Genomic DNA, 115343 nt, shown 5'->3' on the forward strand with positions numbered 1-115343 from the left:
CGAGGCGTAGCCGAACATGAGCCCCTGGTCACCGGCACCCTGCTGGGCGATCTCGTCGATGACACCGTCGACACGGGACTCGTGCGCGGTGTCGACACCCTGACCGATGTCCGGCGACTGCGCGTCGATCGAGACGTTGATGCCGCAGGAATCGCCGTCGAAGCCCTTGGCCGAGTTGTCGTACCCGATCTCCAGGACCTTCTCCCGCACGATCGCGGGCAGATCCACATAGGCCGCGGTGGTGACCTCACCGGCCAGGTGCACCTGGCCCGTGGTGATCATGGTCTCCATGGCCACCCGCGAACGCGGGTCCTGCGCCAGCATCGCGTCCAGGATCGCGTCACTGATCGAGTCGGCCATCTTGTCCGGGTGGCCCTCGGTCACGGACTCACTGCTGAACAATCGACGCTGGTCGGGTCCCATCGACAAACCTCATCGCACCGCGCGGCTGGTGACGTCGGACATCGGCCCGCGAGACCGGGACGGTACCCGTTCACGCGGGCGAGCACTCCGACGTTTCGGTACGAATTCTAGGCTCGGCGATCCGGAGCCGCAGCGAACTGCTCGGCCACCGCGTCCCACACCCTGGCGGCGAGCAACGTCTTGGAACCGTGCGGCACGGGATGCTCGACGCCCGAGGAGGCAAGCAGCCATCCCGCGTTGTCCTCGACCTCGAAAGCACGACCGTCGCCGACCGCGTTGACCACCAGCAGGTCGCACCCCTTGCGTACGAGCTTCTTGCGGCCGTACTCCAGCACCGTGGTGTCCGGATCTCCGGTTTCGGCCGCGAATCCGGCGATCACCCCGGTACGCAACCGACCGTTCGCGCGCTGCTCGACCAACTCCCCCAGCACGTCCGGATTGCGATCGAGTCGGACCGTCGGCGGTTCGCCCTCGGTTTTCTTGATCTTGTGCTCGGCGCTCTCGGATGGCCGGAAGTCGGCCACCGCGGCCGACATCACCACCGCGTCGGCGCCGTCGGCGACTTCGAGCAGTTCGGAACGCAGTTCCCGGGCCGTGCCGACCCGCCGCAGCCGGACACCAGCCGGAACCACCAGGTCGGAGGTGTTCGCGGCGACCAGCGTGACTTCGGCACCGCGATGTGCCGCGACCCGCGCCAGGGCGAACCCCTGTCTGCCGCTGGAACGGTTGCCGAGGTAGCGCACCGGATCCAGCGGTTCCCGCGTCCCGCCCGCCGATACGACGACGTGGCGGCCCGTCAGGTCGCGCGGCAGCCCGGCGGGCTCAGCCAGCAGCAACCGCGACAGATCGACGATCTCACCGGGATCGGGCAGGCGTCCCTTGCCCGAATCGGCCCCCGTCAACCGGCCGCTGTCCGGCTCGGCGACCACGACTCCCCTGGAACGCAGCACCTCGACGTTGTGCCGGGTGGCGGGATGCTCCCACATCTCGGTGTGCATGGCGGGAACCAACAGCACCGGGCAGTGCGCGGTGAGCAGTGTCGAGGTGAGCAGATCGTCGGCGAGCCCGTTGGCGGCCCGGGCGAGCAGGTCGGCGGTGGCCGGAGCGACCACCACCAGATCCGCCTGCTGACCGAGCCGCACGTGGGGCACCTCGGGCACGTCGTCGAACACGTCGGTTCGCGCCGGATGCCCGGACAGCGCCTCGAACGTGGCCGCTCCGACGAAGCGCAACGCGGCGGCGGTGGGCGCCACCCGGACGTCGTGACCGCTCTCGGTCAGCCCACGCAGCACCTCGCATGCCTTGTAGGCGGCGACACCACCACTCACACCGAGAACGACGCGGGGCGCGTCACGCGCCTCCTGCTCGTCGCTCACGCGCCCTCGGAGTGCTGCAGCACACCCGCGTGGATCTCGCGGAGCGCGATGGACAGCGGCTTCTCCCGCGGCCCCGGCTCGACCAGCGGCCCCACGTACTCCAGCAGCCCCTCGCCGAGTTGGGCGTAGTAGTCCTGGATCTGCCTGGCCCGCTTGGCGGCGAAAATGGCCAGCGCGTACTTGGAGCTGACGTTGTACAGCAGATCGTCGATGGGCGGGTCGGTGATTCCCTCGGCCGCGCCGCTGCTCGACTGGGACTGGATGTTGGAAGACTGGCCGCCGGGGAAGGCGGTCAGCGAGTTGGGGATGCTCACGTGTGTGGCTCCTGTGCTCTCCGACGGCGATCAAATTGGTCGGTCCGAGTCCCCACGGCCCGGCGCGCGGAACCGTATCGAACCACCGGACGGCACTCGAAGGGGCCGCTCTGGTGAAACGCTCCGCCCCACGGCGCCGCCGGGGCGAGCGGAGCGTACGAGGTCTACCGATCGTTCGAGGGCAGCGGCTGCCCGGGAGGGGGACCGACTATCAATCGTACCAACTCGTCCACCGCTCTCCGCACATCGGCGTTGACCACGGTGGCATCGAACTCGGTACGGGCGGCCAGTTCGGCCCGGGCCGTTTCCAGGCGCTGCCGCACCACCTCGGAGTCCTCGGTCATCCGCCCGGTGAGCCGATGTACCAGATCGTCCCAGGACGGCGGCAGCAGCATCACCAGCCGGGCATCGGGCATGCTCCGCCGCACCTGACGAGCGCCCTGCAGTTCGATCTCCAGCACGGCGGGACGTCCTGCCGCGAGCGCACGCTCGACCGGCGCACGAGGAGTGCCGTAGTAGTTGCCCGCGTACCGGGCGTACTCCAACATCTCCCCCGCCGCGACCATGCGTTCGAACTCGGCACGGTCGACGAAGTGGTAGTGAACCCCGTCGATCTCCCCGGAGCGGGCGGGACGGGTGGTCACGGACACGCTGAAGTAGATATCCGGTGCCTGTTTCCGCAGTTCGTCGAGCACGCTCGACTTGCCCACACCGGAAGGTCCGGATACGACGGTGAGCCGGGGCGTACCCGTCGAGGCACGCCCCGGCAGCACGCCGTCGTCCGCGTCGATCACGCCCCGTTGAACTCGGCGAGCAACGCCTTGCGCTGACGCTCGCCGAGACCACGAAGCCTGCGGCTACTAGCGATCTCCAGCCGCTCCATGATCTGTTGCGCGCGGACCTTGCCCACGCCGGGAAGGGCCTCCAACAGCGCGGAGACCTTCATCTTGCCGAGGGTCTCGTCGTTGTCGGCACTGTCCAAGACCTCGGCCAGGCTGGTCCCACCGCGCTTGAGGCGCTCCTTGAGCTCAGCGCGGGCGCGACGGGCGGCAGCCGCCTTTTCGAGTGCCGCAGCCCGCTGCTCCTCGGTCAGCTGGGGAAGGGCCACCATGTCCTCCGTGATGTGGGTTTTCTTGATCGGTGCGGCGACGGTACCGACCCAGGTCAGCTCGCTAAAACGCGGGTCCGCCTTTTTCGAGTCGGTTTCATCGGTTCTCCCGTCGCCCGGCCTCTCGGGTGGCTCGCCCACGACGCTGACGACCACCGGCCGCTGCAAGTACTACCAACAACGAGCCCGAAGTGCACTAACCCGGGGCAAAACTGGCCTCAACTGTTCGATTTCCGGGCGGTTGAGCGACGCTGAGCGATTCATCGCAGGTCAGTACCCGCCGCGAGGAGCACTTCGCGAAGGCTCGCGCGTGACCGCGAACACCGGAGAGCGGGAACCGGCGCGGCGTCCCCGAATCACCGCCGGACCGAGGTGGCCCATCCCTGCCCGTTCGAGCGAATTCACCGAAGAGTGGCCGATATCACTCCTCGACGCGATCGTTCGCGCGACCGGCGATCGGGCGAACGAGTGACACTCACCGCCGGGCGGTGGGCTCCACCCGCCGAACGCACCACCAGAGCGACAGCAACGCCACGACCGCGAGCAGCACATAACAATCCCCGATCAAATGCTGCGCGGGTGTCCAGGCCAGTTCGCGGCGCTGCCCGTGCGGCAGGAAGTGACAGGGAACCAGGACGAGTTCGACACGGGCCGCGCCAACGCGCCCATGACCGACTGGTCGCTGTCGCCTCCGCCGAACAGGTAGACGAGGCACAGCGCGCTCAGGACGAGCGGCAGCATCAACGAGGCGAGCACGAGCGAGGCGCGCCGACGCCGAACCACCGACGCGCGGAGGAACTTGGCGACGCGTCGACTCGGTCTTCGGCGCCCCGCTACGGATCCGAGGGGTTCGTGGCTCTTCGTGGTGGCTGTGTCGGAGGACACGGCCGGGATTCGATCATCACGAATCCCGGCCGCGCGGGCATGCCGCGGGATTCACTGTCCGAACACACCGGCGAGGTCGGCCCGCATCCGGCGGGTGGCCGCGCGGATCTCCGCCACGTCGGGACCGTGCCGCAGCAGCTCGCGGGCGGCCGCAGGCAGCACGTTGGGCAGCATCCCACCGAAGACCGAACACAGCCCTTGCACGGTGGCTCCCTGTGCCCCGAGCCCGGGTGCGAGCACGGGGCCGTTCAGAGCGGTGAGATCGAGTTCACCCGGCCGCACCGTGGCACCGGTGACCACACCGACGTGCCCCATCGGCTCCGCTCCCGCGTTGCTCTCCGCGGCGGCGTCCACGATGGACTGGGCCACCGTCCTCCCCTCCGAGGTGACCGAGCGCTGCAACCCGACCGCCTCCGGGTTGGAGGTGCGGGCCAGCACGAAGACCCCCCGACCGGTCTGCGCGGCGATCCCCAGGGCGGGCGCCAACGAGCCGTACCCCAGGTAGGGGGAGACGGTGATCGCGTCCGCCGCCAGCGGCGAGGAGTCGTCGAGGTAGGCGGTGGCGTAGGCGGTCATGGTGGACCCGATGTCGCCACGTTTGACGTCGTGGACGACCAACGTGCCCGTCTGAGCGCACTCGGCCACCACCCGTTCCAGCACCGCGAGCCCGCGGGAACCGTAGGTCTCGAAGAAGGCGGACTGCGGCTTGACCACAGCGACCTCCTCGCCCACGGCTTCGAGCACGGTCATCGCGAACCGCTCCAACCCGGCGGGTGTCTCCTCCAGCCCCCACGCGTGCAGCAGCGCGGGATGGGGATCGATCCCCACGCAGAGCGGCCCCCGAGCGTGCACGGCCTCGGCGAGCCGCTGCCCGAAGGCCGCGTGCACCACCGTCATCGGGTCTCACCACTCCGATCGCTCCGCAGCGCCGCCTGCAACCGCTGCAGCGGCCGCACGCCGATGTTGCCGCGGATGGCGGCCTCCACGCCCTGCACCGCCGCCGCGGCGCCCTGCACGGTGGTGATGCAGGGGACGTCGCGGGAGACGGCGGCGGTCCGGATCTCGTAACCGTCCACCCTGGGCCCGGGGTTGCCGTAGGGGGTGTTGAAGATCATGTCGATCTCGCCCGCCTTGATGAGGTCGATGACGTCGCGGTCACCACCGGGGGCGGTTCCGGAGGGTGCGGAGATGTCGGCCGGGTCCTCGTTGTGCTTGCGGACAACGCCGCAGGCGATGTCGTTGCGCCGCAGGATCTCGGCCGTTCCCGAGGTGGCGCAGATGTCGAACCCGAGGTCGGCGAGGCGCTTGACCGGGAACACCATCGAACGCTTGTCCCGGTTGGCCACCGAGACGAACACGCGGCCCGAGGTGGGCAGCGAGCCGTAGGCACCGCTCTGGGACTTGGCGAACGCCTGGCCGAACGCGGTGTCGATGCCCATCACCTCGCCGGTGGACTTCATCTCCGGCCCGAGCAGCGAGTCGATGCCGTGTCCCTCCGGGGTGCGGAACCGGTGGAACGGCAGCACGGCCTCCTTGACCGCGACCGGGGCGTGCGGCGGCAGGTCGGCCCCGTCGCCGTTCGGCGGCAGCATGCCCTCTGCCCGCAGGTCGGCGATCTTGGCACCGAACATGACCCTGGCCGCGGCCTTGGCCAGCGGGGCAGCCGCCGCCTTGGACACGAACGGCACGGTGCGCGAGGCGCGCGGGTTGGCCTCCAGCACGTAGAGCACGTCGTCCTTGAGCGCGTACTGCACGTTGAGCAGCCCGCGCACCCCGATCCCCTCGGCCAGCGCCTCGGTGCAGCGCCGGACCTTGTCGATGTCCTGGCGGCCGAGGGTGATGGGCGGCAACGCGCAGGCCGAGTCGCCGGAGTGCACCCCGGCCTCCTCGATGTGTTCCATCACGCCACCGATGTAGACGTCGGTCCCGTCGCACAACGCGTCCACGTCGATCTCGATCGCGTCGTCGAGGAAGTTGTCCACCAGCACCGGGTGCTCCGGGGTGACCTCGGTGGCCCTGGCGATGTAGTTCTCCAGCGAGGTCTCGTCGTAGACGATCTCCATGCCGCGGCCGCCGAGCACGTAGGACGGGCGCACCAGCACGGGGTAGCCGATGTCGTCGGCGATGCGCTTGGCGCCCTCGAAGGAAGTGGCGGTGCCGTAGCTCGGGGCGGGCAGTCCCGCCCGGTTGAGCACCTCGCCGAACGAACCGCGGTCCTCGGCCAGGTGGATGGCCTCCGGCGCCGTTCCCACGACGGGCACCCCGGCTTCGGCGAGCTTGCTCGCCAGCCCCAGCGGTGTCTGGCCGCCGAGCTGGACCACCACCCCGGCGACGGTGCCCGAGGCCTGCTCGGAGTGCACGACCTCCAGCACGTCCTCGAAGGTCAGCGGCTCGAAGTACAGCCGGTCCGAGGTGTCGTAGTCGGTGGAGACGGTTTCCGGGTTGCAGTTGACCATGACCGTCTCGTACCCGGTGCCGCCGTTGTCGGGGGCGGCGCGCAACCCCATGGCGGCGTGCACGCAGGAGTAGTCGAACTCGATGCCCTGGCCGATCCGGTTGGGGCCGGACCCGAGGATGATCACCTTCGGCTTTTCGCGCTGCCGGGCCACCTCGGACTCGGCGGCGGCGTCGGACTCGTAGGCCGAGTAGTGGTACGGCGTGGCCGCGGCGAACTCGGCGGCGCAGGTGTCCACGGTCTTGTAGACCGGGCGCACACCGAGCCGGTGCCGCAGCGAGCGAACCCCCTCCTCACCCGCGAGTTCGGGGCGCAGCGCCGCGATCTGCCGGTCGGAGATCCCGGCGCGCTTGGTGCTGCGCAACAGCTCGGCGTCCAGCACGGGAGCGGCCAGGATCTGCTCGCGCAGCTCCACCAGCGAGGCGATCTGGTCGATGAACCAGGAGTCGATCCCGGAGGCCTCGTGCACCTGGGCCACCGTGGCGCCCATGCGCAGCGCTCGCTCGACGGTGTAGAGCCTGCCGTCGTGGCCGTCGCCCAGCTCGTCCAGCGTGGAGTCCAGCGTCACGCCCTCCGGGTCCGGCACGGTCCAGAAACCGGCGCGGGAGGACTCCAGCGAGCGCATCGCCTTGCCCAGTGCCTCGGTGAAGTTCCGCCCCAGCGACATGGCCTCGCCCACGCTCTTCATCGTCGTGGTCAGCCGGGTGTCGGCGCCGGGGAACTTCTCGAAGGCGAACCTGGGCGCCTTGACCACGACGTAGTCCAGCGTGGGTTCGAAGCTGGCCGGGGTCTGCTCGGTGATGTCGTTGGGGATCTCGTCCAACGAGTAGCCGATGGCCAGCTTCGCCGCGATCTTGGCGATCGGGAAGCCGGTGGCCTTGGAGGCCAGCGCCGAGGAACGCGAGACCCGCGGGTTCATCTCGATGACGACCATGCGGCCGGTGCTCGGGTGGATGGCGAACTGGATGTTGCAGCCACCCGTGTCCACGCCCACCTCGCGCAGCACGTCGATGCCCACGTCGCGCATGTGCTGGTACTCGCGGTCGGTCAGCGTCATCGACGGGGCCACGGTGACCGAGTCGCCGGTGTGCACGCCCATCGGGTCGACGTTCTCGATCGAGCAGATCACGACCACGTTGTCGGCGTGGTCGCGCATCAGCTCCAGCTCGTACTCCTTCCAGCCGAGCACGCTCTCCTCGATGAGCACCTCGTGCACCGGGGACTCGGTCAGTCCCAGCGAGGCCATGCGCTCCAGTTCCTCGTGGGTGTGGGCCATGCCCGAACCGAGTCCGCCCATCGTGAAGCTGGGCCGGATCACCACCGGCAGCCCGCGCTCGGTGACGAAGTCGCGCACCTCGTCCATCGAGTTGCACACCTTGCTCTCGGGCACACCGCCGCCCACGGAGCGCACGATGTCCTTGAACCGCTGCCGGTCCTCGCCGCGCTGGATCGCGTCGACGTCGGCGCCGATCAGCTCCACCCCGTACTTCTCGAGCACACCCCGCTCGTACAGCGCCACGGCGGTGTTCAGCGCCGTCTGCCCGCCCAGCGTGGCCAGCAGCGCGTCCGGACGCTCGGCGTCGATGACCTTTTCCACGAACTCCGGGGTGATGGGTTCGATGTAGGTGGCGTCGGCGAACTCGGGGTCCGTCATGATCGTGGCCGGGTTGGAGTTGACCAGACTGACCCGGATCCCCTCCGAGCGCAGCACCCGGCAGGCCTGGGTTCCGGAATAGTCGAACTCGCACGCCTGGCCGATCACGATCGGACCGGAGCCGATGACCAGAACGTGGTTGATGTCGGTCCTCTTCGGCATCAGCGTGCCTCGCTCATCAGTCGTACGAAGGAGTCGAACAGGTTCGCCGCGTCGTGCGGCCCGGCGGCGGCCTCGGGGTGGTACTGCACGCTGAACGCCGGGGTGTCCAGCAACCGCAGCCCCTCGACGGCGCCGTCGTTGGCGCAGTGGTGGCTGACCACCGCGCGACCGAATTCGGTGTCGAAGTGCTCGCCCGGCTCGCCGCGCACGGCGAACCCGTGGTTCTGCGCGGTGATGGCGACCCGGCCGCTGTCGGAGTCGATCACCGGAATGTTGATACCTCGGTGCCCGTAGGGCAGCTTGTAGGTTCCCCTGCCGAGCGCGCGCCCGAGGATCTGGTTGCCGAAGCAGATCCCGAACAGCGGCAGGCGCCGCGAGAGGATCTCCCTGGTCAGTTCGACCGCGTGGTCGGCGGTGGCGGGATCGCCCGGGCCGTTGGACAGGAACACACCGTCGGGTGCCACGGCCGTGATCTCGGACAGCGAGGAGCCCAGCGGCAGCACGTGCACCTCGATGCCGCGTTCGGCGAGCATCCGGGGCGTGTTGGACTTGATCCCCATGTCCAGCGCCGCGACCGTGAACCGGCGCTCCCCGACCGCGGGCACCACGTAGGACTCGGTGGTGGTGACGTCGCCCGCCAGGTCGGCACCCAGCATCTGGTCACCGGAGACGACCCGGTCGATCATCTCCCGGTCGTCGGTGACCTCGGCGCCGGAGAATATGCCCGCGCGCATCGCGCCCAGTTCCCGGATGTGTCGCGTCAACGCGCGGGTGTCCAGGTTCGCTATGCCCACCACACCCTGGGTACGCAGCTCGTCCTGCAGCGAGCGGGTGGCACGCCAGGAGGACGGCTTGCGCGCGGGGTCGCGTACCGCGTATCCGGCGACCCAGATCCGTCCGGACTCGTCGTCCTCGTCGTTCCAGCCGGTGTTGCCGATCTGCGGCGCGGTGGCCACCACGATCTGCCGGTGGTACGAGGGATCGGTCAACGTCTCCTGATAGCCCGTCATGCCGGTGCTGAAGACGACCTCACCGAAGCAAGAGCCCTCACTTCCGAAGGCCTCGCCGCGAAAGATCCGGCCATCCTCCAACACCAGGGCGGCGGGGGCCTGCGCGGTCATGTTTCCTCCTGCCGCTCAACGGCGGCCTCGTCGTCGTGCTCGGAATCGGAATCGGTGGTCGCGGTGGGCCGCAACGCCCTGATCGCGCTCACCCACTCGGCGGGATCGGTCTCGTCGCCGTGGCGGAAGCCGCTGTCGAGCAGCTCGGCCGACGAGGAATACCCGTCCGGGCGCCACGTGATCACCAGCATGCCGACGCCGGGGACCACCTTGTTGGCCAGCTTGTGATCGACACGGGCGTCGTGCAGTGCCGAAACCGGTATCCAGAGCGGCTCATCGCCCGCTCGGTCCAGCAACACCCCCGTGCGGTAGAGCCTGGCGGTGGCGCTCGCCCGGTTGCCGAGCGTGGCCGCGGTGACCCGGTTCTGCCAGTCACCGGCCACGGTGGTGCCCACGTACAGGCCCACCGAGGCGGGCAACAGCTCGGGCAGCGAGTCCAGTCCCGGCGGCACCCCCGGCAACGAGCCCGCCAGCTCGTCGTGCTCGCGTTTGCGCCTGTTCCAGCCCTTGCGCATCCCGTAGATGACCAGGGCGGCGAGGGCGGCCAGCCCGATCACCCAGAGCGTTCGTGCCATCAGGACCGCCCTCCGATCGGTTCGACCTTGCCGTCGCGTGCGGTGATCCGTCCCTCGGAGATCGTGGCCAGCACGCGCCCCGGCAGCACCATCCCCTCGAAGGGGGTGTTGACCGCGGTACTCGCCAGCTCCGCGCCGCGCACCGTCCACTCGGTGTCCGGATCGACCAGGGTGAGGTTGGCCGGTTCCCCCACGCCGATCGGCCGCCCCTGCCGGGACAGTCCGGCGACGCGGGCGGGCGTCTCGCTCAGCACCCGGGCCACACCCCGCCAGTCCAGCAGCCCGGGACGGACCATGGTGCGCACCAGCACCGACAGCGCGGTCTGCAACCCGAGCATGCCCGGCCTGGCCGCCGACCACTCGCAGTCCTTGTCCTGGTCGGCGTGCGGTGCGTGGTCGGTGGCGACGCAGTCCACGACGCCCTCGGCGAGTGCCGTGCGCAGCGCGTGCACGTCCTCGTCGGTGCGCAACGGCGGATTGACCTTGTAGAGCGGGTCGTAGGTCTCCAGCAGCTCGTCGGTCAGCAGCAGGTGGTGCGGTGTGACCTCCGCCGAGACCGAACCCGCCGTCGAACGGGCCCGCCACCACCGCAGGAAATCCGCGGTTCCCGCGCTGGAGACGTGGCAGACGTGCAGCGAGCCGCCGGTGTGCTCGGCGAGCATGCAGTCCCGCGCCACCACGGACTCCTCGGCCGCGGCGGGCCAGCCCGCCAGCCCGAGCCGCGCGGCGTTCGGCCCCTCGTGGGCCTGCGAACCAGGGGTCAACCTCGGGTCCTGGGCGTGCTGCGCCACCACACCGTCGAAGGCACGGGTGTACTCCAAAGCCCGCCGCATCAGCAGCGGGTCGTCCACGCAGTGCCCGTCGTCGGAGAACACGCGAACCTCCGCTGGCGAGCGCGCCATCGAACCGATCTCGGCCAGTCGCTTCCCGTCCAGTCCGGCCGTGACCGCGCCGACGGGGCGCACGTCGACCAGACCGACCTCGCGACCACGGCGCCGCACGTGCTCGACGACCACCGCGTTGTCGGCGACCGGATCGGTGTTGGCCATGGCCAGCACCGCCGTGTAACCACCGAGCGCGGCGGCCGTCGAGCCGCTCTCGACGGTCTCGGCGTCCTCCCCGCCCGGTTCCCGCAGGTGGGTGTGCAGATCCACGAAGCCGGGAAGCAGCACCGCGCCCCCGGCGTGGACGATCTCGTCGGCGTCGGTACCGGAGTGCTGCCCGATTCCGACCACGACGCCGTCGTCGATCAACAGGTCCACCGGATCCCCGGTGCCGTAGGGGCGTACTTCGCGCAGCAGTATCCGCCGCCCGGAAGCGCCCGTGGGGTGCTCGTTCTCGGTCACGCCGTGCTCTCCTCTCCGGCCAGCAGGTGGTACAGCACGGCCATTCGCACGTGGACCCCGTTCCGAACCTGCTGTTCGACGGCCGCGCTCGGCGAGTCGGCCACTCGCGGCGCGATCTCCATTCCGCGCAGCATCGGCCCCGGGTGCAGCACCACCGCGTGCTCGGGCAGTTTCGCGGTGCGCGCGGCGTTGAGGCCGTAGCCGATCGAGTACTCCCTGGCCGTCGGGAAGAACCCACCGTTCATGCGCTCGGCCTGCACCCGCAGCGCCATCACCGCGTCGAGGCCGGGCAGCTGCGGATCCAGCTCGTGCGTGACGGTGGCTCCCCAGCTCTCGATCCCGTCGGGCACCAGCGTGGGGGGCGCGATCAGCACGACCTCGGCACCGAGGGTGCGCAGCAGGTGCACGTTGGAACGCGCCACCCGGCTGTGCAGCAGGTCACCGACGATGCCGACGCGTCTGCCGGACAGCTCGCCGAGTCGCTCTCGCAGCGTCGCGGCGTCCAGCAGCGCCTGGGTCGGGTGCTCGTGCATCCCGTCGCCGGCGTTGACGACTCTCGTTCCGGTGTGGTCCAGCCACTCCGCGAGTCGGTGCGGGGCTCCGGAGGCGCCGTGGCGCAGGATCACGCAGTCCGCGCCCGCCGCCGAGAGCGTGAGCGCGGTGTCCCGCAGCGACTCGCCCTTGCCGGTGGAGGAGCCCGAGGCCGACACGTTGATCACGTCGGCGCTCATCCACTTGCCCGCCACCTCGAACGAGACCCTGGTGCGGGTCGAGTTCTCGTAGAACATGGTGATCACGGTGCGACCACGCAGGGTGGGAAGCTTGCGCACCTCCCTGCCGAGCAGCGTCTGCTTGAGCGTGTCCGCGGTGCCGAGCACCGTGTTCACGGTCTCGCCGTCCAGCCCGTCGGCCGTGAGCAGGTGCCGTATCACTGTTTTCCTCCGGCCGATTCTGCTGTTTCGGTTCCCGATTCGGTGTCCGGCTCCCGCCCGGAGGTGGCAGTCGACGAGGTGGCACCCGACGAGCTATCCGGGCGACGCAGCAGCACCGCGTCGGTGTCGTCCACCTCGGTGAGCCGCACCGCGACGTCCTCGCTGCGCGCCGTCGGCACGTTCTTGCCCACGTAGTCGGCGCGAATGGGCAGCTCGCGGTGCCCGCGATCGACCAGCACGGCCAGCTGCACCGCACGGGGGCGCCCCTGGTCGCGGAGCGCGTCCAGCGCGGAACGAACGGTGCGGCCGGAGAACAGCACGTCGTCGACGAGCACGACCAGCGCGTCGTCGACGCCCCCGGTGGGCACGCTGCTCGGTTCCAGCGGGCGATTCGGCTGCTGGCGCAGGTCGTCGCGGTACAGCGTGATGTCCAGGGCCCCGGTGGGAACCGAGACACCGCTGAAGGTGTCGATGCGCTCCGCGATCCGCCGTGCGAGCGGCACTCCCCTGGTGGGAACTCCCAGCAGCACGACGTGTTCGGCGCCGCTGTCGAGCGCGGTCTTCTCGATGATCTGATGGGCCATTCGGGCGACGGTGCGCGCGACGTCACCGGCCGAAAGCAATTCGCGCTCTCCGGCCGGAGCCGCCGCGTCCGCCGATTGGCGTGACGCCACGGAAGGACCTCCTTCCCCGCCTCACTGGACGGGCCGTTAAAGGACGCCAGGAGCCCGGCAGCTGCCGGGCTTGCCTTGTACGCTATCAGCGTCGGGGGGTCAACCGCCGGGGTGGTGTAACGGGATTCGTGCCACACTCACTCGAAGAGCAGCTTGACCTGGTGACGCTCGCGAGCGAATATTACTCTCCGTATCAATACTGAGCGTTCCTCCCCGACAACTTGAACTAGGCTGACGGGGCGAATGAAACGGAGAACCGCCACATGGGCGACTACGCCAAGGCGCTGGGCAGCAAGCTCCGCGCTATCCGCCAGCAGCAGGGTCTTTCGCTGCACGGCGTCGAGCAGAAGTCAGGCGGGCGGTGGAAGGCCGTGGTCGTCGGGTCTTATGAACGAGGTGACCGTGCGGTCACCGTGCAGAAACTCGCCGAGCTGGCCGACTTCTACGGTGTTCCGGTAGCCGAACTGCTGCCGGAGGGGCGGGTTCCCTCCAGCGCGGAACCCGCGACGAAGGTTGTGATCAACCTCGAGCGGCTGCAACAGCTTCCCGCGGAGAAGGTGGGGCCACTGGCCCGCTATGCGGCCACGATCCAGAGTCAGCGAGGTGACTACAACGGCAAGGTGCTGTCCATCCGCACCGAGGACCTGCGTTCCCTGGCCATCATCTACGACATGTCGCCGGGCGAACTCACCGAGCAGCTCATCGACTGGGGCGTCCTTCCCCCCGAGGCCCGTCCGGCCCGCGAGGAGTGACGAACCCGTGGTCCGCACTCGTTCCGACACGGGTGCGGGCCACACCGGTGTCCGCCGGTCGTTGGGTCGACGCGACCGCTGCTGACTGCTCCGGGTTCTCGTCGGGCGGGTCCGCCCGACGAGAACCCGGAGTCAGTCGATGTGACAGCGCGAATCCGATTCGAACGCGCCCCTCCCCCGGACCGGGGGTGCTCTCGCGACGTGCGCCGCCCCAGCCGTGCCCAAGACGAGCACCGCACGACAGCCGCGGGATTCGAAACGTCAGCCACCGCCGGAAACGCCGAAGCGCCCCTGGCCGTCCTCGGTGCGGCGGGACGGCGACATCGAGCGATAACCGGAAACACCGATCGGTGCGGCCCGACCGGGAAGTCGCGGTCAGCGCTCCGAGGTCGTGGAGGACTCCGTGTCGTGGTCGGAGTCGTGCTCGGCCGCGACCGTGTCCTGCTCCTCGGCCGAGGTCTCCGCGGAACCACGCAGCGATTCCCGCTGCTGTTCGTCGATACCGGCCAACCTGCCGAGCACTCCGTTGACGAAGCGGGGCGTGTCGTCCGTGGAAAGCGCCTTGCCCAGCTGCACGGCTTCGTCGATGACCACGGCAGGGGGAATGTCGTCTCCCCACAACATCTCGAAGAAACCCAGGCGCAGCACGGCCCGGTCCACGACCGGCATCCGGGAGAGCGCCCACCCCTGCGAGTACTCGACGATCAGTTCGTCGATCCGTTCGCGGTGTTCGGCCACCCCGGATACGAGCGTGACGGCGTAGTCACCGACGACCGGCGCCTCGGTAGAACCGACACGCTCCCGGAGCAGCGTGTCGGGGGGAAGTTCGCGTAGATCGGCCTCGTAAAGCACTTCCACCGCGCGTTTGCGGGCCTTGCTCCGTTCGCCCAACTCACACCCTCTTTTCGGCAGCGCACGGTCCTGGAAAGCCCAACCGGACCAGCATACCGGCCGACCGTGAGCCGGTCACTTGACGCGTCCCAGATAACGGCCGTCCCGCGGGTCCACCCGGATCTTCTCGCCACTCTCGATGAACAGCGGGACCTGCACGGTCGCACCGGTTTCGAGTTCGGCGGGCTTGTTGCCACCGGTGGAACGGTCCCCCTGCACACCGGGGTCGGTGTGGGCGATGGTCAGCTCCACCGAGGCGGGCAGCTCCACGTAGAGCGGCTCGCCCTCGTGCCGGGCCAGGGTGACGGTGCTGTTCTCCAGCATGTAACCGGCCGCGTCCCCCACGGTCTCGGGCGAGACGCTGACCTGGTCATAGCTGTGGGGGTCCATGAACACGTAGTCGACGCCGTCGTTGTAGAGATAGGTCATCTCGCTGCGGTCGACGTTGGCGGTCTCGACTTTGATCCCGGCGTTGAAGGTCTTGTCCACGACCTTGCCGGAGAGCACATTCTTGAGGGTGGTGCGTACGAAGGCACCGCCCTTGCCCGGCTTCACGTGCTGGAAACTCGTGACGGTCCACAGCTGCCCGTCGATGTTGAGCACGATTCCGTTTTTCAGGTCGTTCGTGGTGGCCACAGTCGGAGTCTCTCCTGTGCTAAGGCTACAGATGTTCGCCGATTCGAGCTGGCGCGCGACCGAGAAGCGGGATCGAGCGCACGTTGTCACACCTAGAGAATGACGAGCTCCTTCGTCGTCAAGGTGAGCAACTCCGGCGTGTCCGCACGCGCGACCAGCGTGTCCTCGATGCGGACGCCGCCCCGCCCAGGCAGATACACACCGGGCTCGGCGGTGACCGCCATTCCGGCCTCGATGGTACCCGCTCCGCGTTGGGACAACGCCGGTGCCTCGTGGATCTCCAGCCCCACGCCGTGCCCCAGGCCGTGCGAGAACCGCTCACCGTAACCGGCCTCGGTGATCACGTCGCGGGCCGCGGTGTCGGCGTCGACCACCTCGGTCCCCAGACGGATGGCATCCCGCCCCGCGGCCTGCGCCGTGGCGACGAGCTCGTAGATCTCGCGCTGCCAGTCGGCGGGTCGGCCCAGCACGACCGTGCGGGTCATGTCGGAGTGGTAGCCGTCCACGAGCGCCCCGAAGTCCATCTTCACGAAGTCCCCCGAGGCGAGTTCGGCCTCGGTTGGGCGGTGGTGCGGTACGGCCGAGTTCGCCCCGGTGGCCACGATCGTCTCGAAGGACGGCCCGGCGGCACCGTGGTCGAGCATCTGGCTCTCCAGCTCGCGCGCCACGGCGAGCTCGGTACGGCCCGGGCGTAGCCCGCCGTGCTCGATCAGTTCGGCCAGCGCGCGATCGGCCGCCGCGCATGCCGCGCGCAGCGCCTCGATCTCGTTCTCGTCCTTGATCAGCCGCAGGTTCTCCACCAGGCCGGGGGCGCGGACCAGCTCCACCCCTGGGGCGGTGCGGCTCAGCTCGTCCAACCCGTCCACCGTGACGTGTTGGCTCTCGAAACCCACCCGCCGGTAGGTTCCGGCCATCGACTCGGCGCGTCGGGCCAGTTCGGCCACACTGGCCCGGTCGATGAGGTGTTCCAGCTCGGGGACCTGCGCGGCTGCCTGCGTCTCATAACGACCGTCGGTGCAGAACACCGTGCGGCCCTCGTCGGCCGCGGCGTCGGCCGCGTGCACCAGCAGGGCCGCGTTGGATCCGGTGAAGCCGGTGAGGTACCTGATGTTGAGCAGGTCGGTCACCAGCATGGCGTCCACCTCGCGGTCGCGCAGGTGGCCCCGAAGGGATTCACGGCGATGTACGTGCGATTCGGGCATGCGGGCAGCTTAGTTCCCGACCGGTAACCGCCGCCCGGGCATGTGGGGTGCGGGACGTTTTCGAGCCGTTCACCAGCATCGCGGACATGGGAAGCCGTGACCGAGCTGTCATCTTCTCGTTTCCCGTCCGCACCGCCCCGAGCTGCCGCGAAATTCTCACCGGACCACTTCGCCGTGACGCCACGGGCAGCGGAAACGACGCTGGAGAAGCAGTAGCGCTCAGGCTGCTCGGGTGGCCACGGTCAGACGTTCGGTGATCCGGCCGTAGTAATCACCAATCACCCAGCACACTGACGTGGCTGCCGGCCGCGCTGGACGGACAGGAGCCTCACTGAAGCCCTCAACCGTTCTCGCGTTCCGGCACCACCCCGCGAGCTACGCGAAAGCCGATGTCGTCGAGCCGATTGGTCGGGTGGGTGCGGCGGCGCACCGAGGCGCGGCAGCTCCAGTGCTCGTCGAACCAGCCGCCGCCGCGCAGCACCCGGTAGGTGCCGTAGACCTCGGGATCGTAGAAGTCCCAGCACCACTCCCAGACGTTGCCGAGCGTGTCGTGCACGCCCCACGGGTTCGGCTGCTTGCGGCCCACTTCGTGCACGTGTTCGTCGGAGTTGTCGCGGTACCAGGCGATCTCGTCGAGTGGTCCGTAGCGCGGCCCGGTGGTGCCCGCGCGGCAGGCGTGCTCCCACTCCGCTTCGGTCGGTAGCCGGTAGCCGTCGGCGGTGGTGTCCCATTCGACGGAGTCGTCGTGCTCCTGCAGGCGGTAGGCGGGAGTCAGACCCCGCAGCCGGGACAGCGCGTTGCAGCAGCGGACGGCGTCCCACCACGAGACGCTTTCGACCGGGAGCTGGTCACCTCGTGCCGCGCTGGGCCGCAGTCCGGTGACTTCGGCGTAGCTGGCCTGCGTGATCGGGGTTGCGGCGAGGCGGTAAGGGGTCAGCTCGACCGACCAGCTTCGCCGCGTCCGGCGATCCGCGAGCACCGCCTGCCCCGGCGGCAGGTCGAGCAGCTCGATCTCGGTACCGACAGTCACGGGCGCTCGTTTCGACGAGTACGTTCGTTCGAAGGTGTCACCCCGCCCGGCAATCGCCGTTCCCGCCCCGGTGGGAACGAGCACGGCGATTGGTGAGATCCGATGTGGCCTGGGCGACTGCTGGAGACTACCGGCTCCCGGTACCGGGACGGCAAACCGTTTTCCACCACGCGATCACCCACGCGAATCGCTTCGAGGGCGGCTCCTAACCGGCCAACCGCTCGCCGTTGTCGGCGGAGAAGACGTGCACCTCGTCGGCGCGGAATCCCACCGTGACCCGCTCCCCCACCTTCGGCGGCGTGCGCGCGTCCAGCCGCACGATGAGCCGTTCCGAATCCCCGGCACCCTCGCCGCCGTCGACCACACCGTGGCACAGCGCCTCGGCGCCGAGCTCCTCCACCAGCTCCACCGTCATCGGGATTCCCTCGCTGCCCAGGTGCAGCGACTCGGGACGCATCCCGAGCAGCACCGTCCCGGCGCCCTCCTCGGCGGCGGCGCGCAGCGCCTCCCGCGACAGCGGCACCGTGGTGCCGCCGAGTTCGGCGCCGTCCTCGCGCAGCACCGCCCGTGGCAGGTTCATGGCGGGCGATCCGGTGAAGCCCGCGACGAACGCGTTGTTCGGGTGATCGTAGAGCGCACGCGGGGTGTCGCACTGCTGCAGCACGCCCTCGTGCAGCACCGCCACCCGGTCGCCCATCGTCATCGCCTCCACCTGGTCGTGGGTGACGTAGACGGTGGTCACACCCAGTCTGCGCTGCAACGCGGCTATCTGGGCACGCGTTGCGGAGCGGAGCTTGGCGTCGAGGTTGGACAGCGGCTCGTCCATGAGGAAGACCTGCGGCTGCCGCACGATGGCGCGTCCCATCGCGACGCGCTGCCGCTGGCCACCGGACAGCGCCTTGGGCTTGCGGTCGAGGAACTCCTCGATGTCGAGCAGCCGGGCGGCCTCGGTGACCCGCTCCCTGATCTCGGGCTTGCTCATTCCCGCGATCTTCAACGCGAAGCCCATGTTGTCGGCCACCGACATGTGGGGGTAGAGCGCGTAGTTCTGGAAGACCATCGCGATGTCGCGGTCCCGCGGGGCCAGCCGGGTGACCTCACGCGAGCCGATGTGAATACCGCCCCGATCGACGTCCTCCAACCCGGCCAGCATGCGCAGGCTGGTCGACTTGCCGCAGCCGGACGGGCCGACCAGCACCAGGAACTCGCCGTCGGCGATGTCCAGGTCGAGAGCGTTGACCGCCGGGGTGTCGGCTCCGGGGTAGTGACGGGTCGCGTCGTCGTAGGTGATCGTGGCCATCTCGCACACTCCTCTGCGGGGAGAATCCGCCCGGCCCTCGGAGGGTCCACCACCTACGGCCCCGGGCGGCGAATTTCAACCGTGGACGTCCGGATGCATCCGGTGCAGCGTCGAACGATGTGTCCGTCTGATTCGTGCGCCGTCCGATGCATCGGGGACCGGCAGTTCCACTTCGGTGTCGACCGCCCATTCCGGCGGTCGGTCGGTGCCCGCCAGCGTCCAGGCGGCCTGTCGCGCCGCGCCGATGGCGACGTACTCGGCGGGGGCCGGGACGGTGACCGGCACGTCGAATATGCGCGGCGCCGCACGGCGCACGGCCTCGGAACGGGCGGCGCCTCCGATGAGCAGCACGCGGCGCACCGGAACGTGCTGTTCCCGCAGCGCGTCCAGCCCGTCGGCCAGGCCGCACAGCATCCCCTCCACGGCGGCGCGGGCCAGGTTCTCGGGCGTCATGTTGTCCCTGCGGAGCCCGTGCAGCGTCCCGGCGGCGTCCGGCAGGTTCGGGGTGCGCTCACCGTCCAGATAGGGCAGCAGCGTCAGTCCGCCCGCACCGGGCTCGGCCGCGCAGGCGAGTCGGTCGAATCCCGCGCTGTCGGTGTCGAGCAGATCCGCGGTGGCGGTCAGCACCCGGGCCGCGTTGAGCGTGCACACCAGCGGCAGGAATCTGCCGGTGGCGTCGGCGAACCCGGCGACGGTGCCCTCCGGATCGCTGGTGGCCGTTTCCGAGCAGGCGAACACGGTGCCGCTGGTTCCCAGCGAGACCACCACGTCGCCGGGTGTGATGCCGAGTCCGAGTGCCGCGGCCATGTTGTCGCCGGTACCCGCCGAGACGAGCCGACCGGAAGGGGTGGTCCCGGCCGCCTCTCCCGGGGCGAGCACTCGCGGGGTGTTCGGCGAACGCCCGCCGAAGGCGCGGGTGAGCAGGTCGTGGCGGTAGCGTTCCTCGCGCGGGGACCAGTAGCCGGTGCCGGAGGCGTCACCGCGATCGGTAACGTACTCGCCTCCGGTGAGTTTGGCCGTGAGCCAGTCGTGCGGCAGCAGCACGTCGCTGACCCGGTCGGCCAGTCGCGGCTCGTGCTCGGCCATCCAGCGGAGTTTGGTGACCGTCAGGCTCGCCACCGGCACGGTTCCGGTCAGCTCGGCCGTGGCGGCGGCACCCCCGTACTCGGTAATGAGCTGCTCGGCCGCCTCCGCCGAACGAGTGTCGTTCCAGAGCAGCGCGGGACGCACCACCTCCCCTGCGGAGTCGAGCGCGACCATGCCGTGCTGCTGGGCACCGACGCCGAGGGCCGTCACGCCGTCCAACAAGCCGTCCGTGGCGTCGCACAGGGCGTCCCACCAGACCGCCGGGTCTATCTCGGTCCCGCCGTGATGCTCAGCAGTGCCGGTACGCAGGATCTTCCCACTCGAGGCGTCGCAGACGACCACCTTGGTGGACTGGGTGGAGGAGTCGATTCCGGCGACCAGTTCGTCGGAACCGAAGGTGGGTTCGTAATCGTTGTTCATCGACTGCCATCCTGCGACTGATGCGTCGAGTTCGGAAGGATCTGCAGTTTGCGACCGGTTCCGGCTCGGAACTTGCGGACCGCCTCCTCGTAGGAGTCCAGCGGGAAGGCGTCGCTGATCATGGTGTCCGCGTCGACCGCTCCGCTGCCCAAGAGCTCCACGGCACGCGAGTAGCTGTGCAGCACGGCCATGCTTCCCACGATGGTGATCTCGTCGTTGTAGACCCGGAAGGGGGAGAACGAGGCGGTGGCCTCGCCCGGGGCGACTCCGAACTGCTGGAAGGTGCCGCCGGGGCGGACCCTGCTCAGCCCGTCCTCGATCGCGGCGATGACGCCGGTGCAGTCGATCACGACCTCCCAGCCGTGGCGGTCGCTCAACGAGTCGGCCGTGGTCGCCGTGGCGTCGACACCGAGCTGCTCGGCCACCTTGAGACGCTCCTCGTTGAGGTCGACGACCGAGACCGAGGTGGCGCCGCCCCTGCGGGCGAGCTGGGCCATCAGCAGGCCCATGGTTCCCGCGCCGTAGATCAGGTAGTGCTCGCCGAGCTTGCGGGGCAGCCGGTCGAAACCGCGTACGGCGCAGGAGAGCGGCTCGATGAGCGCGGCCTGCGCGGCGGTCACACCCTCCGGAAGTCGGTGGCAGTTCGCGACGGGGGCCACCGCGTACTCGGCACAGGCACCGTCACGGGTGTTGCCGATGGCGTTCCAGTCCTCGCACAGATTGCCGTGCCCCAGCGAACAGTAGTGGCAGCTGCCGCAGAACAGCGAGGGGTCCACGGCCACCGCGTCACCGACCCGCAGCGAGGTCACCCCGTGCCCGAGGGCGGCCACCCGGCCCGCGAACTCGTGACCGGGCACGATCGGGTAGGGGGCGGGGGCGAAGTCACCGTCGACGATGTGGATGTCGGTGCCGCAGATACCGCAGGCGTCGACCTCGACGACGACCTCACCGGGGCCGGGTTCGGGGTCGGGAACCGTGGTGACCGACAGTTTTCCGGGTGTTTCGATAACCGCTGCGCGCACTGGAGTGCCTCGTTTCTCAATCTCGGACGGTGTCCCCGGGGAAGTCCTCGGTCGGGTCGACGGGCGTGACCCGCACTTCCGTACCGAATTCCCGGATGGCCGCTATTTCTTCTTCGGGAGTGGCCTCATCGGTGACCACCAGGTCGAATGCCGCGACGGTGCCGTGGGAGTAAGTGGCCGTCTTGCCGAACTTCGAGTGGTCGACGAGCAGCACACTGCGTTCGGCCGCCGCGCACATGGCTTCCTTGATCTCGGCGAAGTCCTGCATGGGGTGGAACAGGCGCCCGTCGGTGATCGCGGTGGCCGACATGACGGCCAGGTCGGCCCGCAGCCGGGAGAGCCCACGCAACACGTCCGGTCCGGTGCAGGAGTCGAACTCGCCCCGGAAACGCCCTCCCAGCAACAGCACCTCACGGTCGGCCCCCGAAAGGGTCCGCGCCACGCCGAACGAGTTGGTCACCACCGTCAGGCTCTCGACCGCGGTGAGCCTGCGGGCGCAGGGGAAAAGCGTGCTGGAGTCGTCCAGGATGACGGTGGTGTCCGGACGGACCTCGTCGACGGCCACCGCCGCCAGGGCCTCCTTCTCCGCGACGTGCAGGCCGACTCGGAACCTGGTCGCCGTCTCCATCGTCAGCGACGGGAAGGACTCCACGCGGCCCCGCAACTTGTGCAGCAGGTGCCGCGCGGCCAGGTCGTCGAGATCGCGGTGCATCGTCATCAGACTGACGCCGAAGTGCTCGGCCAGCTCGTCGATGCGTGCCCTGCCGCGGTCGACGACGAACCGCAGTACCTCCTGCCTGCGTTGCTCGACTGCTGCCTCGGACGGGCGGGCCGCGGCCATCTCCCCTCCCTTCGCTTCGCTGATTTCGGGGTGACCGGTCCGGTTTGCCCGGCCGGTCCAGTGGCGAAACCTCTCGTACCGCTCTCGCTGCGGGTGCCCCGACATCGGGTAGCGACCTACACAACGTCGGGGCCGTCCTCGCGAGAGCATCACGAGAGAACCCGCGGCGGTGCCAGCTGCGTAAGTGGTCGGAAGCGGCTACGCCGCTTGACCGCAGCAGGCGAGAGCGGCCCGGTCGAATCCCGGGTTCGTCTCGTCGGGAAACGACCGTGCGGGTACGCGGGACATGTCCCGAGCGGTCATTCCTGGGGGCGAACGACCGATTTGACCGCCGTCTCGTCACGTGCCGAAGCGGTGAGCGCCTCCGGAACCCGGTCCAGCCCGAACCGGTGAGTGACCAGCCTGTCCAGCTCGACCGCGCCGGAAGCGGCGAGTGCTATGGCGCTCGGCCAGGTGTTGGCGTAGCGGAAGGTACCGGTCAGCTCGATCTCCCGCGTCTGCACGTGCGCCAGCGGGATCGGCAGTTCGTCACCGCCCAGTCCGACGAACACGCCACGCCCGGCACGGGCGAGCGTGCCGACCGCCTCGGCACCGGCCTTGGTGTTGCCGGAGCACTCCAGCAGCACGTCCGGCTCGTAGCCGCTTTCGGTCAGGCCGCGTTCCCCGACGTCGATCGTGTCGGCCGCTGCCAGTTCGGCGGCCATCCGCAGCCTGTGCTCGGACACATCGGTGGTCACGACCTCGGTGGCGCCGAACGCGCGCGCGGTCTGCGCGGCAAGCAGCCCGACCGGCCCCGCTCCGGTGACCAGCACCCGGCTGCCGGGCGAGACCCGTGCCTTGCGGCACGCCCACACCGCCACCGAGAGCGGTTCGACGAGTGCGGCTGCCTCGTCGGACATGTCCTCGGGCACCGGGTAGGCGAACTGCTCGTGCAGCGTGACGTACTCGCAGAACGCGCCGTCGATGGGTGGGGTGGCGAAGAACCGCACGTCGGGGCACAGGTTGTAGCGCCCCGACCTGCACTCGTGGCAGCTGCCGCAGGGAACGCCCGGTTCCAGCGACACCCGGGTTCCGGGAGCGTGCCCGGTCACCTCGGAGCCACGGGCGACGACGGTGCCGGACGCCTCGTGCCCGAGGATCAAGGGCTCGCGGACCACGAACCCACCGACCCGACCGTGTTCGTAGTAGTGGGTGTCGGAACCGCACGTGCCCACAGCGGACACCCGTACCAGCACCTCGTGCGGGCCAGGTTCCGGCACGAGGCGGTCCTCGACGGCGATGTCGCCGACCGCGCGCAGCACGGAAGCGCGCATCGATGTCGGAAGTTCGTTCATTCTCCGGTCACTGCTCCCAGTGTCAGGCCGGTGACCAACCACCGGCGGACTGCCAGTCCCGCCAGCATCATCGGCACCACGACGAACGTGCCGATGGCGCACAGCTGGCCCCAGTCGATGCCGGACTGCGTGACCAGCTGGCTGGCGGCTATCGGTAGTGTCTGTGAGTGCGGACCGCTGAACACGAGGGCGAACGCGTAGTCGTTCCAGGCGAACACCAGGCAGAGCACGAAGGTGGTCACCAGCCCGGACTTGGTCAGCGGCAACACCACGTACCGGAAAGCCTGCCAGTTGGTGCACCCCTCCACTCTGGCCGACTCCTCCAGCGCTTGCGGAACATCGGCGAAGAAGGCGTTCAGCAGCCAGATGGCGAACGGCAGGTTGAAGGTCAGGTAGGCCAGTATCAGTCCCGGGACGGTGTCGATCAGCCCGACCTGGCGGAACATCAGGAACAGCGGAAGCACCACCGCGGCGATGGGCGCCATCCTGGTCGAGATGATCCAGAACGACAGGTGCCTCTTGCCCCGCATCCCGCTGCGCGCGAGCCCGTAACCCGCCAGCGCTCCCAGGATCACGGAGAGCACCGCGGACCCTCCGGCGGCGGCGACGCTGTGCCACAGGTAGGGCGCCAGCTCGTTGCCGCCGGTGAACAGCCCGGTGTAGTGCTGCAGGGTGGGGCTGAACAGCCACTGCGGCTCGGCGGAGTTGATGGCCTCGCTCGGCTTGAACGAGGACAGCAACATCCACACCAGCGGGACGAGGGTCCACAGCAGCGCCAGGGCCAGCGCGACACCGATCACGACCCTGGTTCCGGTGCCGGTTCGTTCCAGCGGACTCAGTCGTGAACCACGAGTGCCCACGGTCCCGCCACGGTTGTCGGCCGTTCCCCCGCCGGGGGCCGATGCGGCGCGGGAATCCGCGGTGTCGACCACGCTCATCGGGCCAGCCCCTTCCTGTCCAACATGCGTACGAACGTTCGGGCGATCACGATGGAGGCCAGCAGCATGGCGAGCCCGATGACGGCGGCGTAGCCGAAGTCGAAGAACCGGAAGGCCGTCTCGTACAGCCGCACCGGGACTATCTTCGTGGCGTTGGCGGGTCCACCGTTGGTGGTGACCCAGATGATGTCGAAGTAGCGGATCGCGTCCATCGCCCTGATCAGCAACGCCACCAGCAGCACGTTGGAGATCGAGGGCAGCACGATGTGGCGCAGCGTCTGCCACCGTCCGGCCCCGTCGAGCGCCGCCGCCTCCCGCAGCGGAAGCGGCACCGAGGTGAGCCCCGCCAGCGTGATCAACGCGATCAGCGGTGTCCACTCCCACACGTCCATGGCCACCACGGCCGCGAACGCGGAGAAGGTTCCGCCGAGCACGTCCCCGCCGTAACCGAGCTGCTCCAGCAACCAGCTGTAGAGACCGATCGTCGGGTCGACGAGGAACCTGCCGAGCAGACCGACGAGCACCGGGGCGACGAACATGGGCAGCAGCAACATGCTCAGCACCAGGTTTCGGCCACGGATCAGCCGCCACACGCACAGCGCGAGCAGCACCCCGAGCACCATCTCCAGGCCCAGGGTCAGCACGAAGTACAGCGCGGTTCGCAGCCAGAACCAGCCCATCTCGGGGTCGGTGAAGAACCGCGCCCAGTTGCTCAACCCGGCGAAGTCCAGGCTCAGTCCCCCGAGCAGATGAACTTCGGAGAAGCTCATCACGACGATGGTGACGAACGGCAGCACCGTCAGCGCGGCGAGCAACGCGATACCGGGGGCCATCATGCGGCCGGTGAATCCGATGCGGCGCCGTGGCGGCGCGGGATCGGCCGAGCGGGCCGCCGTGGTGGGGGATTCGGTGTCAGTGGTCATCGCGCTGCCACCCACCCTCTGGAGACGATCCGGTCCACCTGCTTGGTCGTGTCGCGCATGGCTTGGGCCGAGGTGGCGTCACCGGCAAGCATCCGGGACAGCTCGGTGTAGATGGCGGTGTCGCACTCGCTCCACATCGGGATCTTCGGCCGCATGCCCGAGTACTCGGGTTGCCATGCCCGCTGCACCGCCGGAGCAGTGAGCATGGTGGGCATGTCGGTGGGCCGCTGCTGGGCACTGCGCACTTCCGGCAGCTGGTAGATGGAGCTCAGGGTGGGGGTGGCTCCGCCGACCTCGCCGGTGAGGTTGCGCAGCTGGGTCCGCCGGGAGGTCGCCCAGTTCAGGAACAGCCAGGCGGCCTTGCGTTCGTTGGGGGCGGTGTTGCCGTTGATGGCGATGCCCGCCCCGCCGTACATGTTGGCGGATTTGACCGGACCGCTCGGCAGGGCAGCGTAGCCCACCTTGCCGGGCAGCGCTCGTTCGTTGTCGGCGGCGAACTCGTGCCAGTTCGGGCACATCGCCACCCTGCCCGCCGCGAAGGCGGCTCCCACACCGGTCCAGTCCCAGGTTCGGGAGGCCGGGTCGGCGACCGAGAGCAGGCGCCGGTAGAACTCCGCGGCCTCCAGCGCGGCGTCGGAGTCCAGTTGGCACGCCCCCGGGTCGACCGCGCCGTAGCGCCCGACGCGTTCCCCGTCGGGGAAGTACTGCCCGCCGTGGGCGAACAGCACGTTGGAGAAGTCGCACATCAGCGAGTCGTGCTGTTTGGCCTGGTGGCCGGTGCCGTAGGCGACCTCGTCGACGTTGTCGTTGAACCACTTGGCTATGCGGAAGTACTCCTCCCAGGTCCGCTGCGGCCCCGGGGTGGGGTCGAATCCCAGATCGGCGGCCATGCGCTCGTGGTAGGTCTCGAACAGATCCTTTCGGTACTGCCAGATCATCGTGGCGCAGTCGTAGGGCAGCGCCAGGACTCGCTCCCCGTCGCCGAACCGCCCGGAGACGTCCATCTGCAGCGGGACGAACTCGTCGAACCGCGAGGTCTCGCCGGGCAGGGACGGATCTCCCGCCGGTTCCCGCAGGTCGACCAGCCCTTCGGCGTAGGGCGCGAGCACTTGGTAGGAGTCGGCGTAGAGCACCTGGTACTGCGACTGGCCGGAAGCCAGGTCCAGCGCCACTTTCTGCACGAGGGCGGACAGTTCCAGGGTCACGATGTTGATGTGGATACCGGTCAGCTCGGTGAAGCGCTGGGCCTCGGCGGCGATGGCGCTGGTGGGCGCCGTGTTCTCAGAGACGAAGTTCAGGGTGCATCCGGCGAACTGCCGCCAGGGGTCGGCCGTGTCGTGGCGTCGCACGTCCTGTCGAGTGGAACAACCACTCAGCACCCCACCGCCGGCCAGGGCGGCTCCGCCGGCGAGTGTGCCCGTCAGCAGGCGTCTTCTGCTGACCGCCGCTGGTTTCGGATCGACCATGGACTCTCCCGCTACTCACCCGTCCGTGTGACTGGAGTCATTCTTAGCAGAGAAAACCCAACTTGTTAACACTTTCTGCGGTATCTATTGGCAAACAGCTCTGCCGGAAACTCTTGATCACCGGAAAGAGGCCTCGCACTCCTGCGACCGTCCCGAGCGGCGGCGAAGAATCGGGGGGCGCGACGCCGCGGATCCGGGCCTTAGCCCGCGAGCCACTTCGAGGGCGAGTGCGCGTACGGGCCTTTCCGTACGCGCAGTACGAGTTCGGTCAGCGGGACGAGGACCGATCGACCGGGTGGCCGGACAGTGCGCCGGCCACGAGGGTGTTCGCGGCCGCGCGAGCGGCAACCGCAGCCGATCCTTCGTTCGCGACGGCGTAGCTGATGATGGCGCCCTCGTGCAGGCTCAGCAGCTGCGTGGCGAGGGTCTCGACGTCGTCGCCCGCCGCGCCCGCCTCGGTGAGCAGGTCGCGGAACAGGGCGCGTAACCACGTCTTCTCGGCGACGGCGATTCGCCTGCCGGGATGGTCGGGGTCACCCAGCTCGGCGAAGGCGTTGCTGAATCCGCAGCCTCGGGTACTCGGCGCGAGCCAGTCGGGGAGCACGTCGAACGGCACCAGCACGCGGGCCACGGGGTCGGGAGGTGCATCGTGGAGGCGGGCGGTGAGCGTCTCGCGCCAGCGCCGGTCCCGGGCCTCCAGATAAGCGGCGACGAGGTTGTCCTTGGACCCGAACCGGTCGTAGAGGGTCCGCTTGGTCACGCCGGATTCGGCGGCGATGGTGTCCACCCCGACAGCGTTGATGCCGCGCCAGTAGAACAGCTCCGAGGCGACGTCGAGGATCCGCTGTGCACCGGGTGTCAGCGATTGCTCCGAGTGTGTGCCAGTGCTCATCATCACCCCAATTGACTTCACAGGTCTGTATACCTACGGTTGGGCAGGTAACTTCACAGATCAGTGTAGGAGATGTCTACTATGACCTGGTCACTGGACAACGAGTTCGAGACACCGGGCGGGATGATCCGCTGGACGGCCCTGGGAAGTGGGGAGCCGCTCGTGCTCGTGCACGGCACGCCGTACTCGTCCTTTCTCTGGCGCGACCTCGCGCCCGCGCTCGCCCGAACGCGGCGGGTCTACGCATTCGACCTGCTCGGCTTCGGCCGGTCCGAGCAACGCGAGGGACAGGACCTGAGCCTGGCCGCGCACGCCCGGAACCTCGCCCAGCTCCTCGATCACTGGAAACTGTCGAACCCCAGTGTCGTGGCGCACGACATCGGCGGCGCGGTCACGTTGCGCAGCATGCTGCTGGAAGGGGCGAGCTTTCGGGATCTCACACTGTTCGACGCCGTGAGCGGCGGCGAGTGGGAACGCGGCCTCTTCCGACTCATCCTGGAACACGCCGAGGTGTTCCATCAGCTTCCGGGCTACGCCCACCGGGAAGTGGTCGCCGGTCACATGCGCCACGCCACGAACCTCGGCTACCCGCAGGCGGTCCTCGACGAATTCCTCGCACCCTGGCACGGCGAGACCGGACAGGCCGCCTTCTACCGCCAGTACAGCCAGATCAAGCAGGAGCACACGACGGCCTACGAGCACCTGCTCGGCGGGATAACCATCCCGACACGCCTGATCTGGGGCACCGAGGACCGCATCCTCCCGCCGCAATACGCGCGATGGCTGCACGAGCGGATCCCGCACGCCGAGCTGCACTGGATCGAAGGCGCCGGCCACGTGCTACAGGAAGACGCACCAGCGCAGCTGCTGGCCCATCTCACGTCGCCGTTCGACAGCCCCTCGAACACCGCCGCGACCTCCGAGGAGGAGAGGGCTTGAGCCGACCGGCGCCGCGGGTGCGCCCGCGTTCGACGCGCCGGGGACGAGCCGGTCGAGCGAGCCCCCGCGTTTCCGTTCAGGCCGCGGTGTCGGCCAACCAGCGCAGCGCGAGCGCGTAGCCGCGCACCCCGAGCCCAACCAGCACCCCGGTTGCGATGTCGGAGATGTAGCTGTGCCCCCGGAACGACTCGCGCTGGTGCACATTGGACAGGTGCACCTCGAGCAGGGGCGCGCGCAGCTGGGCGCAGGCGTCCCGCACGGCGATCGAGTAGTGCGTCCAGGCGGCGGCGTTGAGCACCACGGGACGCCGCGAATCGGCGGCCTCGTGCAGCCACCCGACCATTTCGCCCTCGTGATCGGTCTGGCGCACCTCGGCCTCGATCCCGAGCTTGGCGGCCGTACTCCGGCACAACTCGACCAGGTCGGCATAGGTGTCGTGGCCGTACTTGTCCGGCTCACGGGTACCGAGTCGCCCCAGATTGGGACCGTTGAGCACCAGCACGTTCAAAGCAGAACCTCTTGTCCCGACTTGGCACCGCCCTCGGCGAGCGCGGAGTAGGCCGCCGCCAGCAACGACGGGTCCGGCCCTTCCAGCCTGCCCGGCTTGGCCAAACCGTCCAGCACCACGAACCGCAGCACTCCCGTGCGGGTCTTCTTGTCGGTGCGCATCAGTTCGAGCAGGTCGTTGAGCGCATCCGCGTCGTAGGAGACCGGCAGCCCCAACCGGTCCAGCACGGCACGGTGCCGATCGGCCGTCTCGTCGTCGAGACGGCCCGCCAACCGCGCCAGCTCGGCGGCGAAGACCAGCCCGATGCTCACGGCCGCACCGTGGCGCCAGCGGTACCGCTCCCGGCGCTCGATGGCGTGGCCGAGGGTGTGTCCGTAGTTGAGGATCTCGCGGTGGTGGGACTCGCGCAGGTCGGCACCGACCACGGCGGCCTTGACCCGCACCGCACGCGCGACCAGCTCGGCCAGCACGTCACCGGCCGGGTCCAGCGCGGCGTCGGTGTCGGCCTCGACGAGCCGCAGGATCTCGGGGTCGTCGATGAAACCGCACTTGACGACCTCGGCCATTCCCGCGATCAGCTCGTTGCGGTTCAGTTCCTCCAGCGTGGCCAGGTCCGCGAACACCCGGGAGGGCTCGTGGAAGACCCCGACGAGGTTCTTGCCCGCATCGGTGTTGATCCCGGCCTTACCTCCCACCGCGGCGTCGACCATGCCCAGCAGCGTGGTCGGCACGTGCACCACCCGGACACCCCGCATCCAGGTGGCCGCGACGAAGCCCGCCAGATCCGTGACCGCGCCACCGCCGATGGAGACGACGACACCGCCGCGGTCCATGCCGATCTTGCCGAAGACGTCCCAGCAGAAACCGGCCACGGCGAAGGTCTTGCCGTCCTCGGCGTCGGGGAGCTCCACCCGGTGGGCGTCCACCCCGGCCTCGCTCAGCTCCTCCCGGATGGTCTCCACCGTCGTGGTGAGCGTTGGCTGGTGCAGCAGCGCGACCACCGAGGCGTCGCCGAGGAACTCGACGAGCTCACCGAGAAGTCCGCGTCCGACCAGCACATCGTAGGGCTTCTCGGCATTGACGGGGATCCGCTCGGGCTCGCTCATCGTGTCCTCTCGCTCTCAACGGGCTCGCCCCGCATTGTCCCGCGCGTCGCCGCACCGCCGCGCGCAGGGTGGGCGTTCGAAGTAGCGCGACCGAGTACACGGCGTCACCTGACGGCGCTTTGCCAGTCGCGCCACCGCCACAACGACCAGTCGCACCAGGCAGGCGGGAAGCCCATCTCGTTCAGGGAACGTCCGGTAGGTGGGAGGACTGTGATCAGCAGGTCGATGAGATGGTCGCGCCACCGCTGCCACGTGTTCGCGTCGGCGCTCTCGGCAAGGAGGAACAGCACGAGGCACAGCGGGCCGAAGACTCGGGAGAGCTGCGTGGTCGCCCCGGTACGCAGTGGCGCTAAAAGCTCGATCGGCCCCAGATGTTTCGAAGCGATCTGAACGTCCATATTACGGTTCCACAGCCGCGAGTGGTGGGCGCAGACGTTGCGCAGGTAGTTGATCACTTGTAGCCAGTTGGCGAGAGCTGAGCCGTTGCCCGCGCCAGTGGAGTCAACAACGCCGAGGTCGCCCGCGATCTCGTCCCGGTCACGTCTCTTGAGGCCGCTGTAGAGGGTGGAGATCCCGCCGAAATCCAGAACCTCGGTCACGACCCATGTCGGCAGCCAACCGTCATACTTGACGCAGAAGTGCTTGACGAAGTCTTCGCTGGATCGCTGCTAGGCGTCCAGCGTACGGCGTATCCATTCCTGGTAGCGGCTGGGTTTGTCTCCGGTTGAGTTGTCGAAGCGGGCGTCGAGGTTGGTCGGGTCGAGATGCGCGAAGGGATCACGGCGCCCCAGGACGTGGCCGACCTGAACACGAACGGCGATCTCGATGCGTTCAAGAGCATCGAGCAGGTGCAGCCTCAACCGACGATCGAAGTCGTAAAGACCGACGACCTGATCAAGACGGGTTCCGGGAACGAAGTCATCCATTCGTCCCACTCCGTTCGGATCGGGCTGGCGATAGGGATACCAGTAGCCACTGAGCCGGTAATACCCCACGGTACGCAGGAGATGCTGCGCGTACTCGGAATCAGCGATAATCAGCCCGCGGGTGGACAACAGCTGCACCTGCTCGTGCATGCCCAGATGTGGTTTGGTGTACGCCTCAGCCAAGCACGCCCTCTTCCGGCGTCCGGACACAAGAAAACCAGCCCGTGATCACAAAGATCAGAGGGGCTGGCCATGTTACTGAAAATGGTAGCAGAAGATGTCCGTCGACCGCGGCTCCCCGTACTGAACGCCACTACGACCAGGCCATGCCACTGTTTCCGGCCCTACCAGCAGGACATGACTCGGTCATGGAATCGCTGAGATACACCGCGATGCGGAGATGATTCCGATCATCCCACGGTACCCGTCGCGGCTCGGGCCGTACCCGCCGAGGTCGAGACTCGTTACCGCAGGCACCTGCACCTAGCTGGCGGCACCGCCGAGGCGGGGCAACAGGTCGTGGACGATCTCCGCGGGGGACGACTCGTCGGTGTCGACCTCCCAGACGGCGACCTCGCGATAGAGCGGCAGCCGCTCGCGCAGCAACGCCTGGAACGTCGCCCTGGGATTCACCCCGGTCAGCAACGGCCTGGGGGCGGACAGCCCGGTCCGACGTACCCCCTCGGCCAGGCCCACCGACAGGAACAGCACCGGATGCCCCGCCAGCAGCGACCGATTCCGGTCGGTGGTCACGGCTCCCCCGCCCAGCGCGAGCACGCCCGAGTGCTCGGCCAGCGCGGCGAGCAGAGCACGTGTCTCCAGCTCCCGGAAGGCCGGTTCACCGTCGTTGGTGAAGATCTCCGGTATCGTCCTGCCCGCCAGTGCCTCGACGTCGGTGTCGGTGTCCCGGAACGGCACCCCGAGGCGTTCGGCGAGCAACTTCCCCACCTCGGTCTTGCCCGCACCGGGTGGTCCGACGATCACCAACCGCGGGCTCATGAGTTCTCCCCCCGGGAATCGGACCGCTCCTGCAGTGCCGTGAGGTAGCCCCGCACGTTGCGCCGGGTCTCGCCGATGGAGTCACCGCCGAACTTCTCGAGCACCGCTTCGGCCAGCACCAGCGCGACCATGGTCTCGGCCACCACCGCCGCGCGAGGCACGGCCGTGATGTCGGAACGCTGGTGCATGGCCTGCGCCTGCTCACCGGTGCGCACGTCGACGGTCGACAGCGCCCGGGGCAGGCTGGAGATCGGCTTCTTGGCGGCCCGCACGATCAACGGCTCCCCGTTGGTGATGCCACCCTCCAAGCCGCCCGCCCGGTTGCTGGCACGGTGCACCCAGTTCGGCCCGTGGGCGGGGTAGAGCTCGTCGTGGGCGGCGCTGCCCCTGCGGCGTGCGTTGGCGAACGCCTCACCGATCTCCACGCCCTTGACGGCCTGGATGCTCATCAGCGCCTGCGCCAGTTTGGCGTCGAGCTTGCGGTCCCAGTGGACGTGCGAACCCACCCCGGGCGGTAGCCCGTAGGCGACCACCTCGACCACACCGCCGAGCGTGTCGCCCTCCGACTTGGCGGCCTCGACCTCGGCCATCATCCGTTCGGTGGCGTGATCGCCGAAGGCCCGTACCGGATTCTCGTCGATGGTGGGCAGGTCGGCGGCCGTGGGCAGCGTCTCGTGCGCGGCGTCCACGTCCCCCAGCGAGACGACGTGGCTGACCAGTTCCACCCCGAGCAGCTGGCGCAGGAAGTGCCGCGCCACAGTTCCCACCGCCACTCGGGCGGCCGTCTCCCTGGCGCTGGCGCGCTCCAGCACCGGACGGGACTCGTCGAAGTCGTACTTCTGCATCCCGGGAAGATCGGCGTGGCCCGGCCGTGGCCGGGTCAGCGGTTCGTTGCGGGCCAACGAGGCCAGTACGTCGGGATCCACCGGATCAGCGGCCATCACCTGCTGCCACTTGGGCCACTCGGTGTTGCCGATCCGCACGGCCACCGGGCTCCCCTGGGTGAGGCCGTGTCGGATGCCGCCGATCACTTCCAGCTCGTCGGACTCGAAATTCATCCGAGGACTACGCCCGAACCCGAGCTTGCGACGCTCGAGCTGGGCGTTGATGTCCTCGGTGGTGACCTCGACGCCGGCCACCATTCCTTCCAAAACCCCCACCAATGCGGGACCGTGTGATTCCCCGGCGGTCATCCAGCGCAGCACGCCCGCGATCCTGTCACGGGGTGCCGCGTGCCGGACAGCACGGGTGCAAAGTAGGTCAGGTTCCGCCGAACACCACCGTCCCAACCCGCGGACCGGGAGGGGTCAACCCGTGAGATATCCGGTGATGGGCGGAGCCGGAAGGTGCGGGGCGGGAAACGCCGTCACCAACCAGGCGGGCAGCAGCATCGCCGGTCCGTGCGGTAACCGCCACCGCAGGGTGAGGACGGCGGCCAGCAGGGTCAGCGACGCCGCGGCGAGTATTACGGCGGGCACGGCCAGCGGATCCACCACACCCACCGGTAAACCGAGCACGCAGCCGAGTTTCACGTCGCCGGGGCCGAGCACATCGGGCCGGGCCAGCCGCACCAGCGCGTAACAACCACCGAACAGCAACGAGCCCACCAGCCCGCCCCACAGTGCCGCACCACGCTGGCTCGCCACCGCCCAGTGGCACAGTGCCGCCAGCAGCGGAACGAGCACGGGAAACGTCAACCGGTCCGGCAACCGGGCCACGGTCAGATCACAGGCGGCGAGCGCGACACCGAACCAACCCACCAACACCGGAACCGGCAACCACCGGAGGTCGAGACCGCCGTAGCACACGGCGGGAGCCAGCGAGGCCCACAACACGGCCAGGGCCGCCCGGCACGGCAACACCCTGACCGGTGTCGCACCTGCCAGGGCCCGGGTCGCGAGGTGAGCACACCCCGCGCCGCAGGACCACCCCAGTGGGAAGAGCACCCCGACCGCGAGGGAGATCGCCGGCGGAGTGGCGAGCGAACAGTCGAACACGCCGACAGCGTCGGGGTCCGCTCCCCGAGGCGCACGCGAGTACGGCGATGTCCCCGGCGTGTCGGGAACCGCGACCGCCGAACCGGCAGCGGTCCCCGAATCACGAACGGCGCCGGCCTGCGGAGCGCATCACGACTCGATGGTGAACAGCGGGTCCCCGCCGTTGACCCGCACGTCGTCGGCCATGTCCGACAACGCGTCCTGGCCGACCTCGAGTGCCACCACAGGACACACCGAGGAGTAGCCCTGCTCCTCGACCTCGGTGGGATTCCAGCTCACGACCGGGCTGCCCGCCTCGACACGTGCCCCCTTGGCCGCGTGCAGCGTGAATCCCGCACCTTCGAGCTTGACGGTGTCGATTCCCAGGTGCACCAGAACGGCCTTGCCGTCGTCGGTGGAGACGACGAAGGCGTGCGGGTGCAGCGTCGACAGGACGCCGTCCACCGGCGCCACGGCCTCCGAGGTGCCACCGCTCGGTTTGACCGCCACACCGGGGCCGACCATCGACTGGGAGAAAACGGGGTCCGGCACCTCGCTCATGGGGGCGACCAGCCCCGTCACCGGACTGAGTACCTGAACGCTCACAACAAATCCTCGATATCGCTCGCGATGGTGTCCGCTTCCGGGCCCACTACGACCTGGACAACCGTGCCCTGCTGCATAACGCCGTGCGCACCCGCTTTCTTCAACGCGGGCTCGTCGACCTTGGCGCCGTCCTCCAGCTCACAACGCAGTCGCGTAATGCACGGCTCGATCTCGACGACGTTGCCCTGTCCGCCCAGCGCGGCCAGGATCGCCGAAGCCTTGTCATCAGCCACCGAAATCCTCCACTCTCGATCACTCGCGCCTCGAGTGTCCCCACACAGCTAACCACGCCGCCCCGGGCACGTCCGATGTCGAACCGGCAACGAATCGGCCATCCGCTTGACACCCGTTCGCCCGGAAGCGCAAGGTTCCCTCCAACTGGTTTAGACCTTACCGTACCAACAGCCTGGCGAAGGTACGAGTGATTCGACGGGCAGTAAGCGACAGGTGCGCCCACCCCCCGACCGGGAGCACCGGGGCGAACTGGCCGCGACGTGTCGAAACCGTTCCAACGCACCGGTGTATCCAGGAGGTACTCGATGAGCACCAGCGCCAGCCCGTCCTCGGGCGGCAGCAAGACTTTCGCGCAGCTACAGCGGCTGGGCAAAAGCCTGATGCTCCCCATCGCAGTGCTGCCGGCGGCGGCACTGCTGCTTCGACTCGGCCAGGATGACCTGATCGGCGCCATCCCCGGCCTGACCGAGGCAGGCAGCGTCATCAGCTCCGCGGGCGGGGCGTTGTTCGACAACCTACCGCTGCTGTTCGCGATCGGCGTGGCGATCGGGTTCGCCCGAAAAGCCGACGGCTCCACCGCCCTGGCGGGCGCGGTGGGCTATCTGGTGCTGGCCGGGGTGCTTTACCAGATGACCGGCACCGAGGGCGAGACCGTCTACAACAAGGGGCCCTACGGGGTGCTGGGTGGCATCATCGCCGGCCTGGTGGCAGCGACGCTGTGGCAGCGCTTCCACCGGATCAAACTCCCCTCCTACCTGGGCTTCTTCGGCGGACGTCGGTTCGTCCCGATCATCACCTCGGTGGTCATGCTGGCCATCGGCGTGGTGCTGGGAATCGTCTTCCCCTTCTTCGACCAGGCACTCACGGCTTTCAGTGACGCGGTGACCGGCAGCGTCGTCGCGGGCGGCGGAATCTACGGTGTGGTCAACCGGCTGCTGCTGCCGATCGGCCTGCACCACATCCCGAACGCCATCCTGTGGTTCAGCACCGGCGAGTACCAGGGCGCCCAGGGCGACATCAACCGGTTCTTCGAGGGCGACCCCAGCGCGGGAACCTTCATGACCGGGTTCTTCCCCATCTTCATGTTCGCGCTGCCAGCCGCCGCGCTGGCGATCTACCACTCGGCCAAGCCCTCCCAGCGCAAGCTGGTCGGCGGTATCATGTTCTCCACGGGACTGACCGCCTTCCTGACCGGTGTCACCGAGCCGCTGGAGTTCTCGTTCATCTTCGTGGCGTGGCCGCTGCTGATCGTGCACGCGGTCCTGACCGGAACCTCACTGGCGCTGGTCAACGCACTGGACATCCACCACGGCTTCGGTTTCTCCGCCGGGGCCATCGACTACCTGCTCAACTTCGGAATCGCGCAGAAACCACTGTGGTTGATCCCGATCGGGCTGGTGTACGCGGTCATCTACTACTTCCTGTTCCGGATCATCATCACGAAGATGAAGCTGCCCACACCGGGCAGGGAGGACGACGCGGAAACCGAGCAGTCGGAGACCGAAACCGCTACGGCGAGCACGGGGAGCACGGGTTCCGCCGAGAGCGGTGATTCCACCACCAGCGGGAGCAAGACCTGATTCTCGAGGACTCACGAGGATCGGTAGGCCACGACGAGAACGGACGAGGAGATGCCTGAACGACACGTCACCGTCGCGAGCAAGGTCGGTCTGCACGCCCGGCCCGCGGCCATGCTGGCCAAGGAAGCGGCCGCGCAGTCGGTGAAGATCACCATCCGCAAGCAGGAGACGGACCCGGTGGAGGCCGCCAGCGTCCTGGGGTTGATGACCCTGGGAGCCGCGTACGGCGACGAAGTCGTGCTCGCCGCCGACGGTGAGGGGGCCGACGACGCGCTGGATCGGATCGCCGAGCTCGTCAACAGCGAGCTGGACGGCTCTTGATGGAAACCGTAGTGGCTCGGTCTCCGTAGTGGGCCGCTTGGCGGAACCTCGCGCGGCGGCGCCGATCGCGTGAGTGGTGCAACCGTGGGCCGGTTCCCTGCCCCAGGGGACCGGCCCACGTTCGTGCGAAACCTCGCGGCACCAAGACGACCGGGCCACCCCGGCATGTTCACCGCGACGAACCACCCGCCCCGCTCAGAGCAGCGGGAGCGGCACCATCCCGCCGGTGGCCTCGGACAGCGCGTCCCGCATCGCCGGGCGCGGAGCCGGTTTCCCCGTGAACAATTCGACCTGGCCGAACGACTGGTGCAACAGCATGTCGAGCCCGGTCGCCAATCGCCCGCCCGCCGCGTGCACGGCGGCTGCCAGCGGCGTGGGCCAGGGGTGGTAAACCACGTCCAGCACCCGGCCAGCCGCCGCCAGCTCACGAACGCGGTCATCCACCGCTCCGGCGGGCAGGGTGGACACCACCACATCGGCCGTCGCGGCGGCCCTCGCCAGATCCAGCGATCCCAGTTCCCGGCTCCCGGCCCGCACACCGACGCGCTCGGCCGTGGCCAGCGCGGACCCGGCCCGGTCGGGGTCGCGTACCGCCAGGGTCGCGGTACGCACCCCCAGCTCGGCGAACGCGGCGAGTACGGCCAGGGCAGTGCCACCGGCACCCAGCACCAGCCCGGTGCGCTCCCCCGTGCCGGCCGCACCGGGGAACCCGCAGGCCGCACGCAGCGCCCCGGTGATGCCGTCGACATCGGTGCAGTCCGCGTACCACGCACCGTCGGAACGCCGGACCAGCGTGTTGGCGGCACCGACCGCGACGGCGCGCTCACTGGCCTCCGAGGCCAGCTCCAGCGCCGCGTGCTTGCCCGGCATGGTCACCGACAGCCCGCGCCAGTCGGCATCGAGCTCACCCACCAGCGTCCGCAACCCCTCGGCGTCCCGTTCGATGCGCTGGTACGACCAGTCGTGCAGCCCCAGAGCCGCGTAGGCGGATCCGTGCAGCACCGGGGAGAGCGAGTGCTCCACGGGAGACCCCACCACCCCGGCTCTCACCGCACGAGACTCCACCGCATCGGGTGACTGAGCGGACATCCCGGAAGCTCCCTTTCGAAACCGGACTCTCGTACGACGTTTCGGGACCGCTTTCGCGGACGAACGTCACACCCCGTTGCGGTCGGCCTTCTGCTGAGCCTGTTTGTGCTGCTCGAAGGTCTTGGAGAAGCACGAGGTGCCGTCCTGGCGGCATTTGACGAAGTACTTCCAGTCCCCCTCGGCGGGGTTGGCGGCCGCCTTGATCGCCGCCGTGCTGGGCACGGAGATCGGTGTGGGCGGCAGCCCGGTCCTGTTGTAGGTGTTGTACGGGCCTTCCTTGGCCCTGTCCTCGTCGTCGGTGTAGAGCTGCGGGTCCTCGACGACGTAGTTGATCGTCGAATCGAGCTCGAGCCGCATGTCTATGGCCAGCCGGTTCTCGATCACACGTGCCACCTTGCCGAAGTCCTCGGTGATGCCCTCGCTCTGCACCAGGGAAGCGATCCGCAGCAGTTCGTAGCGCGAGTGGCCGGAGTCCGAGGCCAGATTCGACAGCCCCACGGCACGCAGCTTGTCGAAGGAGTCCGACAGCACCGAACGCAGCACCTCGACGGGATCGGCGTTGGGTTGGACGTGGTAGATCCCCGGCAGCAGGAGCCCCTCGAGGCGTCGCCTCGGGTGGGGAACGTCCGAGATCGCGTCGGCGGCCCACTCGGGGAGTCCGAGTTCGGCAGCCGGGGTCTCGGTGGCGGCACGGGTCAAGCGCTCCTTGCTGATACACCCTTGAGAACTCCCGTCCCCGGTGCAGGTGGCCGCGGCCAACCGGGTGAGGATGCCCTCCTTCACCTTCCCGTCCGGAAGGTTGTGATCGGCGAGCTGCATCCCACCGCGGACCTCCACCATGCCCGCCCTGGCCTCGTCGGAGACGATGCGCTCGACGGCCGCCTCCCCGGACATCTCGGAGCGCATCAGGTAGAAGCCCGGCTGGATGCCCTTGATCTCACTGTTTCCCTCGGCGGCACGGATGAACGCGGCGGCGGAGGCCACCACGTCCCGCTCCGAGAGAGTGCCCGCGATGGCACTGGTGGTTTCACCGGGCCGGATCTCGACGACGACCTGCCCGTTGCCGCTCCCCTCGTAGTCCTCGTAGCTGCCGAGCCGCAGCAACTGCAGCACGCCGTAGCCGGCACCGCCGGCGACGATCAGCAGTACCAGTATTCCGGAGCACGCCGTGACGATGCGTCGACGTCGTCGACGGTGCAGCCGTTCCCGCTCCGCCGCACGGCCGCCACGTGGTGCGTCTCCAGCGTCATCGGTGAACAGACCGAGATCATCGTTCACGCCGGGGTCCTCTCATTCGCTCCGGCCGCGTGCGTCGAGCCAGGACTGCAGGATCTCGACCGCGGCGGCCTGATCCACCACGTCCCGTTGACGCCTACCACGGATCCCGCGATCGGACAGCACCTTGGTGGCCGTCACGGTGGTGAGTCGTTCGTCACTGAGCCGCACCGGAACATCGCCGGTCCTGGCGTTGAGCGCGTCGGAATAGGAACGCGCCATGTCGGCCGCTGGGCCGTGCCTGCCCGCCAGGGTGACCGGCAGACCGACCACTATCTCGACGACCTCGTACTCGCGCACCAGCTCGGCCAGCTCGTCGAGATCGGACTTGCGGGACTTGTCCCGCTTGAGCGTCGTGAGCGGGCTGGCGAGGATGGGCGCCGGGTCACTGACCGCGACACCCACCCGTGCCTGGCCCACGTCCACGCAGATGCGCCTGCCGGGGCCCGGGTCCTTGCGGTCTCGGCCGGAACCGCCCCGGTTCGGCTCGGTTTCGGAGCGTTCGGGGTTCACGCCCGTGCCACCACCTGCTCCAGCTCCTTGCGCAACGCTTCGATCGCGGTGTCGATGCCCGAGGGATCGGATCCCCCGCCCTGGGCCATCTCGGCCTTTCCGCCGCCCCGGCCGCCGATGTGCGCGGCGAAGGAGGGCACCAACTCGCCCGCTGCCACACCCCGATCCTGGGCGCCCGGGCTGGCCGCGACGACGAAACCGACCTTGCCGGTGTCCGGGTCGGCCGAGAACAGCGCCACGACCGAAGGACGGGAGCCCAGTTTACCGCGAACCTCGCCCGACAGGGCCCGCAACGAGTTGCCGTCCACGCCGTCGGCGACCCGGACCGCCACCAGGCTGACGCCGTCGATGTCGACGGCACCACCGGCGAGTTCGCCCGCCGACTGCAGCACCTTGGCCACCCGCAGCTGCTTGAGTTCCTTCTCGGCATCCCGGAGTCGGGTGACCATGCTGTCGATGCGCTCGGGCAGGTCCTCGGTCTTGACCTTGAACCTGTCCGCGAGTTCGTTGACGAGCATGTGCTCCTTGTTGATGTAGCGCATCGCGTCCATGCCGACCAGGGCCTCGACGCGGTGCACCCCGGAACCGACCGAGGAGTCGTTGACCAGCTTGACCACACCGAGCTGCCCGATGCTGCCCACGTGGGTACCGCCGCACAGCTCCCTGGAGTAGTCGCCCATGTCGATCACGCGGACCCGGTCGCCGTACTTCTCACCGAACAGTGCGACGGCGCCGAGCTCCATGGCCCGGTCCATCGAGGTGGTGTAGGAATCGACCTCGACATCCTCCTGCAGGTACTCGTTGACCTCCTCCTCGACACCGCCGAGCACGTCGGAGGAGACGGCGGAGGGAGCGGTGAAGTCGAACCGCATCCGGCCGGGGGAGTTCAGCGAACCGGCCTGCGCGGCACGCTTGCCGTAGGCGTTGCGCACGGCCGCGTGCACCAGGTGGGTGGCGGAGTGGGAACGGGCGATGGCGTGCCTGCGTTCCGCGTCGACACCGGCCTCCAGCCGGGTGTCGACCGCGACCTCACCGCCCAGCACCTTGGCGCGGTGCACGGAGAGGCCGGGAACCGCCTGCTGCACATCGGTGACCTCCAGCTCCACACCGGGACCGACCAGCTTGCCGGTGTCGGCGATCTGGCCACCTCCCTCGGCGTAGAACGGGGTGCGGTCGAGAACCAGTTCCACCCGACTTCCCTCGCCCGCGACCGGCACCGGAGCACCGTCCCGCAGCAGCCCGAGCACCCGGCTGGTGGAGCTCAGATCGGTGTAGCCGATGAACTCGGTCGCACCGTGCTCGTCGAGCAGGGTGCGGTAGGTGGACAGGTCGCCGTGCGCGGTCTTGCGGGAGCGCGCGTCCTCCTTGGCGCGCTGCCGCTGCTGCTCCATGAGCTCGCGGAAACCCTGCTCGTCGACCGAGAGTCCGCGCTCGGCCGCCATCTCCAGCGTCAGGTCGATCGGGAAGCCGTAGGTGTCGTGCAGCTGGAACGCCTTCGAACCCGGCAGCTGGGCGGCCCCCTGTTCCCGGGTGCGCTCCACCGCCGTGTCGAAGATCTTGGAACCGGCCGACAGGGTGCCGAGGAAGGCTTCCTCCTCGTTGCGGATCACCGAGTCGATGCGGTCGAAATCACCGGCGAGTTCGGGGTAGCCCGGCGACATCGCGTCCCGCACCACCTTGGTGAACTCTCCAAGCACCGGTTCGTGCACGCCCAACAGCCGGGTGGAGCGCACGACGCGACGCAGCAGCCGCCGCAGCACGTAACCCCGGGTCTCGTTGCTGGGGGTGACACCGTCGGAGACCAGCATCATGCCGGAGCGCATGTGGTCGGCGATCACCCTGAACCGCACGTCGTCGGCGTGTTCCTCGCCATAGCGCTTGCCCGAGAACTCCTCGGCCTTGGCGATCACGGGGCGCACCAGGTCGGTCTCGTAGACGTTCTCCACGCCCTGCAGCAGACAGGCGACCCGTTCGACGCCCATACCGGTGTCGATGTTCTTGGTGGGAAGCTCACCCAGGACCGGGTACCCATCCTTGGGGCTGCCCTCCCCCCTGATGTCCTGCATGAACACCAGGTTCCATATCTCGATGTAGCGGTCCTCGTCGACGACGGGCCCGCCCTCCTTGCCGTACTCGGGACCACGGTCGTAGTAGATCTCCGAGCAGGGACCACCGGGGCCGGGAACACCCATGTCCCAGTAGTTGTCGTGCGCGTCCCTGCGCTGGATCCGTTCCGGGGGCAGCCCGCTGATCCGCTGCCAGAGCTGCTCGGCCTCCGGATCGTGCTCGTAGACGGTCACCCAGATGCGGTCGGGGTCGAAGCCGAATCCACCGGAGTCCCGCGAATTGGTCACCAGGCTCCAGGCGTGCTCGATGGCCCCCTCCTTGAAGTAGTCCCCGAAGGAGAAGTTGCCTGCCATCTGGAAGAAGGTGTTGTGCCTCGTGGTCTTGCCGACCTCGTCGATGTCGGCGGTCCGCACGCACTTCTGGATGCTCGTGGCACGCGGGTAGGGAGCGGGCGCGTCACCGAGGAAATAGGGCTTGAACTGCACCATCCCGGCGTTGACGAACAACAGGTTGGGATCGTCCAGGATCAGTGAGGCGCTGGGTACGACGGTGTGCCCCCGGCCCCGAAAATGCTCGGTGAAACGGTTGTTTATCTCGTGGGTCTGCACGATGAAGTCCTTCTACGCGGATGCGGGCTACCGGCACGGAGCAGGCGGAACACCGGTCGGCGTGAGCGGAGACTCGCGACGAACGTCAGCGCCCCGCCCTGCGAGCTCGCCGGCCCTGCGATCCGGTCTCCTCCAGCGTTCCCGCCATCCGTGTCACCTGCCGGTTCCCATTGTCCGGCAGCGTAATGGTCCGCTGCTCACGGCCTCCGGTGACGATACCGGTGCGCTCGGCCACGTCCTCGTGGAGCTCGAGTTCGCGTTCGGTCATGCCCGCGCGCACATCCGCTCCGAACGAGCCGACCGCTTCCGCCAGCTCCCGGACGGCGTCGCCCAGCTGATCGGCCACACCCGCCGGGGTGGCCTTTCGCGCGGTCCGATTGACCTTGCGGCTCAACGCCACGCCCGCGGCGACACCGGCGCCGAGCCAGAACAAACGGCTCACTTACGACCCCCCTTGCGCCTGCGGGAATGCTTGCCCGCGGCCTGTTCTTCGCGCTTTCGGCGGGCGCGCAGGGCTTTCCGCACGCCGTAGGTGAAGGCGGCTGACTTCACCAGCGGACTTCCCAGTGTAGCCGTGAACAGCGAAGAAAGTGCCGACACATTGCTGGAGACCGACTGGGCGTTGGCCGTGATGCCGTCGACACGTTCCAACTGCGTGTTCACGTGGTCCAACGTCGTGTTCGCCCCGGTGAACAGCGGGTCGGAGTTCTCCTGCGCCTTGCGGATCGCGTTGGTCGCCTCGTCCAGGGTGCGGCCGAGCTTGACCAACGGGATCGCCAGCAGCACGACCAGCAGCACGAAAGCACCTGCTGCGATCAGCGCGGCGATCTCGGTGGGCGTCACGTGTCCTCCCGATTTCCAGCCGATTCGTGCGGCCACCGTGACGAGGCACTCGAAACGGCGGCGATGATCGCGGCCAGGCTATCGCGTCGCGGTCACCGCCACGTGTGCGGCTTTGGACACGGGGATACGGCGCGGCACGGGTGGTCGGTGCGAAAGCGCGCGACCCGCACGATAGATTGCTCTCCCGGCCGGGTTGGGCTCCTGCCGGACGAGCACGAGGGGACGCGTCGAATGCGCAAGCGGGCCGTATCGGCCGCACTGAGGGCAGGGTTCACCAGCCGCACGCCGCTGCTGGTGACGCTGGTTTTCACGTTTCTGTTCAGCACGCTGGCCGGAGTCAGCGGCGGCATACAGACCGCCACGGCGCGCGACGTGCTCCGTGCCGACGGCGCGCAGCGCATCGTGATCTCCTCGTTGGACAGCAAGGGCACGTTCGGGATCCTCGACGACGAACGGATGGAGTTGATCCGTTCCGTTCCCGGGGTGGAGTACGCGGTCGCGGACTACCCGTCGGCGATACGGACGCCGGTGGGCACCGACATGCCGCGGCTCTCGCTGGCCACGCATTCCTGGGGAAGCTACGTCCCCCCTCCGATCACGGGGGGCTCGGTGGCCGAGGGTGTGCTCCCCGGCCAGGTGGTGCTCCCCGCCCGGAGTCAGGGAGTGGACTTCACCCGTTACCTCGGGCGCACGTTGAGCTTCAGCTACCGCGACGAGCTCCCGGCACCCCCGGGCTCGGAGACGGGAATCGAAGAGGCCGCGGAGGACTCGCGACCGATCCGTACGAACTCGGCGATCATCGAGCTCGAGGTGATCGCCACCTACGATCACCGATGGCACGCGGACGGGCCGCAGACCGCCTATCTCGCGCCGGCTACCGCCGTCCGAGTGGCCGCGGCGGCCGAAGGCAAAACCGTTTCCCAGCTACGCGAGAGCAGTAACGCCGAACGGGTAGGCGTGCTGGTCGACGAGCCGCACGAACCGAGGGCGGTGGCTTCCCGACTTCGTGATATGGGGCTCGGGGCCTTCCGGATGCCGCTGCGGGAGCAGAAAATGATCGCCACAGTGCACACTTGGCGCTACATCGCGCTCGGCGGGCTGCTGGGCGGCGCGGCGCTGTTCGGGGTGCTCACCGCCAGGCGGAACGGCTCCCGAGAGCGGTTCGAGCACCGGACGACGACGGCAGCGGCCGTCGCACTCGCCGGAGCGGTCCCCGCGACCGCGTTGGGAATCCCGGGGGCCCTGGTGTTGCGTGCTCCGATGGAGGAGTTCCTCGGGCTGCGGATCGACCACTGGATGTTGCTGCCGAGCCCGGTGTGGGTGCTGCTCGGGATACTGCTCCCCGCGCTCGCCGCGGCCGCGGGGGTGGTGGGCGAACGCGCGAGCGGACGGTTCCGCCGCGGTTGACGCGGGGCGGAACCGTGTCCCGGCGCGAGCCCCGCGCTTCCGGTTCTCCGCTGCGGTTCCGAATGCGGGCTCAACCGTTGACCGGCGAAACCGGGCCGCTGCCGTCCAGCACGCCGATCACGTTGCGAGCGGCCAACTCGGCCATCGCCGTACGCGTCTCGGTGGTGGCCGACCCCAGGTGGGGCACCATGACCACGTTGTCCAGGTCGAGCAGCTCCGGGTCCACCGCGGGCTCGTTCTCGAACACGTCCAGTCCTGCTCCGCCGATGGTGCCGTCCCGGAGAGCGCGTGCCAACGCACGTTCGTCGACCACGGCACCACGACTGGTGTTGAGCAGCACCGCCGAGGACTTCATGGCGGACAGGGCCGCACCGTCGATCAGGTGCCTGGTCGATTCGGTCAGCGGGCAGTGCGGCGACACCACGTCCGAGTCCCGCAGCAGCTGCGGAAGCGGCAGAAAGCTCGCGTCCAGCTCGCGCTCGACCTCGGGCTCCACGCGGTTCCGAGCGGTGTAGACGACCTCCATGCCGAAGGCACGTGCTCTGCGTGCCACGGCACGGCCGATCTGGCCCATCCCGACTACGCCCAACGTCTTGCCCTGCAGCCCGCTGCCCAGCATGAACGAGAAGTTCCACTCCCAGGGGGCACCCGAGCGGATCAACCGTTCCCCCTCCGCGAGCCTGCGGGTGGTCATCAGCAACAGTCCGAACGTCAGATCCGCCGTGGCATCGGTGAGCACACCGGGCGTGTTGGTAAGCAGCACCCCACGTCGGTCCAGTGCGGGCACGTCGACGTTGTCGTAGCCCACCGCGACATTGGCGACCACCCGCAGCGACGGCCCCGCGGCGTCGAGGACCTCGCCGTCGATCCGGTCGTGCAGCATGGTGACCACCGCCTCGGCACCGTGCACGGCCTCGTGCAGCTCCGCCGGGGTCATCGCTCGGCTCTGGCTGCAGAGTCGGACATCACCCACCGACTCCAGCAGTCGCAGCGCCGACTCGGGAATCGTGCGGGTGACCAGGATCCGAGAACTCACTCATCCGTCCCTTCCGACCCCGGCCGTAGCGACGGTCGGGGCGTCGACTCGTGGCTTGTCCGGCCGAATCGGCACGTTACCCGAAAGCAGCTCCGAAGCCGACGTTTCGGGGGACAGTCGCGAACCACCACGGGAAAGGCCGGTGACTTCGTCCGGGAACTACTGGCGGTCCCCTCGGACGATGTTGCGCAGTTTCGGCAACCGTTCCGCCAGGGTTCGTTCCGCACCGCGCCCGTGGGGCTCGTAGTAGTTCCTGCCGACCAGCGAGTCGGGCGGATACTGCTGTTCGAGCACCCCTTCCGGGCGATCGTGCGGATAGCGGTACCCGATGGCGTTCCCCTGCCGCTCGGCTCCCGCGTAGTGCCCGTCCCGCAGATGCGCGGGCACGGTTCCGGCCCTGCCCGCACGGACATCGGTCAGCGCTGCGTCGATGGCCGTGATCACGGCGTTGGACTTGGGGGCGGTGGCCAGATGCACCGTGGTCTGGGCCAGCGCCAGCCTGCCCTCCGGCATGCCGATGAACTGCACCGCCTGGGCGGTGGCCACGGCGCTCTGCATCGCGGTGGGGTCGGCCATGCCGACATCCTCGCTGGCGTGCACCACGAGCCTGCGGGCGATGAATCGTGGGTCCTCGCCCGCCTCGATCATCCTGGCCAGATAGTGCAGCGCGGCGTCCACGTCCGAACCCCGGATGGATTTGATGAACGCGCTGGCGACATCGTAGTGCTGGTCACCGTCACGGTCGTAGCGCACGGCCGCCTTGTCCACCGTGGCCTCGACGGTGGCGAGGTCGATGGTGGTCGAGCCGGTGGCGGCCGCCGCTTCGGAAGCGGCCTCCAGTGCCGTCAGCGCGCGGCGCGCGTCTCCCCCCGCCAGCGCCACCAGGTGCTGTTCGGCCTCCTCGTCCAAGCGGAACTCGCCGTCCAGCCCGCGCTGTTCACCGACGGCGCGGAGCACCAGCTGTCTGACCTCCTGTTCACCGAGCGGTCGCAGTTGCAGCATCAGCGAACGCGAAAGCAGCGGTGAGACCACGGAGAACGAGGGGTTCTCCGTGGTGGCGGCCACCAGCAGCACGGTGCGGTCCTCGACCGCGGACAGCAGCGCATCCTGCTGTGTCTTGGAGAAACGGTGCACCTCGTCGATGAACAGCACGGTGGCCTCACCCGAGTGCCCGAGCCTGCGCCGTGCCTCCTCGATCACCCCGCGCACCTCTTTGACACCCGCCGAGAGCGCGGACAGCGCCACGAAACGACGTCCGGTGGCCTGGGAGACCAGCCCGGCCAACGTGGTCTTGCCGGTGCCGGGCGGCCCGTGCAGCAGCACCGAAGCGGGTGCCGCCCCCTCCACGAGACGGCGCAGCGGCGCTCCGGAGCCGAGGAGATGGTCCTGCCCGATGACTTCGTCGAGCGTTCGGGGACGCATCCGTACCGCCAGCGGCGCGTTCTCGGCGAGTCGCTGTTCGGCACGGTCCTCGGCATCAGCACCGAACAGGCCACCGTTGAGCAGACCGCTGTGGAACGAACCGCTGTGGAACGAACCGTTGTCGAACAGACCATCAGTCACGTTCCCGACGCTACCCGCGCCGTGCGGCACCGGTGGTGCGGGACGGCGCGGGAGCTCCTCACCTCCAGCGGATCTCGCTGTCAGCGTGCGCCCGGCATGGCCAGCTCCACGGCGCAGGAGTTCTTGCGCCGCTGCTCCGCCCAGTGCTCGATGGTCTGGTGGCAGGCTCGGTCCAGATGCCGCAGCGGTGTCATGTCGACATGAGCACTACTGGTGTGCGGCAGTTGCTCCAGCCTGTCCTGCAGCTGCGGCAACCGCAGGAACGTGGCGTTGCCGTGCAACCGCACCCGGGCATGGTTCTCGTCGTGCTCGATCTCCACGGAAAGTCCGGAAACCTCCCACGCGGTCTTGATCACCGCGGCCGCGATACCGGTGAGCACACCGATCAGCAGGTCGGTGGCCAGGATCGTCCCAGCCGTCAGCAGCAGGATGAACGCCTCCGAACGCTGTTCCCGGATCAGGTTGGCGACCTGGCGTACCCCGAGCAGTTTCCATCCCGCGTGCACCAACAGCGCTCCGAGCGTGGCCAGCGGGATGAAGGAGAGCAGCTGGGGAAGCAGCATCACGAACAGCAGGAGCCAGCACCCGTGCAGCACCCGGGAGAGTTTGGTCCGCGCTCCCGCGTGCACGTTGGCGGTACTGCGTACGATCACCGCGGTCATCGGCAGCGCGCCGAGCACTCCGCAGACCGCGTTCCCGGTGCCCTGTGCCACCAGCTCGGCGTTGTAGCGGGTCTTGGGGCCGTCGTGCATCCGGTCCACCGCAGCCGCGCTGAACAGGCTCTCCGCGGAGGCGATCAGCGCGAAGGTCAGAATCGACCCGAGCACTGCGAAGCTGGTAACCGCGCCGAAGTCACCGGGAGTGACGACATTGATGGTTCCCAGCAGCGAACCGACCCGGATGGTCTCCAGCGGGAGTCCGAACACGTAGGTGAGCGCCGCCGCGACGGTGACTCCCACCAGGGGTGCGGGAACGGTCCGGAAGCGCTGGGGCAACCGAGCCCACATCGCCATGGTGAGCAGCGTCACCACGGCGATGGCGACCCCGGCCCGCCCCGCGGGGGTGGTGAACGCGGCTCGGAACAGTTCGGGCAGCCCGGCGAACTTGGCACCGGTGTGCGAGGGCTGGTCCAGCCCCCCGATCGGGTAGATCTGGCCGAGGATCAGTACGAGCCCGATCCCCGCCAGCAGCCCTTGCACCACCGAGGGCGAGATCGCGCGGAACCAGGTCCCGATGCCGGTCAGCCCCATCGCGATCTGCAGCAGCCCCGCCCCGAGCACTACCACTCCCAACGCGGCGAGACCGTGGTCGGCGATCGTGGCGGCGACCAGCACGGTCAAGCCCGCCGCGGGGCCGCTGACCTGCATGGTGCTGCCGGGCATGCACCCGACGACGATGCCACCGACGATGCCGGTGACGATGCCCAGTTCGGCGGGCACGCCGGAAGCGACGGCGATTCCCACGCACAGTGGTAACGCCACCAGGAAGACCACGAGCGAAGCACCCAGGTCGAAGCCGAACACCGATTTGTTCCGGCGGATGTGTTCGCCGAGAGAGCCCGACCGCGTGGGCGGGGTCGATTCGAGTTGTGTGGTCACGATTCACTCCGTGAGAGTCGACAGGCCCGTGTCCGCGACCGGACACACGTGGGCCGGCAAGGGTCATCAGTCGAAATGTGCCGCTGGTACGAGTGGGAATCCGCTCCGGAGATCCGATCGGGTATTCGGATTACTCGTTCGGCGCACCGTCCGTACCGCTGCTGGTTCCTCCGGAGCACGCTTTCTCCCGGCGTGGAGCGGAATCGAAAGAACCCGCGTCTCGGACGGCTGCTCGGAATGGATTTCCAACGGACTCGCGTCGATGCGAGAAGAATTCGGTGAGGAGACCCGTGAGCGTTGTGCCCTGTGGACCGGATCGTGCTACAGCTCGACCTGGTAGTCGTCGAACCGAACGTGAACCCGACTCCAACCGTCGCTGCCGCGAAGACGAGGTGAGGGACCTCGCGAGCGGCGCAGGTCCCCGTCGAACCGAATCGGTTGACGAATCACCTGCGGTAGACCTGGAGTCTCGCCTGTGAATGGGCTGATCTGCACTTCACACTCGAGTCGAGCGCATCGAGTGAGTTTCTGGCGTCTTCCCCGGAGTCGAAGCGCTGCCTACCGGGAAGAGTTGTGCGGTTCCGTCTGCTGCACGACCGCTCGGAGCGCCGCCCGATCCTTCTGCCGAATTCGGCCACGCTGGGGCGTTTGCGGAGTTTCTCGCTCTCGCAGGGAGCGCTCTGCTCGGTTTTGTACTCCCCCGAGACGGCTCTGCCGACCTGTGTCGCGGCACCGGCGGCGTGCAGCGGGGAAAGCACGACGAGGACCACAGCGAACAGCAGGAACAACGCCGCCCGCAGCGCCGAATTCATCCCGGCTTTCACTGTCACCCCCGACACTGCCACCTTCGACACTGCCACCTCCGACTACCGCCCGAACGTGTCGGCCCGCCGCCCGACACGGACATTTCCGATATTACCGGAGAAATGTGTACTCGGAGTAAACCAAAAGTAACCCGAAAGGATGGAAAAACACCGCGGGAGACAGTGGCCGCGATAAACCTGAAAATTTACTCAGGTCAGCGGGATGACAGAAAAAACAATACCACTTTCGTGTGTAAGCTATCACACAGCACACGAGCGACTGCTTCCCAAATAATAGGAATACACGAAAAGACTACATCTTCCTTGGTTTCCCGCTCGATCCCGGCAGGGCGGCCCGAACAGCGGTTCCCCCAGCGTCGAGTCTCCCGCGCCGAGTCTCCAATGCCGATGCCACAGCGGCGACTCCACAGCGGCGATTGCCCGGTGAGCCGGTTCCCCGGTGACGGCTTTCCGCACACGAGGCCCATGCGAGGGTTCCGCACAGCCCTACCGGAACGGGGTTGCAACACGGGAAGTCCGAGGTTTTGCCCGGTAGGCGCGTGGGTTTGCCCGGTAGGCGCGTGCGAGGTGGCGGGCACGGGAGCTTCGGACGGCCGGCTCCCGTTCGGAACCGGCCCCCGAGAGAGGTTCTCCTGTCCGTGGCGGACGAAAACGCGGTCGCGCGCCCCGGGAGTGGTCGCGTTCAGCGAAAGGCCGGATACGGCCGCAACTCCAGCGCTCCGGAACCGAATCGTTCCACCAGCGCCTGAACCATCCGCTCCGCGTACTCGGCGATCTCCGGCATGTCGTTGGCAGCGGCGTCCTTGCCCAAGCGCTGCCAACGGTCGGCGAGCGCGGTGCTTCGACGCGGCGAAGGCATGTGGGCGTCGATGGGACCGTCCAACTGACCGTCCCGTGGTAGGAACCACCAGGTCGACACCCAGACCCAGAGCAGCTGCGCGTCCAGCAGCCGAGGCAGCAGCACGGCGTCGTCGTCCAGGTCCGACCACACCTCGACGATCTCCGAACGCCAGGTGGCGAGCATGTTGTCCACCAGCCCCGCGGGCATGGCGTACGAACACCAGGAGGAGGGGAACGGGAACTGCAGATAGGCGGCATCCAGCGCTATGTCACGGACGCACGCCCATTCGAAGTCCAGAAACCGCACCCCGTTACCCGTCACCAGACTGTTGTCCGGGCAGATGTCGGAGGGGCTGAAGGAGCGGTACTTGGTCGAGCCCAACAGCCCGGCGGCGGAATCGAGTCGTGCTCGCACCTGCTCGGGCAACGACAGATCGAGGGTGTTGGCCAACAGCTCGGGAAGCTCCCGCAACGAGCGCTGGATGTCGTCGGCGACCGGATCGGTCCACGACTCGAGCCCGAGCCTGCGCATCAGAGCGTCGAAGTCGGCCTCCCTGCCCGCCATCGAGGTGTGCAGCCTGCCCAGCGCACGAGCCCAGGCCAACAACGAGCGCTCGGCGGCACGTGGATCGTCGGCGAACAGCACGTCGGCCAGGTTCGCGCCGCGACCGAGGTCCTCCAGAACCAACAGCCGCTTCTCGGTGTCCTGGGCGATCAGTTCCGGCCCGACGCGCAGTTCCGGTGGAAGTGCGGTGGCCAGCTGACAACTTGCCGCCTCGTGGGCATACGGATCCGAATGGCCCTTGCCGGGAACCGTTCCGTAATGCTTGATCACGAGCGTGCGCGGCAACTCGAACGGTGTCTCGGCGACACGAACCCGCATCACGACCGACCGGCCGCTGCCGCCCAGGTCCTCCGGGTCGGCGAGCCGGACGGGTGCCCCCATTCTCCGGGTGAGCACGGTCTCCGCAGTACCGAGCGTATCGGTAACCTCCGCACTCGCGGGCACACGAACCTCCGGCGGACCGGTGGTGATTTCCACGCTCATCGTCTCCAGACCCTACCGCCACCGCCCGCTGCTCGACGGGCCTGACCGGTTAAGTTACACCCGACTCGGGTAACGGCCTTGCGTACCGACGGTACCCACAAGAACACCACCCTCAACGGTTACGCGGCCACCGATCGCTCGGCAACCCTTGCCACCGAGGTGAACTACCCGTTCCGACGACGAACCAATCACCACAGTGGTTGCACGATGTTTTTCACTCGTTACTGCCCGGCGTGCCACCCACCTACGCTCCTGGATGGCAGCACGGAGACCGACGACGGGCGGCTCCGAAAGACGAGAACACTCCCGAAAACGGGAACAACCCGAAAGACCAGAAAATTCCGAACGCCAAACGGCCGATATTTCGCCACCGACCGTAGACGGTGTGCCGCCACGGACGTAACGGGTATTCACGCGATCGGAGTATCAGTTGACGCTGTGGAACCGTCCGGATCGGAAAGCTCTTCCCGCCGGCGCCGAGGAGAACATCATCCGCAGCCGGAGCACCGGGTGAGAGCGTGCTCACCCCGGGCTCGGCTGCTCGTTTGCCCATCGGGGTGACACGAAACGACTCACCACCACGAACACGCACCGTGACTCAGCGACACCCGGCGACACGGCGCAACACTTCCCGAGCGAACGGGAACGGCCAACGTAAGTCAGGAGCCCGCCACCTGATCGGTTTCCCCGCCGCCCCGCCGGGTGGGCTTGGCGTCCACCCCGGCCTCCTTGCGCTGCGCCGCGGTGATGGGCGCGGGAGCACCGGTGAGCGGGTCGAACCCGTTGCCGCTCTTCGGGAAGGCGATGACCTCACGCAACGACTCCGCGCCGCTCAGCAGCATGCAGATGCGGTCCCACCCGAAGGCCACACCACCGTGCGGCGGCGGGCCGTACCGGAATGCCTCCAACAGGAAACCGAACTTCTCGTCGGCCTCCTCCTTGGAGATACCGAGCACCTCGAACACTCGCTGTTGCATCTCCCAGCGATGGATACGAACGGAACCACCGCCGATCTCGTTACCGTTGCACACGAGATCATAAGCGCTGGCCAACGCCTTCTCCGGGTTCTGCTCGAAGCTGTCGGCCCACTCCGGTACCGGCGCGGTGAAGGGATGGTGCACAGCGGTGTAGCGACCGGCGCCGACTGCCACGTCGTCGCTGTCGTCGACGGACTCGAACATGGGGGCGTCCACGATCCACACGAACGACCAGGCGTCGTGGTCGACGAGTCCGCAGTTCTCCGCGACCTCCAGCCGGACCGCCCCGAGCAGCGCGCGCGAGGGTCCGGGCTGCCCCGCCGCGAAGAACACGCAGTCCCCCGGGGAAGCGCCGACTGCCTTGGCCAGCCCGTCACGCTCCGGTTCCGAGAGGTTCTTGGCCACCGGCCCGGACAGTGTGCCGTCGGCGCCGACCAGCACGTAGGCCAGCCCCTTCGCGCCGCGCTGCTTGGCCCACTCCTGCCAGGCATCCAGCTGCCTGCGGGGCTGGTCGGCACCACCCGGCATGACCACGGCACCGACGTAGGGAGCCTGGAAGACTCGGAAGGGGGTATCGCGGAAGTAGTCGGTCAACTCGGTCAGTTCCACACCGAACCGCAGGTCCGGTTTGTCCGTCCCGTAGCGCGCCATCGCCTCGGCGTAGGGCAACCGGGGAATCGGAGCGGGAATCTCGTGGTCGGCCAGTTCGCGCCACAGCGCGCGGATCACCCGTTCGCTGATGTCGATGACGTCCTCGGCGTCCACGAAGCTCATCTCGACGTCGAGCTGGGTGAACTCCGGCTGGCGATCGGCGCGGAAGTCCTCGTCACGGTAGCAGCGGGCGATCTGGAAGTAACGCTCCAGACCACCGACCATCAGCAGCTGCTTGAACAACTGCGGCGACTGTGGCAACGCGTACCAGCTGCCGGGCTGCAGCCTCGCCGGGATGAGGAAGTCACGGGCGCCCTCCGGGGTGGAGCGCGTCATCGTGGGGGTCTCCACCTCGACGAACTCGCGGCCGTGCAGCACCTCCCGCGCGATGCGGTTGGCCTCGCTGCGCATCCTGATCGCCTTCGCGGGCCCGGGGCGGCGCAGATCCAGGTAGCGGTGCCGCAGCCGGACGTCCTCGCCCACGTCCAGGTGCTCGTCCACCGGGAAGGGCAGCGGAGCCGACTCGGAGAGCACCTCGAGGTCGGTGGCGGTCACCTCGATGGCACCCGTCGCGATCTCCGGGTTCTCGTTGCCCTCCGGGCGAAGCGAGATCTCCCCGGTGACGCGGACGCAGAACTCGGCGCGCAACCGGTGGGCGCGCTCCGCCATCTCACCCTCGCGGAAGACCACCTGAGCCACTCCCGAGGCATCACGCAGATCGATGAAGATCACTCCACCGTGATCACGGCGACGCGCCACCCATCCGGCGAGGGTGACGGACTGCCCGGCTTGGTCGGCACGGAGCGAGCCGGCCTCGTGCGTGCGCATCACGGCTGCTGATCTCCTTACGAAGTGAATCGGGTGGTCGTCCGGAGCGGGACCACTCCAGGCTAGCCAACGCCGACCACCGACCGTGCACCAGGTTTCGGGTCGCCACCGTGCACGCGGCCCGACGTAGCACACCCGAATGTCACGACGATCGGGAAGGGATGGGAAATCGAACGGGTCATTTCCCGCACGGAGCGAACCGTGCTCCCGACAGCACCACGGGAAACCTCGCCACCGCGACCGAATCGGTAACGTTCATCTCCAGGGGACGTCGAATTCCCGCAATCTCGTTGCACGAACGTGATCAGTGCAATTAGCGTTCCGCGGGAGGCCAGCAAGCACGAGGAGTGGTAATGGTCGTCCCCCGCACCCGAACACCCTCCACAGCATCCCCGTTAACCGGACACGAGCACCGACAACTGTCCCCCGAGCTGTCCAAGCTGCTGCGGACCGGCCCGTTCGACGTCGCGCTGCGAGCCGCGATCCGTTCGAGCAGACTCAGCCTGGAGCGCATTCAGCATCGGCTGCGTGCCAGAGGCACCCCGGTGAGCATCACCGCGCTGAGTTACTGGCAATCCGGACGTCGCAGACCGGAACGACCGGACTCACTGGTGGCGCTGCGCGCGCTGGAGGACGTGCTCGGCGTGCCGGACGGCTCGCTGTCGGCGCTGTTGGGCCCCCCGAAGCCGAGGGGCCGCAACCGGGAGGAGCCCTCGGCGCCGACGCTGGCCACGCTCTGGTCCGACAACGCCTCGGCCGCCGGGCTGCTCAGCAGACTGGACACCAGCGCGGACGGTCACCTCACACGGCTGAGCCAGCACGACGTACTCGAGATCGACTCGGCGGGCAAGCAGCGAGTCCTGCGGGTACGCCAGCTGGTCCAGGCGGAGCGCAACGGGGTGGATCGTTGGGTGACCGTCTTCGACAACGCGGGCAGCGGTGTGGCACCTCCCAACATCAACGCCTCGCATGGCTGCACTCTCGGCCGGACGCTCTCGGACCACCGCAACGGGGTGGTCGCGGCGGAGTTGCTGTTCGACCACTGCCTGGAAAAAGGCGAGACCGCGCTGCTGGAGTACGAGATCACCCACGGCCCGAACGGTCTGGTGGGGACCGAACAGGACCACACGTACTCGCGCAGGTTCCGGCTGCCCGTGCGGGAGTACCTGGTGGAACTGTGGTTCGACCCGGACAATCCACCCGCACACTGCGAGAGTTTCACCGCCCGACCGGACGGTTCGGAGTTGGGAACCGCCAAGCCGATGTCGATCGATCCGCGCGGCCGCACCCACGCCGTGGCACTGGACTTCGGTCTCGGCGCGTTCTGCGTGAGATGGCAACCCGTTCAGCCGACGCCGAGGGCGAACGGAGTTCCCGGCCTCGCGAGCCGACCGCCCGCGGCACTGGCCCAACGACTCGGATGAGGTGGGTAACGCTCCCACGCGGCGGAGGCCCGAGTTCGTGCCGGGCGCTACCGGGCCGCACGGCGCGGCCGGCCCCCTCCCCTCGCGTCCGGGCCTCCCCTGACACCGCGAACCGACGCCGGTGACACCGCACTGACGACCGGCGCTGGCACGGCTCCGTTGCCGTGCGCGCGAAACGACCACTCTGCCCTCCACCGGCACGGTAGGGATCAGAGCAGGCTGAGCTGCTCGGGCGCGGCTTCGGAAACGGTGTGTTCCGGGGTCTGGCGTGCCCCGCTGCCGGGGCGGCGGGGCATCCCGTGTGCGCGGCAGGCCTGTTCCACCAGCTCCACCACTTCTCGCTGGTAGGACTCGGGGGCGTAGGCACTGTTGCGGTACAGCCGCGCATAGCGCGGAACCAGCGACGGATACTCACGTTGCAGCCAGGCGCGATACCACTCGCGGGCACCGGGGCGGAGATGGAGCGGCAACGGGGTGATGCTTTTCGCCCCTGCCTCGACCAGCGCCCCCACCGTGCGGTCGATCTGCTCCGGTGAATCGCTGAGCCCGGGCAGGATCGGGGCGAGCAACACCGAACAACCGATCCCGGACTCGGCGAAGCGCCGAACCACATCCAGTCGCCGGGCGGGCGCGGGAGTACCCGGTTCGACCGTCCGCCAGAGCCGCTCGTCGAGCGAACCGATGGACACCGCGACCGAAACATCGGTCACAGCAGCCGCCGACTCGATGAGATCGCGATCGCGCAGAATCAGCGTCGACTTCGTGAGGATCGAGAACGGGTTGGCACGCTCGGTCAGCGCGGTGATGACGTCCCGCATCAACGCGTAACGCCCCTCGGCACGCTGGTAGGGATCGGTGTTGGTTCCCATCGCCACCGGTTCACCGCGCCACTTCGGGCTCGCCAACTCGCGGCGCAGCAGTTGTCCGGCGTTGACCTTGACCACGATCTTGCTGTCGAAATCGTGCCCACTGTCCAGGTCGAGATAGGTGTGGGTGTTGCGGGCGAAGCAGTAACGACACGCGTGACCGCAACCCCGGTAGGGGTTCAGGGTCCACTCGAACGGAACACCGGACTCCCCCGGCACCCGGTTGAGGATCGACTTCGCCCGGATCTCGATGGCGTAGGCGTCCGCCGTGCCCGCCTCGATCGGCACCGGCTCGGGCAGTCGCAGCCCCGCGCCCACCCGGCGATCGCCGCTCGGCGACCGTTCTGGTGCCACGGGTTCCGGTGACACGCCCAGGTCCAGCTCGGCCGTCTCGCCACGGCCAGTGGAGGTGCCCGCTCGCCCCGAAGGACCGCTCGGCGGGGCGATCCGTTGCCTCTCCCAACGCACGACCCCTATTCGAACACGCATTCGAACCGCTGTCCAGTCGGGGGCACCGCCCCACACGAAGCTGTGCCGGGCTCGTCGGAAGGCGGGAAAAACCGGAGAAGCCGCGGTCGTACCATGATGCGGTGCCGTCCCCCGAAGATTCCGCCAACGGCATCCCGAGCACTCCTCCCACCGGCCACGGTCACGGCCACGGTCATTCCGCTCCGAGCGCCTCCCGACGCACCCGGCGGCTGCTCGCCGCGGTGCTGACGCCCTTCGCGTTGGCCGCCGTGACAGGGGCGGTCCTGCTGTATCCCTTCGGGCAGCACTCCGCCCCGGAGGCGAAACCGGGCTTTACCCGCAACCCGGTGGACGGTGTCGTGGTCGCGGCACGCACCGGATCCTGCACCACGGGCGGGACCTCCGGCCAGGGCACCGGAGGCTCGGGGAACTGCGTGCTGCTTCGCGTCGAACTGCACGGCGGCCCGGCGTCGGGGAGCACGATCGAACAACGAGTGCCCGACGAGCCGACCACCCCGGAATTCGGTGTGGGAGACGAGATCGTGCTCTCCTACTCCGGCGACTCGCCACGCGAGTCCACCTCGTACCGGATCGTGGACTACCAACGGGGCGGCTGGCTACTGGTGCTGGTCGGCCTGTTCGCCGCGTCGGTGATCGCGCTGGGACGCGTCAAGGGAGCGGCCTCCCTGCTGGCGCTGACGCTGACGATGACCGTGCTGCTCGGATTCGTGCTTCCCGCCATTCTCTCCGGAGCCGGCCCCCTGCTGGTCGCCGTGGTGGCAGCCGGCCTGATCATGTTCTGCGTGCTCTACGCGACGCACGGCGTCTCGGCACGGACCTCGACCGCCGTGCTCGGCACCCTGGCGAGTCTGAGTCTGATCGGCCTGCTCAGCGCGGGGTTCGCCGCGCTGACCGGACTGACCGGACTGGACGAGTCCACTTCGTCCCTGATAAGCGCCCTGGGGCACGACATCGACGCTCGGGGGCTGCTGCTGGCCGGGGTCGTGATCGGGGCGCTGGGAGTACTCGACGACGTGACCGTTACGCAGACCAGCGCGGTTTGGGAACTGCACCACGCCAACCCACGGTTGCGTTGGCGGGAACTGTACTCGGCCGCGCTGCGGATCGGTCGGGACCACGTGGCGTCCTCGGTCAACACGCTCGTGCTGGCCTACGCGGGCACGGCGCTCCCGCTGTTGTTGACCTACAAGCTGTCCGGCCAGTCGTTCGGGGACATCGCCACCACCCAGGACGTGGCCCAGGAAATCGTGCGCACCCTGGTGGGCAGTCTGGGCCTGATCGCCGCCGTGCCGCTGACCACCGCCATCGCCGCGACGGTGGTGCTGAGCGAGAACGACACGCGGGACGGGGCCGGGGACGGTTCGGGGGCGCGTTCCGAGGAGCGGCGGGCGGACACTTACGGGGTGCTCGACGTGGTGCGCCGAGCCGCCGCGGAGGGCTCGACGCGTGCGGTGCTCGGCGCGGCGAGACCACGCCGCGGTTCCCGTTCGCGCCACTGAAGCCGCTCCACCGGTTCCCGCCCGTTCGGGGCGAACAGCCCGTCCAGCCGACTCAGTCCAGCATGGCCACGAACTTCGCCACGTCGGTGTTGGCCACTCGCCGGGCAACGCCGCCCCCCGGAACCGCGGAGGCCAGTTTGTACAGCGGCCGGTCCGCCGCGGCGTCGCCGCGTGCCTCGGCCTTGAGCTGTGCCACGATCAGTTCCGAGAGCACCAGCGCGCGGGTGTCTCCGGTACCGGCCAACGTGTCGGCCAGCCGCCGCAGCGCGTAGACACCGAGTTCCTTCCCACCGGTACCCGCGTACATCGCCAGCGCCACGTTCAACGTGCGGTGCCGGGGCGGCCCGGTGACGACCAGGCTGATCGTGCGGGTGCCCCGGATATCGGTGATCAGCACGTCCAGCGCGGTGGCCGTCGACAGATCGACCCGCCGGGTGCCGAAGGCACGCGCCGCCACTTCGGTGCCGCGCAGCCAGTAGGTCTTGCGTGCCTCGCCGTAGGCCATCAGCAGCAGCGGCAGCGCCAGTACGACCAACGGGACGAAGAAACCGGCCACACCCGCGAACAGGCCCGCGATGCCGCCGATGGCCGCCCCGATCACGACGGCGGCGACGGCGACACTGATCGCCCGCCTGCGGACGACGCGACGATCGAGCAGATCCAGCGTCACGGTCTCCTGGGACTGTTCCTCGCTCATCCGGAAAGCACCGTCCGCGCCTTCTCGACCACCGAGGACAGCGGGATGCTCTCCTGCTGCCCGCCGGAAAGGTCCTTCAGCTGCGCCGAGTCCTCGGCCAGATCCCGTTCTCCCAGTACCAGCGCGTAGCGGGCGCCGGAACGGTCGGCCGCCTTCATCGCCCCCTTCAGCCCCTTGCCGCCGTAGGCGATCTCCACTCTGATGCCCGCGTGCCGCAGCTGACCTGCCAGCGCCACCAGTCGACGCTTGGCCTGTTCGCCGAGCGGTACGCAGTAGATGTCGCAACGGGACTGGTCGCCGGGCTGCACCCCCTCCACCTCGCAGGCGAGCATGGTGCGGTCCAGGCCCAGTCCGAATCCCACCCCGGAGAGCTCGGCACCACCGAGATCGGCCATCAGCCCGTCGTAGCGACCGCCACCGCCGATGCCGGACTGCGCCCCGAGCCCGTCGTGCACGAACTCGAAGGTGGTCTTGGTGTAGTAGTCCAGTCCCCTGACCAGCCTGGGGTTCTCGGTGAACGGGACGTCGAGGTCACGCAGGTGCGCCTTGACCTGTTCGTAGTGCTCGGCGGCCTGCTCGGAGAGGTTGTCGGCCATCAGCGGGGCGTCGGCGACCATCTCGCGGACTTCCGGGCGTTTGTCGTCGAGCACCCGCAGCGGGTTGAGCTCCACCCGACGGCGCGTCTCCTCGTCCAGCGGCAACCCGCGCAGGAACTCCTGCAGCTTGGCCCGGTACTCCGGACGGCACGTGCTGTCGCCCAGCGAGGTGAGCTCGATGCGGTGGCCGGTCAGCCCCAGTCTGCGGTAGCCCTCGTCGGCGACGGCGATCACCTCGGCGTCCAGCGCCGGATCGTCCACGCCGATGGCCTCCACGCCCACCTGCTGCAGTTGTCGATAGCGGCCTGCCTGCGGTCGCTCGTACCGGAAGAACGCCCCGCTGTAGTACAGCTTGAGCGGCAGCTGGCCACGATCGAGACCGTGTTCGATGACCGACCTGATCACACCCGCCGTGCCCTCGGGACGCAGCGTGATCGAACGTCCGCCCTGGTCGGGGAAGGTGTACATCTCCTTGCTGACCACGTCGGTGGACTCACCCACACCGCGTGCGAACAGCGCGGTGTCCTCGAACACCGGCAGCTCGATGTAACCGTACCCGGCACGGCGAGCGGCTTCACCGAGGGTGTCGCGCACCGCGAGGAATCGCGCCGATTCCGGGGGGTAGTACTCGGGAATGCCCTTGGGGGCGGCAAACGTACTCATCGCTGACTTCTTCTGGTCTCGTCGGTCCTGGTGCTGGTTGTTCGAGGGCGGTCAGTCGGCCGTCACGTCGGAGGCGCCGAGCCCCCGCAGGAAGGGGTTGCTCTCGCGCTCCCGCCCGATGGTCGTGGTGGATCCGTGCCCCGGGAGCACGGCCGTGTCGTCGGGATGCGGCAGGATCTCGTTCCGGAGTGTGCGCAGCATCCGCTCGTGGTCGCCGCCGGGCAGATCGGTGCGACCGATGGCTCCGGCGAACAGGGTGTCACCGGTCAGCAGCAGTCGACCGCCTTCCGGGGTGCCGGTCCCGAACAGCACCGAACCGCCTGTGTGGCCGGGGGCGGGCCGCACGTCGAACTCCATGCCCGCCAGGTTGAGCACGGTGTCGCCGGAGAGTTCGCGCACGTCCTCCGGCACCTTCACCGCCACACCGTCGAACAGCTGGCGCCCCTCCGGGCCAAGCGCGGCGCCGGGGTCGGCGAGCATGTAGTGGTCCGCGGGGTGCACCCAAGCGGGTATCCGGTAGGACTCACACAGTTCCCCGGCGGAGAACACGTGGTCGAAATGGCCATGCGTCAACAGCACGCCCACGGGGGTGAGCCCGTGGTTGTCCAGCTGCTCGCGCACCGGCTCGGCGGCATCCTGACCCGGGTCCACCACTACGCACTCGCCGCCCTCGTGCGGGGCGAGCACGTAGCAGTTCGCCTGGAGCTGTCCGACGGGGAAACCAACAACAAGCACGGAGTGCTACCTCTTCAGCGTTCGGGGACGTGCGACCGGGGGCCCGCGGCGCGGGGAACCACCGCACCCCGGACCGGCGGGCCACCCGGATCACTCCAGTGCTCCCAGCCTAGTCGTGCGGTCTCACAGTTTTCGCACACCGGGCCGTTCTACACTCCCCGAAAACGTGATCCCGTGTTGTTTCCTCGGGACGAACCCGACCGACCCCGACCGCGGAGTGGGAACAGGTGTCCAGCAACGAACAACGTCGCCAGGCGGCCAAGAGCAAGCTCGAGCGTCAGCTCGCCCGCAGGGAGGAACAAGCCCGCAAACGCAGGACCGTGGCGGTGACCACCACTATCGTCGTGGTGATCGCGGCCGTGGTGGGGGTCTACTTCCTCACCCGTACTGGCGCCGGAGACAACAGCGCCGCGAGTGCGCCGCCGAGCTCCACGGCCACCTCCGAACAGTCGAACTCGGAGCAGATATCCATACCGACCGAACTCGCGCCCGCTCCGAGTCGCCCGGAACCGCTGCCGAACCAGGTCTCCTGCACCTACCGTTCGAAGGGTGAACCGGCCAAACAGGTAGAGCCTCCCGAGGACGGCAAGGTCTCCTCGAAGGGCACCGTGCAGGCAACGATCGAGGCGAACGTGGGCACCATTCCGATCACATTGGACCGCTCGCTGGCCCCCTGCACGGTCAACAGCTTCGTCCACCTCGCCGAGTCCGGGTTCTACAACGACACCCCCTGCCACCGTCTCTCCACCTCGGGGCTGCAGATGCTGCAGTGCGGTGACCCGGCGGGCAAGGGCACCGGCGGCCCCGGATACCAGTTCGACGACGAGACCTACTCCGACATCCAGTACGGACGCGGGTACCTGGCGATGGCCAACTCGGGTGCCGACACCAACGGCAGCCAGTTCTTCATCGTGTACGGCGAGGCACCGCTGCAGTCCAACTACACGGTGTTCGGCACCGTGTCGAAGGAGGGCCTGCAGGTGGTCGATGAGGTCGCGCGTGCCGGGCACGACGGCTCGTTCTCGCGTGCCGGTGGCGGCAAGCCGAACAAGAAGGTGACCTTCGAGAAGGTGGCCGTGCAGTCCTGACCGGAAACCCCGCCCCCAGTACTCCGGCCCCGGACCCCCTGGGCCGGAGTACCGGGGAACGCCCGCGTGACCGGGGCCGCGCGGGCGTGGCGGGGGGACTGCGTAAATTTCCCGCGAGATCGCCGCGCGGTGCGGCGGTATGGCCCCGGCTCGCGTAAATTTCCCACGAAATCGCCGCGCCGCTTCGACGCAGGGCCGAGCTCCCACCACTGCCGCAGCCTGCACCGCCGCGGGTTCTCTCGTGGTGCTCTCGCGAGGACGCCGGAGACGTCGGGTAGCTCTTGGTCGCTACCTGCTCGTGGGAACCGCTCAGAAGCCGAGCCCTTACTCGAATCATCAGCACAAACGACGCAGCGTGCGTGTCCCCGGTGCGTGAGTCGGATGCATTGCGAGGCCGGGCCGCTCGCCGCGTAGGTCGCTACTCAAGAGCCGGCCCAACACTCCCAAGGCGCCGACTCACGTGCCGGCTAACCAGCCACCCAGACCAACCGGCACAGCCTGCGGCATCCCTATGCCGCGGATGTCATGCGGTAGACATCGTATACGCCCTCGATGTTGCGCACGGCTTTCAGCACGTGTCCCAAATGCTTGGGATCGCCCATCTCGAAGGAGAACCGGCTCACCGCGACGCGGTCCTTGGAGGTGGTCACCGAGGCGGACAGGATGTTGACCTTCTCGTCGGCCAGCACCTTCGTCACGTCCGAGAGCAACCGGTGCCGGTCCAGCGCCTCGACCTGGATGGCCACCAGGAACACCGAGGAGTTCGACGGGGCCCAGTAGACCTCCACCAACCGTTCGGGCTTGGATCGCAGGTCGTCCGCGTTGTTGCAGTCGGTGCGGTGCACGCTGACGCCGCCGCCGCGCGTGACGAAGCCGAGGATCTCGTCGCCGGGCACCGGGGTGCAGCAACGCGCGAGCTTCGCCCAGACCTCCCCCGCGTTGGCACCCTCCACCCGCACACCGGAATCGCCGGAACTGCGACGCTGCTGCTGCACCGTGGAGGGGGTGGAGCGTTCCGCGATCTCGTCCTCGGCCTGTTCCACCCCGCCGAACGAGGCGACCAGCCGCTGCACCACGTGGTGCGCCGAGACCTGTCGCTCCCCGACCGCCGCGTACAACGCGGTCACATCGGTGTAGTGCAGTTCCTTGGCCACCGATCCGATGGAATCGGCCGAGACCAGCCGCTGCACGGGCAGCCCCAGCCTGCGCAGCTCCTTGGCGATGGCCTGCTTGCCGGACTCGATGGCCTCTTCCCGCCGCTCCTTGGCGAACCACTGCTTGATCTTGGTCTTGGCGCGCGGCGAGGCGACGAAGGACAGCCAGTCCCTGCTCGGACCGGACCCCTCGGCCTTGGAGGTGAAGATCTCGACGACCTCACCGTTCTCCAGCTTGCGTTCGAGCGCGACGAGTCTGCCGTTGACCCTGGATCCGATGCAGCGGTGCCCCACCTCGGTGTGCACCGCGTAGGCGAAGTCGACCGGGGTGGATCCCGCCGGAAGCGTGATCACATCACCCTTGGGAGTGAATACGAAGATCTCCCTGGTGTTGAGATCGTAGCGCAGCGACTCCAGGAACTCCCCCGGATCCGCGGCCTCTCGCTGCCAGTCCAACAGCTGGCGCATCCAGGCCATCTCGTCGATCTCGACACCGGCACCGCGCCCGCGCGCCTTGGTCTCCTTGTAGCGCCAGTGGGCCGCGATGCCGTACTCGGCGGTGCGGTGCATCTCCTCGGTACGGATCTGCACTTCCAGCGGCTTGCCCTCGGGGCCGATCACCGTGGTGTGCAGCGACTGGTAGACCCCGAACTTGGGCTGGGCGATGTAGTCCTTGAACCGGCCGGGCATCGGCTGCCACAGCGCGTGCACCACGCCCATGGCGGCGTAGCAGTCCCGCACCTGGTCGACGAGGATGCGCACTCCGACCAGATCGTGGATGTCGTCGAAGTCGCGGCCCCGCACGATCATCTTCTGGTGGATCGAGTAGTAGTGCTTGGGCCGCCCCTCCACCTTCGCGGAGAGCCGCGCCGCGTCCAGGTTCGACGACAGCTCGTCGACCACGGTGCGCAGGTAGGTGTCCCTGGAGGGCGCGCGATTGGCCACCAGCCGCACGATCTCGTCGTACTTCTTGGGCTGCAGGATCGCGAAGGCCAGGTCTTCCAGCTCCCACTTGATGGTGGCCATGCCCAACCGGTGCGCCAGCGGCGCGAGCACCTCGAGGGTCTCGCGCGCCTTGCGGACCTGCTTCTCCGGCGGCAGGAACCGCATGGTGCGCATGTTGTGCAACCGGTCGGCGAGCTTGATCACCACGACGCGGGGATCACGGGCCATCGCTATGACCATCTTGCGGATGGTCTCGGCCTCGGCGGCGTTGCCCAGCTTGACCTTGTCGAGCTTGGTGACGCCGTCGACGAGGTGGGAGACCTCCTCACCGAAGTCCGACCGCAGCTGATCCAGCGGGTAGTCGGTGTCCTCGACGGTGTCGTGCAGCAGCGCGGCCACCAGCGTGGTGGTGTCCATGCCCAGCTCGGCGAGGATGGTCGCCACCGCGAGCGGGTGGGTGATGTAGGGATCGCCGGACTTGCGCTGCTGGTCGCTGTGCTGCTCCTCGGCGATGTCGTAGGCGTACTGCAGCAACGCCAGATCCGCCTGCGGGTGCATCTCGCGGTGCACCGAGGCCAGCGGCTCGAGTACTTGCTTGACCTGAGTAGGACGCTGCGCGGTGATTCGCCGGGCCAACCGCGCGCGAACCCGCCGAGTGGCCGAGGCGGGCCGCTGCGCGGCAGATTCCGCCCCGCTCGCGGGAGACTCGACTTCTTGGCTCACAGCACGCTCCCGGGTGTTCGAGGATCCGCTCGGCCCGGGTCGGTTCTCCGCACGCGAGAACGCCCGTGGCGCTCGGTGCGGCGACCCGGGCATCGAGCATAACGCTACGAACGCCGTGAGCCTTCCCGGGAGGGGCGACACCACGCCGAGCGGTCCCTACACAGCTGTGGGCAGAATCCCCGGGTGATCGGTCGCGCCGATCACCCGGGCTGCACGATCACCGGACCGCACGGTCACCGCCGAGACCCGCCCGCGGTGAGCCGCGGGGTTCACCGCCGCCTGCGTCCGGAGGCACGGCGTCCCGCTTTCCCCGAGGGCTGTGCTCCCACGGAACCGGAGGCACCCGCACCGGCCAGTTTCGCGCCACCGGTCCCGTTGCTCCCGTTCCGGGCGGGACGCGTCTTACCGCTCGTGCTCGACTCGGGCTCGGACTCGGACTCGGACTGGTCGTCGGTGTCGCTCCCGTTGGCCGTGGCGGTCCCGTCACTGCCACGGTTGCGCCTGCGCTGGGCGACCTTCTCGGAGTGCGCGCGGTACTTGGACTCGCGCATCTTCAGGTCGACCAGCAGTGGAGTGGCCAGCAGCAGCGAGGAGAGCACACCCGCGAGCATGCCGACGCCCTGCACCAGCGCGAGATCCCGCAGCACGCCGACACCCAGCAGTCCCGCGCCGACGACCAGCAGGCCGAGCACCGGCAGCAGCGCGATCACCGAGGTGTTGATCGACCGCATCAGGGACTGGTTGACGGCCAGGTTCGCCGCCTCGGGATAGGTTCGCCTGCTCGTGCTCAACAGCCCGGTGGTGTTCTCCTTGACCTTGTCGAAGACCACGACCGTGTCGTACAGCGAGAAACCGAGGATGGTGAGCAGACCGATCACCGTGCTGGGACTGACCTGGAACCCGGTCATCGAGTAGATGCCCGCGGTGACGAGCACGTCGTGCAGCAGCGCCACCAGGGCGCCGACCGCCATCCAGCGCTCGAAGTAGAACGCCAGGAACACGGTCACCAGCACGAGGAACACGGCCAGGGCGATCAGTGCCTGCTGGGTGATCTCGCTGCCCCAGGTGCCGCTGACGGCGCTGTCGCTGATCGCGTCCGCGCTCGGCTGGCCGTCGGTGCCCAGCGGTTGCAGGTCCTGGAACAGTGCCGACTTGACCTCGACCAGCTCGGCCTGCGAGAGCTTCTCGGTGTTGATCTGCAGCGTCTGGCTGTTACCGCTGCCCACCAGCTGCACCGAGGACGGCTCGGAGCCGAGCGCCTGCTGGAAGGAGTCCTCGGCCTCCTCGGTGCTGATCTGCCCGGAGGCGCCCTGCGCGGGCATCGAGATGTTGGTGCCGCCCTCGAACTCGATGCTGAGGTTGAAGCCCTTGACGCCGACGAAAAGGGCCGAGACCAGCATCAGCAGCCCGAGGACGACGTACCAGTACTTGCGCTTGCCGATGATGTCGAAAGCACCGGTACCGGTGTAGAGCCGTTGCAGCACCCCGCGCTTGGCCTCGGTGCCGCTCGCGTCGGTCGCGGCGGGATCGTTCCCGTTGCTGCCGCTCGTGTCCACGACTCACGCCTCCTTCGGAGTGCCGTTGGAGGCACCCTGCTGCCGGTTGCCGCCCTTTCGCTGTGCCCTGGCGCGTTCGCCCATCCGCTGGACCGCGCCGAGACCGGTCAGCCCCGGACGGGAGAGGAACTTGCTGCGCGAGGCCAGCGCCACCAGGGGATGAGTGACCAGGAAGACGACGATCAGATCCAGCACCGTCGACATTCCGAGCGTGAAGGCGAAGCCCTTCACCTGACCGACCGCGAGCAGGTACAGCACACCCGCCGCGAGGAAGCTGACCGCGTCGGCCGACAGGATCGTCCGGCGAGCGCGGGCCCAGGATCGTGGCACCGCGGACCGGAACGTTCTGCCCTCGCGTATCTCGTCCTTGAGCCGTTCGAAGAAGACGATGAACGAGTCCGCGGTGATACCGATCGCGATGATGAAACCGGCCATGCCCGGCAGGTCGAGTGTGAATCCGATCCAGCGGCCGAACAGCACCAGCACGCCGTAGACGACCGCACCGGACAGCACCAGCGAAAGGATCGTCAACAGCCCCAGCAGCCGGTAGTAGAGCAGGCAGTAGACCGCCACGAGGATCAGTCCGATGCCGCCCGCCAGCAACGCGGCCTGCAGCGAGGCGATCCCCAGCGTCGGTGAGACGGTCTCGGCGGTGGACTGGTCGAACGCCAGTGGCAGCGCACCGTACTTGAGGGTGTTGGCGAGGTTGTTGGCCGTCTCCTGGTTGAAGTTGCCGGAGATCGAGGTGGTGCCACCGACGATCGCGTCGTTGATGGAGGGGGCGGAGACCACCCTGTTGTCGAGCACGAAGGCGACCTGCTCACCGACGTTCTGCGAGGTGAAGTCGGCCCAGGTGTTCTTGCCCTGGTTCTTGAACTCCAGGTTGACGGTCCACTCGGCCTTGCGCTGCCCAGGTGGGGAGGAGTTGGCGTCGCTGATCTGGGTGCCGGGGATCAGCACCGGTTCGAGGATGTACTTGCGCTGACCGTCGTCACCGCAGGTCACCAGCGGAAGTTTGGGATCGGCGTTGCCGCGCAGCGGGTCGGGGGCACTGCAGTCCAGCGTCAGCAGTGCCTGCCGCTGCATGGTGGGGTTCTTGCTCTGCCGCAGCTGCTTGGCCTGCTCGATCCGTTCGGCCCTGGTCAGCTGGTCCCCGTTCTGCTGGTTACCGCCCTGCTGGTTACCGCCCTGCTGGCTACCGCTCTGCTGATCGTTGCCGGACTGCTGCGCGCCATCGCCGGATTGGGAGTTCTCGTCCGGTTGCTCCTGCGCCGGAGCCTGCTGCGCGCCCAACGCCTGTGGCGTGGTGTCGGAGGACTGGTCCCCGGATCCGCTCGATCCGTTGTTCTGGCCGGACTGCTCACCCTGGCCCTGCTGGTTGCCCTGGCCGGATTGATTGCCCTGGCCGGGCTGGTTGCCCTGCAACGCACTGACCGGAACGACCTGGTTGACCTTGCGAAGGTTCAGCTCCGCGGTCTGCCCGAGCCGCTTGGCTTGTTCACCGTCCTTGCCGGGCACCGTGATCACCAGGTTGGTGCCGTCGATGGTGACCTCGGAGCCGCTCACACCGAGTCCGTTCACACGCTGCTCGATGATCTCGCGAGCCTGCTGCAACGACTCGTCCGTCGGGGGTTTACCGTTGGGTGTCCGCGCCGTGAGCGTCACCCGGGTACCGCCCTGCAGGTCGATGCCCAGCTCCGGAGCTGGTTTGCGGTCACCGGTGAAGAACACAAGGCTGTATATGCCCAGCAGAATCACCACGAAGGCCAGCAGGTAACGCGCCGGCCGGATCTGCCCGCGTGGAGGTGCCACGTTAGGTCCGTCTCCTCGTCCGGGGTCGGTGCCGAAGGTCCGGCAGTCGTCCAAAGCCGCCGTCGCGCCCGGCCCTTCACGGTGCCGACACCGCACGTGGCTGACGCGACAACGGCGTCCAGTTTGACAGGTCACATTCCGATGGCGTCGCGCAGGTACTGAATCGTGATGTGCGGGCCGCGCGTGACACGAGTGATCGTCATCGTGACCTGGGAACGCTCCCGTCCGGGCGACGACGCCCCGACGGCGGAAAATTGACACGGTCCCCGCACGGGCACCGTGCTTCCGCGGCCGGGGCTGTCACCGAAAGGCTGGCGGGGTCACCGCCGAAAGCACGCTCCACCCCGCATCCCGCCGCCCTAAGCCGCGACGCCCTCGAGGGGCCGTCGAGCGGCTTCAGCCGGTCTTCTGCGTCTCGGCGTTCTCCGCATTCTCGGCGTTCTCCGCGACATCGGATTCGTCGTCGGACGAGTCGCGGTCCGAGGAGTCGGTGATCTCCTCGTCGTCGTCCTCGTCGTCCTCATCCTCGTCGACCTCGGTCTCGACCCGCTCACGGATCGCCTGGCGCAGCCAGGTGGTGACCACACCGTCGGCGATCTCGAGTTCGATCGAGTCGTCCTCGGTCTCGACCACGGTGCCGAACAATCCGGAGGTGGTCATCACTCGGTCCCCGACCGTCAGCGAGTTCTGCAGCTTCTGCTGCTCACTCATCGCCTTGCGCTGCTTGCGCATCTGGAAGAACAGCAGCGCCGCGAAGGCGACGAACAGAATCGGGATCAAATACTCTGTCGTCAATCTTGCTCCATCCACGGACGTCACCCGGACAGCGCGGCGACCGCGACAACGGAGCCGTGCCCCACCGGCGCCCGGACTATTCGGATGTACCGCTCCCCAGTGTGCCAGGTTCACCAGCACACAACCGCCCCTGCCCTACCGGTGGGCACACCGCCACGAACGGATCGGCCAGTGATGCAGCGCACAACGTCGCAGCCGGTTCGGTCCCCATCGGTACGCCACCAGGAGCGAACCAACTCACCGACGCGCTCGCGAGAAGTTCGGGCTCACTCGTCGAACAACCCGGGTTCCACGGGTTCGGGCTCAGCGGCGGGCGCCGCGCCGAACGCGTTGGCCGGTGCCACCATGCCGAGGTGATTCCAGGCAGCGGCGGTGGCCACCCGCCCACGCGGGGTCCGGGCCAACATGCCCGCCCGGACCAGGTACGGCTCGCACACCTCCTCGATGGTGCTCTGCTCCTCGCCCACCGCCACCGCCAGTGTCGAGGCTCCTACCGGTCCGCCGCCGAACGAGCGGGCCAGTGAGCCGAGCACCGCCCGGTCGAGGCGGTCGAGCCCGAGCTCGTCCACGTCGTAGACCTCCAGCGCGGCGCGGGCCACCTCGACGGTGACCACTCCGTCGGAGCGCACCTCGGCGTAGTCGCGGACCCGCCGCAGCAGCCGGTTGGCGATACGCGGCGTCCCCCGGCACCTCCGGGCTATCTCGGTGGCACCGTCCGGGCGCAGGTTCACCCCGAGAATCCCGGCCGAACGGTTGATGACCTCATCGAGCTCGGCGGGTTCGTAGAACTCCATGTGCGCGGTGAACCCGAACCGGTCCCGCAACGGGCCGGTCAGCGACCCCGATCGCGTGGTCGCTCCCACCAGGGTGAACGGGGCGATGTCCAGCGGGATGCTGGTGGCACCCGGGCCCTTGCCGACGACGACGTCGACCCGGTAGTCCTCCATCGCCAGGTAGAGCATCTCCTCGGCCGGGCGCGCCATGCGGTGTATCTCGTCGATGAACAGCACGTCCCCGGCGGTGAGGTTGGACAGCATCGCGGCCAGGTCCCCCGGCCGTTCCAGGGCCGGGCCGGAGGTCACCCTGATGGCCGAGCCCAGCTCGGTCGCCAGGATCATGGCCAGGCTGGTCTTGCCGAGCCCGGGTGGTCCCGCGAACAGGATGTGGTCGGGCTGCTCTCCCCTGCCGAGGGCCCCTTGCAGCACCAGGCGCAGCTGCTCGCGGACGCGCTGCTGCCCCACGAAGTCGTCGAGCTTGCGCGGGCGCAGGCTCGCGTCGATCTCCTGCTCACCGTTGGCGCGGTGCGGCGAGAGGGTTTCCTCGGAGGCGCCCGTCGCGTCCGGGGTCTCGGCTTCCGGCTCCACCGGCCCGTCCTCGTGCATCGTTTCCTCAGAACTTCGCTCGTGCCACTTTCGGTTGTCGCGCCGCGGTGCTTCCGACCTGCACTACTTGGGGCCGAGACCGGCCAGGGCCTTGCGCAGCACGGTGGAGGTGTCGGTCTCGCCGCCGTTCTCGGCCAGGACCGCGTTGACGCTCTGCTCCGCCTGTTTCGCGGAGAACCCGAGTCCGACCAGGGCCTCGCTGACCTCGGCGCGGATACCCGCGTTGTCCACCGCGGCGGCACCGGGTGCGAAGCCGCTCTCCGCGCTCGTCCACGCGGAGTCGGTGCCGGGTTGGACGGACAGCGCCGCCACCTTGTCGCGCAGCTCCAGGGTGAGCCGTTCGGCGTTCTTCTTGCCGATACCGGGAACCCTGGTCAGCGCGCCGATGTCGCCCTGGCTCACCGCGTCGCGCAGCTGGGCGGGGTCGAGCACAGCCAGGGCGGCCAGCGCCAGCCGCGGGCCCACGCCCGAGGCGGTCTGCAGCAGGGTGAACAGGTCACGGGCCTGCGCGTCGGCGAACCCGTAGAGCGTCAGCGAGTCCTCCCGCACTAGCAGCGAGGTGGCCAGGTTCGCCTCGGAGCCGCGTTGCAGCCCACCCAGCGTTGCCGGTGTCGCGTACACGGCCATTCCCACGCCGCCGACCTCGATCACCGCGTGATCCAGTCCGACCGAAAGCACCTCACCCCGCACCGAAGCGATCATCGGTGGTTCCCCCTTGTACCGGACGAGTCTCGTGCTGCCTGCCGCAGCCGCTGTTGATGATTGCGCGCGAGCTCGGCCGCGCGCTGCTCCGCCTCGGCGAGCCTGCCGACCATGGGAGCCCGCCAGAGATGACACAGTGCCAGTGCCAGTGCGTCGGCCGCGTCGGCGGGTTTCGGCGGGCTCGACATTCCCAGCACCTTGCCGACCATCGCGGTGACCTGTCGCTTGTCGGCCTTGCCCGAGCCACTGATGGCGGCCTTCACCGAACTCGGCGTGTGGAAGGCGACCTCGATGTCCCGCCGTGAGGCGGCCAGCGCCACGATGCCGGAGACCTGCGCGGTCCCCATGACCGAACGCACGTTCTGCTGACTGAAGACCCGTTCGATCGCCACGACTTCCGGTTCGTGCTGGTCGATCCACTCCTCCACCCCGTCGGCGATGGCCACCAGGCGTCGGGGAAGCTCGTCGTCCACGGGGCTGCGCACCACGCCGACCCCGAGACAGCTCACCCCGCGCCGATGCCCGCCCTCGACGACACCGACTCCGCAGCGTGTCAGTCCCGGATCGACTCCCAGTATGCGCACACCCTCATCCTCTCGCGCGAGCCCGCTTTGAACACGCGTTCGAATGATACCGGCCGGCCGGTCGGAACCGTGCACGGCGACACGCACGCCGCATCGTCCGGACGGAAGCGGACCGACGGGCCACGGGAGCGCGGACGGGGAGTCAACCGGGCGACTAGTAGGTCCGGGCGTCGGTAGTGACCCCGGTGGCAACGGCGGTGCCGGTGCGCCGGAACTCGCTGGGGGTGATGCCGCGGATACGTTTGAACGCTGCGCTGAACCCGAACGCGTCGGAGTAGCCGACAGTGCGGGCGATTTCGGCGATGGTGGCCGCCTTGCGGTCGGTAAGCAGGTCGGCCGCGAGGGTCATGCGCCAGCATGTGAGGTAGGTCAGGGGTGGTTCGCCGACCATGTCGGCGAACCGTTTCGCCAGCGTAGCGCGCGACACTCCGCACCGGTCGGCCAGCGAGGAGACCGTCCACGGCGCCGCCGGTTCGGCGTGCAGCAGTCGTAGGGCGTGGCCGACCACCGAGTCGCGGTGCGCGGCGTACCACGCCGGCGGCTCGCCGCCAGGCCGGTCGAACCACTCGCGCAGCGAGCACACCAGCATCCAGTCCAGCAGCCGGTCGAGCACGACCTGCTGGCCGGGCGCGTCGACGGCGACCTCGGCGGCCAGGAGGTCCCGCACGGCGTCGGCCGTGCCGCCGGGTGCGACGCGCAGGACGGCGGGCAGCGCATCCAGCAGCCGACGGCCGATCTCGCCCCGTACTGGGTAGGCGCCGACGACCAGTGTCGTCGCGTCTGCCGAGTCGCCCGCGCCGCAGTCGTTCCAGCCGAGCCGGTGCAGGGTCCCGCCCTGCTCGGGCGTCGCGCAGTGCTCGCCGCACTCGATCGGCTCGGCCTCGGTTCCGATCTCGTCGACGAAGGAGAACCGCGCGGGGCCCCGCATGATCACCGTGTCACCGGGTGCGAGGTGCTCGGGCGGGCAACCCTCCGGAACGATCCACCCGGATCCTTCAAGCACGGTGCACAGGGTCAGCGGGGCGCCGTCCACGAAGAGCAACGACCAGGGCGCGGACAGCGTCGAGCTGCCGAACAGTGACCCCTGAGCTCGTACACCACGGAACAGATCAGCGAAGGCGTCCACTCCCGCGAGGTTAGACGAATACACAGGCGATCGAGCCTCTCTCCCATGTATTCGTCAGAGACGGTGCCGTTGAATCGCTGCCATGCACAGTCTGGTAGTCGTCGCCCATCCCGACCCCGAGTCGCTGACACATGGGCTCGGCCGTGAGGTGACCGCCGCCCTCTCCGGCGACGGCAGGTCCGCCGAACTGGCCGACCTCTCGGCCGAGGCTTTCGATCCCCGGTTCACCACAGCCGACCTGCTGCACTACCGCGGCGAGGGGCCCACACCACCGGATGTCGTGCGTGAGCAAGCACGATTGGATCGCACCCAGCAGCTGGCGCTGGTCTTCCCGGTGTACTGGTGGTCCATGCCAGCTCTGCTCAAGGGCTGGATCGACCGGGTATTCATCAACGACTGGGCCTTCGAGTACTCCCCAGGCGGACGCCTAGCCCCCAAGCTCGACCAACTGAACGTGCACCTACTGGCCGTGGCAGGTGGCGATGCGGACGGCTACGAACGCCATGGCTATACCAACGCAATCCGGACTCAGATCGACCACGGCATCTTCGGGTTCTGCGGCGCTAACATCGCCTCGAGTCGCATCGTGTACGACTCCGAAACCACTCCGGCCGAGGTGCTCACAGCGGAGGTGAACTCCACTGTGGAACATATCTTGACACTGGCACCAGCGCTCTGACCAAAGGTCCAAACAGCCAGAGCAGTCCCGACCCGCCAGCCCCACCAGGAAGGCGGTCGCCTCGACGTACAAGAGCGTGAACAGCGGGGAAGCGAGGGGCACCGGTTGGCAAGCGATACCAGTCGGCTCCCTGCCGCCGCTCGGCCAGGGGATCAGGGGGCGTGCTCGTCGGGGACCGTCTCCGGCTGGGGGTATCCGGCTCGGGGTATCCGGTTCGGTCACGGCACGTATTCACGCAGCGGACGCGCGATCGTGTCCAACGATTTTCGGACCGCTCGGCGGATTCGGCGGCGAGGTTCTCAGGCGCCGTCGTGACCGGGTCTCCAGCTCTCCGGAGCACCACTTCGGGTCAGCACCGGCTGGTAGTCGGCGAACCCCTCGGGAGCGCGCTCCGACCAGGGGAACAGCCCGGTGTCGGGGGTGGGCAACAGCAGTTGCAGCGCGGGGAAGTCGTCGTCGCCGTGGACCAGCATCGCGCTTCCCAGGTATTCCGGGTAGTACATCCCGGCCACGCGTTCGAAGGTGACGGGCTGTTCGGCCAGGAAGCCCTCGTAGAGCCTGCCGGGGATGAACCGCTCGCCACGGCCGACGCGTGCCACGTAGGTGTCCACCACGCTCCGGCCCACCTGCTCGGGCAGCCCGATCACCACGAGCTCCGGTTTGCCGAACCGCCGCCACGCACCCACCGAGAAGGAGTACGGCGCGTGGTCCTCCTCCTCGGGAACGTGCAGCACGGCCGCGCCGTACCGCTCCGAGGTGTCCACCAACCAGCGTCGCAGTCCCTCCGTCGAGCTCGCCGTCCCGGTCATCACGTGTCACCTCTTCGTCGACGGGTCCCTTCGCGGCGCGACCGCGCGTACCCGGCGAGCGCCGCGTCGGGGGCGAAGCCTAGTTCACAGGTGCACGCCGGGGACATGCCCTCGTCGCTCCTGGAACGCGAAGTTCGACGGAAGACACGGACGATCTTGACTTCGAGTTCACTCGAAGTCGCATGCTCGGTGGTGCCGCGCAAGAAGGCGAAACCGGGCGGGAACGACGCACCGGTCACGGAACCCCACCGCGCAACCACGTGTCGGCCACACACCGGGCAACACAAACCGGGCAACACCCGAGCCGGGGACGAACGGACGAGTGGGAGAGCATCATGGAGACTTCGATCTCGCGGGATCACTTCGAGCGGGCCTACCAGGAGGGGGACCCGCCGTGGGTGATCGGCGGCCCCCAACCCGCGATCGTCGAACTGGAACGGCAGGGGTGGATCGGGGGTTCGGTCCTGGATCCCGGCTGCGGCGCGGGAGAGCACACCATCCTGCTGACCGAGCTCGGTTACGAGGTGCTCGGCGTGGACCGTTCCCGAACGGCCGTGTCTCGGGCACGGGACAACGCGGCCGAACGCGGGGTGGCCGCGCGCTTCGAGGTGGCCGACGCGTTCGATCTCGGCACCGAACCGCGGTTCGACACCGTCGTGGACAGCGCCCTGCTGCACGTGTTCGACGAAACCGAGCGGCGCGACTACACCCGAAGCCTGCACGCGGTGTGCGGACCGGGAGCGGTGGTGCACGTGCTCGCGCTGTCGGACATCGAGGACGCGGGCGGGCCGCGCCTGAGCGCCGAGCAGGTGCGGGGTTCGTTCGGTGCGGGTTGGCTCGTCGAGTCGTTGCGACCCGATGTCTACCGGGGGATCGCGAACGAGGAGTACGCCGCCCGATTCGACGCCTCGCCCGACGAGCAGGTCGACACGGCGGCCTGGCTGGCACGGGTCCGCAGGCTCTGAGCGTTCGCGGGCACCGTGCCGGGACCCGACCCGCCCGACCGCTCCCCTCGTACGGATCCCGCCGCACGCACGGGCCGCCGTCGAGCACGCACGGGAACTCCCGGACCACGCTGTCCGGAAGTTCCCCGGGTCACGCCGAGACCTGGGCCATGACCTCGTCGCTGACGTCGAAGTTCGAGTAGACGTTCTGCACGTCGTCGCAGTCCTCCAGCACGTCGATGAGCTTGAAGACCTTGCGCGCGCCCTCGCTGTCCAGCGGCACGTTGACCGACGGCAGGAAGCTGGGCTCAGCGGAGTCGTACTCGATGCCCTCGGCCTGCAGGGCCTTGCGGACCGGCACGAGGTCGCTGGGCTGGCAGAGGATCTCGTAGTTCTCACCGAGGTCCTCGATCTCCTCGGCACCCGCCTCCAGCACGGCGCCCAGGACGTCCTCCTCGCTGAGACCGTTCTTGGGCAGGATCACCACGCCACGTCGGTTGAACAGGTAGGCCACCGACCCGGCGTCGGCCATCGAACCGCCGTGCTTGTTCATGGCGGTGCGCACATCGCCCGCCGCGCGGTTGCGATTGTCGGTCAGGCACTCGATCAGCACGGCCACCCCGTTGGGGGCGTAGCCCTCGTACATGACCGTCTCCCAGTCGGCGCCGCCCGCTTCCTCACCGGCGCCGCGCTTGCGGGCGCGCTCGATGTTGTCCTGCGGTACCGAGGACTTGCGCGCCTTCTGCATGGCGTCGTACAGCGTGGGGTTGGCCTCCGGGTCGCCCCCACCCGTACGCGCGGCGACCTCGATGTTCTTGGTCAGCTTCGCGAAGAGCTTGCCGCGCTTGGCGTCGAGGGCGGCCTTCTTGTGCTTGGTCGTGGCCCACTTGGAGTGGCCGCTCATGTCTCCTCCGTGGTATCAGGTCGTACCGGGCCGGTATGCCCGCTGTTCTCGTTGATCATCCGCACGAACAGCCGGTGCACGCGGTCGTCACCGTTGACCAGCTCGGGATGGAAAGCCGTGGCGAGCACCGGTCCCTGTCGAACCGCGACGATGGTACCCGCACCCGTCTCCCCGGGTCGTCCGTCCGGCGGGCCGGCGGGGGAAGGCACACCGGCCAGCACGGTCACATCGGCGCCCGCTTTCTCGACGAGCGGGGCCCGAATGAACACGGCGCGCAACGCCGGGCCTTCGATCCCGGCGAAGTCGAGCTCCGCCTCGAAGGAATCCACCTGCCGCCCGAAGGCGTTGCGTCGGACGACCACGTCCAGCGCTCCCAACGAGCGGACGCCGGGACTGCCCCGAACCTCGGGGCGGTCGTCGAGCACGCTGTCCGCGAGCAGCACCATGCCCGCGCAGGACCCGTAGGCGGGCATGCCCTCCCGTAGCCGCGCACGCAGCGGCTCGAAGAGTTCGAAGGTGTCCAACAGCCGCGTCATGGTGGTCGACTCCCCGCCCGGCAGCACCAGGGCGTCCACCCGGGCGAGCTCCTCGGGGCGCCGCACCGGGCACGCGGTCACCCCGATGCGCCGCAACGCGGCGAGATGTTCGGCTACGCCACCCTGCAGGGCGAGCACACCGACGACCGGTTGAGCTGGGTTCACACCACGATTGTCCGGCAGTGGCGCGCACGGGCAACGTCCGGGTCAGGTCCGTCCGGCCGCCGTGCCCGCTCCATGTCGGTTCTCGCGCGTGGGCGGTGACCGCACCGTTCCGGCGAGCGGGCGGCCCTCCCGCGCCGTGGCGGTACTGCCCGCGAGCCCTCGCCGCGCTCACAGGGCGCGCAGTCCGGCCGTGACACCGGCCGCGACGAGCACGACGATCACGAAGGGCGCCCTGCGCCATGCCAGCACACCGCCCACGAGCACCCCGACCACGCGGGGCCAGCCCGCGAACGAGCCCGACTCGTAGCACGCGCTGACGGTCACGAACGCGGCGAGCAGCGTCACCGCGGCCACGGAGAGCAGCCACCTGCCGCGTTCGGAGATGTGCAGTCTGCCGCGCAGCAGGGGCCCCGCCGCACGCATCGCGTAGGTTCCGGCGGCCAGTGCCAGTACCAGGCCGAGTGTCATACCGATTCCCCCTCCGAGACGTCGGCTCCCCGCCTCACGCGTGGCACGGGCAGCAGGGCGGCGGCGGTGCCGAGCAGCGCGACCAGCACCGCGAGCCCCTCGTCCAGCAGTGGGACGGTGAGCACGGCGAGCAGGCAGCCGAGCAGCACGGCACGTGCGGTCGGGCGATCGCGCACGGCGGGCAGCACGAGGGTGAGCAGTCCGGCGGGCAGTGCGGCGTCCAGCCCGAGCAGCTGGGGATCGCCGAGGCCGCGTCCCAGCAGCCCACCCAGCAGCACCGAGGGCGCCCAGACGGCGTAGAGCGTGGTTCCGGCCACCCAGTAGGCGCGTCGCCTGCGCCGCGGCTCGGATTCGGCCAGCGCGAACGCCACGGCCTCGTCGACCAGCAGGTGACTCCCGACCAGTCTGCGTCCGAGACCGCCGTCGAGGACGTCACCCATCGCCAGTCCGTAGGGCAGGTGACGGGCGTTGAGCAGCCAGCCGCCCAGCAGCACGGTCAGCGGCGCGGCTCCGGCGGTGGCCAGGCCCACGACCAGGAACTCGGAACCACCGGCGAAGACGAGCGCGGCCATCACGGTGACCAGCCACAACGGAGCACCACTCGAGACCGCGATGGCTCCCAGCGAGGCCCCGACCACGATCAGCGCCAGGGCCATGGAAGCCACGGCGGGCAGCAGTCGAGCGGTGTCGGAGGCACGGTCCGTTCTTTTTGGCGAACGCATCGTTTCCTACAATGAACAAAACGAACTGCGTTCGTCAAGGCGAACGATCGGTAGTCCAGAAGGAACGGCTATGCGGGGATCCGAGACCGAGGCGATCGAGACGATCTCGATCGCGCTGCGCCACCACCGCGAACGCGCGGGAATCTCGCTGTCCGAACTGGCGAAGCGAGCCGGAGTGGCCAAGTCGACGCTGTCGCAGCTGGAATCCGGGGAGGGAAACCCGGGAGTGGAGACGCTGTGGGCGCTGGCCGTCGCGTTGAACGTGCCGTTCAGCAGGCTCGTGGAGCTACCGACTCCCCATACCAGAGTGATCCGCGCGGGGCAGGCGCCCCGGATCCGGGCGGAACACTCCGGCTTCGCCGCGGGGCTGCTGTCCTCCTGCCCCGCTGGGGCGAGCCGGGACATCCACGAGATCGCCCTGGATGCCGGGGAGCTCCGGCGGGCGGAACCGCACCAGCCGGGCACGGTCGAACATCTGATCGTGGTGTCGGGCAGCATGCGCAGCGGCCCGGTCGAGGAGCCCGCCGAACTCGGCCCGGGGGACTACACCACGTTCTCCGGAGCGGTACCGCACGTCTACCAGGCGGTGAACGGCCCGACCACGGCGGTGCTGATCATGGAGCACTCCTGAGCAGGCGCTCCTGGATCCGTGCGGGAAACCGCCCGCGGCAACGCCCGGCAAGCGGGCCGGATCCGGCAGGGCGGTTCCCCGACGTCTCGAAACGCGAGATCACCAGCCGCGCTGGGCGTAGTGCTGCTCCTCCGGAAGCTCGTCGACGTTGATGCCGACCATCGCCTCGCCGAGTCCACGGGAGGCCTTCGCGACCAGCTCGGGGTCGTCGTAGAGGGTGGTGGCCTTGACGATGGCCTCGGCACGCGCGGCCGGGTCCCCCGACTTGAAGATGCCCGAGCCGACGAATACCCCCTCGGCACCCAGCCTGCGCATCATCACCGCGTCGGCCGGAGTCGCGATCCCGCCCGCGGTGAACAGCACCACCGGCAGCTCGCCGGTCCGCGCGACCTCGCGCACGAGCTCCACCGGCACCCGCAGTTCCTTCGCCGCGGCGTAGAGCTCGGTGCTGTCCAGCACCGACAGCCTGCGAATGTCCGCGCGGATCCGTCGCATGTGCCGAGTCGCCTCGACCACGTTGCCGGTACCGGCCTCCCCCTTGGAGCGGATCATCGCCGCGCCCTCCGAGATCCGGCGCAACGCCTCGCCGAGGTTTGTCGCGCCGCACACGAACGGCACCGTGAAGGGCCACTTGTCGATGTGGTTGTCCTCGTCGGCGGGGGTGAGCACCTCGGACTCGTCAACGTAGTCCACCCCGATCGACTGCAGCACCTCGGCCTCGACGAAGTGGCCGATACGTGCCTTGGCCATGACCGGGATGGACACGGAACTCACGATGCCGTCGATCATCTCGGGGTCGGACATCCGGGCGACACCCCCCTGGGAGCGGATGTCGGCGGGCACGCGTTCCAGCGCCATGACCGCGACCGCCCCCGCGTCCTCGGCGATCCTCGCCTGTTCCGGCGTGACGACGTCCATGATCACGCCGCCCTTGAGCATTTCCGCCATGCCTCGCTTGACACCGTCTGTTCCGGTCGCCTGGGTGTTGGCGGACGGGCTGGTCGTGTCGCCGTTGGTCACGTTCGATCGATCCTTTCGCGCGGTTGACTCCCGGCACGGGCCTTCCGGGAAGAACTCGCCCCGAACACCGGCGGCGTGCCGACCGTCGTCCGAAGGGGTCGGCCGGGGCGCCCGCACACGGCCGGGCTTCCCTGACGTCACGGGCTTCCCTGACGTCACGGGGCCGCCGACACGCGCCGGGGGGCGACACCACCGAGCCTAGGGGCGGTCGGGGCACGGCGAACGGGCCACTGCGTGGCTTTCTCGCCAGTCCACTTTCGGTGCGCGAACGGCGCACGAGCCACCGTGCGCACGGGTTCGACCTTGCGGAGTCCTCCCAGCAGGTGTGTGCTCGGCACCACATCCGAGTCCGGTGTGCGACGCGGCAGGGGGCAGTGATGGGGAACAAGCGCACGGGCAACGGGCAGGCGCAGTCGGTACCGGTGGCCACCGACCCCGCCGCCGTCCGCAACGTGGTGCTGGTGGGGCCGTCCGGCTCCGGCAAGACCACGCTGGTGGAACGCTTGTTGGCTACCACGGCGACCATCAGCAGACGCGGCTCGGTCACCGAGGGAAGCACGATCTGCGACCACGAGACGGCGGCGGTGGAGCAGCAGCGTTCCGTGGGCATGGCGGTGGCTCCGCTGTGGCATCGCGAGACCAAGATCAACCTGGTGGACACGCCCGGATACGCCGACTTCATCGGCGAGCTGCGCGCGGGACTGCGCGCGGCCGACGCGGCGCTGTTCGTCGTACCCGCCACCGAGGAGGTGGACTCCGCCACCCGGACGATATGGCAGGAGTGCGACAGGGTCGGAATGCCGCGGGCTGTGCTGATCTCACGCATGGACCAGCCGCGCGCGGACGCCACTGCGGCGATCGAGTCCTGCGTGGCCGCGTTCGGCAGCGGGGTGGTTCCGCTGTACCTGCCGCGCTACCACGGCGGTTCACCGACCGAGCTGTTCGGGCTGCTAACCGGGAGCAGCTACGACTACTCGCAGGGCAGCACACCGATAGTGCGGGCGAGCGCCGAACCACCGGACGAGGCCACCGGAGCGGGCCGGGACCGACTGCTGGAGGGAATCATCGCGGGCAGCGAGGACGAGACGCTGCTGGAGCGTTACCTGGGCGGCGAGAACATCGAGGAGGCGACGCTCATCAGTGATCTGGAGGCGGCGGTGGCCCGCGGCGGGCTGCATCCGGTGATCCCGGTCTCGGCGGAGACGGGGATCGGGATGACCGAACTGCTGGACGGCATCGTCCGTGCTTTCCCCTCCCCGCTGGAGCACGTGCTCCCGGAGTTCACCGATCCGCACGGGGCCGGTCCACGTCGCTTGGAGTGCGACCCGAACGGCCCGCTGGCGGCCGAGGTGGTCCACACCTCGGTGGACGCCTACGTGGGGCGGGTCTCGGTGCTGCGCGTGTTCTCCGGAACGCTCTCGCCGGACCGTCCGGCCCACGTGTCCGGTCACGGCCTGGCGGAGCGGGGCCACCCCGATCACGACTCCGCCGAGCGCGTCGGCCACATCCACAGCCCGCTGGGCGCCGGACTGCGCGAGGTGCCGTACTGCGTGGCGGGTGACCTGTGCGCGCTCACCAAGCTGACCTCGGCCGAGACCGGCGACACCGTCTCGGACCCACGGGACCCGCTGCTGCTGCAACCGTGGGACATGCCCGACCCGCTGCTGCCGATGGCCGTCACCGGGCACGGCGACGAGGACTCGCTGGCCCGCAACCTCAACCGGCTGCTGGCCGCCGACCCCACGCTGCGGCTGGACCGTTCCACCGAGACGCACCAGATGGTGCTGTGGTGCATGGGCGAGGCGCACGCCGAGGTGATCCTGCAGCGGTTGCGGGAGAACGGGGTGGACGTGGACACCGAGCCGGTGCGGGTGGCCTTCCGGCAGACCTTCCGCGGCCCGGCGAAGGGACACGGCAGGCACGTCAAGCAGTCGGGCGGGCACGGCCAGTACGCGGTCTGCGACATCGAGGTGCAGCCGCTGGAGCGCGGGGCGGGGTTCGAGTTCGCCGACCGGATCGTCGGTGGCGCCGTTCCCAAGCAGTTCATCGCCAGTGTGGAGAAGGGGATCCGCGCCCAGCTGGAGCGCGGGATCGAGCCGGAGTGCCCGATAGTGGACCTGCGGGTGACGCTGGTGGACGGCAAGACGCACAGCGTGGACTCCTCCGACGCGGCCTTTCAGGCGGCCGGAGCCCTCGCCCTGAAATCCGCCGCGGAGCAGGCCGGGCTGCTCACGCTGGAACCGGTGGACGAGGTGGAAGTCCACATTCCGGACGATCACCTGGGGACGGTGCTCGGCGACCTGTCCAGCCGCAGGGGCAGGGTGCTCGGCACCGAACCCGAGGACAACGGCTGGACGGTGGTCCGGGCGCACGTGCCCAGCACGGAACTGACGCGCTACGCGATCAACGTGCGTTCGCTGAGCTCCGGCAGCGCCAGCTTCAGCCGCAGCTTCGCGGGCTACGAACCGCTGCCGCAGTGAACCGGGCGGGAGGGAACGTGGAGCTGGTTCTTCGCGCGGAGGATGTGGCGATACGCCGCCGCCTCGCCGGTACGTGGCAGGGGTCAGTACGAAACCGAACGGCACCGCCGCGTTCCGGACCTTTCGCGCAGCGCTATCGGAAGGCCCGACCCGAGATCCTGGAACGGCGGTGCGGCGTTAACGGCATTCGAAATTCCACCGAATGACCTATTGAAATCACCTTATTGAGCGATTATAAAAACCGATTTCGGTGATATTTAGCAGTATTTTTCTTATCGCTGGTATTTTCGCTCCGACGCCATAGTAGTAGATTTGATTCCAGAGTACTTAATTTGCCGCTTGTCGACCCTGTGATGTCACTTCGAGCGCGCATGTGGAGGAGCCTATGCCGCCACTTACGGCGGGTAGTGGCGAGCGGGACGAGACCGTTGCTCCAGCTGTTCTGGGGCTGACTACCTGGAGCCGGGAGAGAGCCCAGAGACTCCGGGAGAGACGGGGAACGAGCGGAGAGGCAACCCTCATCCCCGCCGGCGGTTTACGTGCCGCGCGAGGTGACTTCGCCGAACAGCGGCGAGTTGTCCTTGGCACGAAGGGAACCGCGATGACTGAGCAGAGCGCCGGAGCGCCCGGTTTCGAGGGAGCTGGGGCGGCGTTGCAGTCGATCCGGGACGAGAACTCCTGGATCCAGCAGCAGATCTCCGGCGGCGGGCTGAGCATGGAACCCCAAGCCGCCGACAAGGCGGCCGAGGTGTATAGACGTGAGGCCGACGTGGTTGAGGAATTGATTTTGTCGGCAACGCGCCTACAGCAGGTTCCTGGGCTGGGTGCCTATCGCTCTGGGCAGCAGTTGGCGGCTAAATTTGGGCAAAAAGCAAGTAATGGATCGACTGGTGCTGCTGATCTGCTGAGGCAGTTCCGTGACGAGCTGCGGCGCAAGGCAAATCTGTTCGAGCAGGCCAAGGAGAACTATCAGGCTACCGATGAGCAGGTTGCCGACGATCTGCGGAGGGGTGCGGAGTGAAGCTGTGGACACGGTCGTTGTTGGCGGCTGCTGCAGGTGCAGCGTTGATCGGCTCTGCTGGGTGTTCACCTGACAGTGATGCTGGTGATGGTTCGTCCGGGCCTACAGGGACTTCCTCATCCGAAAAGGTTCTGGCAGAAGTGAAACCGTGCGAGGTGTTATCTTCGAAGGCTCTTGAATCCTTCGGGCTGGAGGCGCCAGGAAAGCCCAAGAGTACGTTGCCCTGGGCGCCAGGATGCCATTACGATGGCAACCCTGTGGCCCTGAGATTGGAATTGAATAAGCGCGAAAACGTCGCTGCCGCTGAAAAGAAGTCAACTTGGGCGAAGTTCGAGCGGGTCAAAGTCAACGGTCGTTCGGGGGCACGAGCAATTCCCCAGGGTGCGACCCAGGCCCGTGTTTGTGACGTGATGTTCAACGCTGGGAAAGGCATGATTCAGGTTCGTGCTAGTGAGCCTCGTTTGCCTGACGATGTAGACGAGTGTCAGAAGGCGTTGGAGATCGCGAAGAAGGTGGAGCCGAACGTTCCCGAACCCGCGTGAGCGGCTATCACAGCACTCTGCCCTGGCAGGTGAGTTTCGGCCCGGTGAGAGTTGGGGATGCGGTAGCGCCTCCGGTGGTGTCGGAGGCGCTGTGTCGCCGGGCTGGTCTCAGCTGAACCGGTCGGTTTTGACCGCGTGCAGGAACGTCTGCCACTGCGCGAACGCCTGCCACTGCGCGCTCGTGGTGGTGAAGTAGCCGAGCGAACGGTCCTCGGTGTCGCGTACAGCCGCGCCGTCGCCGACCCGGCCGACCTCGACGCAACTGCTGTGCGGCCCGGACCGGCTGGAGTTCCGCCAATCATGCGGGGCAGCTTGACGTGCCCCCATCTCGTCCTTGATTTTGGCGATAAGCCCGAGCGAGTCTGGACTCATCCCTACAGCCGGATTCAGCGCAGCGAACCGAGGAAAGCCGCCCAGGCCCGACGATCGAACAACAGCGCCGGACCATGCGGACGCTTGGAATCCCGCACAGCGGTGACCTCACCACTAGACAGGGAAGCGGCTTCCACACACGAGCCTCCATTAGGACCACTGCGGCTGCTCCGACGCCAGGACACACCGGTCAGCTCTGCCGCGTTCGGCACACTGTCGTAACGCATCATGCCAGCTCCTTCACGAGTTCGGAGAGGAAATCGGCTGACTCCGCCGGGGACAACGCCTGCTCGGCCAACGACTCGAAGACCCCGTTGAACATGGCCACCTCGTCAACTTCCTCCAGGTAGATCCCACCCCGCTGGTTCTCCAGATACACCACACCGGGATCACCAACGCGTGGAAATCCCAGCCACTGGAAAGAGCCGAGATGACCGCGATGTGGCCCCACGGCGAACGGCATTACCTGGACGGTGACATTCTCCCATTGGCCCACCCGCACCAGATAATGCAGTTGTTCACACATCACCTCGGCATCGCCCACCTGTCGTCGCAACGCCGCCTCGTCGATCACCGCGTGCATCCACAGTGGTTCCTCGGAGCGCCACAACGCCTCCTGCCGCCGCAGCCGTGCCTCGACCAGCTCGCGAATCCCGACCTCGGAGGGGCCGTCCTCACCACGCACCAGGGCTTCGATGTAGGAGCGGGTCTGCAGGATGCCGGGCGGATATCCCAGCTCCCACTCCCGGATCCGATCGGCGCCCCACTCCAGGCCGACGTAGATCGAGAACCAGTCCGGCACCGCGCGATTGGCGTCCCACCAACCCTTCTCCTTGGCGAGCTCGGCCAGCCGCAGGTACCACGCGACGCGTTCGTCAGGCACCTCGAAGAGCGAGAGCATCACCTCCAGGTCGGGGCCGCTGATCGTGTTGCGCATGCTCTCCATGTGGGCGATCTTCGCCGCGTTGCAGCGAAGTCGTTTTGCCACATCGGACTGTTTCAGCCCGGCTTCCTCACGAAGTCTGCGGACCTCCTGCGACAACCACCGCCTTCCGACAGTGGGGCTGATCGGCTCCGGGATCGCCGGTCCCGAACTGTTCATACTCACCTCTTCGACTGACAGCAAAACCGCTTACCCGATCGGGCGATTGTGCAGTCAAATTAACTAAGTCAATCTGACTCTACTGACTCGATAGGCAAGTCAGTGCCACTTGTCACGAACACCGTCGAAGAGGTAACCATGCGTAACGCCATGACGCTGTACCGGGTGGTCAACCCCGACTCACTCGGCTCCTACACCGAACTGCTGCACCACCAGCCCACCGAGCACCGGGTAGACGACGCCGAAGCCTTGCCCCGGCTGCGCGAATGGGCGCTGGCCCTGCTCGACCGCACCGAGGAACGCTTCGGGATGTACCAGATCGCGATCATGCCGCTGGACCAACACCACAGACCCGACGAGAACGCCTTCCACGACCTCATCGCCGACGACACCGAGGTCATCGAGGACTACCTCTGCTGGTCCGGATGCTCCGAACTCGTCCCCGCCGGGGACAGGTGAACGCGCCCGGTTTACCGAGGTGGTTACTTGGCGGAACCTCGCGCACGGCTCTAGCTGCGGGTGCCCCGACATCGGGTAGTTACTACACAACGTCGGGACCACCCTCGCGAGAGCCACACGCGAGAACCCGCAGCGGTGCCGACAGCGGGAGTGGTGGGAGTGCGGCCTGCGAGGGTGGTGGGAGTGCGGCTATTCGTCGGCGTTGGTGGCGCGGCGATTTCGCGAGAAATTGACGCCCACATCCGCCCTACCGCCCCAGTGGAGCGGGAATTTCGCGAGAAATCGACGCCGCTCCGAGGCCGGGGCAGCTATCCCGCCCGCGACCGATAAGCGCCGACCAGCCGCTGAACGACGGTGAACACCGAAGCTGCGGCCAGCACCCACAGCGCGACGTCGAGCACGTACGGCACTCCCAAGCCGTGCAGCCCCGTCCCCACCAACAGCACCACCAGGCGTTCGGCCCGTTCGGCCACCCCCGCCGTGGCGGAGAGCCCCTGGGCCTCCGCCCTGGCCTTGACGTAGGAGATCACCTGGGCCGCCACCAACGAGAGCAGCAGCGCGAGCCCACGCATCTCGTTCCCGCTCGTGACCAACGCCCACCACAGCAACGAACCGAACACCGCCCCGTCGGCGATGCGGTCGCAGCCCGCGTCCAGCACGGCCCCGAAGTCACCGCCGTGCCCCGAGGCGCGCGCGACCGCGCCGTCGAGCAGGTCGAACAGCAGGAAGACCGTGACGACCAGGGTGCCGGTGAACAGCCAGCCGCGGGGGAACAACGTCACGGCAGCGACGACGCTGCACACGGTCCCCACCACTGTCACTACGTTGGGTGACACACGATGGCGTACCAACCAGGCACCGACCGGGTCGGTGATCCGGGAAACCGAGGGTCGCGCGAAAACGTTCAACATCGCTTCGTTTCATCCGCCGCCGTACGGGCAGTCACCCGCACAGCGCAGCTTAACCGGCGGCGATCAGCCCGACGAAGCGCACCACGCACCAGTCGATCCGTCGCGCATGAGTTCCACCACACCAAGGATTGCACCGACCGGGAAAGGCGTTGTCTTGCTCGGAAACTATTCCCGACTCCCTCCGGAGGTCCCGACATGACCGAAACCACTTCCATTCCCGGCTACACCGTGGGCACCTGGGACATCGACGCGGTGCACTCCGACATCGAGTTCACCCTGCGCCACATGGGGGTGGGGCGCTCGCGCGGGCGTTTCGACAAGTTCGAGGGGCAGATCGTCACCGCTGCGGACCCGCTGGAGTCGAGCGTGACCGCCACCATCGACACCGCCTCGATCAACACCGGCAACGCCGACCGGGACGCCCACGTCCGCAACGAGGACTTCCTGGACACGGACAACTACCCCACCGCGACCTTCCGGTCCACCGGCATCCGCCAGGACGGCGAGGACTGGATCATCGACGGTGACTTCACCCTTCACGGCGTCACCGTGCCGGTCTCGCTGGAAACCGAGCCGGGCGGCTTCACCGACACCTCGGACGGCGGCAAGCTGCTGGGGCTCTCGGCGAGCACCACGCTGAACCGCACCGACTTCAAGGTCGGCCCCGACGGCGGAGCCATGCTCGGCGAGAAGGTCAAGATCACGCTGGAGATCGAGGCCACCCTGCGGAACTGAGTCCTGCGGAACTGAGTCCGGGGAACCGAGCCCGCGGAGCCGACCGATGCCTTCCCGTCGCGTCGTCGAGAGGCGTGGGTCTTTCCGCTCCTGAAACATCGGGGCCGCGCGTTCGTCCGCGCGGCCCCGAGAACTCACTCCACCCGCTGCCAGGCCTCGGAGAGCAGCTCGCGGGTGTCGCCCAGCAACTGGGGCAGCACCCGGGTGTGGCCGATCACCGGCATGAAGTTGGAGTCGCCACCCCAACGCGGGACGATGTGCTGATGCAGGTGCGCAGCGATCCCGGCGCCGGCCACCGGCCCCTGGTTCAGCCCGATGTTGAACCCGTGCGGCGCGGAAACGCTGCGAATCACCCGCATGGCACGTTGGGTGAACTCGGCGACGGCCACCGTCTCCCCCGGCGTGAGCTCGGTGTAGTCGGCGACGTGCCGGTACGGCAGCACCATCAGGTGACCGGGGTTGTAGGGGTAGAGATTCAACACCGCGAACACGAGCTCGTCCCTGGCCACGATCAGCGACTCCTCGTCGGAACGAGCGTCGCCGAGCAGGTGGCAGAACGGGCAGCCGTCGCTGTTCTCCCCGGTGGGCTTGTTCTCACCCTGGATGTAGGTCAACCGGTGCGGGGTCCACAACCGCTGCAACGCGTCGGGGACCCCGATACCGTGCTGCGTGCTCGTCTCCGGGCCCGATTCGCCCGCGGTGGCCGATTCCCCGAGGTCGGAGGTGCCCGCATCGGTGGCGGGCTCCTCCGGCTCGTCGTCGGTGCCGTTGTGGGGCAGTCGTGTCACGCCAGCTCCGCTCCGAAGTTCTCCGCGCTCGGCGAAGCGTTCTCGCGACGCTGTACCCAGTGGGTCAGCGCCGCCGCGGCCTGCTCCACCGGCACCTCGTTGAGCTGGCTCCCGTCGCGGAAGCGGAACGAGACCGCGTCGGCTTCGACGTCCTTGCCGCCCGCCAGCACCATGAACGGCACCTTCTGGGTGGTGTGGTTGCGGATCTTCTTCTGCATACGGTCGTCACCGCTGTCCAACTCGACCCGCAGTCCCCTGGAACGCAGCGTGTCGAAGACGCGCTCCAGGTGCGGCAGGTGCTCGTCGGCGATGGGGATCCCCACGGCCTGCACCGGTGACAGCCAGGCAGGGAACGCACCGGCGTAGTGCTCGGTGAGAACACCGAAGAAGCGCTCGATGGAACCGAACAGCGCACGGTGGATCTTGATCGGGCGCCGCTTGGAACCGTCGGCGGCGGTGTACTCCAGATCGAACCGCTCCGGCAGGTCGTAGTCGACCTGGATCGTCGACATCTGCCAGCTCCTGCCGAGGGCGTCCTTGGCCTGCACGGAGATCTTCGGGCCGTAGAAGGCCGCGCCGCCCGGGTCCGGAACCAGTTCCAGCCCCGAGCTCTCGGCGGCCTCCCGCAACGAGTCGGTGGCACGCTGCCACTGCTCGTCGGTGCCCGAGTACTTCTCCTCGTTGCGGGTGGACAGCTCCAGGTAGAAGTCCTCCAGCCCGTAGTCACGCAGCAGGTCCAGCACGAACCCGAGCAGCGACTTCAGCTCGTCCTGCAACTGGTCCGGACTGCAGTAGATGTGCGCGTCGTCCTGGGTCATGCCGCGCACCCGGGTGAGGCCGTGCACCACCCCGGACTTCTCGTAGCGGTACACCGACCCGAACTCGAACAACCGCAGCGGCAGCTCACGGTAGGAACGCCCGCGCGAGCGGTAGATGAGGTTGTGGAACGGGCAGTTCATCGGCTTGAGGTAGTAGTCCTGCCCGGGTTTGCGCAGCTCCCCGTTCTCGTCGCGCTCCTCGTCGAGGTGCATCGGGGGGAACATGCCGTCGGCGTACCAGCCGAGGTGCCCGGAGGTCTCGAAGAGCGCGCTCTTGGTGATGTGCGGCGAGTTGACGAACTGGTACCCGGCCTGCTCGTGCCTGCGCCGGGAGTAGTCCTCCAGTTCGCGGCGGATGATGCCGCCCTTGGGGTGGAACACCGGCAGGCCGGAGCCGACCTCCTCGGGGAAGGAGAACAGGTCCAGTTCCGCCCCGATCCTTCGGTGGTCCCGGCGTTCCGCCTCGGCCAACCACTCCAGGTGCGCGTCGAGCGCTTCCTTGGACTCCCATGCGGTCCCGTAGATCCGCTGCAGCTGCCGGTTGCTCTGGTCGCCGCGCCAGTAGGCGGCCGCGACCCGGGTGAGCTTGAAGGCGGGGAGGAAACGGGTGTGCGGCACGTGCGGCCCCCTGCAGAGGTCGCCCCACACGGTCTCCCCGTGGCGGTCGATGTTGTCGTAGACGGTCAGCTCACCGTCGCCGACCTCCATGACCTCGCTGGTGTCGACCTCGTCGGAGCCGGACTTGAGATCGACGAGTTCGAGTTTGTAGGGCTCCGAGGCCAGTTCGGCACGCGCGTCGTCCAGCGACCCGTACTCGCGGCGCCGGAACTTCTGCCCGGACTTGACGAGCTGCTTCATACGCTTCTCCAGCGCCTGCAGGTCCTCCGGGGTGAACGGCCGGTCGACGTCGAAGTCGTAGTAGAAACCGTCCTTGACCGGCGGCCCGACACCCAGCTTGGCTTCGGGGAACAGCTGCTGCACGGCCTGCGCCAGCACGTGCGCGGTGGAGTGGCGGATGACGCTGCGCCCCTCCTCGGTGTCGGCCGCCACGGCCGCCACCTCGGTCTCGGTTTCGGGCACCCAGGCCAGGTCACGCAGTTGTCCCTCGTCGTCGCGCACGACGACGACCGCCTCGGGGCCCTTGGAAGGCAACCCCGCCTGCTGGACGGCGTCGCCGGCCGTAGTGCCCGCCGGTACCTTCACCCGGGATTCCTGCTGGGCTTGGGGCGGCGAGACTGACACGGTTACTCCTACGGTTTGCTGCTCGAACGAACGTGTGCCGGGACCCGGTTCGGCGGAGCTCTCGGGGAGGAGCCCACCACCGAACCGGGGAAACTCTCCTGTCGATGCTATCGGCCGCCGCCCCGGTCACCGCCATCCGGCTCGTGGGTCTCCCCACACCGGCTCGGCCCCGCACCGGCTCGGCTCCGCACCGGACCGGCCGCGAACCCGTGGGGAGAGGCTCACCCCGCCCCCTCCAACGAGTCGGCGAGCACCTGTTCCACCTCACCGGCCGAGAACGGTGCACCCGCGTGGTGACCCCGCACCGCTTGAACACCCTTCTCGCGCAGCCGTTCGGCCTGCCCGCGGGTGTCCACTCCACCGGCCACCACCGACATCCCCAACAACCGGGCGGCGGTGATCACGCTGTCGGCCAGGTGCTCGTCCAGGGGGTCGGACTCGGGCCGATCGGCGAGCCGGGTGAGGTACTGGCCCGAGATGTGCACCGAGGTCACCGGCAGTTCCCGCAACCTGCGCGTGTCGGTGTAGCGGGTACCGAAATCGCGGATCGCCAGACCCGCACCGAACTCGCGAACGATGCCGAGGGTGTCCACGGGATCGCCGACGTCGTCGAACAGCGAGTCCTCCGGAACTCCCAGCCGCAGCCGATCCGCGGTTACTCCGCTGTCGGCGAGGATACTCCGGAAATCGTTCACCAGGTCCGGGTCTCGGAAATACCTTCCGGACAGCTCGACGACCGCGACGGGTGCGCGATCGCCCAACCAGTGCAACCAGCCACGGACGTGCTCACAGACCTGCCGCAACAACCAGTCGCTCAACCGAGTGATCATTCCGGTGTTCTCCGCCAGCTCGACGAAGTGTGACGGAGCGAGCTCACCGAGCTCGGGGTGGTCCCAGCGCGGTTCGGCGTGCACCGCCACGATGCGATCGTCGTCCAGGCTGCGTACCGGGTGGTACTCCACGAAGAACTCGTTGTTGTCCAACGCGGCGGGCATGGTGGCCGAGAGCTCGAACCTGCGACGCGCGGCGCTGTTGCGTTCCTCGTCGTAGAGCACCCACTGCGCCTTGCCCTCGTCCTTAGCGCGGTACAGCGTGATGTCGGCCTCGCGCAGCAGCAGTTGCGCGTCGGTGCCCGCGACCGGTTGCTCCACCACTCCCGCGCTGGCGGAAGCCTTCAACTCGTGGCTGCCGATCCGCACGGGCTCCCGGATCACCTCCAGCGTTCGTTCCACGAGCGGCACCATGCCACCCGGCCCGTCGGTGTCCGGCACGAGCAGCACGAACTCGTCGCCGCCCATCCGGGCGGCCAGCGCACCGCGCTGTTCGGCCACCTCCTGCATGCGCAGCGCCACGGTGCGCAGCAGCTCGTCGCCGATCGGATGCCCGAGGCTGTCGTTGATCGTCTTGAAACCGTCCAGATCGAAGTAGCAGATGCCGACGCGCCGGGCACCCGCACCGGGCGACAGGGCCTTGTCCATTTCCGTGTGCAGCCGGGTTCGGTTGGCCAGCCCGGTCAACGGATCGGTGGTCGCCTGCGTGTTGAGTCGCTCGTTGAGCAGTTGCAGGTCGGTGATGTCGGCGTAGAGCACCACCTGGTACTCCGGCTCACCGTCGGCGTCCCGTACCAGCGCACCGGAGACCTGGGTCCACACCAGCGACTCGTCGTCGGTGGTGAACGGGACCTCCACCATGAACCGCTCGTACACCTCCGCCACGAGCGCGTCCTGCTCGCCCTGGAAAACCTCCCGATGGTCGGGGTCGCACAGATCGAGGACACGGCACCCGAGCAGTTCCGAGCTGTCGGTGCGGAAGATCGTCCCCATCGACTCGTTGACGTCCTGCACCCGGCCGTCCAGATCCACGATGGCGATCCCCAGCGCGGAGGTGTCGAACACCGCCCGGAAACGCGCCTCACTGGCCCGCAGCGCTTCCTCGGCCACGTCCCGTGCGTCCCGCACCGCCCGCTGCACGAGCTCCTGATCGGCGAGCACCCGCCGCTTAGCCGCGGCGGCGAATCCCTCGCCGAACGAAGCCAGCAGTTCGTTCATCCGCTCGGCGGCCTCGCCCCGAACGGCTCCCAGCTCCCGAGCCAGCCCAGGCAGCCGCGAGCCGAGCAGTTCGAGCGTGCGACGCAGCGCGCGAGGGTCGACCAGGTGGACCCGGACCAGATCGGCGGCCACCCCGGTCACGTTTCCGGAGTGGAACGAGTCCGCTGTCAGCGCCCGCAGCAACCGTTCGGTGCGCTCTTCCAGGAACTCCCACAGCTCGGGACGTCCCATCGGCACGTAACTCGTGCCGATCACCACACGTGCCCAGTGGCGGGCGAACTCCGCCACTCGGGGGTCCCGCTCGGGCGTGGCCGCGGGTTCTTCGGGATCGGAACCACCCGGTTCCGAAGAAGTGTCGTTCATCGGACTACACCTTGTGGCCGAGTGCGCCGTAGAGCAGCGAGCGCGCCGGGTCCTGCCAACGGTCCTCCTCGGTGTCCGGGCGCCAGTCCGGCACGTGGACCACTCCCGGCTCCACCAGTTCGAAGTCCGCCAGTAATTTCGCGACATCGGCGCGACTGCGGGCGATACCCGGATTACTGCTGTTGATGTAGAGATCGATCAGGCTCTGGGTGAACTCGGGGTAGTCATCCCCTGTGACGTGCGAGAAGCCCAGGAAACTTCCCCGCGCCATCCGGTCGTGGTAAGCCCGGATGATCTCGGCGGGTCGCGCCGAGTCCGGCACGAAGTGGAACAGCGCGACCATCATCACGGCTATGGGCTCTTCCGGGTCCAGCAGGCGCGCGGCCTGTTCCGAGCCGAGGATCCCGTCGATCTCGGCCAGGTCCGCCTGGACGACATCGGCACGCTCGTTGCCCTGCAGGATCGTGCGGCTGTGCGCCACGGCCACCGGCTCGTTGTCGACGTAGAGCACCCGCGACTCCGGATCGACCTCCTGGGCGATCTCGTGCACGTTGCCCACGGTGGGGATGCCGGAGCCGATGTCGAGGAACTGCCTGATCCCCTGTTGGAGGCAGTATCGGACCGCCCTGCGCAGGAAGGCCCGATTGTCCTGCGCCAGTGATTTGACGTGCGGCACCCGCTCCTCGGCCTTGCGGCCGAGCTCACGGTCGACCTCGAAGTTGTGCGAGCCACCCAGGTAGTAGTCGTAGCATCGCGCCGCACTGGCTGTCTCGAGATCCACGTCCGAGGGCAACCGACTGGGGTCGGTCATGGAAGCTCCTTTGGTCGTGGGCCACCAATGGCACCCCCCGATACCTCGGCCCAGTTGTGATTGGTCCGTCAGGTCCACGGTGCGCCCACCCCTCCCCGGCTTCACCGGGAGCACCACCGAGAGATCAACACGAATCCTATCCCTTACCCCACGCGCCTGATCACGCACGGTCGGTGCCCACCCCCATTCGATATGCCGTTACTCCGTTCGGGGGTGTAACCAGCATCACCCGTCCACATCGCGGGTCAGGCATTTAGGTATGCCTAAGCTGTTTCGGGAGGGTCGTATTCGCCGGGCGACCGACCGCGAGCCGAGGCGCTCGGCAGTGCGGAACGGGCGCCGGCCAGGCCCCGCCCACGAACCGACCTCAGTCAGCAACACGAGGGCACCGCGCCCAGGAGGACCGCCGTGAGCCATCCGCTTCGAGTAGCAGTGATCGGAGCCGGCCCCGCCGGCGTGTACGCCTCGGACATCCTGACCAAATCCGAAACGCCGGTCGAGATCGACCTGTTCGACAGAATGCCCGCCCCCTACGGACTGGTCAGGTACGGAGTCGCACCCGACCATCCCCGCATCAAGGGCATCGTCAGTGCCCTGCACAAGGTGATGGACAAACCGGAGATCCGATTTTTCGGCAACGTGGAGTACGGCGTGGACTGCAAGCTGGCGGATCTGCGGCAGCACTACGACGCCGTCGTGTTCTCCACCGGAGCCGCCGACGACCGGGAGCTCGACATTCCGGGGATCGACCTGCCGCACAGCCACGGCGCTTCCGAGTTCATCTCGTTCTACGACGGGCACCCCGAGGCCCCTCGCGACTGGAACCTCGACGCGAGCAGCGTGGCCGTGCTCGGCGCGGGCAACGTGGCCCTCGACATCGCGCGCGTGCTCGCCAAGCAGGCCGACGACCTGCTGAGCACAGAAATCCCGGACAACGTGTACAACGCGCTGCGCGACTCCTCGGTGACCGACGTGCACCTGTTCGCACGGCGCGGCCCCGCCCAGACCAAGTTCACTCCGCTGGAGCTGCGCGAGCTCGACCACCAGTCGGAGATGGAGCTGATCGTGCACCCCGAGGGCTTCGAGCTCGACGAGGCCAGCGAAGAGGCCATCAGGACCAACAACCAGGTCAAGTCCGTGGTCAAAACGCTGCAGGACTGGGCGCTGCGGGATCCGAAGGGCGACACCCGGCGGCGGCTGCACTTCCACTTCCTTCGGCGACCCGTCGAGGTACTCGGAACGGACCGGGTCGAAGGACTACGCACCGAGATCATGGAGCTGGACGGCAACGGCTCGGTGAACGGCACCGGCGAGTTCGAGACCGTCGAGGTGCAGTCGGTCTACCGCGCTGTCGGCTACCTCAGCTCGGCGCTGCCGGACGTGCCCTTCGACAACCGTTCCGGCACGATCCCGCACGACGGGGGCCGGGTGCTGGACATGGACGGGGAGCACATCCCCGGCGTCTACACGACCGGCTGGATCAAGCGCGGCCCGGTGGGGCTCATCGGCCACACCAAGGGCGACGCGCTGGAAACCGTGAACAACATGCTGGCCGACATCACCGAGGCCGAGGGGCACGACGGGGAGGCCGTTCCGCGCATGCTGGCGGAACGCGGGGTGGCCTACACGACCTGGCAGGGCTGGAACATGCTGGACGAGCACGAACGCTCCCTCGGGGAACAGCGCGGCCGGGAGCGGATGAAGGTCGTCGAACGCGACGAGATGGTACGCCTCAGCCGCGACGACGAGAACTGACGGAAACACCCCTGAGGCGGTGACACGGCACGCCACCGGCTGCCGGGAGCTCGACCGGAGTCGGTAACGCTCCTACCGTCCGACCGGAAGGGACGACCCGCGCCTCGCTCACAGGTGCGCGGGCCGGTCGGTCGGCTCGTGGAGCGGAGTGGCGATGGGCTGGGACTGGTTCTGGGCACCGGAGTACGGCCCGGCGCGGTTCGTGGTGCAGCGGTTGCTCGCGCTGTGCTACGCCATGGGCTTCCTGTGCGTGATCAACCAGTTTCCCGCCCTGCTCGGCTCGCACGGCCTCACCCCGACACCGCGGTTCCTGCGCAACGTGGGCTTCCGTCGGTCTCCCAGTCTGTTCCACCTGTACTACTCCGACCGCTTCGTGCTGTGTTGCGGCTGGTTCGGGCTGCTGCTGAGCGTGGCCGCGTGCTGCGGGGTGCCGGACCTGCTTCCGATCTGGGCCTCGATGGCGGTGTGGTTCGTGCTGTGGGCGCTGTATCTGTCCGTGGTCAACATCGGGCGGATCTGGTACGCCTTCGGCTGGGAGTCGCTGCTGCTGGAAACCGGCTTTATCGCGGTGTTCCTCGGACCCGCCCACACGGAACCACCAGTGTTGGTGATCTGGCTGCTGTGCTGGCTGCTGTTCCGGGTCGAGTTCGGTGCCGGACTGATCAAGATGCGGGGTGACCCCTCCTGGCGTGACTTGAGCGCACTGCACCACCATCACGAGACACAGCCGATGCCCGGCCCGTTGAGCCGGGTGTTCCACCGGCTGCCCGGCGGGCTGCACAAGGTGGAGGTACTGGCCAACCACCTCACCCAGCTGGTGGTGCCCTTCGGACTGTTGGCACCGCAGCCGGTGGCCACGATCGCCGCGCTGATCATGATCGTGACGCAGGGCTGGCTGATGCTCAGCGGCAACTTCGCCTGGCTGAACCTGATCACCGTCACGCTGGCGTTCGCGGCGATGGACACCACGCTGCTCGGTTGGATTCCGGTGGACGCGCTCACACCGGGCTCGGTGGCCGGCACCGCCGGTCCGATGTGGTATCGGGCGACGGTGGCGGCCCTGACCGTGCTGATCGTCGTACTCAGCTACTGGCCGATCCGCAACATGATCGGGCGCGGCCAGGTGATGAACCGCAGCTTCAACAAGCTGCACCTGGCCAACACCTACGGCGCCTTCGGCAGCGTCACCCGGGTTCGGTTCGAGGTGGTGCTGGAGGGTTACGGCACGGACGGCGAATGGCGGGAGTACGGCTTCCGGGGCAAGCCCGGGGACGTGACGCGGCGTTCGCCGCAGGTGGCGCCGTATCACCTGCGGCTGGACTGGCTGATGTGGTTCGTGGCGATCTCGCCGTCCTACGGGAGGGGATGGCTGGAACGGCTACTGGTGGCGATGCTGCGGGACGAACGGCGGATCCTGTCGCTGCTGCGGCACAACCCGTTCCGGGAGACCGCCCCGCGCTACGTCCGCGCCCGGCTGTTCCGGTACCGGTTCAGCACCGCGGCCGAGAAACGCGAGTCCGGCGTCTGGTGGGTGCGCGACCCGGTCTCCGAACTGATCCCCGCGGTGTCACTGGACGACGTTTCACCGAACGACTGATCGACGCGTTCGGAGATCCCGCACCCGTAGTATGTTCACCTGAAGCACGTTCTCACCGAGAACGAACGTAATCGGGATCGTCCCGTTGTCGGTCGTTGTCGTCCAACGATCCGACTTCGGGTCATACCTGCTGATCTTTCGAGAAATCACCGCGTTCGGCCGTTCGACGGCGTCCCGTTCCTCGTGGCTGGTCGGCTGTGCCGCATCGCCCCCCACCGGATGAGGACGTCGTGGAGGTGCGAGGTGTCGAAGTCCCGGGCGACTTCCCACAGCGCGCCCCGAAACTCTCACTCGAAGGCGGTTCGATCCTCCTCGTCGAGGACGTCACGAGCGAGTTTCGATCGGCACGGGAGCACCGGGGCGGCAGAAGGGCCGCACCAGCACGGGAGCGGCCTCGGCTCACCAGTCCGGACGCAGCGGCATGGGGCTGACCCCGCCCGCCGAGCGCACTCCCAGCATCTGGTGCAGCTGGATCTCGTTGCTCTCGAAGGCCAGCCGGCAGGCCGCCATGTACAGCCGCCACACCCTGGCGCGGGCGTGTCCCACCTCGGCCACGGCCTTACCCCAGTTGCGCTCCAGGTTCGCGCACCAACCCGCCAGCGTCAGCGCGTAGTGCTCACGCAGGTTCTCCTCGTGCCGCACCTCCAGACCGTGGTCGTGCATCCGGGACATGAGCTCGCCGGGCGGCTCCAACTCACCGTCGGGGAAGACGTAGCGGCTGATGAACTTGCCCGCCCTGGCCGGATAGGAACCGTCCGGACGGGTGATGCAGTGGTTGAGCAGTCGCCCACCGGGGCGCAGTTTCTCCCGCAGGAAGTTGAAGTACTCCGGCAGCTGCTCCCGCCCGATGTGCTCGGTGAGCCCGATCGAGCTCACCGCGTCGAAGCCGGATTCCGGCACGTTTCGGTAGTCCTGGTAGCGCACCTCGGCCAACTCGCCCAGCCCCCGGTCGGCGATGACCCGCTGCGCCCACTCGGCCTGGGCACGTGAGAGCGTGACCCCGAGGGCGCGCACCCCGTAGTGCTCGGCCGCGTGCAGCACCATGCCGCCCCAGCCAGCGCCGATGTCCAGCAGCCGCATGCCCGGTTCGAGTCCGAGCTTGCGTGCGACGAGACCGTGCTTGGTGTACTGCGCCTGCTCCAGGCTCGCGTCGCTTCGCTCGAACACCGCGCAGGTGTAGGTCATCGAGGGCCCGAGCACCCACTCGTAGAACAGGTTCGACACGTCGTAGTGGTACGAGACGCTTTCGCTGTCCCTGCGTTTGGAGTGTCTCCTGCCGATGCGAGCCCGGTTCTCCTGCTCCGGCGGCCGAACGGGCCACCACAAGCGGTAGCCCGCGAACCTCACAGCCAGCCGGGCACGCAGCTTCCAGGGCATGTGGGACATCACGACGGACGGAAACGCGGCCAGGGCGGTGTACATGTCGCCCTGCACTTCGATGTGGCCGTTGATGTAGGCCCGCGCCAGTCCCAGTTCCCCAGGAGCCGTGGCCAGGTGAGCCAGTGCCAGCGGAGAATTGACCACTATGGCCGAGGAGCAGCCGGAAGGGCCGCTCCGGCTGCCGTCGTAGGCGCGGAACTCGATCGGCAGATCGTCACCGAACAGACGTGCGAACACGGCTGCCAATGCCATTGTCGAACCCTCCATATCGACCTGACAACGACGACCGGCCCCCGGACCGGTAGCCGTGGGGGGCCACCGAGCGTGCTCAGGTGCCCAGCACACACTTGTCGTAGAGATCGGGCAGCTTGCCCGCCTCGTCGTAGCGCTGTTTCAACCGCTGGTACGTGGCTCCGTCGTAACGGCGCCAGAACTCCTCGGGCTCGTAGTACGCGGTCGAGTACAACGACTTGTGCCCGTCGAGCTCGCTCACCTCGGCCTCGATGGCCCGGTTGTACGTGCCGACGGACTGCCCCTCACCCAACGGCACCGTGGCCCAGAACCCGACGTTGACGTAGAGCGTCGCCGGATCCATGGGGTAGAGCGGCCAGCCCTGGCTGTCGCGCAGCCGCACCGGACACAGCCACACCGGACTGATGCCGATCTCGCGGTGGAAGAACTCCAGGAACTCTGCCAACCGGTCGAGCGGGATCTCGACGTCCTGGATCACCGGTTCGCGGCTGGGACGGCCGCGCAGCCGGTAGAACCGTTCGGACAGTCCGTGCCGCTGATCGAGGGACACGAGCCTGCGGTAGACGTCCGACCGCAGCAACCGGCGTGGCCAGAACGGGCGGATCGCGGGGTGTTGCGCGCCGAAAGCGCGGGAACACCAGAACCAGTCGGTGTCCCAGCGCCACAGGTAGTCGTGCGTACGCAGGTGGTCCACCTCGCGGTCGCGAATCGAGCGGTAGTAGATCCGGTTACCGGTGTAGTCGCTGGTGTACGGCGCTCGCGAGGTGAAGGTGCCCAGCGTCAGATACAGCTCGTTCGCGCCGAACACGGTACCGTCCAGAAAGTCCACCCGCTGTTCGTTCCAGCTCCCCGAACGGCCGATGCGCTCGATCGCCTCGGCACAGGACGCTGTCGAGTCGAACGGCACGTGCCGCAGCCGCACGTAGTCCCGCACCGGCTGGAGTTCGATCAGCAATCGCAGTGCGTAGCCGAGTGAGCCGTAGGAGTTCGGGAAGCCGCGGAACAGCTCGGCGTGCTCGTTGTCGGGCCGCGCCAGCACGACGCCGCCGTCACCGGTGAGGATCTCCATCTCCAGCACGGATTCGTGCGGCAGCCCGTTGCGGAACGACGACGCCTCTATCCCCAGACCCGCCACGGCCCCGCCGAGGGTGATCGTCTTCAGCTGCGGCACGACCAGCGGCATCAGCCCGTACGGCAGCGTCGCGGCGACCAGGTCCTCGAAAGTGGTCATACCCTGCACGTCGGCGACCCGCCGTCGCGGATCCACCCGAAGAACCCTGTCGAGACCGGTTACGTCGAGCCCGCCGCTGACCGGTGCGCGGAATCGGAACAGATTCGAAGTGGACTTGGCCAGGCGGACTCGTTCGGAGGCGGGAATGCGGCCGTAGCGCGCGGTCAGCGCGGCGACTTCATCGGAGTGTTCGACACGATCGGGTGCGGCGGGCGGATCGCTCTCCATGATCTACGACTCTAAGCCGCACCGCCGGTGTGAGCATCCCGATTCGCGAGAAACATGGCAGAATACGCAAACCGTCCACGCGATACTACTCCGGGAGCACCAGGCCCTGTCCGGCATCACTCGGAACGGCGCAGCGCCCAGGCCCGTAAGCCACGGAAACCGGAGACCTTGTTCGGCCCGAGCGAGGTCAGCACGAAACCCGACTCGGGGCGCAATCCGGCCGCGCACTCGCGGTCCACCAGCACCGACGAGGGCCTGGCCAACGTGGTCAGCCTGCTCGCGATGTTGACGGTGGAGCCGTAGACATCACCGAACCGGGCAAGCACTGTGCCGTGAGCCAGGCCGATCCGCAACGGCGGCAGGTCGGGTTCCCGCGCGACGTTCTCGTTGAGCGAGAGCGCTATCTCCGCCCCGTCGCGAACCGTGTCCGCCACGAACAGCACCTCGTCCCCCACGGTCTTGACGATTCGACCGTGGTTCTCGGCGATCACCCTGGTGACCAGGTCCTCGAAGTCGTCGATCAGCCGCGCCAGTTCGCGTTCGCTGTAGTCGCGCACCAACCGGGTGTAGCCCACGATGTCGGCGAAGCCCACCACCACGGTGGGTTCTTCCGGCCCGGTGTCGGCCTCGTCGAGTTCCCGTGCGGCGATGGCGGAGAGGTGCCTGCGCCAGACGTAGCCCTGCAGGTTCTCCATCACCGGCAGGATCGCCTCGGCGACCTCGGCGGTGGTTTCGATGTCGGTGGCGAAGGTATCACCGAGCACTGCCTTGAAGATCCCCAGCTGCCACTCGGCCAACCGCGACATCGTCTGCGCCAGTGAACGGGCGACCGCGGTCTCCAGCTCCGGCGGAATCACTTCGGCCGATACGAGCTTGTCCACCGTTCGCATGGCGTCCACGTCGAAATCGGTGAACACCACGGCTTCGGGAGCGACGTGCGCGAAGCCCATCGCCTGCCAGAGCCGCTCGGCCCTGGAGAGTTCGACGCCGGCCAACCGGGCCACCTCGGCCTTGCGGTAGCGGGGCTCGCCGCCGAGCAACGCCCGCTCCACCGGATTGTCCGGCGCCACGAAATCATCGTGTGGTTCGAACGACGAGCACATCGCACTCCGAACGTCGGGATACCTCCGAGGGCACCGATCCCAGGATTCGTCCTTTCAGGGTGTTCAGGCCGCGGCTGCCGACCACCAGCAGATCGGCCGAACGACGCTCGGCGGTCTCGATCAGCGAGTCGATAGGCGGACCCAACACGGACACGGTATCGACACTGCCCGCTCCGGCGGAACGGGCGTGATCGGTGGCGTCGCGCAGACTGTCCTCGGCGGGCGCGGAACCGACCACCTGGAAGGCCTCCTGCCCCATCTCGTCCTGCGCGCGCTCCACGTCGCGCCTGCTGTTGGGATAGTACGCGCAGACGATCACCAGTTCGGCCGAGTCACCCGCCAACTCCGCGGCGCGCCGGACGGCGTGCATCGAAGGGGACGACCCGTCGGTTCCGACGACCACCTTGCGGTAACCAGCCATCGATCTCTCACTCTCCGCCCACCAGGACTGCTCGCACGTTCCACGAGTTTCGCCGATCGGCGCACCTGACCGGTCGCGCCGCGGGCACGAGCGCTCGGGGAGCACACGCCCGGTCGACGTTCGCGATCGGGAAACATCAATTGCTCAACGAGCGGGCGCCGGGAGCGTCACGGTGATTTCGCACCGCGTTCGTCCCGCCCACCACCGACCGGAAAATCCGGTGCGCCGAGGGGGTGGGGAACGGCACGTTCAGCTCCGCGGCCGGGGCTCGGTTTGCCGGAACAGCAACAGTTGTAGCTGCACACTCAGCCGTTCGGCGGGATCGTCGAGGTCGACACCGCTGATCTCGGCGGCCCGCCGGACCCGGTGGCGCAGGGTGTTGGGGTGCACGTGCAACGACAGGCTGGCACTTCGAACATCACCGAAGAACTCCAGGTAGCACAACAGCGAGCGGGCGAACTCGGTGCCGTTGTCCGCGTCGTGGGCACGCAGGGTCGCCAGCCTGGGATCGCGCACCCGCTCGTTGTCCCGCAGCATCGTCAGCACCTCGCTGAGCAGCACCCGGGATCGGACGTCGTCGATGGTGGCGACCTCTGCGGTGTGGTCGTGCCCGAGGGCGTCGAGGATGCGGTCGGCCTCGATGCGGGACACCGGGACGTCGTCCAGCGTGGCTACGACCGAACCGATGCCCGCCTGGACACCGGAGCGAAGCTGGCCCCGCGCCGCGGTGACGATCTCCTGGGCCAGCCCGGAAACCGCCGATTCGGCGTGTCGCTCCGGGAGATCGGGCAACAGCACGTAAACCCGGGAACCGATCGTGGTCACCAGCGCGCTGCGCCGGTAGGAAGCGGCGTGCACCGAGATCAGGCTGGTCATCTCGGCGCGTTCCAGCTCGATCTCGGAGCGGTTGGAAACCCCGGTGTGCTCCCTCGGGCGCAGGGTAAGCACCACCACCACGGCGGATTTCCGGGGATCGGCACCGATGTTGGCCGCGGCCGAGTACCCGTCGATGCGGCTCTCCAGCAGACCGGTCAGCAGGTTCTCCCGGAAGCGGGGAGCCATGGTCGACTCGCTGCGTTGCCGGATCAACTGCAGCGCGGCCACCCGCGCCGCCCCGATCAGCGACCGGTCGCTGTGCTCGCTGAGCCCGCGAGCGCCCTCCTGCACCCAGATGGTGCCCAGCGGCTGCGCCCCGGCGTGGATGCCCACGGCCATCCGCCGCCGGATCCCAAGGTCGGGGCGCGGCTCGATCCGGACGACCTCCTCGCCACCGCGCAGCCGTTGGTAGATGCCCCACGCCCGCAGCATGGCCAGGTAGGACTCCGGACCGCGTCTGCCGAGAATGGACAGCCTGCGCAGTTCGTCGACCTCGTCGTCGGAGCGCGAGTAGGCGAGCACGCGGTTGGCGGTGTCCTCGATGCTGACGATGCCCTCGGTCAGTGCCGCCACGGTCTGGGCCAGCGAGAACAGGTCCCCCAGCGTCTCCCCCACGTCGGCCTCACCGGTCAACCGGGCGTTCTCCACGGCCGACCGCGCGAACGACTCCAGCTGTTCCCACCGCACGTCGGGGCGCACCCCGAGCAGCGCGATGCCACCGCCGATGGCCGCCTCCCGCAGCGCACGCGCGTCCTGATCCGCGTCGACCTTGACCGCCACGGCCGCGGCACCGGAACGGGCCACCCGCCGCACCAGTGGCACCGCCGAGCGCCCCCGGGTACCGATCACCAGCACGAGATCCCCGGCTCCCGTCCCCGGGGCCTCCTCCGGGTCGAGGATGACCACGTCGTGGACGGCGACGTCGAACCCGCCCGGGGCCGCCAGCACGTCGACCAGCGGCTCGCCCACCGCGATCAACAGCTGCCGCAGCGCCACCCCGGTGGTACCCGGCTGCTCCTCGTGGCCACCCGCACTCGCCGAGTACCACTCAGCGGCGACCGGTTGTTCGATCGACCAATCCATCACCGTCAACGATAGCCGCTCGTACAAGCCGACCGGGCGCTGGAACTTCTATCCTCGGCAATTGGAAGGGCCGGTAGCGACACGTCCGGCCCACGACCGACACCGACGTCGCGCGAGGAGGCGTAAGGTCATGGATGCCATCACTTCGGTCCCGGTGCCGGCCAATGAGCCGGTCAAGTCCTACGCCAGGGGAAGCGCCGAACGGGAGTCGCTGCAGCGGCGTCTCGCCGAGCTGCAGGCCGAGCCGATCGAACTGACCGCTACCATCGCGGGCAAACAGCGAATGGCGAGCGGCGAACGGTTCAACGTTGTCCAACCGCACAATCATTCCCGCGTTCTGGGCGTTTGCGCGCAAGCGACCAACGCCGACGTCGCCGAGGCGGTGCAGGCGGCCAAGGACGCGGCCGCGGACTGGGCGGCGATGCCCTTCGACGAGCGCGCCGCCGTGATGCTGCGCGCGGCGGACCTGCTGTCGGGCCCGTGGCGGGACACCATCAACGCCGCCACCATGCTGGGGCAGTCCAAGTCGGTGCACCAGGCCGAGATCGAGGCGGTCTGCGAGATGGCGGACTTCCTGCGGTTCAACGTGCACTTCGCGCGCCGCATCCTCGCAGAGCAGCCCAACTCGGTACCCGGCGAGTGGAACCGGATGGAGTACCGCCCGCTGGACGGGTTCGTCACTGCGATCACCCCCTTCAACTTCACCGCGATCGCGGCCAACCTCCCCACGGCGCCCGCGCTGATGGGCAACACGGTGGTGTGGAAGCCGACCCCGACCCAGCAGTTCGCCGCGCACTTCACCATGCGCATGCTGGAGGCGGCCGGACTGCCGCCGGGAGTGATCAACATGGTCACCGGCGACGGGCAGGCCGTGGGCGAGGTCGCGCTCACCGACCCGGACCTGGCGGGACTGCACTTCACCGGTTCCACCGCCACGTTCAAGAAGCTCTGGAAGACCATCGGCGAGAATCTGGACGGCTACCGGAGCTACCCGCGCATCGTCGGCGAGACGGGCGGCAAGGACTTCGTGGTCGCACACCCCTCGGCCGACTCCGACAAGGTGGTCACGGCCCTCGTACGCGGCGCCTTCGAGTACCAGGGGCAGAAGTGCTCGGCGGCCTCGCGTGCCTACGTCCCGCGCTCGCTCTGGGAATCCGGTATGCGGGAGAACCTGGTCGAAGCCACCCGCCGTGTCACCTACGGTGACCCGACCGACTTCTCGCACTTCGGTGCGGCGGTCATCGACCACCGCGCCTTCGCCAAGCACAAGGCCGCGATCGACCGGGTGGCGAACGAACCGTCGCTGGAGATCCTCGCGGGCGGCGAGTACGACGACTCGGTGGGCTACTTCGTGCAGCCCACCGTCATGGTGGGAACCGACCCCTACGACGAGGCGTTCACGACCGAGTACTTCGGACCGATCATGGCGGTGCACGTCTACGAGGACAACGACTACGAGCGGATCCTGGGAATCGTGGACGAGACCAGCCCCTACGCACTGACCGGAGCGGTCTTCGCCGACGACCGGAGCGCGATCGGGCAGGCCCACGAACGGCTGCGCCACGCGGCGGGCAACTTCTACGTCAACGACAAGCCCACCGGCTCGATCGTGGGAAGGCAGCCGTTCGGCGGTGGACGTGCCTCCGGAACCAACGACAAGGCCGGCTCGATGTTCAACCTGCAGCGCTGGGTCAATCCCCGCGCCGTCAAGGAGACGTTCGACGCCCCCACCGAGCACGCCTACCCGCACCAGGGCTGAACCCGGCCGAGATCCGCGAGGAGATGAAAGATGCTGCGCAGTGTGATGCTGACCGCGGCCCGGTCCGGTGCGATACGTGGGCTCGTGGAGGCCAATCCACTCACCCGGACGGTGGTGGACCGGTTCGTGGCCGGGTCGGAGTCCCGCGAGGCGATCGGGGTGACCGCTCGGCTGGCCGAGGAGGGGCTGCACGTCACCCTGGACCATCTCGGGGAGGACACGACCGACGCCACGCGGGCCGACGACACGGTACGGGCTTACCAGGAGCTGCTCTCGGAGCTGCACCACGCCGGACTGGCCGACCGCGCGGAGGTCTCGGTCAAGCTCTCGGCGGTGGGGCAGCAGCTCTCCCCGGACGGGGAGAAGATCGCGCTGGACAACGCCCGCCGGATCTGCGAGTCCGCTGCCGCGGTGGGCACCACGGTCACCCTGGACATGGAGGACCACACGACCACGGACATGACGTTGCGGACGCTGTCCGACCTACGTGTGGACTTCCCCTGGGTAGGGGCGGTGCTGCAGGCCTACCTGCACCGCACCGAGCAGGACTGCCGGGACCTGGCCACGGCGGGTTCCAGGGTCCGACTGTGCAAGGGGGCCTACTCCGAGCCCGCCTCGGTGGCCTTCCAGGACAAGCAGGAAGTGGACCGCTCCTACGTGCGCTGCACGCGGGCGCTCATGGCGGGTGAGGGACATCCGATGATCGCCACTCACGATCCCCGCATGATCGCCATCGCCGCCGAGCTGGCCGAGCGTCACGGACGCGGTGCCGACAGCTACGAGTTCCAGATGCTCTACGGCATCCGGCCCGCCGAACAGCGCCGCCTCGCCGCCGCGGGGCACAACCTTCGGGTCTACGTGCCCTACGGTGAGGAGTGGTACGGCTACTTCATGCGCAGGCTGGCCGAACGCCCGGCCAACATCGGGTTCTTCCTGCGCTCGCTGCTTACGCGCTGAGTCCGCATCCCCGCCCGGCTGTCGCACGTCGCAGTCGACCGGAAGACAGTCGGGCGGGTCAGTCGGGCGGGGGCACACAGGCGGGCTCTAGGGCCGTGGCACCACCTGGAGGGCCAACGAGTCCCGGCGCGAGCGAGCGCACGAGTGGAAACGCGGCGATGAGGCTTGCGAGAGTGGCGCCGAAAAGGCTGCAGGACCGGGAAGAGAGGCGAACCCGTCCGATCACCCGGACCCGCTCACCCGGATCGGGTCAGAGCGGGAGCAGCGACACCACCCGGAAAACAGCGAGGCCGAGTCCCCCGGAACGGCGGCCGCGGCGTCGAGACACCGTGGTCGAACCACGGTGGAACCGGTGCGCGATACTGGGATCGAACCAGTGACCTCTACCGTGTCAAGGTAGCGCTCTCCCGCTGAGCTAATCGCGCGAGGCGGAGGCGGGAATCGAACCCGCGTACAGGGCTTTGCAGGCCCTTGCCTGAGCCACTCGGCCACTCCGCCGAAGCCACCGGTGGCAACGTCGCTCGGACGATCCGGTCGGCTACAGAGCGGATGACGGGATTCGAACCCGCGACCCTCACCTTGGCAAGGTGATGCGCTACCGCTGCGCTACATCCGCACTCACGACGGGGCCGAACTCCTCCGCTCGGCGCCTCCGCCGTGTTCGGTCAAAACTCTAGACCACGCCGTGAACGGCGATCGAACCGGGGGGTCCTGTGCTGACAATCAGCACGACAGCGGGCCGGAGCCCGCCGTCACCACCCGCGGGTCGGCACAACGCGGAATCACAGGCGACGCACGATCACGAGAGGTCGTGCGGCAACAACCTCGTGATCGCCTCGTCGATACTGACCCACAGCCCCTCGTTGCCCGGCACCACCACGTCGTAGGTGCGATCCAGGAAGTCCGCCAGCTCCTGGGCGGACGCCTCGAACACGGCATGTCCCGAGGGTGAGCTCAGCTCGATCACCACGACCTCGGGGTCGTCGGCGGCGGGCCTGATCGCCACGTCGCCCTCACCCGCGTGCGCGATCAGCCCGTCGGCCAGCAGATCACGCGCGAACACCCACTCGACCCAGCCGGCACGGCCGGTGCGGAACGCCGCGACGACGGCGTAGGGGTCGCGGGTGTCGTACCGCAGTTCCACCTGAACCGGAACGGCGGGCGTCTGCGGGGCCAGCAGATCGAACACCGCTGTCGAACGAAGGGTCACATGATCGTTACGCATCGTCCTCGCCTTCCTAACTCCCTCCCGGTCGCAGCGAAGTCGACCGAGCTACACAGTTGTGACGGTTATCCGGGTCCGTTCGCTCGCAACCAACGAATAGATCACCCGTACGGGGGAAAATTAATTCGCTGAGCGACCGCAGAACTCCGTAGCGTAGCCAACAACTCCAGGGGGTGTACAAATTCCGCGATTCATCAACACGAGCCTCACCGCCTCGAAGAAAACCACCGATCCCACCGATCCGCAATCGGCGCCCCGGCCGGTTCCGCGGCAAGCCGAAATAATGCTTCCGAACCTTCTCGTGCGACCCACCCGCACCACCCCCGGCCGGGAACGTGTACGAACCCGTCAACGACGCCCCCGGACGGCCACCACAACGCTCAAGCACTGAACCGGTCGATGCCTCGCGGCCACCACGGGACGCTGTTTTCAGGATAGTCGATAGTTGTACGACAAGCCGTTTCACACAAGAGCCCCGCGAGAGGCACACCACAAATGTTCACCGAAACGGGCTAATATCAAATACTCCACTCTCGGGTTTTCACGCCTGAACCCGAAACCCAAAAGCGAGACCGGTGTCACACTGTGATATACACGATCACATCATCGCCGCACCCATGACGAACGTCCGGAACGAAAATATGCGCCGCACGAGCCACTCTACAGGCACTGCAGCACCACGTAGGCTGAGACACTGACGGGGAGTCCCCTGTAGTACCGCCAGGATGACATGGGGCCGAGCTCACCCGGAAAGCAGGATCGGTCGGCAGGCAGGTGTGTTCTGAGTAAGACAGCAGAGCCCGGTTCGCAACACCGCGAGAACGAACCGCCGGACGCACACCTCTCGGGCTGGCGCGCACGTGTGCACCGCCTACGAGAGCGCTTTCGCGCGCGCCGGGAACGAATACGCGCCAGACCGGCACTGAACACCCTTTACCGCTTCGGCCTCGGACTGCTCGGCGGAGTGGTACTCCTGCTGGGCATAGTGATGATTCCCTACCCGGGGCCCGGCTGGCTGTGCGTGTTCGCGGGCCTCGGACTGCTCGCAACCGAATTCGCCTGGGCACACCACGTGAACATGTTCGCCAAACACCACTACCAGCGCTGGATCCACTGGCTGTCCCGGCAGCACCCGGCGACACGACTGACGGTGATGACGACCACCGGACTCGTAGTGGTGGCCACCCTCTGGCTCATCGGCGCTTTTGACCTGGTCGGAGACTTCCTCGGTCTGCAGTGGAGCTGGCTGGCCTCCCCCCTGTTCCAGGCGTGAAAAGGATCGTGTAAGCTTCTTGTTGTCGCTGCGGCAGAGGCGACAACGGGCGATTAGCTCAGCGGGAGAGCGCTTCGTTCACACCGAAGAGGTCGCTGGTTCGAACCCAGCATCGCCCACCCAAGCCGGTCCGGGACGCACGCCGTCCCGGACCGTCCGCTTTTCCGGGGATTTTCTCTCCCCTTCGGGTAGCGGGTGGCGCCGCACAGCAATGCGCGTGCTTTATTCGTCTTCCATGACTCGGACGAGTGTTGACAACCCACCCCGAGCCGGTTCCGTAAGTGATATCCAACGGAACGTGGTCACATACCCGTGAAGTCAATCTCCAACGAAGCCCGGCAACGAGTTACCACCGATTCATGATTCCTCCGGGGCCGCCGTTGTTCCCGATTTTCACACAACTCGTTTCGGATGAGGATTTTCAACACGACCACGGGCCCGCTCGACGGGACTTCGGATCATCTCCCCTACCTCTAGTTCGATGCCGTGCTTCGAATCATCATTCTATGACTCTTCGTGTTCACCCGAAAACCGAACGTGACTTTAAGATATCGCGGGATCAGCCGTTCCCCCGAGGAGAACGGATCGGCTCCATCGAGGTCGGTGTGGACGATCGCGCCGGTGACGAGTCGATTAATGATTGCAACGCGAAAGCGCATTCCAGTACGAATCCGAGAACAGCACGAGTCTCACCACTTCCAGGAACCCTTCCCGGCGAGGAAAGGGCGGGAACTCGCCCGGACAGCCGGCCCTCCCACCGACCGGGCCCCAGCCGGTGGCGAGCTTCCGCCCCGCTCCCGTTCGCGGTACCCCAGCGGGGACGAGATTCGAGGGGCACTCCCGGAGCCGCTTCGGACGCCCCACGTCGAGCAAGTCGGCCGGGCGCTTCCGGGTCAGTCGCCGAGCGAGGTGGCCCGGCGTACCAGGCCGTGCAGCGCACTGCTGACAACGGTGACGATGATCGCTCCCCAGAAGGCGGGCCAGAAACCGTCGACGTGGAACGGTAGATCGAGATTCCCGGCTATCCAGCTGGTCAGCCAGAACAACAGCGCGTTGACCACCAGCCCGAACAGCCCGAGGGTGAGGATGTAGAGCAGGCACCCCAACGTCTTGGCGACCGGCTTGAGCACCGCGTTGACGATGCCGAACACCACGGCCACGACGAGCAGTGTCAACGTCTGGGTGGCCAACCCGTCGGCCCCGCCGGTTCCGCCCTGGTCCCCGAGCGAGATCCCGGGCAGTGCCGTGGTGACCCAGACCGCCACGGCGGTGATCAGTATGTGCACTACGAGCGCCACGATGTTCCTCCCGTGGTTGCTGCCGTTCGCACCGCACACGCTACGCGGGAAGATCGCGACGCACCGAGACACCACGGCGATTCCCTCGCTCGTGCTATCGGAGTCCGCCGGCAGCAGGGGCGCCTCAGCCCCTCCCGAGGCGGTTCACAGCGTAGGGCGCGGGTGAACTCGATGCGCGGAGCGCAGGGCACCGCGAAGGGCTCTTCCGGCGCGGGGACTGCCCAACCGCCGTACTCGTCGGTAACCTGTGTGCGATTCGGTGGTCCGGCACATCCGTTCCGAGCGTCGAGCGCGGGTGCACGAACCCCACGGGCAACACAACCGGCAGGAAGCGAGCAGTATGCGGATCGGGATGCCGCTGAACTACAGCGGGGGATTCAAGGAGACGGTCGACGAGCTGGTCGACTACGAAAAAGCCGGACTGGACATCGTCTATGTCCCGGAGGCGTACTCGTTCGACGCGGTCAGCCAGTTGGGGTTCATCGCGGCACGCACCGAACGACTGGAGATCGCTTCCGGCATTCTGCAGGTCTACACCAGGACCCCGACGCTGACCGCCATGACCGCGGCAGGACTGGACTTCGTCTCGGGCGGACGGTTCACGCTGGGTATCGGCGCCTCGGGGCCACAGGTGATCGAGGGCTTCCACGGGCTGCCCTACAAGGCACCGCTGGGACGCACCAGGGAACTGGTCGAGATCTGCCGCAAGGTGTGGCGCCGGGAGAAGGTCACCCACGAGGGCAAGCACTACAACATTCCGCTGCCCGTCGAAGAGGGCACCGGTCTGGGCAAACCACTCAAGCTGGTCAACCATCCGGTCCGGGAACGGATCCCGATCATGATCGCGGCGATCGGGCCCAAGAACGTGGCGATGACCGCGGAGATCGCCGAGGCGTGGGAACCGATCTTCTACGTTCCGGAGAGGGCCGCCGAGGTGTGGGGCGACTCGCTGGCCGAGGGCAGAGCGAAACGGGACGCCACACTGCCGGAGCTGGACACGGTGGTACAGGCCCCGCTGGCCATCGGTGAGGACCTGGAGGAGCTGCTCGACTCGATGCGCCCGATGCTGGCGCTCTACATCGGCGGCATGGGCGCCAAGGGCAAGAACTTCTACAACAACCTGGCCCGGCGCTACGGCTACGAGGCCGAGGCGGAACGAATCCAGGACCTGTACCTGGACGGCAAGAAGGACGAGGCGGCAGCGGCGGTGCCCCGCGAGCTGCTGACCAAGACATCGCTGATCGGCCCGGAGAGCCACGTGCGCGAACGCATCGCCGCGTTCCGCGAGTCGGGGGTGACCACCCTGAACGTGACGCCGCTGGCGGGTAGCGCCGCCGAGCGCACCGCGCTGATCGAGCGGGTGCGCCACCTCGCGGACGAAGCCTGATTCCCCTCTCCCGCGCCTGTCGAGGCCGACAGGCGCGGGAGGCGGTTCGTCACGTCAGTCCGCGTTGAGCACCCGTACCGGTGTCCCCGCCAGGAACTGCCGGATGTCCTCGACCGTTTCGGTGAAGAACGCCCGGTAGGTGTTCTCCGAGACGTAACCGATGTGCGGAGTCAACACAGTGCGGGGCGCGTGACGCCACGGATCGTCCGCGGGGAGCGGCTCGCGCTCGAAGACGTCGAGCCCGGCACCACCGATGCGGCCCTCGTGCAACGCGGAAAGCAGCTCCCGCTCGTCGACGATCGGGCCACGGGAGGTGTTGACCAGTATGGAGTCCGGCCCCAGCAGATCGAGCTCGGCGCGCCCCACGAGTCCGCGGGTTCGCTCGCCGAGTTTGGTGTGCACGGTGACCACGTCGGAGGCGGCGAACAACTCACGCTTGTCCACCGCCCTGGCGCCAGCCTCCCGGGCACGTTCCGCGGTGAGGTTCTCGCTGAAGGCGAGTACCTCCATGCCGAACGCACGGCCCACCGCGGCGACCTGCGCACCGATACGCCCGAGCCCGAGGACTCCGAGCGTGCCGCCGGCGAGGTCCTTGCCGACGGTGTGCTGCCAGCCACCCGTACGCACGGCTCGATCCTCCCGGGGGATCGCTCTGGCCACCGCCAGGATCAGCCCCCAGGTGAGTTCCGAGGTGGTGCTCCAGTCGGCCCCGGCTCGCATCCCGTTACCGGTGCCGCACACCGTCACCCCCAGTTCGGCCGCTGCCCTCGTGTCGATGGCCGCGTTTCCCATACCCGTAGTGACCAGCAACTTCAGGTTCGGCATCGCGCGCAGTACTTCCGAGGGGAAGGCTGTCCGTTCCCGCATCGCCGCGACCACGTGGAACGGTTCGAGCTCGCGTACCAGTTCCGACGGGTCAGCGATGTGCTCGTCGAACACGGTCACCTCGGTGTTGGCGGGCAGGGTGTGCCAGTCCCCGAACTCGCGGGCGACGTTCTGATAGTCGTCGAGGACGGCGATCCTGACAGTGCTGTCCGCGCTCCCGGTGAAGTGCTCGGCGGCGGAAGCGTCGCGGTCGGGGGTGCTGTCGGCTCGCATGGGGCTCCCGGTTCGTGATCGGAGTGCTGCGGTGTCCGGTTGCTCGTTCGCTCGAGCGGCCACACTACCCGCCTGTCACTCGGACGCGGCGTCCCAGGAAACATCACCGGTACGAAACGGACTCCGAACCGGGCCCGTCGCGGCGGGGCCCCCGCAACGCCGCGGAACACCCCTGGAGACTGGTCATCGTGAATACTTCGACCTTGTTCCACCTGCTTCCCTCGGAGTCCTACCACTCGACCCCGGAGGGGGACATCGGCGCGGACTCCCTGGAGCGGGAGGGGTTCGTGCACTGCTCCCCGGATCCGGAGACGACGTTGGCCGTGGCCAACACGCTCTACCGTTCCGCCGAGGAGCAGCTGGTGCTGCTCGAACTGGACGCCACGGCGTTGTCCGCTCCCGTGCGCTGGGAACCTCCCGCTCCGGCACCGCCGGAAGGCGTGGCCGCGGAAACCCTGTTCCCCCACGTCTACGGCCCACTGGACCGGGCGGCGGTCCGTGGGGTGCGCTACGCGCGGCGGGACACCGACGGCCGTTTCGTCTCGTTCGAAGCCAGGGGTGCCACCGCCGAACTGCTGGATCTGCTGCCGCACCCGGAGGGCGGCTGGTACCGGCGCACCTGGACCTGCACCACGACCTCTCATCCGTCGGATCGCGGTCCGCGCCCCAGTGCGACGGCGATCCACTACCTGCTGCCGGCGGACGAACGTTCGCGGTGGCACCGGGTCGAGTCGGACGAGTTGTGGATGTGGCACTCGGGACCCGCACTGCTGCTGCACGGCGCCGGCAACGGTGCCGAACCGGCGGAGCGGACGGAGACGGTCACGCTGGGTGCCGACCTCGCTGCGGGCCAGCTGCCCCAGTCACTGATTCCCGCCGGCAACTGGCAGTGTGCCGAGAACACCGGGGAGGCCGACGTCCTGCTCAGTTGCGTGGTCTCGCCCGGCTTCGACTTCGCGGACTTCCGAATGATCTGACTCGGCCGTCGGTGGGATCCGGGGTTCCGGCAGCGATCGGTTCGAGGTCCGAGGTGCTCGCGCGGTGCCGACTCGGGTGGGTCGGAAGGGTTCGGTGCCGACGAACCGCTGCTCGACCCAGTTCATCGCCAGCAGGGCGATCACGATCGTTCCGGTACCCGTGGTGGCCGTGACCGCGAAGACCGCAAGAGAATTCACCAGCAACCACCCCCGAGGATGCTTCGGCTCGTGCGTCCGGCGCTCGCGCAGCGACTCCCGCAAGGACTGACGCGGGAATTCCGGTCGGAAGAATTGACCGTTTCGAGCGTGTCGACTCCTCGACAACGGTAACGGCTCCCGCGGAACCTCGCTGACCGAGCAACGGGAGCCCCTCGAGCAGATGAGCGGCGGCTCGTCGCACTGCGGAACGTGAACATCGGCATCGTGTCGCCCACCACCGGCGAGGTCACCGGTTGCCCCGCCCGCGAGAGACCGCCCGGCTCTCCCCGGGAACGCCGCCGCAGGAACCGCGCCGTCCCGGAGCGACGCGTTCGAGCCCCGGCATGGCCGTGACGGCTCCCGGCGGCTCGACAACGAGCGTGCCGGGATCTGTGGCGGTAGCATCTGCCCGGCGAATCGCAAGTGAGTTCCCGGGAGCGTTCGCCACCGCCGAACACCTCACCGGAGAGGGGCGCCACGGTGCGGAACTACGCGGTCCACCTCATCTGCCATCTGCTCGTGCTGCTGGCCGGGCTCGCCGGCGGAATCGCGACCGGGCTGTGGTGGTTCGAGGGCAACGTCGCCGCGGGATGGTTGGCACTCCTGGCACTGGTGGTCGCGCTGGGAGTGCTGGCACTGCAGACGAGCTACCTCCGGCGCGAACGAGCGCCCTCCCGACCGCGCGGCTCACGTGACTCACGTGCCCGCCGCACCCTGCCGGAACCGGGGACGCGCTGAAAAGCCGCGAACCTCGGCGGAACGCCGTTCGTCCGGCGGTGGCCCGGGCAGGCACCACCGCCGCCCCACTCCGAAGCGGCGAGAGACTCACCGTGTCCGCGGAAGGGTGACCACCGAACCGTCAGCGGCCGAACGACGTGCCGCCTCGATCACCTCGAGTCCTCGCAGTGAGTCCGCCGGATCGACCGGCGGGGCGAGTCCCGACTCCAGCGTTCGCACGACTCCGGCGTAGAAATCCTGATAGCGGCCGGGACTGCTGGGGTGGGGCCGGGCCTCGGGGCCGACACCGATGGAGCCCCAGTTCTCCCTCGGTTCCTCGCCCCAGCCCTGCTCATCGGGAAGACTCCCCTGCCGCAGTGCCGCTTCCTGCGGATCCAGTCCGTACTTGGTGAACGCCGCGCGGTCTCCCAGGACCCGAAACCGTGGCCCCTGCTGCGCGGCGAGTTTGCTCACCCAGAGGTGGCTGTGCTGACCACCGGTGTGCCGCAGCGCCACGAAGGTGTCGTCATCGGCGGCCACCTCGGGACGAACGGTGTCCATCTCCGCATAGACCGATTCGACGTCGCCGAACAGACACAGTGCCTGATCGATGAGATGGCTGCCCAGGTCGTAGAGCACTCCACCGGCCTCTCCCGGGCCGCCCTGGTCACGCCAGGAATCCTTGGCCTCGGGAACCCAGCGCTCGAACCGGGACTCGAACCGGTGCACCCGCCCCAGCGCGTCCGAGTCGAGGAGTTCCCGAACGGTGATCATGTCGTTGTCCCAGCGGCGGTTCTGGAAGACGGTCAGGGGAACCCCGCGGTCCGCGGCGCGCGAGATCAGTTCCCTGGCCTCCGCCGCCGTGGGGGTGAACGGCTTGTCGACCACGACCGGAACTCCGGCGTCGAGCGCACGCGCGGTCAGCTCCGCGTGACTGCTGTTCGGAGTGGCGACCACGACGAGATCCAGCTCGTCCGCCCGCCGGAACAGCTCCGTGGCGTC

104 protein-coding genes, 4 tRNA genes and 2 pseudogenes (1 of these 110 running past the window's edge) are annotated in these 115343 nt (G+C 68.2%); 26 read left to right on the forward strand and 84 right to left on the reverse strand.

Going from position 1 to position 115343, the window contains the following annotated elements; translation table 11 throughout:
* The 13 genes from BLR41_RS12565 to pyrR all read right to left on the reverse strand — a co-directional run.
* Positions 1–423, reverse strand: a 423-nt coding sequence (locus BLR41_RS12565; protein WP_281240955.1) for an S-adenosylmethionine synthetase N-terminal domain-containing protein, incomplete at its 3' end; no start/stop codon positions are given.
* A gap of 107 nt (positions 424–530) precedes the next feature.
* Entirely contained in the window at positions 531–1799 is a 1269-nt protein-coding gene (coaBC, locus tag BLR41_RS12570) for a bifunctional phosphopantothenoylcysteine decarboxylase/phosphopantothenate--cysteine ligase CoaBC (protein WP_092628413.1), read from the reverse strand.
* Positions 1796–2062: a DNA-directed RNA polymerase subunit omega gene (gene rpoZ / locus BLR41_RS12575; protein WP_342745375.1), complete on the reverse strand. Its 267-nt coding sequence runs from the start codon at positions 2060–2062 to the stop codon at positions 1796–1798. The genes coaBC and rpoZ overlap by 4 nt, the downstream gene beginning before the upstream one ends.
* Positions 2063–2277: 215 nt before the next feature.
* On the reverse strand, positions 2278–2907 hold the full coding sequence (gene gmk, locus BLR41_RS12580; RefSeq protein ID WP_092628415.1) for a guanylate kinase: 630 nt from the start codon (positions 2905–2907) through the stop codon (positions 2278–2280).
* Positions 2904–3221, reverse strand: coding sequence for an integration host factor, actinobacterial type (gene mihF, locus BLR41_RS12585; RefSeq protein ID WP_092628730.1), 318 nt, complete (start codon positions 3219–3221; stop codon positions 2904–2906). Before mihF ends, gmk begins: the two co-directional genes overlap by 4 nt.
* A gap of 564 nt (positions 3222–3785) precedes the next feature.
* Entirely contained in the window at positions 3786–4106 is a 321-nt protein-coding gene (locus BLR41_RS12590; RefSeq protein WP_092628417.1) for a hypothetical protein, read from the reverse strand.
* A gap of 51 nt (positions 4107–4157) precedes the next feature.
* Positions 4158–5003, reverse strand: a complete 846-nt coding sequence (gene pyrF / locus BLR41_RS12595; RefSeq protein ID WP_092628419.1) for an orotidine-5'-phosphate decarboxylase — start codon at positions 5001–5003, stop codon at positions 4158–4160.
* Positions 5000–8377: a carbamoyl-phosphate synthase large subunit gene (carB, locus tag BLR41_RS12600; RefSeq protein WP_092628420.1), complete on the reverse strand. Its 3378-nt coding sequence runs from the start codon at positions 8375–8377 to the stop codon at positions 5000–5002. Before carB ends, pyrF begins: the two co-directional genes overlap by 4 nt.
* Entirely contained in the window at positions 8377–9498 is a 1122-nt protein-coding gene (carA, locus tag BLR41_RS12605) for a glutamine-hydrolyzing carbamoyl-phosphate synthase small subunit (protein WP_092628422.1), read from the reverse strand. The genes carB and carA overlap by 1 nt, the downstream gene beginning before the upstream one ends.
* A complete protein-coding gene (locus BLR41_RS12610) occupies positions 9495–10073 on the reverse strand; it encodes a PH-like domain-containing protein (protein ID WP_092628424.1) in 579 nt (192 codons plus the stop codon). Before BLR41_RS12610 ends, carA begins: the two co-directional genes overlap by 4 nt.
* Positions 10073–11419, reverse strand: a complete 1347-nt coding sequence (locus BLR41_RS12615) for a dihydroorotase (RefSeq protein WP_092628426.1) — start codon at positions 11417–11419, stop codon at positions 10073–10075. The genes BLR41_RS12610 and BLR41_RS12615 overlap by 1 nt, the downstream gene beginning before the upstream one ends.
* Positions 11416–12348: an aspartate carbamoyltransferase catalytic subunit gene (locus BLR41_RS12620; RefSeq protein WP_092628731.1), complete on the reverse strand. Its 933-nt coding sequence runs from the start codon at positions 12346–12348 to the stop codon at positions 11416–11418. The genes BLR41_RS12615 and BLR41_RS12620 overlap by 4 nt, the downstream gene beginning before the upstream one ends.
* A complete protein-coding gene (pyrR, locus tag BLR41_RS12625; protein WP_092628429.1) occupies positions 12348–13025 on the reverse strand; it encodes a bifunctional pyr operon transcriptional regulator/uracil phosphoribosyltransferase PyrR in 678 nt (225 codons plus the stop codon). The genes BLR41_RS12620 and pyrR overlap by 1 nt, the downstream gene beginning before the upstream one ends.
* A gap of 263 nt (positions 13026–13288) precedes the next feature.
* On the opposite strand from pyrR, the gene bldD reads away from it, so the two are divergent.
* On the forward strand, positions 13289–13777 hold the full coding sequence (bldD, locus tag BLR41_RS12630; protein WP_043574581.1) for a transcriptional regulator BldD: 489 nt from the start codon (positions 13289–13291) through the stop codon (positions 13775–13777).
* Between the two features lie 447 nt (positions 13778–14224).
* Here bldD and nusB read toward each other — a convergent pair.
* The 13 genes and pseudogenes from nusB to BLR41_RS12695 all read right to left on the reverse strand — a co-directional run.
* Positions 14225–14668, reverse strand: a pseudogene (gene nusB, locus BLR41_RS12635) (transcription antitermination factor NusB); the annotation flags it as partial.
* A 75-nt stretch (positions 14669–14743) separates the two neighbouring features.
* On the reverse strand, positions 14744–15304 hold the full coding sequence (gene efp / locus BLR41_RS12640; RefSeq protein ID WP_092628434.1) for an elongation factor P: 561 nt from the start codon (positions 15302–15304) through the stop codon (positions 14744–14746).
* 92 nt (positions 15305–15396) lie between these two features.
* Positions 15397–16506, reverse strand: coding sequence for a M24 family metallopeptidase (locus tag BLR41_RS12645; protein ID WP_092628436.1), 1110 nt, complete (start codon positions 16504–16506; stop codon positions 15397–15399).
* A gap of 340 nt (positions 16507–16846) precedes the next feature.
* Positions 16847–17536 carry a formylglycine-generating enzyme family protein gene (locus tag BLR41_RS12650; protein WP_092628732.1) on the reverse strand — a complete coding sequence of 230 codons (690 nt, stop codon included), beginning with the start codon at positions 17534–17536 and terminating at the stop codon, positions 16847–16849.
* 205 nt (positions 17537–17741) lie between these two features.
* Positions 17742–18836 carry an ABC transporter ATP-binding protein gene (locus tag BLR41_RS12655; RefSeq protein ID WP_092628734.1) on the reverse strand — a complete coding sequence of 365 codons (1095 nt, stop codon included), beginning with the start codon at positions 18834–18836 and terminating at the stop codon, positions 17742–17744.
* Between the two features lie 75 nt (positions 18837–18911).
* Positions 18912–20342, reverse strand: a complete 1431-nt coding sequence (xylB, locus tag BLR41_RS12660) for a xylulokinase (RefSeq protein ID WP_092628438.1) — start codon at positions 20340–20342, stop codon at positions 18912–18914.
* A complete protein-coding gene (locus BLR41_RS12665) occupies positions 20339–21364 on the reverse strand; it encodes a zinc-dependent alcohol dehydrogenase family protein (protein ID WP_092628440.1) in 1026 nt (341 codons plus the stop codon). Before BLR41_RS12665 ends, xylB begins: the two co-directional genes overlap by 4 nt.
* Positions 21365–21380: 16 nt before the next feature.
* Positions 21381–22205 carry a DeoR/GlpR family DNA-binding transcription regulator gene (locus BLR41_RS12670; RefSeq protein ID WP_092628442.1) on the reverse strand — a complete coding sequence of 275 codons (825 nt, stop codon included), beginning with the start codon at positions 22203–22205 and terminating at the stop codon, positions 21381–21383.
* A 299-nt stretch (positions 22206–22504) separates the two neighbouring features.
* The gene (locus BLR41_RS12675; protein WP_245694111.1) at positions 22505–23539 is read right to left on the reverse strand and encodes an NAD(P)-dependent alcohol dehydrogenase; all 1035 of its coding nucleotides are present in this window, start codon (positions 23537–23539) and stop codon (positions 22505–22507) included.
* Positions 23536–24477 carry a carbohydrate ABC transporter permease gene (locus BLR41_RS12680; protein WP_092628443.1) on the reverse strand — a complete coding sequence of 314 codons (942 nt, stop codon included), beginning with the start codon at positions 24475–24477 and terminating at the stop codon, positions 23536–23538. The genes BLR41_RS12675 and BLR41_RS12680 overlap by 4 nt, the downstream gene beginning before the upstream one ends.
* Complete coding sequence (locus tag BLR41_RS12685; RefSeq protein WP_092628737.1) at positions 24474–25400, reverse strand: carbohydrate ABC transporter permease; 927 nt, start codon at positions 25398–25400, stop codon at positions 24474–24476. Before BLR41_RS12685 ends, BLR41_RS12680 begins: the two co-directional genes overlap by 4 nt.
* The gene (locus BLR41_RS12690; RefSeq protein ID WP_092628444.1) at positions 25397–26866 is read right to left on the reverse strand and encodes an extracellular solute-binding protein; all 1470 of its coding nucleotides are present in this window, start codon (positions 26864–26866) and stop codon (positions 25397–25399) included. The genes BLR41_RS12685 and BLR41_RS12690 overlap by 4 nt, the downstream gene beginning before the upstream one ends.
* A 268-nt stretch (positions 26867–27134) precedes the next feature.
* Complete coding sequence (locus BLR41_RS12695) at positions 27135–27761, reverse strand: TetR/AcrR family transcriptional regulator (RefSeq protein WP_425426924.1); 627 nt, start codon at positions 27759–27761, stop codon at positions 27135–27137.
* Between the two features lie 78 nt (positions 27762–27839).
* On the opposite strand from BLR41_RS12695, the gene BLR41_RS12700 reads away from it, so the two are divergent.
* Entirely contained in the window at positions 27840–28697 is an 858-nt protein-coding gene (locus tag BLR41_RS12700) for an alpha/beta fold hydrolase (protein WP_092628445.1), read from the forward strand.
* A gap of 76 nt (positions 28698–28773) precedes the next feature.
* Here the strand turns inward: BLR41_RS12700 and aroQ are convergent, their stop codons facing one another.
* The 8 genes and pseudogenes from aroQ to BLR41_RS12745 form a co-directional block, all read right to left on the reverse strand.
* Positions 28774–29205 (reverse strand): type II 3-dehydroquinate dehydratase, encoded by a 432-nt coding sequence (gene aroQ, locus BLR41_RS12705; protein ID WP_092628447.1) that lies wholly within the window; start codon positions 29203–29205, stop codon positions 28774–28776.
* On the reverse strand, positions 29202–30311 hold the full coding sequence (gene aroB / locus BLR41_RS12710; protein ID WP_092628448.1) for a 3-dehydroquinate synthase: 1110 nt from the start codon (positions 30309–30311) through the stop codon (positions 29202–29204). The genes aroQ and aroB overlap by 4 nt, the downstream gene beginning before the upstream one ends.
* A 104-nt stretch (positions 30312–30415) precedes the next feature.
* A pseudogene (locus BLR41_RS23510) lies at positions 30416–31387 on the reverse strand (Abi family protein).
* Positions 31388–31720: 333 nt separating this feature from the next.
* Complete coding sequence (locus BLR41_RS12725) at positions 31721–32236, reverse strand: shikimate kinase (protein ID WP_092628452.1); 516 nt, start codon at positions 32234–32236, stop codon at positions 31721–31723.
* Positions 32233–33441, reverse strand: coding sequence for a chorismate synthase (gene aroC / locus BLR41_RS12730; protein WP_092628454.1), 1209 nt, complete (start codon positions 33439–33441; stop codon positions 32233–32235). The genes BLR41_RS12725 and aroC overlap by 4 nt, the downstream gene beginning before the upstream one ends.
* Positions 33442–33543: 102 nt before the next feature.
* Positions 33544–34233 carry a prepilin peptidase gene (locus BLR41_RS12735; RefSeq protein ID WP_218120113.1) on the reverse strand — a complete coding sequence of 230 codons (690 nt, stop codon included), beginning with the start codon at positions 34231–34233 and terminating at the stop codon, positions 33544–33546.
* A 129-nt stretch (positions 34234–34362) separates the two neighbouring features.
* Positions 34363–34818: a PTS sugar transporter subunit IIA gene (locus BLR41_RS12740; protein WP_092628456.1), complete on the reverse strand. Its 456-nt coding sequence runs from the start codon at positions 34816–34818 to the stop codon at positions 34363–34365.
* Positions 34815–35051 (reverse strand): PTS sugar transporter subunit IIB, encoded by a 237-nt coding sequence (locus tag BLR41_RS12745; RefSeq protein WP_092628458.1) that lies wholly within the window; start codon positions 35049–35051, stop codon positions 34815–34817. Before BLR41_RS12745 ends, BLR41_RS12740 begins: the two co-directional genes overlap by 4 nt.
* A 306-nt stretch (positions 35052–35357) precedes the next feature.
* On the opposite strand from BLR41_RS12745, the gene BLR41_RS12750 reads away from it, so the two are divergent.
* Positions 35358–36632, forward strand: coding sequence for a PTS transporter subunit EIIC (locus BLR41_RS12750; RefSeq protein WP_092628743.1), 1275 nt, complete (start codon positions 35358–35360; stop codon positions 36630–36632).
* 51 nt (positions 36633–36683) lie between these two features.
* The gene (locus BLR41_RS12755) at positions 36684–36953 is read left to right on the forward strand and encodes an HPr family phosphocarrier protein (RefSeq protein WP_092628459.1); all 270 of its coding nucleotides are present in this window, start codon (positions 36684–36686) and stop codon (positions 36951–36953) included.
* A 195-nt stretch (positions 36954–37148) separates the two neighbouring features.
* On the opposite strand, the gene BLR41_RS12760 is transcribed toward BLR41_RS12755, so the two are convergent.
* The 6 genes from BLR41_RS12760 to BLR41_RS12785 form a co-directional block, all read right to left on the reverse strand.
* The gene (locus tag BLR41_RS12760) at positions 37149–38042 is read right to left on the reverse strand and encodes a shikimate dehydrogenase (RefSeq protein ID WP_092628460.1); all 894 of its coding nucleotides are present in this window, start codon (positions 38040–38042) and stop codon (positions 37149–37151) included.
* Between the two features lie 66 nt (positions 38043–38108).
* Positions 38109–39320 (reverse strand): endolytic transglycosylase MltG, encoded by a 1212-nt coding sequence (mltG, locus tag BLR41_RS12765; RefSeq protein ID WP_092628461.1) that lies wholly within the window; start codon positions 39318–39320, stop codon positions 38109–38111.
* Positions 39321–39332: 12 nt separating this feature from the next.
* Positions 39333–39830, reverse strand: coding sequence for a Holliday junction resolvase RuvX (ruvX, locus tag BLR41_RS12770; protein WP_092628463.1), 498 nt, complete (start codon positions 39828–39830; stop codon positions 39333–39335).
* Complete coding sequence (gene alaS / locus BLR41_RS12775) at positions 39827–42505, reverse strand: alanine--tRNA ligase (RefSeq protein WP_092628464.1); 2679 nt, start codon at positions 42503–42505, stop codon at positions 39827–39829. The genes ruvX and alaS overlap by 4 nt, the downstream gene beginning before the upstream one ends.
* Positions 42506–42590: 85 nt before the next feature.
* Positions 42591–42947, reverse strand: coding sequence for a hypothetical protein (locus BLR41_RS12780; RefSeq protein ID WP_092628465.1), 357 nt, complete (start codon positions 42945–42947; stop codon positions 42591–42593).
* The gene (locus BLR41_RS12785; RefSeq protein WP_092628466.1) at positions 42944–43348 is read right to left on the reverse strand and encodes a DUF948 domain-containing protein; all 405 of its coding nucleotides are present in this window, start codon (positions 43346–43348) and stop codon (positions 42944–42946) included. Before BLR41_RS12785 ends, BLR41_RS12780 begins: the two co-directional genes overlap by 4 nt.
* A gap of 231 nt (positions 43349–43579) precedes the next feature.
* Between BLR41_RS12785 and BLR41_RS12790 the strand changes: the two genes are divergently transcribed.
* Positions 43580–44755 (forward strand): hypothetical protein, encoded by a 1176-nt coding sequence (locus BLR41_RS12790; RefSeq protein WP_092628468.1) that lies wholly within the window; start codon positions 43580–43582, stop codon positions 44753–44755.
* A 70-nt stretch (positions 44756–44825) separates the two neighbouring features.
* Here the strand turns inward: BLR41_RS12790 and BLR41_RS12795 are convergent, their stop codons facing one another.
* From BLR41_RS12795 to aspS, 6 genes are all read right to left on the reverse strand, one after another.
* Positions 44826–45791, reverse strand: a complete 966-nt coding sequence (locus BLR41_RS12795) for a 2-hydroxyacid dehydrogenase (RefSeq protein ID WP_092628469.1) — start codon at positions 45789–45791, stop codon at positions 44826–44828.
* A 159-nt stretch (positions 45792–45950) separates the two neighbouring features.
* A complete protein-coding gene (locus tag BLR41_RS12800; protein ID WP_092628745.1) occupies positions 45951–47354 on the reverse strand; it encodes a replication-associated recombination protein A in 1404 nt (467 codons plus the stop codon).
* An 80-nt stretch (positions 47355–47434) separates the two neighbouring features.
* Entirely contained in the window at positions 47435–48952 is a 1518-nt protein-coding gene (locus tag BLR41_RS12805) for a SulP family inorganic anion transporter (protein WP_092628471.1), read from the reverse strand.
* A gap of 446 nt (positions 48953–49398) precedes the next feature.
* Positions 49399–49806, reverse strand: a complete 408-nt coding sequence (locus BLR41_RS12810; protein ID WP_143013070.1) for a hypothetical protein — start codon at positions 49804–49806, stop codon at positions 49399–49401.
* Between the two features lie 652 nt (positions 49807–50458).
* Entirely contained in the window at positions 50459–51664 is a 1206-nt protein-coding gene (locus BLR41_RS12815) for a phosphotransferase family protein (protein ID WP_092628473.1), read from the reverse strand.
* A gap of 659 nt (positions 51665–52323) precedes the next feature.
* On the reverse strand, positions 52324–54123 hold the full coding sequence (aspS, locus tag BLR41_RS12820; protein WP_092628474.1) for an aspartate--tRNA ligase: 1800 nt from the start codon (positions 54121–54123) through the stop codon (positions 52324–52326).
* 350 nt (positions 54124–54473) lie between these two features.
* On the opposite strand from aspS, the gene BLR41_RS12825 reads away from it, so the two are divergent.
* Positions 54474–55544: a hypothetical protein gene (locus tag BLR41_RS12825; protein ID WP_245694115.1), complete on the forward strand. Its 1071-nt coding sequence runs from the start codon at positions 54474–54476 to the stop codon at positions 55542–55544.
* 209 nt (positions 55545–55753) lie between these two features.
* Here the strand turns inward: BLR41_RS12825 and BLR41_RS12830 are convergent, their stop codons facing one another.
* Positions 55754–56878: an Rv2578c family radical SAM protein gene (locus BLR41_RS12830; protein ID WP_218120115.1), complete on the reverse strand. Its 1125-nt coding sequence runs from the start codon at positions 56876–56878 to the stop codon at positions 55754–55756.
* A gap of 122 nt (positions 56879–57000) precedes the next feature.
* Between BLR41_RS12830 and BLR41_RS12835 the strand changes: the two genes are divergently transcribed.
* Positions 57001–58398, forward strand: coding sequence for a YibE/F family protein (locus tag BLR41_RS12835; protein ID WP_176797971.1), 1398 nt, complete (start codon positions 57001–57003; stop codon positions 58396–58398).
* A gap of 52 nt (positions 58399–58450) precedes the next feature.
* On the opposite strand, the gene BLR41_RS12840 is transcribed toward BLR41_RS12835, so the two are convergent.
* Genes BLR41_RS12840 through BLR41_RS12850 form a run of 3 tightly spaced genes read right to left on the reverse strand, consistent with a single transcriptional unit; the run spans position 58451 to position 61089 of the window.
* Complete coding sequence (locus BLR41_RS12840) at positions 58451–59095, reverse strand: hypothetical protein (protein ID WP_092628475.1); 645 nt, start codon at positions 59093–59095, stop codon at positions 58451–58453.
* Positions 59092–60354, reverse strand: a complete 1263-nt coding sequence (gene hisS / locus BLR41_RS12845) for a histidine--tRNA ligase (RefSeq protein ID WP_092628477.1) — start codon at positions 60352–60354, stop codon at positions 59092–59094. Before hisS ends, BLR41_RS12840 begins: the two co-directional genes overlap by 4 nt.
* Positions 60355–60405: 51 nt before the next feature.
* Positions 60406–61089 (reverse strand): MBL fold metallo-hydrolase, encoded by a 684-nt coding sequence (locus BLR41_RS12850; protein WP_092628479.1) that lies wholly within the window; start codon positions 61087–61089, stop codon positions 60406–60408.
* 227 nt (positions 61090–61316) lie between these two features.
* Between BLR41_RS12850 and BLR41_RS12855 the strand changes: the two genes are divergently transcribed.
* The gene (locus tag BLR41_RS12855) at positions 61317–62177 is read left to right on the forward strand and encodes a peptidylprolyl isomerase (protein WP_092628480.1); all 861 of its coding nucleotides are present in this window, start codon (positions 61317–61319) and stop codon (positions 62175–62177) included.
* Positions 62178–62686: 509 nt separating this feature from the next.
* Here the strand turns inward: BLR41_RS12855 and BLR41_RS12860 are convergent.
* From BLR41_RS12860 to BLR41_RS12895, 8 genes are all read right to left on the reverse strand, one after another.
* Positions 62687–64999, reverse strand: coding sequence for a RelA/SpoT family protein (locus tag BLR41_RS12860; protein WP_092628481.1), 2313 nt, complete (start codon positions 64997–64999; stop codon positions 62687–62689).
* A 269-nt stretch (positions 65000–65268) separates the two neighbouring features.
* Positions 65269–66555 carry a protein translocase subunit SecF gene (gene secF / locus BLR41_RS12865; RefSeq protein ID WP_092628482.1) on the reverse strand — a complete coding sequence of 429 codons (1287 nt, stop codon included), beginning with the start codon at positions 66553–66555 and terminating at the stop codon, positions 65269–65271.
* 3 nt (positions 66556–66558) lie between these two features.
* Positions 66559–68367, reverse strand: a complete 1809-nt coding sequence (secD, locus tag BLR41_RS12870) for a protein translocase subunit SecD (protein ID WP_092628484.1) — start codon at positions 68365–68367, stop codon at positions 66559–66561.
* A 396-nt stretch (positions 68368–68763) separates the two neighbouring features.
* Positions 68764–69099 (reverse strand): preprotein translocase subunit YajC, encoded by a 336-nt coding sequence (gene yajC / locus BLR41_RS12875; RefSeq protein WP_425426925.1) that lies wholly within the window; start codon positions 69097–69099, stop codon positions 68764–68766.
* A 329-nt stretch (positions 69100–69428) separates the two neighbouring features.
* The gene (ruvB, locus tag BLR41_RS12880) at positions 69429–70544 is read right to left on the reverse strand and encodes a Holliday junction branch migration DNA helicase RuvB (RefSeq protein ID WP_218120116.1); all 1116 of its coding nucleotides are present in this window, start codon (positions 70542–70544) and stop codon (positions 69429–69431) included.
* Between the two features lie 63 nt (positions 70545–70607).
* Positions 70608–71246, reverse strand: a complete 639-nt coding sequence (gene ruvA / locus BLR41_RS12885; RefSeq protein WP_092628486.1) for a Holliday junction branch migration protein RuvA — start codon at positions 71244–71246, stop codon at positions 70608–70610.
* Positions 71243–71830 carry a crossover junction endodeoxyribonuclease RuvC gene (gene ruvC / locus BLR41_RS12890; RefSeq protein WP_092628749.1) on the reverse strand — a complete coding sequence of 196 codons (588 nt, stop codon included), beginning with the start codon at positions 71828–71830 and terminating at the stop codon, positions 71243–71245. The genes ruvA and ruvC overlap by 4 nt, the downstream gene beginning before the upstream one ends.
* Positions 71831–71984: 154 nt before the next feature.
* Positions 71985–72956, reverse strand: coding sequence for a cupin domain-containing protein (locus BLR41_RS12895; protein ID WP_092628487.1), 972 nt, complete (start codon positions 72954–72956; stop codon positions 71985–71987).
* A gap of 82 nt (positions 72957–73038) precedes the next feature.
* On the opposite strand from BLR41_RS12895, the gene BLR41_RS12900 reads away from it, so the two are divergent.
* Positions 73039–73635 (forward strand): NAD(P)H-dependent oxidoreductase, encoded by a 597-nt coding sequence (locus BLR41_RS12900; protein ID WP_092628489.1) that lies wholly within the window; start codon positions 73039–73041, stop codon positions 73633–73635.
* 299 nt (positions 73636–73934) lie between these two features.
* On the opposite strand, the gene BLR41_RS12905 is transcribed toward BLR41_RS12900, so the two are convergent.
* Entirely contained in the window at positions 73935–74444 is a 510-nt protein-coding gene (locus BLR41_RS12905) for a DUF4262 domain-containing protein (protein WP_092628490.1), read from the reverse strand.
* A gap of 335 nt (positions 74445–74779) precedes the next feature.
* Between BLR41_RS12905 and BLR41_RS12910 the strand changes: the two genes are divergently transcribed.
* On the forward strand, positions 74780–75409 hold the full coding sequence (locus BLR41_RS12910) for a class I SAM-dependent methyltransferase (protein ID WP_092628750.1): 630 nt from the start codon (positions 74780–74782) through the stop codon (positions 75407–75409).
* 130 nt (positions 75410–75539) lie between these two features.
* On the opposite strand, the gene BLR41_RS12915 is transcribed toward BLR41_RS12910, so the two are convergent.
* The 4 genes from BLR41_RS12915 to BLR41_RS12930 all read right to left on the reverse strand — a co-directional run bounded on the left by BLR41_RS12915 (position 75540) and on the right by BLR41_RS12930 (position 78183).
* Positions 75540–76292 (reverse strand): YebC/PmpR family DNA-binding transcriptional regulator, encoded by a 753-nt coding sequence (locus tag BLR41_RS12915; protein ID WP_092628491.1) that lies wholly within the window; start codon positions 76290–76292, stop codon positions 75540–75542.
* On the reverse strand, positions 76289–76993 hold the full coding sequence (gene pdxT, locus BLR41_RS12920) for a pyridoxal 5'-phosphate synthase glutaminase subunit PdxT (RefSeq protein WP_092628492.1): 705 nt from the start codon (positions 76991–76993) through the stop codon (positions 76289–76291). Before pdxT ends, BLR41_RS12915 begins: the two co-directional genes overlap by 4 nt.
* A gap of 168 nt (positions 76994–77161) precedes the next feature.
* Positions 77162–77461, reverse strand: a complete 300-nt coding sequence (locus BLR41_RS12925) for an AzlD domain-containing protein (RefSeq protein WP_092628494.1) — start codon at positions 77459–77461, stop codon at positions 77162–77164.
* Positions 77458–78183: an AzlC family ABC transporter permease gene (locus tag BLR41_RS12930; protein ID WP_143013071.1), complete on the reverse strand. Its 726-nt coding sequence runs from the start codon at positions 78181–78183 to the stop codon at positions 77458–77460. Before BLR41_RS12930 ends, BLR41_RS12925 begins: the two co-directional genes overlap by 4 nt.
* 70 nt (positions 78184–78253) lie before the next feature.
* On the opposite strand from BLR41_RS12930, the gene BLR41_RS12935 reads away from it, so the two are divergent.
* Entirely contained in the window at positions 78254–78814 is a 561-nt protein-coding gene (locus tag BLR41_RS12935; RefSeq protein WP_092628496.1) for an XRE family transcriptional regulator, read from the forward strand.
* A gap of 99 nt (positions 78815–78913) precedes the next feature.
* On the opposite strand, the gene pdxS is transcribed toward BLR41_RS12935, so the two are convergent.
* Positions 78914–79834: a pyridoxal 5'-phosphate synthase lyase subunit PdxS gene (pdxS, locus tag BLR41_RS12940; RefSeq protein WP_092628499.1), complete on the reverse strand. Its 921-nt coding sequence runs from the start codon at positions 79832–79834 to the stop codon at positions 78914–78916.
* 377 nt (positions 79835–80211) lie between these two features.
* Here pdxS and BLR41_RS12945 point away from each other — a divergent pair, with 377 nt between their 5' ends.
* The 3 genes from BLR41_RS12945 (at position 80212) to BLR41_RS12955 (ending at position 83877) form a co-directional block, all read left to right on the forward strand.
* A complete protein-coding gene (locus BLR41_RS12945) occupies positions 80212–82314 on the forward strand; it encodes an elongation factor G-like protein EF-G2 (RefSeq protein WP_092628501.1) in 2103 nt (700 codons plus the stop codon).
* Positions 82315–82915: 601 nt separating this feature from the next.
* Positions 82916–83335, forward strand: a complete 420-nt coding sequence (locus BLR41_RS12950) for a hypothetical protein (RefSeq protein WP_092628503.1) — start codon at positions 82916–82918, stop codon at positions 83333–83335.
* Positions 83332–83877, forward strand: a complete 546-nt coding sequence (locus BLR41_RS12955) for a DUF3558 family protein (RefSeq protein WP_245694116.1) — start codon at positions 83332–83334, stop codon at positions 83875–83877. Before BLR41_RS12950 ends, BLR41_RS12955 begins: the two co-directional genes overlap by 4 nt.
* A gap of 108 nt (positions 83878–83985) precedes the next feature.
* Here BLR41_RS12955 and BLR41_RS12960 read toward each other — a convergent pair whose 3' ends face one another.
* From BLR41_RS12960 to BLR41_RS12970, 3 genes are read right to left on the reverse strand one after another with little or no spacing between them, the layout of a single operon-like run.
* Positions 83986–84204, reverse strand: coding sequence for a DUF397 domain-containing protein (locus tag BLR41_RS12960; RefSeq protein WP_092628756.1), 219 nt, complete (start codon positions 84202–84204; stop codon positions 83986–83988).
* Positions 84205–84263: 59 nt separating this feature from the next.
* Entirely contained in the window at positions 84264–84479 is a 216-nt protein-coding gene (locus BLR41_RS12965) for a DUF397 domain-containing protein (protein ID WP_425426913.1), read from the reverse strand.
* Positions 84476–85351: a helix-turn-helix domain-containing protein gene (locus tag BLR41_RS12970; protein WP_092628507.1), complete on the reverse strand. Its 876-nt coding sequence runs from the start codon at positions 85349–85351 to the stop codon at positions 84476–84478. Before BLR41_RS12970 ends, BLR41_RS12965 begins: the two co-directional genes overlap by 4 nt.
* A 138-nt stretch (positions 85352–85489) precedes the next feature.
* Between BLR41_RS12970 and BLR41_RS12975 the strand changes: the two genes are divergently transcribed.
* On the forward strand, positions 85490–85810 hold the full coding sequence (locus BLR41_RS12975) for a hypothetical protein (RefSeq protein ID WP_092628509.1): 321 nt from the start codon (positions 85490–85492) through the stop codon (positions 85808–85810).
* Between the two features lie 308 nt (positions 85811–86118).
* Here the strand turns inward: BLR41_RS12975 and pgsA are convergent, their stop codons facing one another.
* Entirely contained in the window at positions 86119–86721 is a 603-nt protein-coding gene (gene pgsA / locus BLR41_RS12980; protein WP_092628511.1) for a phosphatidylinositol phosphate synthase, read from the reverse strand.
* Positions 86722–86916: 195 nt separating this feature from the next.
* Between pgsA and BLR41_RS12985 the strand changes: the two genes are divergently transcribed.
* Positions 86917–87456: a YceI family protein gene (locus tag BLR41_RS12985; RefSeq protein ID WP_092628513.1), complete on the forward strand. Its 540-nt coding sequence runs from the start codon at positions 86917–86919 to the stop codon at positions 87454–87456.
* Between the two features lie 134 nt (positions 87457–87590).
* On the opposite strand, the gene BLR41_RS12990 is transcribed toward BLR41_RS12985, so the two are convergent.
* From BLR41_RS12990 to BLR41_RS13005, 4 genes are all read right to left on the reverse strand, one after another.
* Positions 87591–88115 carry an HIT family protein gene (locus BLR41_RS12990; RefSeq protein WP_218120132.1) on the reverse strand — a complete coding sequence of 175 codons (525 nt, stop codon included), beginning with the start codon at positions 88113–88115 and terminating at the stop codon, positions 87591–87593.
* A 125-nt stretch (positions 88116–88240) separates the two neighbouring features.
* Positions 88241–90304: a threonine--tRNA ligase gene (gene thrS, locus BLR41_RS12995; protein WP_245694120.1), complete on the reverse strand. Its 2064-nt coding sequence runs from the start codon at positions 90302–90304 to the stop codon at positions 88241–88243.
* A 221-nt stretch (positions 90305–90525) separates the two neighbouring features.
* On the reverse strand, positions 90526–92715 hold the full coding sequence (locus BLR41_RS13000) for a putative bifunctional diguanylate cyclase/phosphodiesterase (RefSeq protein WP_092628517.1): 2190 nt from the start codon (positions 92713–92715) through the stop codon (positions 90526–90528).
* A gap of 4 nt (positions 92716–92719) precedes the next feature.
* Positions 92720–93526, reverse strand: a complete 807-nt coding sequence (locus BLR41_RS13005; RefSeq protein ID WP_092628519.1) for an SAM-dependent methyltransferase — start codon at positions 93524–93526, stop codon at positions 92720–92722.
* 408 nt (positions 93527–93934) lie between these two features.
* Here BLR41_RS13005 and BLR41_RS13010 point away from each other — a divergent pair, with 408 nt between their 5' ends.
* Entirely contained in the window at positions 93935–95281 is a 1347-nt protein-coding gene (locus BLR41_RS13010; RefSeq protein ID WP_092628521.1) for an FAD-dependent oxidoreductase, read from the forward strand.
* A gap of 154 nt (positions 95282–95435) precedes the next feature.
* Entirely contained in the window at positions 95436–96878 is a 1443-nt protein-coding gene (locus BLR41_RS13015; protein WP_092628523.1) for a lipase maturation factor family protein, read from the forward strand.
* Between the two features lie 399 nt (positions 96879–97277).
* On the opposite strand, the gene BLR41_RS13020 is transcribed toward BLR41_RS13015, so the two are convergent.
* The 5 genes from BLR41_RS13020 to BLR41_RS13040 form a co-directional block, all read right to left on the reverse strand.
* Positions 97278–98510, reverse strand: coding sequence for an SAM-dependent methyltransferase (locus tag BLR41_RS13020; RefSeq protein ID WP_092628524.1), 1233 nt, complete (start codon positions 98508–98510; stop codon positions 97278–97280).
* 76 nt (positions 98511–98586) lie between these two features.
* Entirely contained in the window at positions 98587–99969 is a 1383-nt protein-coding gene (locus BLR41_RS13025) for an FAD-binding oxidoreductase (RefSeq protein ID WP_092628526.1), read from the reverse strand.
* A gap of 116 nt (positions 99970–100085) precedes the next feature.
* A complete protein-coding gene (locus tag BLR41_RS13030) occupies positions 100086–101039 on the reverse strand; it encodes an adenylate/guanylate cyclase domain-containing protein (protein ID WP_245694122.1) in 954 nt (317 codons plus the stop codon).
* 4 nt (positions 101040–101043) lie between these two features.
* A complete protein-coding gene (locus BLR41_RS13035; protein ID WP_092628528.1) occupies positions 101044–101493 on the reverse strand; it encodes a universal stress protein in 450 nt (149 codons plus the stop codon).
* Positions 101494–101742: 249 nt separating this feature from the next.
* Entirely contained in the window at positions 101743–103365 is a 1623-nt protein-coding gene (locus BLR41_RS13040) for a PucR family transcriptional regulator (RefSeq protein WP_342745377.1), read from the reverse strand.
* A 217-nt stretch (positions 103366–103582) separates the two neighbouring features.
* Here BLR41_RS13040 and pruA point away from each other — a divergent pair, with 217 nt between their 5' ends.
* Both pruA and BLR41_RS13050 read left to right on the forward strand, forming a co-directional pair.
* Positions 103583–105211 (forward strand): L-glutamate gamma-semialdehyde dehydrogenase, encoded by a 1629-nt coding sequence (gene pruA, locus BLR41_RS13045; protein WP_092628531.1) that lies wholly within the window; start codon positions 103583–103585, stop codon positions 105209–105211.
* A 30-nt stretch (positions 105212–105241) separates the two neighbouring features.
* Positions 105242–106168, forward strand: a complete 927-nt coding sequence (locus tag BLR41_RS13050) for a proline dehydrogenase family protein (RefSeq protein ID WP_092628533.1) — start codon at positions 105242–105244, stop codon at positions 106166–106168.
* Positions 106169–106521: 353 nt separating this feature from the next.
* On the opposite strand, the gene BLR41_RS13055 is transcribed toward BLR41_RS13050, so the two are convergent.
* The 4 genes from BLR41_RS13055 to BLR41_RS13070 all read right to left on the reverse strand — a co-directional run bounded on the left by BLR41_RS13055 (position 106522) and on the right by BLR41_RS13070 (position 107393).
* Positions 106522–106593: transfer RNA gene (locus tag BLR41_RS13055), tRNA-Val, on the reverse strand.
* A gap of 1 nt (position 106594) precedes the next feature.
* Positions 106595–106666 (reverse strand) — tRNA-Cys (locus tag BLR41_RS13060).
* Between the two features lie 46 nt (positions 106667–106712).
* A tRNA-Gly gene (locus BLR41_RS13065) sits at positions 106713–106784 on the reverse strand.
* Between the two features lie 183 nt (positions 106785–106967).
* Positions 106968–107393, reverse strand: a complete 426-nt coding sequence (locus BLR41_RS13070) for an SsgA family sporulation/cell division regulator (protein ID WP_092628535.1) — start codon at positions 107391–107393, stop codon at positions 106968–106970.
* A gap of 862 nt (positions 107394–108255) precedes the next feature.
* On the opposite strand from BLR41_RS13070, the gene BLR41_RS13075 reads away from it, so the two are divergent.
* Together BLR41_RS13075 and BLR41_RS13080 are read left to right on the forward strand one after the other, a co-directional pair.
* Positions 108256–108666 carry a TIGR02611 family protein gene (locus BLR41_RS13075; protein WP_092628537.1) on the forward strand — a complete coding sequence of 137 codons (411 nt, stop codon included), beginning with the start codon at positions 108256–108258 and terminating at the stop codon, positions 108664–108666.
* Between the two features lie 47 nt (positions 108667–108713).
* Positions 108714–108785: transfer RNA gene (locus BLR41_RS13080), tRNA-Val, on the forward strand.
* Positions 108786–109559: 774 nt separating this feature from the next.
* Here BLR41_RS13080 and BLR41_RS13085 read toward each other — a convergent pair.
* Positions 109560–109964, reverse strand: a complete 405-nt coding sequence (locus BLR41_RS13085; protein WP_092628760.1) for a phage holin family protein — start codon at positions 109962–109964, stop codon at positions 109560–109562.
* A 340-nt stretch (positions 109965–110304) separates the two neighbouring features.
* Between BLR41_RS13085 and BLR41_RS13090 the strand changes: the two genes are divergently transcribed.
* The gene (locus BLR41_RS13090; RefSeq protein WP_092628762.1) at positions 110305–111351 is read left to right on the forward strand and encodes an LLM class F420-dependent oxidoreductase; all 1047 of its coding nucleotides are present in this window, start codon (positions 110305–110307) and stop codon (positions 111349–111351) included.
* A 54-nt stretch (positions 111352–111405) separates the two neighbouring features.
* Here the strand turns inward: BLR41_RS13090 and BLR41_RS13095 are convergent, their stop codons facing one another.
* Positions 111406–112449: a D-2-hydroxyacid dehydrogenase family protein gene (locus BLR41_RS13095; protein WP_092628539.1), complete on the reverse strand. Its 1044-nt coding sequence runs from the start codon at positions 112447–112449 to the stop codon at positions 111406–111408.
* Positions 112450–112637: 188 nt separating this feature from the next.
* On the opposite strand from BLR41_RS13095, the gene BLR41_RS13100 reads away from it, so the two are divergent.
* The 3 genes from BLR41_RS13100 (at position 112638) to BLR41_RS13110 (ending at position 114362) form a co-directional block, all read left to right on the forward strand.
* Entirely contained in the window at positions 112638–113426 is a 789-nt protein-coding gene (locus tag BLR41_RS13100) for a cupin domain-containing protein (RefSeq protein WP_176797972.1), read from the forward strand.
* A gap of 94 nt (positions 113427–113520) precedes the next feature.
* Complete coding sequence (locus BLR41_RS22890) at positions 113521–113694, forward strand: hypothetical protein (protein ID WP_176797973.1); 174 nt, start codon at positions 113521–113523, stop codon at positions 113692–113694.
* Positions 113695–114104: 410 nt separating this feature from the next.
* The gene (locus BLR41_RS13110; RefSeq protein ID WP_143013072.1) at positions 114105–114362 is read left to right on the forward strand and encodes a hypothetical protein; all 258 of its coding nucleotides are present in this window, start codon (positions 114105–114107) and stop codon (positions 114360–114362) included.
* A gap of 87 nt (positions 114363–114449) precedes the next feature.
* Here the strand turns inward: BLR41_RS13110 and BLR41_RS13115 are convergent, their stop codons facing one another.
* On the reverse strand, positions 114450–115343 hold the 3' portion of the coding sequence (locus BLR41_RS13115) for a Gfo/Idh/MocA family oxidoreductase (protein WP_092628544.1). It continues 177 nt past the right edge of the window; the window shows 894 of its 1071 coding nt (coding positions 178–1071); the start codon falls outside the window, past its right edge; the stop codon is at positions 114450–114452.

The sequence above is a fragment of the Actinopolyspora mzabensis genome (assembly GCF_900101095.1).
In the GTDB taxonomy this organism is placed as follows: domain Bacteria; phylum Actinomycetota; class Actinomycetes; order Mycobacteriales; family Pseudonocardiaceae; genus Actinopolyspora; species Actinopolyspora mzabensis.

Excerpts from the sequence above, each read along its gene's own strand:
- carB (WP_092628420.1), bottom strand. The coding sequence starts at position 8,377 with ATGCCGAAGAGGACCGACATCAACCACGTTCTGGTCATCGGCTCCGGT.
- BLR41_RS12985 (WP_092628513.1), top strand. The coding sequence starts at position 86,917 with ATGACCGAAACCACTTCCATTCCCGGCTACACCGTGGGCACCTGGGAC.
- BLR41_RS13025 (WP_092628526.1), bottom strand. The coding sequence starts at position 99,969 with ATGGAGAGCGATCCGCCCGCCGCACCCGATCGTGTCGAACACTCCGAT.
- BLR41_RS12750 (WP_092628743.1), top strand. The coding sequence starts at position 35,358 with ATGAGCACCAGCGCCAGCCCGTCCTCGGGCGGCAGCAAGACTTTCGCG.
- BLR41_RS12680 (WP_092628443.1), bottom strand. The coding sequence starts at position 24,477 with ATGAGCGTGGTCGACACCGCGGATTCCCGCGCCGCATCGGCCCCCGGC.
- carA (WP_092628422.1), bottom strand. The coding sequence starts at position 9,498 with ATGACCGCGCAGGCCCCCGCCGCCCTGGTGTTGGAGGATGGCCGGATC.
- yajC (WP_425426925.1), bottom strand. The coding sequence starts at position 69,099 with ATGCGCAAGCAGCGCAAGGCGATGAGTGAGCAGCAGAAGCTGCAGAAC.
- BLR41_RS12825 (WP_245694115.1), top strand. The coding sequence starts at position 54,474 with ATGGTCGTCCCCCGCACCCGAACACCCTCCACAGCATCCCCGTTAACC.
- BLR41_RS12685 (WP_092628737.1), bottom strand. The coding sequence starts at position 25,400 with ATGACCACTGACACCGAATCCCCCACCACGGCGGCCCGCTCGGCCGAT.
- BLR41_RS13095 (WP_092628539.1), bottom strand. The coding sequence starts at position 112,449 with ATGCGAGCCGACAGCACCCCCGACCGCGACGCTTCCGCCGCCGAGCAC.
- BLR41_RS12790 (WP_092628468.1), top strand. The coding sequence starts at position 43,580 with ATGCGCAAGCGGGCCGTATCGGCCGCACTGAGGGCAGGGTTCACCAGC.
- BLR41_RS12760 (WP_092628460.1), bottom strand. The coding sequence starts at position 38,042 with ATGTCCGCTCAGTCACCCGATGCGGTGGAGTCTCGTGCGGTGAGAGCC.
- ruvA (WP_092628486.1), bottom strand. The coding sequence starts at position 71,246 with ATGATCGCTTCGGTGCGGGGTGAGGTGCTTTCGGTCGGACTGGATCAC.
- BLR41_RS12815 (WP_092628473.1), bottom strand. The coding sequence starts at position 51,664 with ATGAGCGTGGAAATCACCACCGGTCCGCCGGAGGTTCGTGTGCCCGCG.
- BLR41_RS13070 (WP_092628535.1), bottom strand. The coding sequence starts at position 107,393 with ATGCGTAACGATCATGTGACCCTTCGTTCGACAGCGGTGTTCGATCTG.
- pyrF (WP_092628419.1), bottom strand. The coding sequence starts at position 5,003 with ATGACGGTGGTGCACGCGGCCTTCGGGCAGCGGCTCGCCGAGGCCGTG.
- BLR41_RS12645 (WP_092628436.1), bottom strand. The coding sequence starts at position 16,506 with ATGCCCGAATCGCACGTACATCGCCGTGAATCCCTTCGGGGCCACCTG.
- BLR41_RS12910 (WP_092628750.1), top strand. The coding sequence starts at position 74,780 with ATGGAGACTTCGATCTCGCGGGATCACTTCGAGCGGGCCTACCAGGAG.
- BLR41_RS12900 (WP_092628489.1), top strand. The coding sequence starts at position 73,039 with ATGCACAGTCTGGTAGTCGTCGCCCATCCCGACCCCGAGTCGCTGACA.
- BLR41_RS12950 (WP_092628503.1), top strand. The coding sequence starts at position 82,916 with ATGACTGAGCAGAGCGCCGGAGCGCCCGGTTTCGAGGGAGCTGGGGCG.
- BLR41_RS13035 (WP_092628528.1), bottom strand. The coding sequence starts at position 101,493 with ATGGCTGGTTACCGCAAGGTGGTCGTCGGAACCGACGGGTCGTCCCCT.
- BLR41_RS12945 (WP_092628501.1), top strand. The coding sequence starts at position 80,212 with ATGGGGAACAAGCGCACGGGCAACGGGCAGGCGCAGTCGGTACCGGTG.
- BLR41_RS13000 (WP_092628517.1), bottom strand. The coding sequence starts at position 92,715 with ATGAACGACACTTCTTCGGAACCGGGTGGTTCCGATCCCGAAGAACCC.
- BLR41_RS12755 (WP_092628459.1), top strand. The coding sequence starts at position 36,684 with ATGCCTGAACGACACGTCACCGTCGCGAGCAAGGTCGGTCTGCACGCC.
- BLR41_RS12935 (WP_092628496.1), top strand. The coding sequence starts at position 78,254 with ATGCGGGGATCCGAGACCGAGGCGATCGAGACGATCTCGATCGCGCTG.
- BLR41_RS13090 (WP_092628762.1), top strand. The coding sequence starts at position 110,305 with ATGCGGATCGGGATGCCGCTGAACTACAGCGGGGGATTCAAGGAGACG.
- BLR41_RS12970 (WP_092628507.1), bottom strand. The coding sequence starts at position 85,351 with ATGAACAGTTCGGGACCGGCGATCCCGGAGCCGATCAGCCCCACTGTC.
- BLR41_RS12925 (WP_092628494.1), bottom strand. The coding sequence starts at position 77,461 with ATGACACTCGGCCTGGTACTGGCACTGGCCGCCGGAACCTACGCGATG.
- BLR41_RS12960 (WP_092628756.1), bottom strand. The coding sequence starts at position 84,204 with ATGGGGGCACGTCAAGCTGCCCCGCATGATTGGCGGAACTCCAGCCGG.
- BLR41_RS12915 (WP_092628491.1), bottom strand. The coding sequence starts at position 76,292 with ATGAGCGGCCACTCCAAGTGGGCCACGACCAAGCACAAGAAGGCCGCC.
- ruvB (WP_218120116.1), bottom strand. The coding sequence starts at position 70,544 with ATGCACGAGGACGGGCCGGTGGAGCCGGAAGCCGAGACCCCGGACGCG.
- BLR41_RS12675 (WP_245694111.1), bottom strand. The coding sequence starts at position 23,539 with ATGAACGAACTTCCGACATCGATGCGCGCTTCCGTGCTGCGCGCGGTC.
- BLR41_RS12840 (WP_092628475.1), bottom strand. The coding sequence starts at position 59,095 with ATGAGCGAGGAACAGTCCCAGGAGACCGTGACGCTGGATCTGCTCGAT.
- hisS (WP_092628477.1), bottom strand. The coding sequence starts at position 60,354 with ATGAGTACGTTTGCCGCCCCCAAGGGCATTCCCGAGTACTACCCCCCG.
- BLR41_RS12670 (WP_092628442.1), bottom strand. The coding sequence starts at position 22,205 with ATGGCCGCGGCCCGCCCGTCCGAGGCAGCAGTCGAGCAACGCAGGCAG.
- BLR41_RS12930 (WP_143013071.1), bottom strand. The coding sequence starts at position 78,183 with ATGCGTTCGCCAAAAAGAACGGACCGTGCCTCCGACACCGCTCGACTG.
- pruA (WP_092628531.1), top strand. The coding sequence starts at position 103,583 with ATGGATGCCATCACTTCGGTCCCGGTGCCGGCCAATGAGCCGGTCAAG.
- bldD (WP_043574581.1), top strand. The coding sequence starts at position 13,289 with ATGGGCGACTACGCCAAGGCGCTGGGCAGCAAGCTCCGCGCTATCCGC.
- aroB (WP_092628448.1), bottom strand. The coding sequence starts at position 30,311 with ATGAGCGAGCCCGAGCGGATCCCCGTCAATGCCGAGAAGCCCTACGAT.
- BLR41_RS12690 (WP_092628444.1), bottom strand. The coding sequence starts at position 26,866 with ATGGTCGATCCGAAACCAGCGGCGGTCAGCAGAAGACGCCTGCTGACG.
- BLR41_RS13005 (WP_092628519.1), bottom strand. The coding sequence starts at position 93,526 with ATGACCGACCCCAGTCGGTTGCCCTCGGACGTGGATCTCGAGACAGCC.
- BLR41_RS12905 (WP_092628490.1), bottom strand. The coding sequence starts at position 74,444 with ATGACCGGGACGGCGAGCTCGACGGAGGGACTGCGACGCTGGTTGGTG.
- BLR41_RS12610 (WP_092628424.1), bottom strand. The coding sequence starts at position 10,073 with ATGGCACGAACGCTCTGGGTGATCGGGCTGGCCGCCCTCGCCGCCCTG.
- BLR41_RS12725 (WP_092628452.1), bottom strand. The coding sequence starts at position 32,236 with ATGAGCCCGCGGTTGGTGATCGTCGGACCACCCGGTGCGGGCAAGACC.
- BLR41_RS13050 (WP_092628533.1), top strand. The coding sequence starts at position 105,242 with ATGCTGCGCAGTGTGATGCTGACCGCGGCCCGGTCCGGTGCGATACGT.
- BLR41_RS12700 (WP_092628445.1), top strand. The coding sequence starts at position 27,840 with ATGACCTGGTCACTGGACAACGAGTTCGAGACACCGGGCGGGATGATC.
- BLR41_RS12965 (WP_425426913.1), bottom strand. The coding sequence starts at position 84,479 with ATGATGCGTTACGACAGTGTGCCGAACGCGGCAGAGCTGACCGGTGTG.
- BLR41_RS13015 (WP_092628523.1), top strand. The coding sequence starts at position 95,436 with ATGGGCTGGGACTGGTTCTGGGCACCGGAGTACGGCCCGGCGCGGTTC.
- pgsA (WP_092628511.1), bottom strand. The coding sequence starts at position 86,721 with ATGTTGAACGTTTTCGCGCGACCCTCGGTTTCCCGGATCACCGACCCG.
- BLR41_RS12655 (WP_092628734.1), bottom strand. The coding sequence starts at position 18,836 with ATGGCCACGATCACCTACGACGACGCGACCCGTCACTACCCCGGAGCC.
- BLR41_RS12695 (WP_425426924.1), bottom strand. The coding sequence starts at position 27,761 with ATGATGAGCACTGGCACACACTCGGAGCAATCGCTGACACCCGGTGCA.
- xylB (WP_092628438.1), bottom strand. The coding sequence starts at position 20,342 with ATGAACAACGATTACGAACCCACCTTCGGTTCCGACGAACTGGTCGCC.
- BLR41_RS13020 (WP_092628524.1), bottom strand. The coding sequence starts at position 98,510 with ATGGCATTGGCAGCCGTGTTCGCACGTCTGTTCGGTGACGATCTGCCG.
- BLR41_RS12975 (WP_092628509.1), top strand. The coding sequence starts at position 85,490 with ATGCGTAACGCCATGACGCTGTACCGGGTGGTCAACCCCGACTCACTC.